The organism is Xenorhabdus indica (genome assembly GCF_014467235.1).
In the GTDB taxonomy this organism is placed as follows: Bacteria; Pseudomonadota; Gammaproteobacteria; order Enterobacterales; family Enterobacteriaceae; genus Xenorhabdus; species Xenorhabdus indica.
The window spans coordinates 115,344-210,898 of sequence record NZ_NKHP01000006.1 but is presented as its reverse complement, the minus strand read 5'-3'; the positions used below and the strand labels follow the sequence as shown (position 1 = coordinate 210,898).

The window sequence follows — 95,555 nt, the reverse complement described above, 5'->3', positions numbered from 1 at the left end:
GCTGATGAAAGCACCGGATCGTAATTTGCAGCTGGTCAGGTGTTTGCTGGGTCATCGTAGTCTGGCAACCACCCTGGAATATATTGATATCGATATGGAGATCGCAGGAAAAACGCTGGAGAATGAACTGGCAATCTATCTGGATATTGCGGTGTAAGGAGAACTGGCAGTAAAAAAGACAGGGCAGGTCTCAGACAGGATTGAGGAGGTGGAGGTGTGAGTCACTGCCCTGCATCAATAGGGATGATATGAAAAAATGGCTATTTGCGATCCCCTGTCCCGTAAAGTCTTTCCCTTACTTGACATCAGAATCAATTACTGAAATCATTACCTTGAACGAAAAAAGAGTGCTTGCAAATGCAGGCACTCTGTATTCTTTAATTTACGGCTTTTTTAAACATTGAACGTACAAGCTAAGCGAACAATTGTTTAACATCTTCTTAACAGCCCTAAATTTTAACTTATTTGTTAATTACCTGATAGTATTCAACAAATTAGCTTTAAAATCGTGGTGCCCGGAGGCGGAATCGAACCACCGACACGGGGATTTTCAATCCCCTGCTCTACCGACTGAGCTATCCGGGCTAACGGGGACGCATTAAACCGTATTAGCTCCAATCCGTCAACGACTTTCTGCGAAAAAAAACGTGAAAAATGGTTGTTGGATGTATTTTTATACTGTTCTGGTGTGATTATTCAGCTTTGGCTACTTTTTATCAGCTCAAAGCATCGTCTTTCCGGCAATTAGCAATGAACAAAATATCCTGAGCCAGTAGTTTTGCCGTAATCACAAACTCAAGTTCTCTTTTCACCAATAGCTTGCTGAGACAACCTTCAAGGATAAGTTCCATCTGTTTGGCAACCTGTTCACTATCTTCGATACCAATTTGCTGTAATAACCCGATCGTATAGTGAAAAGAATTCTGTTTTTGTAACTCAGCCAGTTGGTGAATTGGATGGTCAGTATCAGGAAAAGCACCACAAGCTGCAATGAATAAACAGCCGGGATAGCGCTGTTCTTGCACCTTTTCCTTTAGTGTATCGTAGCGGGCTAATAATTTCTGCTCTGGGCTTAAGGTTTCATCCAGCAAGATGTGACGCTGCCAGGCTTCAATTTGCTGACTATGATAGCGTAGGCAATCGTAGAGCAGGGCCTCGCGATCAGGCCAGAAATGTTTTATGTGGTTGATATCAATATTGAGGGGAGTTAAAAGTGTCTCTAATGTTGCTAACAGACCATGTTGCTCAAGTAAGTTCAGACTATGACTAAGCACATATTCACGTTGCACAGTTGTTCTCCTTTTAAATGATTTCTGTTTACCCATCATCTTGCTGGTTCCGGTTGGGAGTCTATTGGGTATAGATGCTGTAAATGGTGGTTGAAATGTTCTGCATCCATAAATCCATTCACCCGTGAATCGGATAGCTCTTTTCCCTGAGAGTCAAAAAACAAAATAGTGGGAAGCCCAAGTACTTTCAATTTTTGCAACAATTCTTTCTGTCTGGGGCTATTTTCTGTGACATTAGCTTGTAACAGAAGGAAATTGCTTAACTGTTTTTGCACCTGTGGGGCGCTGAAGGTATATTTCTCGAACTCTTTACAGGCCACACACCAATCTGCGTACAGATCCAACATTATCGGTTTATGGCGGTTTTCAGCCAGAATTTGGCTCAATTCCTGCCAATCGCTGACTTGTTGAAATTTTAAAGATGCTTGTTGTTGTGCTGTAGCCTGAGTTCCCCATACCCAATCCTGCAAGGGGCGTGACGAGATTAAAGCCAGTGTCAGTAGAATGAGTTGTAAGGTACGTAACCAACCATTTTTGTTGTTGAGTGTTAACACAAAAGCCCAACTGAAGAAAGCTACACCCAACATGCTCCACAATCTTATTCCCCAGGTTTCACCGAAGACCCTCTCCAGTAAAAAAATTGGCAGTGCAAGAATAATAAAGCCGAATGCTTCTTTAACGTATTGCATCCATGGACCGCTGCGGGGTAAAAATTTATGGCCAAATAAAGTAACAGCGATGAGTGGTAACCCCATTCCCAGTGCATAAAGGTAAAGTGTCAGGCCACCAAGCACCGTGTTACCACTTTGGGCAATGTAAAGTAAGATGGCGCTCAGTGGGGCGGTTGTACAGGGAGAGGCAATCAGTCCTGCCAGTATTCCCATAATAAATACTCCCAAATAAGAGCCACTTCTCTGCTGGTTACTCCAGTTCACCAGACGCGTTTGAACAGAAGAAGGAAGTTGTAGTGAATACGTCCCAAACATCGATAATGCTAGTAGAATAAACAGTACAGACAGCCCTACCAGAATATAAGGATTTTGTAACGCGGCCTGAAATTGTAAACCTGCCGCAGCGACGATTAACCCCAATGCAGTATAAGTAATAGCCATTCCTTGCACATAACTCATCGCCAGCCAGAAAATACGTTTCGGGCTTTCGGGTCTCTGTTGCCCCAGAATAATGCCGGAAATCAGCGGGTACATAGGCAGAATGCAAGGCGTAAATGCGACACCAATACCAATCAATAAAGCCCATAACGGTGAAAAGGGAGTCTCATGTGTTTTGGGGAGTGTTTCTTTCTGTAGTGGAGGTTCACTCAGAGAGGCATTTGGTGAAGAGGAAGCAATGACAGCACGCAGTGGTACGGTAAGTGTTTCCGGGGGATAGCAATATCCCGCTTCTGCACAGCCTTGATAAGAGATCTGAAGAGTAGAGTCATTTGTTGCAGCAAGAATGGGGATGTAAATATGTGCTGATTGGAAATAGACCTCGGTTTTGCCAAAAAACTCATCCTCATGAGCTGTCGCCTTGGAAAAATTGATATGACCTAAGGTAGCTTGTTGGTTTGGTGTGATGATGAACTGTTTTCTATAGAGGTAATAACCGGGTTTTATGTCCCAGCTCAGTGTGAGTTGGGCCCCTTTCTGCTGAAAATCAAACATGAATGCTTGTTCAACGGGAAGGTATGAAGTCTGTCCGGGGCGCTCAAACAGTACGTTAGCTTTAATAGGAGAAGCAGCTAACGCACTGAATAGTAGAAATAATATGAAAATACGTTTCATCATAAGATATCTTTTGCCTGCCTGTTTTTTTATAGGGTTAATAGGGAAAATTTACCAGAATCAGTACTGTTACCAAAATCAGTGCTATTACCGATGAGAGCCACGGCAAAAGGCTGCTTGCCTAATATTAAAACAGTGTGGTGTTTTTTTCAGGAAAGTTTATTGGCAACAAATATGGGAAAGAAAATATGCAGGGGCTTTTTAAGCCCCTGAGATAACACTAAGCAAGGAGTGAAAATTACAGGACCATGTCTCCAAATAGGAAACCGAATGTTACAGCTAATCCAACAGCAATTGTTCCCGGAATGAAGAACGGGTGGTTGAAAACGAAGCGTCCGATCCGGGTGGTGCCGGTATCATCCATTTGCACTGCTGCAACCAGTGTCGGATAGGTTGGCAGAATGAATAGACCGGAAACCGCAGAGAACGAAGCAATTGCAGTCAATGGTGTGACATGTAAAGCCAATGCCATAGGCATCAATGCCTTGGCTGTAACTGCTTGTGAATAAAGTAAGGCAGAGCAAAAGAAGAAAATAACAGCCAATAACCACGGTTGTGCATGAATCAGATTACCCGCAGTTTCTTTGATCCAAGCAAGATTGGCCTGAACAAAAGTATCCCCTAGCCATGCGACTCCCAGAATACAGATACAAGCACTCATTCCTGCTTTAAAAGTACTTGAGTTCAGTATGGCGTCAGTATTGGCGGAGCAGATAACGGTGATAATGGTTGCGACACTTAACATAATAATCAGAATCGCACTGGTGGTGTTCATCAGCGGTTTTTCAATTAATCCCACACTAGGGCTATTGATAACTGCGTAGATAATGACGCTGGTAACACCTAACAAAAACAGTAGAACAGACAGTTTTGCCCCAGGCTTAATTTGGATCTGAGCAGAGCCACGCATTTCTACTAAGCCAGCGGTAAGGCGTTTTTGATAGATAGGGTCATTGGCCAGTTTGGAATCGAAAAGCCATGAAACAATGAATGACATTAATACGATGGCAAAAAACGTAGCTGGCAGCAGTATCATGAGCAAATGAATATAACTGACACCTTGTTCTTCCATCATCGAGGCCATATAAACTACTGCCGCAGAAATCGGAGAAGCGGTGATCCCTATTTGGGCAGAGACAACAGCGGTTGAGAGTGGGCGACATGGTTTGATGCCTTGTTCTTTAGCGACCTCTGCAATAACAGGTAATGTTGCCAGTGAAATATTTCCCGTACCCGCAAATAAAGTCAGAAAATAAGTGACGATAGGCGCAAGGATAGTGATGTACTTCGGATTCCTGCGCAGTAATTTTTCGGTTTGTTGGACGAGATAATCTAATCCTCCAGCCACTTGCATAGCTGATATTGCAGCAATAACAGCCATAATAATTGAGATAACATCGAATGGAATGCTGCCTGGTTTGACGCCAATGGCGGCAAGGATCAAAACGCCAATCCCACCTGCAAAACCAATGCCTATTCCCCCTAATCTTGCCCCCAGAAAAATGGCCAGCAGAACAATAACCAATTCTACGGCTAACATGTTGCATACTCCTTCATTTATTTAATCTTATGAAAATCTATGGTTAATAATTTGTGTTTGCTGCCAATTAAAAAGGCACGCTTCCGGTTGGAATAGCGTGCCTTAAAAATTAAGACGAACTCGTTATTATAATCATTTAATTAGTCATCAAAACGTTTTGCTTTATAAGTCGGATGTTTTAGGTTCTCAACAGAGAAAATATCATCTAATTGCGCTTCTGTCAGCAAGCCTCGCTCCAAAACGACTTCCCGGACACTTTTACCCGTTTCTGCACAGATCTTACCTACGATATCACCATTATGGTGACCGATGAATGGGTTCAGATAGGTTACGATACCGATAGAGTTAAAGACAAAGCTTTCGCATACATCTTTATTGGCTGTAATACCATTAACACATTTTTCAACCAGATTACGGCATGCATTGCTCAAGATAGTAATGGATTCAAACATTGCCTGACCAATGGCTGGCTCCATCACGTTCAATTGCAATTGACCTGCTTCTGCGGCCATGGTAATGCAGGTATCGTTACCAATCACCTTGAAACAAACTTGGTTAACAACTTCTGGAACCACGGGGTTCACTTTGGCTGGCATAATGGAAGAGCCTGCCTGCAATTCTGGCAGATTGATTTCGTTCAGACCAGCGCGTGGGCCGGAAGAGAGCAGACGCAGGTCGTTACAAATTTTAGACATTTTTACTGCCAGACGCTTCAGTGCTCCATGAACCATCACATAAGCACCACAATCGGAAGTTGCTTCAATCAGGTCTTCTGCGGGTACACAAGGCAGGCCAGTGACTTCTGCCAATTTTTCCACAACTAGTTTCTGGTAGCCGGGTGCTGTATTCAGACCAGTACCGATAGCCGTTGCTCCGAGGTTGACTTCCAATAGCAATTCCGCTGTACGGGTGATATTTTTAGTCTCTTCTTTCAATAAAATAGAGAAAGCACGGAACTCTTGACCCAAAGTCATCGGCACAGCGTCTTGCAGTTGAGTACGACCCATTTTCAGAATGTCATCGAACTCAATACCTTTTTTGTCGAAGCCTGCTTTTAATAATTCAATAGAATCGATCAACTGCATGATTGAGTTGTAAACAGCAATACGGAAACCAGTAGGATAAGCATCGTTGGTTGACTGGCTTCTGTTCAGATGATCATTGGGGTTCAGGTACTCATATTCACCTTTCTGGTGCCCCATCAGTTCAAGACCGATATTTGCCAATACCTCATTCGTATTCATGTTTAGTGAGGTGCCTGCACCGCCCTGAAAAACGTCAACCGGGAACTGATCCATACATTTACCAGTGTTGAGCAGCTCATCACAAGCTTTGACAATGACATCTGCAACTTTGCCGGGAATCGTATGGAGCTCTTTGTTTGCCAGTGCTGCCGCTTTTTTCACCATGACCATGCCACGGATGAATTCAGGTACGTCGTTGATAGAGCGGTCACTGATATAGAAGTTTTCAATCGCACGTAGAGTGTGAATACCGTAATAGGCTTCAGCAGGGACTTCACGTTTACCTAACAGGTCTTCTTCGATACGAATGTTGTTTGACATGAGAACCTTCTTAAGATTGGATACGTTTTTACTGTTTGTTATGTGTTTGTTGAGATAATGTTGCCGATAGCAATTGCTGTGATATTAACTAATTACCATTAAATTGCTGGCGCGATCATATTTGGATTTGTTAGAAATGCCTTGAACCTGGATCACTTTATAGTACGATTTTAATTAATGAAATGGCATATGTGTGATTAAGGTCACGATTACTCAGCTTAAAAGTCAAGCGGGACAAGTATTGAAAACCGTTATTGTTATCCCCACACTATGTTATCTGGACATATCATCTGGAGAGTTATTATTAATGAACATGGTCATAAGGAAGAAGACTGTATTCATAATCGGATGAAAATGCCAATTTATCCCCTTCATCTTTTAGGTTGCCTCAACTATGCCTCAACTAAACTATGCCTCAATTAAAGGAGAACAACGTGCGCTGGCTCCCTCTTATCCTGATATGCCTGTTGGTTTATATAGAATCAGTTCTGTTCGTCCGCATTGCTTCTGAAGTCGGGGTCTTGCTAACCCTGTTATTGGTGGTTCTGACTTCTTGTGTTGGTGTTTCCCTGGTCCGTAATCAGGGAATCAAAAATTTTATGACAATGCAGCAGAAAATTGCTGCCGGAGAAAGCCCTGCGGTAGAAGCCGTTAAAAGTGTTTCTTTAGTGATGGCGGGGTTCCTGTTAATACTCCCTGGCTTTTTTACCGATTTTCTTGGGTTATTGTTGTTGCTGTCTCCTGTACAAAAATTACTGACAGCAAAATTACTGCCACATATTAACTTTTACCGCCCGAATGTCCGTGGAAGAGATGGTCAGGATAATGGTCGTGGGCAAACATTTGAAGGAGAGTATCAGCGCAAGCAAGATGATGCCTCCTATACTATTACTCGTGATGATCAGAAACATGATGACCAAAAACGCCATGATGATAGTTACAACAAGAAGTAATTTCGGCTTATGTTGTCTGAGATTTCAGAGGGTAATAAAAAAGTGAAATATTTTTTGCTATCCCCCCTTGAAGTACTGCTTATATGCCCCAACTTGTAGCTTCATGATACTGGTTCTATTGGGTTCTGGTATCAATTCTCTTACCTGATATGGACTTTATTTATAGGAGATCTATCAATGAAAATTCGTCCATTACATGACCGCGTTATTGTCAAGCGTCAAGAAGTTGAATCAAAATCTGCTGGCGGAATCGTTCTGACTGGTTCTGCTGCGGGTAAATCTACCCGTGGTGAAGTTCTCGCTGTTGGCAATGGTCGCATCCTGGAAAGCGGAGATGTGAAAGCGCTGGATGTTAAAGTGGGTGATGTCGTTATTTTTAACGAAGGTTATGGTGTTAAAACAGAGAAGATCGATAACGAAGAAGTGTTGATCATGTCTGAAAGCGATATTCTGGCAATTGTTGAAGCGTAATTGAAAAGACTACGCTTAGATCTTCTTAATTGAACGAATTTAAAGGAAAGACACAATGGCAGCTAAAGACGTAAAATTTGGTAATGATGCTCGCAGCAAAATGTTGCGTGGTGTGAATGTACTGGCTGATGCAGTTAAAGTGACTTTAGGTCCTAAAGGCCGTAATGTTGTTTTGGATAAATCTTTTGGCGCACCTGTAATTACTAAAGATGGTGTTTCTGTAGCACGTGAAATCGAATTAGAAGACAAATTCGAGAACATGGGTGCACAGATGGTTAAAGAAGTTGCCTCTAAAGCTAATGATGCAGCGGGTGACGGTACAACCACTGCAACTGTACTGGCTCAAGCGATCGTCACCGAAGGTCTGAAAGCAGTTGCTGCTGGCATGAACCCAATGGATCTGAAACGTGGAATCGATAAAGCAGTAATTTCTGCGGTTGAAGAGTTGAAGAAACTGTCCGTACCTTGCTCTGATTCCACTTCCATTGCACAGGTTGGTACAATCTCTGCAAACTCCGACGAAACCGTAGGTAAACTGATCGCAGAAGCGATGGATAAAGTCGGTAAAGAAGGTGTAATCACCGTTGAAGAAGGTACTGGTCTGGAAGATGAGCTGGACGTTGTTGAAGGTATGCAGTTCGATCGTGGTTACCTCTCTCCTTATTTCATCAACAAACCAGAAGCAGGTTCTGTTGAGCTGGAAAACCCATACATCCTGTTGGTAGACAAAAAAGTGTCCAACATCCGTGAACTGTTGCCAGTTCTGGAAGGTGTAGCTAAGGCGAGCAAGCCTCTGGCTATCATCGCTGAAGATGTTGAAGGCGAAGCACTGGCTACCCTGGTTGTAAACAACATGCGTGGTATCGTGAAAGTTGCAGCGGTTAAAGCACCAGGTTTCGGTGATCGCCGTAAAGCAATGCTACAGGATATCGCTATTCTGACTAACGGCACTGTGATTTCTGAAGAGATCGGTCTGGAGCTGGAAAAAGCAACTCTGGAAGATTTGGGCCAGGCAAAACGTATCGTTATCAGCAAAGACACGACTACTATCATTGATGGCGTAGGTGAAGCAAGCGCAATTGAAGCGCGTGTTGGCCAAATCCGTCAACAAATCGAAGAGTCAACTTCTGACTATGACCGTGAAAAACTGCAGGAGCGCGTAGCGAAACTGGCAGGCGGTGTTGCTGTGATCAAAGTTGGTGCAGCAACTGAAGTTGAAATGAAAGAAAAACGCGCACGTGTTGATGATGCTCTGCACGCAACTCGCGCAGCAGTCGAAGAAGGTGTTGTTGCTGGTGGTGGTGTTGCTCTGGTTCGCGCAGCGGCAGCTATCGCAGATCTGGTTGGAGACAACGAAGATCAGAACGTAGGTATCCGTGTTGCACTGCGTGCAATGGAAGCGCCAATGCGTCAGATCGTAGACAACGCGGGTGAAGAGTCATCTGTTGTTGTGAACAACGTGAAAGCAGGTCAGGGCAACCACGGTTATAACGCTGCAACTGAACAGTACGGCGACATGATCGAAATGGGTATTTTGGATCCAACTAAAGTAACACGTTCTGCACTGCAATTCGCAGCTTCTATTGCTGGTCTGATGATCACGACTGAAGCGATGATCACTGATCTGCCAAAAGATGACAAAGCTGACTTAGGCGCAGCTGGTGGCATGGGCGGTATGGGTGGAATGGGCGGCATGATGTAATGCGACGAGAGTTGCGTAGGTAGCTAGCCTGGCGGGCTACGTCCCTGTGAGTACTATCCTGAATAGGTAGTACTCACTCCCAACCCGCCGAAATAGCATTCATTTGATAAAACCCGATATTCGGGCTTGTTTCCAGGCCCGAATATCGGTCTCCGTATGGAGGGCTCTGTCGCATTAACGGAACTTCAGGTAAACTTCTTGGTTTTTGCGCGAGTCCCAAACGATGTCCCTGATCCGGAACGCCTTCAAACGTCTTCACTATCCTACCGATATTATCGCCCAGTGTGTCCGGTGGTATCTCGCTTATGCCCTGAGTTTACGAAATCTGGAAGAGATGATGGCTGAGCGGGGTGTCACCGTTGATCATTCCACACTCTCTCGCTGGGTTCATCGTCTGGTGCCTTTAATTGTCAAACGTTATCGGCGCTGCAAACCTGATGTCGGGCGTCGCTGGCGAATGGATGAAACCTATATCAAAATCAAAGGGCAATGGCGGTATCTCTACCGGGCGGTGGACTCGCACGGGAATACCGTGGATTTTTTGTTGACGGCCTGTCGGGATAAGGCCGCTGCCTTGCGTTTCTTTAAAAAGGCGATGCGTCAGCAGGGCCAACCTGAGGTTGTCACAATGGATAAAAGCAGCGCCAATAAAGCGGCGGTAGACGAGTTAAATCAGGAGAAATCCAAAGAGGAAGCCATCGTTATCCGGCAAAACAAATACCTCAATAATCTGATTGAGCAGGATCACCGCAACATCAAACGGCGAACCTCTCCCATGCTGGGCTTCAAAAATTTCAGGCGGGCTCAGCCCTGTTGGCGGGCATTGCATTGGTCAGCATGTTGCGTAAAGGACAATATGTTCAAGAATCGGAATGCCCGATGTCACCCGCGGCCTTTTTCTATCAACTGACCGCATAAAAAACAATCAATACACTTTCACTCGGACATTTCTTGTTAATGCGACAGAGCCCTTGCGAAATCATCTCCAGAAACTTCGAAGCATAGTCAGAAGTAATTTAATGGTTGGGCAAGACGTATTAATCCATTTGCTCAATCCGGTTTTACGTGGCTGGGCAAATTATCATCGCCATGTTGTGGCTAAAGAAACATTTGGCTATGTGGATTACCGTGTCTGGAAACTCCTTTGGCACTGGTGCTGTCGTAAGCATCAGAATCGCAATAAACGCTGGGTGAAAGATAAATATTTTCATGCAGTTGACGGAAAAAAATGCGTATTTCAAAGTGTTGATACTTGGGGTAAGTTAGCTCGATTGCTCAGAAGTAAAGACATCCCGATTAAGCGGTATATCAAGATAAAATCGGAGGCTAATCTATACGGTTGCAATGATGAGTTGTATTTCGAACAGCGCCAGATTAAGCACTGGAAGGAAAACAAACTCTATCTTGGAAAATTGTGGACGATATGGGAACGCCAACGATATCGATGTTCGATTTGTGGGCAAATGTTTAAGAATGATGAAGATTGGGATATCCATCACGTTATTCGACGAACAGATGGAGGCGGGGATGAAATTGATAACTTGGTAATGTTGCATCCTAATTGTCATCGACAACTACATGTGGTTATGTGATCAAAGCACTAACTGTTTTTTGAATAAAAGGGTTAATATAAGAACAATTTGTGTTTAAGGTTTAAACACAAATGTTCTGTATAAGCTGGTCGTACGGCAAAGTTTGAGTAGTTAGGCTGAACTAAAGCCCTCTAGTCAGTCTATTTCTTCCGAAGGGTATACAACTAAAGGAGAAAGCTGTAATGTCGCAGCCGAAAGCCCCTTATTACTATAAAACAAGCAGTGATACTTACCACTGGGAAACTAGCTGTAGTAAAAACGCTCATCCTGCGGCAGGTTGGGTAAAGACTAATGACAGACCTAGTGGTAGAGAGCAGTGTAACGAGTGTAAGGCGAAGTAATACTTATTTCGTCGTCGAAATGTAAATCTAGCCTTATAAAGGCTTGAGCCGTATGCGGTGAAACTTGCATGTACGGTTCTTAGGGGGCGGTGGTATAGTAATATACTGCTGCTACCCGGCATGCTGTTCATCCTGATAATGGAATTACCCGTCCATTAGGATAAAAGTTTGAAGGCGAGCAGAAAATATCTACTCGCCTTTTTACTTTTTGCTCTTAATGAAATACAAAAGGGTATATTTATCATTGTGGTATAAGTTCCAATAACCGATGAGGGAAGAAATGCGAATTAAAATTTTGCTCGGAATGTCAGTACTGCTGCTGGCTGGTTGCACAACGAATAATCAATTAACTTCCGCTGGCTCTAATGTACGTTTTGTGGATACTCAGCCGGGTAGTGAATGTCAGCGGTTAGGTGAAGTGACAGGTACTCAGAGCAACTGGTTCAATGGTGTGGGTAATGAGAGCAGCTCTATGCGTGGTGCAGCTAATGATTTACGTAATAAAGCGGCTGCAATGGGGGGAAATGTCATTTATGGTGCAAATAGCCCATCAGAAAATCTGTTGGGTAGCTTTGTTCCCCTTGATAGCAAAATGGTTGGGCAAGTCTATCAATGTCCTTAAGCACCAGTAAGAAGGCACAACAAAAGAACATGATGCAGTTTGGGCAATGTCCAGAAAAACGTTTTGTAACACGATGATCTGATCGTTTGAATTTCTGTGCACTGCCCATTATGACATATTTTCGACGGTGAGTTTATTGAATCAGTGATGGCTGAACATCATCTTGATGGGTGAATGCTACCCTAAGCCTAAATCCAGTGGTGTTTTACTCGGTTCGCCACCTATTTCCCTTGTCAGACGCGGAACCAAATAGCCGGAGACTTTAGTCAATAGCTCCCTCATAATGGATTTTGCTTCTTCATCAGTGACAAGAAAATGTGCAGCTCCCTGAACTTTATCCAGCACATGGATATAGTAAGGTAAAATACCCGCATCAAATAACGCATTACTTAACTCTGCCAGAGTATCAGCATCGTCATTTACATCACGCAACATGACGCTTTGGTTCAACAGTGTTACTCCCGCTTGTTTCAATCGCATCATGCTATTGCGAAAAGTATCATCAATTTCGTTTGCATGGTTAATATGAGTTACCATAATCACTTGCAAATCTGATTGTGCTAAGCGGTTGCATAATGAAAGAGTGATCCTGTCGGGGATGACGACAGGTAAGCGGGTATGAATACGTAACCGCTTAATATGCGGGATGGATTCAAGATGAGTCATTAGCCAATCCAGTTCATGATCTTTTGCCATAAGCGGGTCACCACCGGAGAAGATGATCTCATTCAGCTCAGTATGCTGTTCAATATAATTAAGTGCTGCATGCCAGTTGTTTTTATTACCTTTATTATCTTGATAAGGGAAATGGCGTCGGAAACAATAACGGCAATTTACCGCGCAGCCTCCTTTGACCAGTAATAAAGCGCGGTTGCGATACTTATGCAGCAAGCCGGGAACCACTGGATGTTGTTCATCTAATGGATCAGTGGAAAAACCAGTTGGAGTATCAAACTCTTCTCGTGCAGTCAGAACCTGTAGTAATAAGGGATCCCGCGGATCGCCTTTTTTCATTCGTGATACGAATGCTCTTGGCACACGTAAAGGAAATAGACGCCGCGCCTCATTGCCTTCTTTTAATATGGTGTGCGTGCTCAGGGACAACAGTTGCAACAACTCATTGGGATCAGTGATAACATCCGTAAGTTGTTGTAGCCAGACTTCTCTGGCAGGGTGAATTTGGGTTATAATGTGTGCCATTTTTTGGCTAAGCCATTTCGTTAAAAATTAGAGGATCTCCATGGCTACTTATAGTACCAATGAATTCCGTTCAGGTCTTAAAATCATGTTAGATGGCGAGCCGTGCGCTATTCTTGACAGTGAATTTGTTAAACCTGGTAAAGGGCAGGCATTTGCCCGCGTTCGTATTCGTAAGCTGATTTCTGGTAAACTGCTGGAAAAAACTTTTAAATCAACAGACTCTGTTGAAAGTGCAGATGTTATGGATATCAACCTGACTTATCTGTACAACGATGGTGAATTCTGGCATTTCATGAACAACGAAACTTTCGAGCAGTTAGCTGCGGATGCGAAAGCCGTTGGTGACAATGCAAAATGGCTAATTGATCAGGCAGAATGTATTCTGACTCTGTGGGATGGCCGTCCTATCGCTGTTACTCCACCAAACTTTGTTGAACTGGAAATTGTTGACACTGATCCGGGCCTGAAAGGTGATACCGCAGGTACTGGTGGTAAACCCGCTACTCTGAGCACTGGTGCGGTAGTGAAAGTACCTCTATTTGTACAGATCGGTGAAGTCATTAAAGTTGATACCCGCTCTAACGAATACGTTTCCCGCGTTAAATAATCGCGTATCGTTATTTTAAAAAAACCGTAGCCTCTTCGTCTAGAGGTTGCGGTTTTTTGTTGTACTCGATTTTATTACACGTTGCGACTCTCTGATCTGGTAGTTATAATCCTGTTGCATTTCTTATCGTTATCTGGGACGACCTGGATAAACGCCATCTGATTGGGGACGGCCCCGCTTTTCATTGGATAATTTTCCATTAGAGATAAGGTGAAAAGGCATGTCTTGGTTGATACTTCTCATCGCGGGTTTACTTGAAGTTGTGTGGGCTGTGGGCCTGAAATACACTCAGGGCTTTTCTCGCTTGGTTCCGAGTCTAATTACCATCAGTGCGATGAGTGTCAGTGTAGGGTTACTGGCTTATGCCATGAAAAACTTACCAGCAGGAACTGCCTATGCGGTATGGACAGGAGTTGGGGCTGTAGGTACTGCGATCTTCGGTATTATGGTATTGGGGGAATCTGCGAATTTTGCCAGGATATTGAGTCTTGGCCTGATTATTGTTGGTATTATTGGCCTGAAACTTACTAGCTGACTGTCAGTAAGGTTTGATGATTTGTAAATGAACCCAGCATAATGCTGGGTCTCATCTTTGCTCATTTTTTCTCATAACGAGAAGGCCATATCTCTTCCGGTGTAAGTCCTAGTGCGGCTGCTATAAGACGTTCTCCTTTTGGCCAGTGGCGTTGTAGAGCATTGGCAAGTGTTGATGATGCTAACCCGGCAGTACGTGATACTTCTGATAATGTTGTGCCTCTTTTTTTCAATTCAGCGATGATATCAGCGGAATGCCAATCTTTATTTTCCATTCTTAAGTTCTCCTGTTACCTGTCATTTTTCAATTAAAAAGAAATGAATTAATAGTAGACTATGAGTCACACATAATAACATAACTAAGATTTAAATGTGACTCATAGTCCGTGGTCGGATAAGTAACATGAATCGATACTTATCGGATGAAAACATCGAACAACATCAAATCCGTTTTTGGACAAAGAATTAGATATCTCAGGAAGGAAGCTGGGATGTCGCAGGAGGCTTTTGCCGATAAATGTGGTTTGGATCGAACTTATGTCAGCGGCATTGAACGTGGTGTCAGAAATCCTACCCTAGAAATTATTTATGTCATTGCGAATGGATTGCAAATTGAGTTGAATGAACTGTTCAGTTTTGAGACTTCCGTCACTCCTAATTAAAATTTCTACAAATTATCTCATTAGTCATGATTAAGAGACTGTCTAAACTCTGTGGCGTAAAACCACCTTTGGGCTTCGTGAATTATATGCCCAAAGGTGATATTGAATATAGTGCATGATGTTATCAGAGCGCTGTCTCCCCAATATTGTTTAGGGCATCAATGATCATCTGCCAAAACTTGTTTTGATCCAGCTTTACGGCAACTTGAGTATGGCAGTCTTCTGGGGGAGGAGCGCGGAAGTCAGCGACTGTCATACCTGTCGTTAAAGCTCCTGTCATCTCGATATTTACGGGGACTTTTTGAGTAGTCATAACTGTAGGGTCAATGACATAAGCAACTGCACAGGGATCATGGACTGGAGGATACTTGAAGCCTTGCCATATCCGATAACTTTCTCCATAAAACTCCAGTGCATCCAATACGAACTGAGCTGGACGTGTTTTTATCCGGGCGATTGCCTCAAGTACTTCTGGGGTTGCCTGAGCTTGATGGGTAAGATCTAATCCGACCATTGTTAGTGGCCATTTTTCATTAAAAACAATGTGAGCAGCTTCAGGGTCGATCAAGATATTAAATTCAGCAACAGCGCTCCTGTTACCTATATGGTAACCACCTCCCATTAATACAACTTCTTTTATTCGTTCGACAATGTGGGGTGCTTTTCGGGCAGCAAGGGCGATATTAGTCAAACCTGCCGTTGGAACTAACGTCACGCTTTTAGGTGGATGTTCCATGATGATATCAATGATCAAGTCAACTGCATGCCGGGGGTCCAGTTTTATTACAGGCTCAGGTAATTCAGTGCCATCCAGACCGGTTTCTCCATGAATATCAGGTGCCGTTTTGATCTCTCTTACCAATGGGCGATGGCATCCCGCAGCAAACGGAACATTGTGGATATTAGCGATATGGGCAATGGAAAGCGCATTACGGGTAACTTTATCTAAGGTTTGGTTACCAACAACGGTCGTCACAGCTAAGAGTTCAATATCGGGGTTTCCATGGGCAAGCAGCATGGCAATGGCATCATCGTGACCAGGGTCACAATCGAGGATAATTTTCTTAGGAAGCATATTTATTCCTTTTACGGTACCTAAAAATTACGGTGCTCAAATATACATATCAAGAATAATTCACCATCAGTAAAAATTCTTCTACTGACCATCACAAAATGACATGATAAAAATCATAACTTATTAATGATAACTTTAATTATTGTGATTTAATTAACATACAAATAACAAATAATTTGAGCATTTCTAATGTATATGATTCATATATAGGGTAAATGTTTGTGTATGAGCTTTTCTTATTTTATTAATACATTAATAATTTATTTTCGTATCCTTTTGTTATCCAATTGAATAACAAATGTTACCGGAATAAACGATTTTAAATAAATGCGATACGTGTCCCTGAATAGAAAACTGTTGGCAGTGCATATCAGGGAAAGGACTGATGCTCACGGGGTGTAATATGAACAATCAGATCGATTCATTAACATACTATGCAGCAACCAAAAAATATGACCTTCGCTTTCCAACATTGACAGAAGATCTGGATGTTGATGTCGTTATCATTGGTGGTGGATTTTCTGGTGTAAATACTGCACTGGAACTGGCAGAAAAAGGCATTACCAATATCGCGATTTTGGAAGGAATGACTCTGGGATATGGTGGAACAGGGCGCAATGGCGGGCAAGTTATGACTGGCATTGGTCATGATTTAGATCGGATTAAACACCATGTCGGTAAGAAAGGTCTGGAGACAATATTTAAAATCAGCAACATGGGGACTGGAATTATTCGTGACCGGATCGCCAAATATGATATTAAGGCGGATTTCTGCCAGGGTTATAGTTACCTGGGTTGTAACTCCCGACAAGAGAGGACACTGCGTGGCTGGCTGAAAGGATTTCGGGAAGCTAGTCCTGATGAAGAGATTGAACTTTATACTGGTTCAGAAGTTAAGAAAGTCATTGGTTCAAATCTTTACACGTCTGCCTTGAAACATATGGGCGGAGGGCATGTTCATTCATTGAACCTATTGTTGGGCGAAGCCAAAGCGGTCACAGAGTATGGTGTCAAAATTTTTGAAAATAGCCAGGTTTTGAGTGTGGAATATGGGCCAAGGGTTACCGTTCATACAGCAATGGGCTCTGTGCGGGCAAGCAAAATGCTATGGGCGTGCAATGCTTTTCTGAATGGTCTTGAACCAACCATTTACAAAAAAACGATTAATACTTACGCATTCCTGTTAATGACAGAAGAACTCTCAGATGAACTGATAGAAAAAATCAGCCCGATCCGTGGAGCATATAGTGATATCAACCCTGTTATCAACTACTACCGGGTCACCAAAGAGAACCGATTGTTATTTGGTAGTGCGACAAGATATTTCGAATATATTCCTTCGGATTTAAAAGAATGGAACCGCAAGTGGATGCTGGATGTTTATCCCTACCTGAAAGATGTGAAAATTGAATTAGCCTGGGGTGGACCTATGAATTGTAGCGCCAATCTCTTCCCGCAAATAGGTTCCTTGCCAAAACATAACAACGTGTTCTATGTCCAAGGTTATTCGGGTTTTGGTGTGACGCCAAGCCATATTATCTGCAAGGTACTGGCAGAAGGTATGAGTGAAGGCTCTGAGCGCTATTCACTGCTAAGTTCTATCCCCCATTCTAATATTATCGGCAAAGATAAATTGAGGCATTTGCTTCTTTCTACCGGAAAGATTTGGCATCAAGTGTCAGGCTATTGGAAAGGGCGCCGTTAGTGTTATTGATTTTTCGATTTTCACTATTTTTGCACATGAACTTTTTTGCACAATAAATTCTGAAAGGTAAAAGTCATGATAAAGTCGTTATTGTTAGATAAAGCACTTCCTGAACTAATGCCGATTGGTAGTGTCACCAATCTTGGCTCTATTGTTGTAGAAGGCGATCCACAGGCAAGCAGTGCAATGATACACGGAGAGCCAACGGATAACCTGACTTGCGGTATTTTTGCTTGTACCAAAGGGAAATTTAAGATGGTTTATCCCTTTGATGAAATGGCAACTGTTTATGAAGGCTCCGTAAAACTAACGGATGTTAAAACAGGGGTGATAGTCGAATACCACGAAGGTGACTCATGGTTTGCGGCGAAAGGTACCGAAGTCTTGTGGGAAATCACCAGTGAACGCTTCGTTAAACACTATATGGCATGTGTCAATGCTCAGGTTTCAGACTGACAAGAGGGAAATATAATGAGTGAAATCACTCTGCTAGAGTCCGTTACAGCGTTTTTGCAACGTTCTCATGGCCATTATATCAATGGACAAGCTGTTCGTGGTCAGGAAGGCAACACCTTTTCGGTCATCAACCCGGCATCTAATGAGGTGATTGCTATTGTCAACCGCGGAAGTCAGGCAGAAGCTAATGCCGCTATGGAGGCTGCATCAACGGCTTTTCATGGTTCATGGGCACAAACTTCTCCTATGGAACGTGGCAACTGCCTGATTCGATTGGCGGATTTACTGCAAAAACATAGTGAAGAACTTGCCCAGCTTGAAAGTCTGTGTTCAGGAAAAACTATTCAATTATCACGTATGCTGGAGGTTGGTACTTCTGCTGAATACTTGCGCTACTTTGCCGGTTGGTCGAGCAAAATAAGCGGTGAAACACTGAATGTTTCATTGCCATCGTTCAAAGGGGAGCAATATACCGCCTTTACCCGTCGTGAACCTGTTGGTGTGGTAGTCGGAATTATTCCGTGGAATTTCTCGATTATGATCGCCATTTGGAAACTGGGAGCGGCATTGGCCTGTGGTTGTACGATTGTTCTGAAACCCAGTGAATATACTCCCTTAACTATGCTGCGTGTAGCAGAACTGGCGAAAGAAGCCGGAATTCCTGATGGTGTGATCAATATTGTCAATGGTTCTGGTACTGGTGTGGGTGCGGAACTACTCGCCCATCCACTATGTGCTAAGGTCACTTTTACCGGATCAGTTCCTGTTGGCATGTCGATTGGTAAATCTGCCATGGAGCATGGTCGTTTGCTCCGTACGACGCTGGAATTAGGTGGTAAAAATGCAGCAGCTTTCTTGCCAGATATGTCTGTAGAGAAAATTGTTGAAGGAGTATTAGAAGCTGGTTATGTGAATCAGGGGCAAATTTGTGCGGCGGCGGAATGTTTCTATATTCCCTCTATTCACATGGATGCGGTTTTGAAGTTACTTTCTGAACGTTTGTCTGCGATGAAGATTGGTTCTCCCCTTGATGAAACAACAGAGATGGGACCTTTGGCAAACAAAGAGCATTACGAAAAAATTCTGTCTCTGTTTGAAAAAGCACGTCAGGAAGGGAATGAAATCATATATGGTGGACGTGCACTGGAAGGGAAAGGTTTTTTTGTTATGCCAACCGTAATCCGTGCGAAAAGTGCCGAAGATACGTTAATGAAAGAAGAAACGTTCGGCCCAATAGGGGCTTTCCTCAGTTATGATAATGAGGAAGAACTGATTGCCATGATGAATGCAACGCCATTCGGCCTATCTGCCAGTTTATGGACAAACGACTTAAGTAAGGCAATGCGCATGATCCCGCGTATCCGGGCGGGTATTTTATGGATTAACATGCACACGTTCCTTGATCCCGCAGTTCCATTTGGTGGTATGAAATCCTCAGGAATTGGTCGTGAGTTTGGTAAGGCATTCATTGAGCATTACACAGAACTGAAATCGGTCATGATGCGGTACTGATAGCAACAGGCAGTTATATCTAACAGATTTCAGGTTGTTTCACTGGGAGTGTAAATGAGGCAACCTGAAAAATATCGAGCCTAATCGCCGGGCTATTTCTTGCAATTTGCAGGTATGTCTATAGTGACAATACATATTGTAAGAAATTGTCATAAATGTGTTATCAGCCTTTCACAATAATGTCACATTGAGCGTTCACTATTCGGGAATAAATTCATATTCATGGTGTTTTGTTTAATTTTCCTGAAAGTAAGGAACACTCTATGTTTTACCGCCACATACCCTCCCGTAATTACACAAAAAGCTTGCTATCTCTTACTATTACCCTATTTATTATCGCTATATTCATGTCAGGAACCTGTTTATCTGCACGAGCCAGTAATACAGATAACATCGTGGCAGAATCCCGTTTAGCTCATGGAGATATAACCCAGTTCGGCGGTGCCCGCCGTCTTGCCGAAGACCAAACGAATGCTCTTAAGACAGCATTGAATAATAAAAAAGCGAAGAACGTTATTTTGTTTATCGGTGATGGTATGGGGGATTCTGAAATCACATTAGCCCGCAATTATTCACAAGGCGCTGGTGGTTTTTTTAAGGGAATCGATGCACTGCCTTTTACTGGCCAATACACGCATTACTCTCTGAATAAAAAAACAAAAAAACCAAACTATGTCACGGATTCTGCGGCTTCTGCCACTGCATGGTCAACAGGGACGAAAACCTATAATGGTGCGTTGGGCATTGATGTTTTTGGTAAAGCACATCAGTCATTACTGGAGTTAGCAAAGAAAAACGGAAAAGCGACAGGAAATGTTACGACTGCCGAAATTCAGGATGCTACGCCAGCCGCGCTGTATGCTCATGTCACAAACCGTAAATGCTATGGGCCACAAGAAACCTCGGAAAAATGCCCTATCGATGCTTTAGAAAACGGTGGTAAAGGTTCTATCACGGAACAGCTTTTAGTTGCGCGTCCCGATATTACTTTGGGGGGCGGTGCTAAAAGTTTTGAACAACAATCGTTATCCGGCGTTAATAAAGGAAAAATTCTGAAGCAACAAGCCCTGGAACAAGGGTATCAATGGGTAACAGATATAAAGTCATTAAATGATATTCAAGAGGTCAATCAGAAAAAACCCCTGTTGGGATTGTTCAATGATGGAAATATGGGTGTGATCTGGGAAGGGCCAAAAGCGGTTTATCATGGCAACATTAATGAAGCGCCAGTGAAGTGTAAAATTAACACTCATCGCAATTCCGCTGAACCCACATTGGCACAACTGACCGAAAAAGCGATTGATTTATTGAAAACCAATAAGAACGGATTCTTCTTACAAGTGGAAAGTGCTTCAATTGATAAACAAGATCATGAAGCTAACCCTTGTGCCCAAATTGGGGAAACAGTGGCATTAGATGAAGCTGTACAAGTGGGTTTGAAATTTGCAAAGCAATATGGAGATACCTTAGTTATTGTTACGGCTGATCATGCCCATTCCAGCCAGATTATTGAACCCGATGTTAAATCCCCCGGATTGACCCGCTCATTGATTACCAAAGATGGTGCAGTCATCACGGTAAGCTATGGCAATTCAGAAAAAAGCAAACAAAACCATACCGGAACACAATTACGTGTTGCCGCTTATGGCCCTTATGCAGCCAATGTTGTTGGTTTAACTGATCAAACCGATTTGTTCTTTACCATACGTAATGCGATGGGATTGTTGTGACGTGTAGCCTGTTTGCTGGCTTGCGTTGTTTAGGTCACTTTCATTTTTGAGAATAACTGGGATGTATTAAGGAATAAAACCAAAAAAAGAACGGAGAAAAAGCGAGAAAATATGAGACAGATAAGAGATGAGCAGATAAATATTAACAGTGGTGCGAAGGGGGGGACTTGAACCCCCACGTCCGTAAGGACACTAACACCTGAAGCTAGCGCGTCTACCAATTCCGCCACCCTCGCAGGTACTGCTATTTATCTGATTTGTTTAACTGATTTATCTAGTTGATTCGTTTAACCGATAACTATCTGATTTGGTGCGAAGGGGGGGACTTGAACCCCCACGTTCGTAAGAACACTAACACCTGAAGCTAGCGCGTCTACCAATTCCGCCACCCTCGCAAATTCAGATACTATTTAAACAGACAACCACTTAAACAGATAGCATGGAGGCGCATTCTAGAGATTTTACGGCTGACGTCAATCATTATTTATCGGAAGAAAGCATAATTGATGCAAAAAACAACATGCTGGTATTGCCCATCCATTTGGAAAGGGCAATAGTTGTTTGATTTGTTACTTCTTGGTAGCTTGATAAATTTTGAATTTACCTGTCTGAGCAATCACTTCATGTCGACCAAAAACGCTATCCAGCAGCGCCGGGTAAGGTAAAAAAGCATTTGCTACGATCCGGAGTTTACCACCATATTTCAGATGGTTGGGTGCCATGCGGATCATATCTTCAGCCGCTGACAGACTTGTCTTCAGGCCGTCATGGAATGGCGGATTGGAAATGATCCAGTCGAATTTTTCTTCGATAGCGGAGTAAACATTACTGGTAATGACGTTCCCTTCCAGTTTATTTGCTTTCAATGTCGCTTTACTGGATGTGATAGCGGCTGCATTGACATCGCTGAGTGTCAGTGACAAGCCGGGGTTATTTTTACCCAATACCGTTGCTAAGACACCAGAACCACAAGCGATATCCAGCAGGCTGCCAGAAATCGGTGTATCAAACGTAGAGAGCAGAAGACGGCTGCCAACATCCAGATTATCCTGACTGAATACGCCGGGCAATGTATTGACGGTGACATCGCCGACTTGATAGCTGTTCCACCAATTGTTCTGATCAAACTGAACCTGTTGCTCCAGTTGACCGTAAAAAAGGCTACAACGGCGGGCACTGTCTATTTTATGGAAAGTGGCAATACCTTCCATCAGCTTATCAGCGCTACGGACACCACTGCGATTTTCGCCGACAATAAAAACATCGGTTCCGACAGGCAGGATGGAAAACAGACTGCGGAGTTGGAAACGTGCTTCATGCTTGCTTTTTGGCCAGTAATAAATCAGCGTATCACATCCTTTGACAAAGATGCTGTCCGCCGTAAGACCAAACGAGGCATTATCACCCAGTGTGCGGATCAGCGACTGCCAGTGATGATATTGATTAGTATGTACTCGTACACTTGCAGCTTCAATTTCCGTTGCCAGAGTATCCTGAAGGTCACCAGCAAAAAGCAGATGATGGGAGCGGAATTGCTCTTGATGGCGCAGGATAACTTCACTGGCTGGTGTTAATACTGACATCTATGATTAGCTCCTTATAAATCTTTATTTAGTAATCATTATCTGTGGGCAAATCTGAGATGCCGTGTTGATTGGCGCAGAGATAAGCCCTCTGATAATATACCTTTCATCTTTCAAGTTGCCGTTTTGTTGGCTGCAACTTGAAATCTATTAGGTATATATTACCTGTTATTTTTTATGGCAGATGGAATAAAACACGATGACAAAGCGTGACAGATCACTTACTCGATTGGGCATTACCCAATGGGTTTTGCGTAGCCCTGCGACCCTGCGAGGTGAATTATCTGTCCTCATCCCTGACTCAACCCGTTTGTTGATCATTAGCCATGATAACATTGACTTAAGTCATTCATTACTTGCTGATATTTTCACAGCCATGGGGATTAATGCCTCATCAGTTTATTGCATCACGACAAAAGACGTTGAGTTACTTTCGGAATCAATCCACTGCCCATGCTGGCTGTTGGGGGTTGATATTACCTTATCAATACAAGGGATTTCTTTGAGAAGCCCTGCATTAAATGATTTATCCCTTGATGGGGATGCAAAACGCGCTCTTTGGCAACAAATTTACCATTATGAAGAATATTTCTCTATTAACTCCCGTTGATCTTCCCGTTGCATTTCAGATAGAACAGGCCAGCCATGCTTTTCCCTGGAGTGAAAAAACTTTTTACTCTAATCAGGGAGAACGTTATCTCAATTACAAAATCACGCTTAATGATCAGATGATTGGTTTTGCAATAGTGCAGTGTGTTTTGGATGAAGCGACACTCTTTAATATCGCTATTCATCCTGAATATCAATCACAGGGGCATGGAAAAACATTGCTGAAATACCTGGTCGATGTATTGCCTCACAAACAGATTAATACACTATGGCTTGAAGTACGGCGTTCAAACAGGTCGGCGATTCGTTTGTATGAAGATTTGGGATTTAACGAAGTTTCCATTCGCAAAAACTATTACCCAACCGCGACAGGAAAAGAAGACGCAATTATTATGGCGTTGCCGTTATTTGGAGAGTAACGGAGTTTTATACCATCTTGAGCATCATTAGTTGTTTATAACGCCAAGTTCAGCGAAAATAAGCACCAATCACGATTAACATGCCGGATTCGAAGATGAAGCGTCATTCTGTGCTTCACACATGGTAGCTATCCGCGCGTAGACTAGAAGATTTCAATTAATGTCAAATTCCTCATTCTTGCAAGAAGTCGCGAAGCGAAGAACCTTTGCAATAATTTCTCACCCCGATGCGGGTAAAACGACTATTACTGAAAAGGTATTGCTGTTCGGACAGGCGATTCAGAAAGCGGGTACGGTAAAAGGCCGGGGTTCCAATCAGCACGCTAAATCAGACTGGATGGAGATGGAAAAGCAACGTGGTATCTCCATTACCACCTCGGTGATGCAGTTCCCTTATAGTGATTGTCTGGTTAACTTACTGGATACTCCGGGGCATGAGGATTTCTCCGAAGATACTTACCGTACTTTGACTGCGGTTGACTGCTGTTTGATGGTAATTGACGCTGCAAAAGGTGTTGAAGATCGTACCCGTAAACTGATGGAAGTCACCCGTCTGCGTGATACGCCGATCCTGACATTCATGAATAAACTCGACCGTGATATCCGCGATCCGATGGAATTGATGGATGAAGTGGAAAACGAGTTGAATATCGCCTGTAGCCCGATCACATGGCCTATCGGCTGTGGTAAATCATTTAAAGGGGTTTATCATCTCTATCAGGATGAAATTTATCTGTATCAATCTGGCCAGGGGCATACGATTCAGGAAGTCCGGGCTATTAAAGGGCTGGATAACCCTGAGCTGGATGCGGCAATTGGTGAGGATTTGGCTAATCAGTTACGTGAAGAGTTGGAACTGGTCAAAGGTGCATCACACGAATTCGATCTGGATGCCTTCTTACAAGGTGAATTAACGCCGGTATTTTTCGGTACTGCACTCGGTAATTTTGGTGTTGATCACATGCTGGATGGCCTTGTTAAATGGGCACCGATGCCAATGCCTCGTCAAACTGATGCTCGTGAAGTCACTGCAAAAGAAGAAAAGTTCACGGGTTTTGTTTTCAAAATTCAGGCCAATATGGACCCGAAACATCGTGATCGTGTGGCATTTTTGCGTGTTGTTTCTGGTAAATACGAAAAAGGCATGAAACTGCGTCAGGTGCGTACTAAAAAAGATGTGGTTATTTCAGATGCGCTGACCTTTATGGCCGGAGATCGTTCCCATGTCGAAGATGCGTATCCGGGAGATATTATTGGCCTGCACAATCATGGCACGATTCAGATTGGTGATACCTTTACCCAAGGTGAAGAGCTGAAATTTACAGGCATTCCAAACTTTGCCCCTGAATTGTTCCGTCGTATTCGGTTGCGTGATCCACTGAAACAAAAACAATTGTTGAAAGGTCTTGTTCAGTTATCAGAAGAAGGCGCAGTACAGGTATTTCGCCCACTAACCAATAACGACCTGATCGTTGGGGCAGTGGGTGTCCTTCAGTTTGATGTCGTTGTTGCTCGTTTGAAGAGTGAATATAACGTTGAAGCGTTGTATGAACCTGTCAACGTTTCTACTGCACGTTGGGTAGAATGTAATGATGTCAAGAAACTGGAAGAGTTCAAACGCAAGAATGAGCAAAATCTGGCACTTGATGGTGGCGATAACCTGACTTACATTGCACCAACCATGGTTAATTTAAATCTGACCAGTGAACGTTATCCTGATATTGTTTTCCGTAAGACGCGGGAACACTAATATTTTTTCGGGGCTAACAAATAGTTGGCCCTTTTAAATTTGTTACTCCATTCCAAAATATATTGGTTATGCTTTATTTAAAGCATATTTCTGGCTTAAGAAAATATACGTTATTTATTGTAAAGCCCATTTCTTCTCCATAATTTGATGATATATCATCTTTTGACAATTTGGCTTAGTTAAGGGAAGGTCGCAGGATGAAAAAATCAACGTTCACACACTCACTCCTGACCGTTATTTTAGGTTCGGCTTTAGGCTTGGTATTGATAAATGGCAGCGTATCAGCCGCAGAAACATCTTCAGGCAATACTACAGAAAGTAATTCTTTAGAAAAGAAAATATTAGAAGATAAAGCATTAGAAAATACGCGCCAGAAAATTGATAATTCAATCAAAAATGCAGAGGAAAAAATTGATAATTCACTGAAACAAGTCGGTAATTCGATTGATGATAGTGTAATTACTGTCAAAATAAAAGAGAAGTTACTGGAATATAAAGGGATTAATAGTAACGATATTTCAGTGAAAACGAAAAAAGGCGTAGTTTATCTTTCCGGTTTTGTCAAAAATGAAGAACAGGTTAAACGGGTGATCAAAGTTGCTCATCAAGTAGATGGTGTTAAGTTCGTAAACAGTACGTTAACTATCAAAAAATAATGCGTATTTTGATGGAGTGGCAGATAATAAGCCACTCTTTTTGTTTCTATTCTCCAAATAAAATCCAACCTGATTAAGCGAGTCACTTTTCAAGAAGCACAATATGTGCTGTCTATTCAGAAAGTAAGCAAAGGCTTGCCTGTTTGTGAATTAATCTTCATTATCTAATGCAAGTTTTATAAGCACTTTGTTTGCATAACAATATACTGATAGATAGTCATATACCCAATGGATGTCAAGAGGCGTTGCAGCCAACAAAAAGACAACTCAAAAGGCGGAGGGTATAACTCAAATTACATTTTGAAACTGACATTGACTTTTTAGGGGGGGCTATGGGGAAACATATTCCGATTACGCTGGGTAGTATAGAGCCGTTAGCTTATACATCACGGATCAAACCGGGAAAAATTGCACTTGTCTGTGAAGGTGGTGGGCAGCGGGGAATTTTTACCGCTGGTGTGTTGGATGAATTTCTCCGGCTTGACTTCAACCCATTCGAATTGTTTCTTGGTACTTCCGCAGGTGCTCAGAATCTTTCTGCGTATATCTGTGGTCAGAAAGGATATGCCCGCAAGGTAATTAAAAATTACACAACTAATACTACCTTTTTTAATCCGTTGCGCTTTGTCCGGGGTGGGCATCTAATCGATCTGGATTGGTATATTGATATCGTTTCTGAAAAATCACCCTTGAATATCCCTATTGCGATGCGACATTTTGATGCAGGGCGTGAATTCTATATGTGCGCCTGTCGAGCAGATGATTTTGAAGCTAACTATTTTCATCCTGAGGAAAAAAATTGGATGGAGATTATAAAGGCTTCCAGCGCTATTCCTGGTTTTTATCGCAATGGCGTGACGCTTGATGGCACTGTTTATCAGGATGGTGGCATTTGTGATGCGATACCAGTAGAAGAGGCTTATCGCCGTGGTGCAGATACCATTGTGGTGGTCAGGACAGTGCCTTCACAGCTCTATTACACGCAACAGTGGATTAAACGAATAGAGCGTTGGTTGGAAAGCAGTAGCTCACAAAAGATGATTCAGATGTTGAAGCTGCATGCTAAAAGTTACTATCGGACACAGCAATTTATTGAAAATCCCCCCGATGATGTGCAGGTATTCGAAATTTATCCACCAGCACCATTAGCCACAATGGCACTGGGAAGCCGGATCAGTGCATTGGATAAGGATTATCACCTGGGGCGGCGCTGTGGGCGGTATTTTCTGGCCACCATCGGACATACTTTTATCGGAGGTAAATTCGGGCTGGCAGAACGTAAAAGTTATGGTGTTTGCCGCAACGGTTTAAATCATGATGGAATGAACCGTAATGCTTTCAGGCACAATGGTTTTTTGGACAATATGAATAGCCCGGAGAATGAGGTAACAGAGGTGAATGATATTACCCCGACTCCACTGACGGGTACTACCATGATGGATAAGTAGATGTTTATCGATACACATTGCCATTTTGATTTTCCTCCTTTTGCTGACGATGAAACAGCAAGTTTAGCTCGCGCCAGACAAACAGGGGTAGAAAAAATCATTGTCCCGACAGTCAGTCAGTTGAATTTTCAACGTGTTGCCGATCTGGCCGCTACCTATGACTCAATTTATGCTGCGTTTGGGTTACATCCCTTGTATATCAATGAACATCATGACGTGCATCTGGGTGAACTGGAACAGAAACTCAAGGAAAAACAGGCTAACTGTGTAGCGGTAGGTGAAATCGGGCTTGATCTGTATATGCCGGAACCTCAGTCTGAGAAGCAAAAAAGCCTCTTAGCAGCGCAGCTCATGCTGGCCGACAAGTATGAATTGCCTGTGATACTTCACTCCCGCAAAAGCCACGATCAATTGGCAGCAATGTTACGGAAACACAGTGTGCCACGTACCGGGGTGATCCATGGTTTTGCCGGGAGCTTGTCTCAGGCACAAGCTTTTATTCGTTTGGGTTTTTATATTGGTGTTGGTGGAACTATAACTTATGAGAGAGCAAAAAAGACACGAGATACGATTGCACGATTACCACTATCATCCCTGGTGTTAGAAACGGATGCCCCTGATATGCCCTTATCAGGGTTTCAGGGGCAGCCAAACCGACCAGAAAGAGTTGCTCAGATTTTTTCTGCATTGTGTGAATTGCGTCCTGAATCTGTAGATGAAATTTCCCACCAAATTTATCAAAATAGCATGACATTGTTTGCATTAAGCTAGTTTCTGTTGAATAAAAATCAGGCCATTTTTGTCAGTCAAAAGATGGTCTTCCGTTTTAAATAAATATTAATAATATTAAACTGGCATTATCTTCTTATTTCTCCCTTTTTTTCCGCAAAATTATCTAATCCCCGATAAATATCATGGTTATATGTGACGTAGATCTCATTTTCTGTTTTTATATTACTTTTTGCTGTATTAATTTGTGATGTTAGTTGCTTGTTCTTTTTTACTACTAGGTATAATCGCCTCCACACACAGTGTCAGTAGGAACTTACAAAATAACTGACATATTTTTAATTCATTTAGTGAACAGGGATTCTTCCAATGCAACTCATTATGAGCCTGATAGGGATGGTAGTGCTGATTTTTATCGCAGTACTTTTCTCCAGTAATTACCGAGCTATTAAAATCCGCACTGTCCTCGGCGCCTTTCTTATTCAGGTAGCTATTGGGGCATTTGTACTTTATGTGCCAGCAGGTAAAGACATTCTGGGTGGAATGTCAAAAGGTGTTTCCAATGTAATCGGATATGGTCAGAAGGGAACTGATTTCATCTTCGGTGGATTGGTTTCTGACAAAATGTTTGAACTGTTTGGCGGCGGTGGCTTTATCTTTGCTCTGCGTGTTCTGCCGGTCATTGTTTTCTTCTCTTCTTTGATTGCCGTTCTGTATTACATTGGTGTTATGCAGCTTATCATCAAAGTTCTTGGTGGCGGCTTGCAAAAAATGTTGGGAACATCACGTACAGAGTCTCTGTCCGCAACAGCGAATATTTTCGTAGGTCAGACAGAAGCCCCTCTGGTTGTCCGTCCTTATATCGCGACCATGACTCAATCTGAGCTGTTTGCTGTTATGTGTGGTGGTCTGGCTTCTGTAGCAGGCTCTGTATTGGCAGGCTACGCATCCATGGGCGTTCCATTGGAATACCTGATCGCGGCTTCATTCATGGCAGCACCGGGTGGCCTTTTGTTTGCAAAACTGATGGTGCCAGAAACTGAAAAAACACACGATACTGTTGATGCAATGTCTTTGGTTACTGCTCAAGAGCGTCCGGCTAATATTATTGATGCGGCGGCATCTGGTGCGGCATCCGGTATGCAACTGGCCCTGAATGTAGGGGCAATGTTGTTGGCATTTACTGCATTGATTGCTTTGTTGAATGGTATGCTAGGCGGCATCGGTGGTTGGTTCAGCTATCCTCAATTGTCAATGGAACTGATTCTGGGTTGGGTATTTGCGCCAATTGCTTATCTGATTGGTATACCGTGGCATGAAGCAACAGTTGCAGGTTCTTTTATTGGGCAGAAACTGGTTGTTAATGAATTCGTCGCATTTATGAGCTTTGGTGAATATCTGAAACCAGATGACGTAGTTAAGGCAGCAGGCCTGCAAGTACTTTCTGATCACACCAAAGCGATCATTTCTTTCGCATTGTGTGGTTTTGCTAATTTGTCTTCTGTTGCCATTTTGCTCGGTGGTCTGGGTGGTATGGCACCAAACCGCCGCGGTGACATTGCGCGCTTCGGTCTGAAAGCCGTATTGGCTGGTTCACTCTCTAACCTGATGAGTGCCACAATTGCCGGGTTTTTCTTCTCTCTGTAATAGTTAGGGAAGTCTAAATTAGAAAATATCTACTAAATTAGATGCAGGTGAGTTGACCTCACCTGCATTTTATTTTTTTCAAGGCTAATAATTGTGATTAATATCATAATAAAATGATTATCATTGCAATTCTCATTTAATTAATGTGAGTTTACACACGCATTATTGTGCGTTTACATGTTCAAATAATGATGTTCTAAGATTTCATGGAGTAAGCTAATGTCTGCCGGGGCAGTATGAGCTAAAGAAAATCAAACTAAAGAAATAGGTGCGGAGAAAAGGAACTCTGTTGTTGCTGAGAAATATAATCATCGCAACATCTTCAAGGAACCAAGTCCGCTCGCCAACATAAGAATTTACTAATCATTCAGGACAATTATTCAGCATAAGCGTTTAAAGAATGTGTGAACTGATTGAATCACAATAATACCGTTGGAGAGTTTTATGACCGATTTAACCGCAGTTGCTCAGCGTGCGCTGAGTTTGATGGATTTAACAACACTCAATGATGATGATACTGATGAAAAGGTGACGGCACTTTGTCATCAGGCGAACAGCCCGGCAGGGCATACCGCAGCTATCTGTATCTACCCACGTTTTATTCCGGTTGCACGTAAGGTATTAAGTGAACAAGGAACACCTGACGTTCGTATTGCCACTGTCACCAATTTCCCGCACGGTAATGACGATATTGATATCGCACTGGCGGAAACCCGTGCAGCCATTGCTTATGGTGCTGACGAAGTGGACGTTGTTTTCCCATATCGTGCACTGATAGCGGGTAACGAACAAATTGGTTTTGATTTAGTTAAAGCCTGCAAAGCTGCCTGCGCTGGAGCAGGTGTCTGGCTAAAAGTTATTATTGAAACCGGCGAACTGAAAGAGGTTGATCTGATCCGCAAAGCATCTGAAATATCAATTAAAGCGGGAGCAGATTTTATTAAAACTTCAACCGGAAAAGTACCCGTGAATGCGACACTGGAAAGTGCTGAGATCATGCTCAGCGTCATCCGTGATATGGGGGTAGGTGATACTGTTGGATTTAAACCTGCGGGCGGTGTGCGTACCGCAGAAGAAGCAGCGCAATATCTGGCTCTGGCAGATAGAATCATGGGTGATAAATGGGTAGACACCCGCCATTTCCGTTTTGGTGCTTCCAGTTTATTGGGGAGCTTATTGACAACGTTAGGGCACCAGGGACAAAAACAAAGCAGTAGTTATTGATAACCCATATTTAGAACCATCATTGATTAAAAACAATCGTTATTGAGATCAATAACAACATATGACGGTTCACTAAGATAAGGTGCATTACTGCCATTCTTTTCAGATAATAATGATGATTGGGAGGTAGCTTTGTTTCTGGTACAGGAAATTATCCGCAAAAAGAGAGAGGGTTATCCACTGAATGAAGAGGAAATCCGTTTCTTTATTAACGGCGTGTGTGATAACACAGTATCCGAAGGGCAAATCGCTGCATTAGCAATGACCATTTATTTCCGGGATATGACGATGGAGGAACGTATTGCTTTAACATTGGCAGTACGCGATTCCGGTACAGTTCTGGATTGGAATAAATTGAACTTGCATGGCCCAGTTGTCGATAAACATTCGACGGGCGGGGTTGGTGATGTAACATCCCTGATGTTAGGGCCGATGGTAGCAGCATGTGGAGGTTATGTCCCGATGATCTCAGGACGCGGATTGGGGCATACCGGAGGAACATTGGATAAATTAGAATCCATTCCCGGTTTTGACATCTTCCCTGATGAACATCGTTTTCGTGACATTATCCGGGATGTTGGCATTGCGATTATTGGTCAGACCCACTCATTGGCACCTGCGGATAAGCGTTTTTATGCAACACGTGATATTACTGCTACTGTTGACTCTATTCCACTGATTACCGCCTCTATTCTGGGCAAAAAATTGGCTGAGGGATTGGATGCCTTGGTCATGGATGTGAAAGTAGGTTCCGGGGCATTTATGCCAACTTATGAGCAATCGGAACAACTGGCAGAATCCATCGTCGCGGTAGCTAATGGTACGGGTTGCAAAACGACTGCATTGTTAACCGATATGAATCAGGTGCTGGCATCCAGTGCGGGTAATGCACTGGAAGTCCGTGAAGCGGTTCAGTTTCTGACGGGAGAATACCGTAATCCCCGGCTATTTGAAGTCACTATGGCATTGGCTGCTGAAATGCTGGTATCAGGTAAATTGGCAGAAAACCGTGATGCTGCATATCGTAAGTTACAGGCAGTTCTCAACAGTGGTAAAGCAGCGGAAGTTTTTGGACGTATGGTTGCTGCGCAAAAAGGGCCTGCCGATTTTGTTGAAAACTATGCGCATTATTTGCCGACAGCCTCTTTTAGCAGACCAGTATTTGCTGAAAAGTGTGTTATTGAAGAACAATGCATTGTAACAGAGATGGATACCCGGGCCTTGGGAATGGCCGTGGTGACGTTAGGGGGTGGCCGTCGCAAGGCCACGGATACGATTAATTACAGTGTGGGGCTGAGTGATATTATTGCACTTGGTTCAGAAGTCAATACAGATACTCCTCTGATGACGATCCATGCCAATAGTGAAGATGAGTGGCATGCAGCAGCGGAGGCTGTGCGTAAGTCGTTTGTCCTACAACATAAAGCGTTACAACAGGCGGATGCTTCACAAAAGACGAATGTTTTGGCAGCATCAAATGTAGGAACGAAAGTCGCCACACAGATGGTTTATCGTCATATTAGTTGATAAACCGACATAGGCATTAAAAATAGATTTTAATAGCTGGCAGTTTCCGCATTGATAGCGTGAATTGACGCAGGAGAAAATTATGAAACGTACATTCATCATGGTATTGGATTCCTTTGGCATTGGTGCGAGTGCAGATGCAGACAGATTTGGTGACGAAGGATCTAACACTTTAGGACATATTGCGGAGCAATGTGCCCGTGGTGAAGCTGATATTGGCCGTCAGGGATTATTGAAGTTGCCGAATCTGAGCCGCTTGGGGCTAGGTAAAGCGGCAGAAGAATCCAGCGGGACTTTCCCGATTGGTTTAGACAAAGATGCCGACATTATTGGTGCCTATGGCTATGCAAGTGAACTTTCTTCTGGTAAAGACACGCCATCAGGTCATTGGGAAATTGCCGGTGTTCCGGTTTTGTTCGATTGGGGCTATTTTCAGGATTTAGAAAACAGCTTTCCGCAGGAATTACTGGATAAACTGGTTGAGCGCGCTAATCTCCCAGGGTATTTGGGTAATTGTCACTCTTCCGGTACAGTTATTCTGGACAAACTGGGAGAAGAGCACATGGAAACCGGTAAGCCGATTTTCTATACCTCTGCGGATTCTGTTTTCCAAATTGCCTGCCATGAAGAAACATTCGGTTTGGATAAACTGTATGAATTATGTGAGATCGCCCGTGAAGAACTGAATCTCGGGGGTTATAACATCGGTCGTGTTATTGCCCGTCCGTTTGTGGGTGATAAAGCGGGTAACTTCCAGCGTACCGGTAATCGCCATGATTTGGCGGTTGAGCCTCCTGCACCAACCATTCTGAAAAAATTGGTTGATGAAAAACAGGGTGAAGTGGTTTCCATCGGTAAGATAGCCGATATTTACGCTAATGTTGGTATCACCAAAAAAGTGAAGGCAACAGGGATTGATGCCCTGTTTGATGCTTCATTGGTTGAAATGGAACAGGCCGGCGATAACACAATCGTGTTTACCAATTTTGTTGATTTCGACTCATCTTATGGTCATCGCCGTGATGTGGCAGGTTATGCGGCAGCGCTTGAACTATTCGACCGCCGTTTGCCGGAGATGCTGAAACGGGTTAAAGAAGATGACATTCTGATCCTGACGGCTGACCACGGTTGTGACCCGACCTGGGCAGGTACAGATCATACTCGTGAGCATATTCCAGTACTGGTTTATGGGCCAAAAGTGAAACCTGGCTCATTGGGACATCGTGAAACATTTGCAGACATTGGTCAGACAGTGGCGAAATATTTCGACCTGACGCCGATGGATTATGGTAAAGCGATGTTCTGATTTTTCCGGGGAAGTCATTGGCTGCCCCGATATTTACCTATTTTTAATTACTTAATAAAAACAAGGAATCAATTTATGGCTACCCCACATATTAATGCTGAGATGGGCGATTTTGCTGATGTTGTTCTGATGCCAGGTGACCCACTACGTGCAAAATATATTGCGGAAACCTTTTTAGAAGATGCCCGTCAGGTTAACAATGTTCGTGGTATGTTGGGTTTCACCGGCACTTATAAAGGCCGTCGCATTTCAGTGATGGGTCACGGTATGGGCATTCCATCCTGTTCCATCTATGCGAAAGAGCTGATCACCGAGTTTGGTGTCAAAAAGATTATTCGTATTGGCTCCTGTGGTGCAGTGAGTAAAGACATTAAAATTCGTGATGTCGTGATTGGTATGGGGGCCTGTACTGACTCCAAAGTCAATCGTGTGCGTTTTAAAGATCATGATTTCGCGGCAATCGCTGATTTTGATTTGGTTCGTAATGCGGTTGATGCTGCTAAAGCGAAAAATATTAACACACGTGTTGGCAATATCTTCTCTATAGATCTGTTCTATACCCCAGATACACAATTGTTCGATATAATGGAAAAATATGGCATTCTGGGTGTTGAAATGGAAGCGGCAGGTATTTACGGTGTTGCGGCTGAATTTGGTGCAAAAGCACTGACGATCTGTACTGTTTCAGACCATATTCGCACAGGTGAAAAAATGACAGCTGAAGAGCGTCAAACAACTTTTAATGACATGATTGAAATTGCACTTGAATCTGTTTTGTTGGGTGATAATTAAAAAAGACTAAGTAATTTTATCCCCTGATTAAAAATAAAAGCTCTTCTCAATGATGGGAAGAGCTTTTTTGTTGCTCAAATTAATACATTATTTAAACAGTTTGATTAAAAATGACTCTCAACTATTTATTCAGTTGTCATTTTATTCCACGTTAATTCATCTGTAAAAAGAATGGGGAAATTAATTTAACAAAAAGTAAATCTTTTAAATAAAAATAATAATTTAATTATATTATAATTAGCTTGTTAATTGTATGGTTTGGATAAATAGTTTGTTTTTATTTTGATATAAGCCATAAAGGCAATAGTAAAAACTATATTTAATAATTATTTTGATATAATTATATGGCTATTTTTTTCGGAAAGATAAAGTTGCTCAATAAAAACACACAAACTAAGATTCTGAACTATTCATCTTTGTTCGATACAATTTAGGAAAATAACCCAAATTCACAAAATTGACAGTAAAATATACTACTGCTTATGGGGGCTTTTTGATAAAAACTCATATTTCATACGCAGTTAAGGAGCATTACCAGTTTTATCGGCTGAAATTTGACTTAAGGATTTTTGTGTAGAATGATACCGCCGGTTTGGTTTATTTGAATCAGTCAAGCTATCTGTCAAAAAACTAAATAGTCATTATCCTGAGTATCAGAAATTAATTTCTGTACTTCGGTTTCTCTTTATATATAAGTCTGACATTTTTTAATTAAAAGGTATAAATTCGATTATGAAAATGAATAAATTGGCAATGATTTTAGGTTTTGGTGTGGCTTTAACAGCAGGCGCTGCAAATGCGGCTAACCAAGGTAATGGTACGGTTACATTTACTGGTTCTATCATTGATGCACCTTGTTCAATTAAAAATACCAATATTGCAGTTGATATGGGGGCTGTTTCCAGCCACATTTTGAAAAAACAAGGGCGTTCAGAATCTAAACATTTCAAAATTGAATTAGAAAATTGCACTACACAGACTCTGAAAGGTGTAGAAACGACTTTCACTGGCGCTATAGCTAGTGGTCAGCCAGGTTATTTAGGTATTGAAGGAACAGCGAAAGGCGCGGCAATTGCTATTACTGATGCTGGTGATAACAGATTGCCTCTGGGAACAGCAAGTAAACTATTATCTCTGCACGAAGGTAACAATGATTTGCAATTTGCAGCGTACCTGCAAGGTACTAATTTAAGTGATGATAAAGGTGAAAGCATAGTTGTCCCTGGTAACTTCACTGCTATTGCTAACTTTACATTAAATTATCAATAATACTTTTACTGACTGATAATTTTGGTAATTGAACATCAGGAAATTCATTGCTATTGATTTACCGGGTTTCTTGATAATGTCTTTAGGGTATTTCTGGGAACTAATATGTTAGCAGTACATGATTAGAATATTCTGTAATGTGCTTTGTCTTATTGATATAAATCAATATTATTGTCAAATTAGTCAGCAGAGTATGACATTAATAGAATTATTCCCATGGAAGTAATTTGAAATACCCTTTTTTATTGATTTAATCTATGGTGTTCTCTATTGGTGGTATTCGGAAAATAAAGATATTTTGCCATGTTAAGTAATTTTTAATGGCTACCGATGGTGACATGTTTCCTCTACTTCCCGCTGTACGGTAATTCAGTGAATCACAAACAGAGAACGTAATATATTACGGATAAGCAGGACATGTGGTTACCTCTGCAATCCCCGGTATCTGTAGGATCCTTAAGTGAGAGCGATGAACTTTAATGATGCGATCTATTAGGCGATAGTCCTATACGCATACAGACTTGGCAGTATCAGACAACAGCTAAATTCAAATTGGGTTATTAACGATTCATTGCTCAGAGGATGTTATGGCTTTATTTTCAGATTCTATGAATCATTATTTTTCTTCTATTAATAAAAAAAAGAACAGTAATAGTATAAACACCTTTAATAAAAAATACGTGATTAATAAAAAGAAGATAACGAATAAAATACAAATAGAACACTTAATATCCGGAATTAAACCTCTTTCTGCTTTGATACTGTTTGCGGTATCCGGTATTCAGATCGCCTATTCTAAGCCAATTGAATTCAACATTGATGCGCTGGATATCAGTGAACGTAGCAATATTAATTTAGAACAGTTCTCTCGCGCAGGCTATATCATGCCGGGGAATTATATGATGGCTGTTCGGATGAATAAGGAGGAGTTCCCAGATACCCATTCTATCGATTTTATGGCTTCGGCTGATGATTCGAAAGGTAGTGAAGCCTGTATATCCCCTGAATTAATCAAACAAATCGCTCTTAAACCAAAGTGGGTGGAAAAATTAGGTTGGCAGAATGATGGAAAATGTCTTGATCTCAATACACTACCGGGTATGTCGGCAAGGGGGGATCTGGCCACCTATACGTTGTATCTGATTGTTCCTAAAAGCTATCTGGAATATGACTTGCCGGATTGGGATCCTCCGTCCCGTTGGGATGAGGGGATAACCGGATTATTGTTTGACTATAACGTTAATGCGCAAACATCGAAACCGACTCATGATCGGAATAACCAACAGATAAGTGCTAACGGAACGGCGGGCATGAATTTGGGTGCATGGCGTTTTCGGGCTGACTGGCAGGCCAGATATCATCGTTTCAAGACCAAACATGATAAAGCAGACAACTCACATCGATCAGGTGGCAAAGAACGCCGTGACTGGGATTGGAGCCGATACTACCTGTATCGTGCACTTCCTCGTTTAGAAGCAAAGTTGACGTTGGGAGAGGATTACCTCAATTCAAACCTCTTTGATAGCTTTCGTTATACCGGTATCAGTTTGGTGACTGATGAGAACATGTTGCCGCCGAACTTACGTGGCTATGCCCCTGAGGTCACTGGTGTCGCGAGAACCAATGCCAAGGTGACGGTGAGTCAGATGGGGAGAGTATTGTATGAAACTCAGGTTGCGTCAGGGCCATTCCGAATTCAGGATCTCAGTGATGCAGTGTCAGGCGCTTTGGATGTCAGAGTTGAAGAGCAGGATGGAAGTGTACAACAGTTTCAGGTTAACACCGCAACGATCCCTTACCTGACACGCCCCGGACGTGTGCAATACAAGTTGGTGGGTGGACAATCTACTAATGATAAACATCGTCGTGAAGGGCCGGCCTTCGGTCTCGGAGAATTCTCCTGGGGGATCAATAACGGCTGGTCATTGTATGGTGGTTTTTTGGGAGCAGGTGACTACAACGCTTTATCACTGGGGGTTGGTCGTGACTTGATGGTGTTGGGGGCATTGTCGTTTGACGTGACGGAGTCAAGAGCAAAATTGCCGGGAGAGAACAAGACCTTTACCGGGGGATCTTATCGTTTCAGTTATTCGAAACGTTTTGATCAATACAACAGTCAGGTAACTTTTGCCGGATATCGTTTCTCTGAACGCAACTTTATGAATATGGGACAATATATCGATCGCCGCTATCGCAACGTTTCTTCCGATAGTGGAAAAGAAATGTATACCGTGATGTTTAATCAACAGTTTACAGATATTGGCCTCAGTGCTTACCTCAGCTATAGCCATCAGACCTACTGGAATCGGTCAGCAAACGACTACTATAACGTATCCCTGTCTAAGTATATTGATATTGGGCGTTATAAAAATATCAATGTGAACCTGTCAGCTTACCGTAACAATTTTGATAATAAAAAAGATGACGGTATTTACTTGAATCTTTCTATTCCGTGGGGAGAAAGTAGCACCCTTAGCTATAACGGAATGACCAATCGTCAGGGAAATTCCCATTCGATAGGTTATTTTGACCGTCTTGATGATCGCAATAACTATCGCATATCAGCAGGTACGAATATTCATGGTAAGGCATCAGCAAATGGTTATTACACCCACTATGGTGATCGTGCATTGCTGACTGCCAGCGCCAGTTATCAGGATGGTGGCAATACTACTGTAGCACTCGGCTTGCAGGGGGGAGTTACTGTCACTGCCAATGGTGCAGCTTTACATCGCACTAATATGCCTGGCGCAACCCGCCTGATGGTGGATACCGAAGGTGTTGGCAATGTTCCTGTCCGGGCGTTCGGTTCGGCAGTATATACCAACCATTTTGGTAAAGCTGTGCTGGTAGATGTAAACAATTACTACCGCAATACCGCAAATATTGACTTAGACAAATTACCGGACGATGTAGAAGCATTGCGCTCTGTTCAATTGGCAACGTTGACAGAAGGTGCAATTGGTTACCGTAAATTTCAGGTCATATCAGGACTCAAGGCTATGACAACTATTCGTTTGCCTGATGGTACATTCCCACCTTTTGGGGCATCTATCGTTAATGCAAGTCAACGGGAAATCGGAATTGTCAATGATGACGGATATGCTTATCTGACCGGAATGAACAAAGGTGAAAAACTGAAGGTGCATTGGGATGGACGTGCTCAATGTGAGATTATTGTGCCAGATGAAATTTCGTCAGATTATTTAACTGCATTTTTGCTACCTTGTCAGTTTTTAAAAGATGAAGATAAATAAAATGTAATAAAAAAATCCATTTAATTGATCTTTAATAGAGTATTGCATTGCTTTATTTGGCATAGGTATACCGATATTAGTCGGCACCAGCAATATAAAAATGATCTTTTTTGAGTATAAGCAGATGACACTATGAAACTGAAAAAAATTCTAATGATGGCGGCCATAACGGTAACAAATTTAATGTCAGTACATCAGACAATGGCGGCGATAGCATTGGATCGTACCCGCGTTATTTTTAATGGGAATGAGAAATCTGTCAGCCTGAATATTGAAAATCAACATCTTGATTTGCCGCATTTAGCCCAGGCATGGTTTGAAGATGATAAGGGAAATAAGATCAACAGCCCACTCGTTGTTATTCCCCCTGTACAGCGTGTTGAAGCTGGAGCAAAAAGCCAAATCAAGATCCAGACACTGCCCGCAGTGGCCCAGTTGCCACAAGATAGAGAAAGTGTGTTTTATTTCAATGTTCGTGAAATACCCCCGCGCAGTGAGAAACCAAATGTCTTGCAAATAGCTTTACAAACGAAAATCAAATTGTTCTACCGCCCGGAGGCCATTATCGCACGCCGTATTGATCATGATAACCCGTGGCAGGAAAAACTGACCTTAAGCCGTCAGGGAAACCAATATGTGGTGAACAATCCAACACCTTATTACATCACAATTTCAGAAGCTTCAAATAAGGTAAATGGTAAAAGTGTAGACGGTTTTAAGCCCTTAATGCTGGCGCCCAAAAGCAGTGACAAACTGGGAGGAACGGTTAGTTCATTCGGTAATCAACCAGTACTGACTTATGTTAATGATTATGGTGGACGCCCACAGTTAACATTCAACTGTAGTGATAATACTTGTGTAGTGACAAAGGTTGTAGATGAAGGGAACTGATTGGTTCTTGGTAGTCATATCCCGTCATAAGCAGCTTGATGGGATCAAAAAGCAGACTTCACCAGATCGTAACGGGTTTTGGGATAAATGATAATGAATTTGTTAAGTATGAAGCTCTTTCACTACGCACTGAAGACATTGGTGCCATCGGTATTATTTCTGTTAGGGATTGGCAGTCAGCAAGGTGCTTATGCAAAAGATAACTTACGCCAAAATGTCAGAATCACAATGACCGTACTCGCCCCCCCTTGTGTGATTAAACCGGAAGATAAATTCATGGAAGTCAATTTTGGCAACATTATCAACCGGGATCTTTATCTGTATCACCGTACGCCAAGCCAACAGCTCCGGCTACATTTGGAAGAATGTGATCCCAGAGCGGCCCAGAAAGTGAAAATCAGGTTTATCGGACAGGAAAGCAGAGAGCAGCCCGGATTATTAGCATTCAGTTATGGCAGCAGTGCTTCAGGTGCAGCCATTGGTATGGAAAAACTGGATGGTACACCACTCCCTTTTAATAAAACGGCTCAATTTAGACTCTCTGATACGAGCAGTAACAATGTAATCCCGTTTCAGGCATATGTAAAAGCTGATCCCAGTGCGCTTCTGCAAAACAAGATTGGTGTAGGAGAGTTCAATGCAATGGCAACTTTTGAGCTCAGTTATGAATAGCGATTCCGGCTTCTTTTTCACCCCATGATATTCAACCTGAGTTTGATGTTATTTAGGGAAATAAATTATGCACCATATTAAAAAATCGTTGATGAAGTTTGCAGCATTGTTGCTTTTCTTTAGTGCTTCATATACCTATGGTGGCGCTTATGTTATGCCAGTAAATACTATTATATCGGGTAAACGAATTATCACTACCATGGAGATTATTGAATGGACAGAAGAAGAGGGGGCAGGCAATCCTTGTTATGGTAATGATCCATGTTATGTTGGCCCTGATGTTCAATATATTAATAATCAGCCGGGCATGTATGGTTCCTGTGTTGAGGCAAATATATGCCTGAATGACGCACAAAAGTACCGGACAACCGCAGAAGTCATGCGAGCCTATAAAAGACAGCTCGGAATCCCTATCCGGGTGACGTTTCCTATTATTACCGCAGATGCCGAATGTATAGGTTTGTTTTACACCAAGCAGATATCATCGGGTTATGGTATCGCAATGAAATTTCCTAACTCCACTTGCAACAAATTACCACCTATAAATCAAAGCTGTGAAATCAACATACCTTCTGAAATTGCCTACGGGGAATTAAAAGCTTCAGAAGTTAATAATGCCACTCGCTCAATTAATGGGCAATTGAAATGTGCACTTCGCAGCAACAAGATAATGTTGCAAGTCAAATCCATTAATAGTGAGCCCAAAATTTATCTCGATACTCATAAGCAAATTTACGCGACATTGCAGATTGATGGAAGGGATGCGACAGATGGCGTGCGTGTTATCGCCCAAGGGAAAAATATTCCCTCAAATTTTACCCTGACATCAATATTGCACACATTAACACAACCAAAAGCCGGTAAGTATGAAGGTACAGCAGTTGTTTTATTAACCTATTTATAAATTGAGAGTAAAGAGATTATGCGAGTCAGTATGCTGGTAGGTAAAAGGATCCAAATGAAGCGAAAAGAGCTTGGGATAACAGCAGCAGAGCTGGCGGACAGAATTGGCGTCAGCCATCAGCAGTTATCACGTTATGAACGAGGAACTAACCGAATTAGTCTGGAGCAGCTAGTTGTTGTCTCTATTACCCTGAAAACACCGGCAAGCTGGTTTCTGGAAGATTGCTTCACTAGCCCAAAGCCCCATATAAACAACCAATATACCTGTGTAGCTGAAACAATATTAGACTTATACTGATATTGTTCAGAAAGACAGTTATTAATGTTGCATGAAGGCCATCTCAGAATGGGGGTGGCTTTTTTTAATTTCAAAATAAGACGCTCTTTGGATTCAAAATTCCCTCCAGATAAAAATAGCAGCTAAAAAAGCAGCTCCCTTATTTGTTGGATAACTAACGCTTTAGGGGAGCTGTATTTTATTCGCTTATATCCTTTGTTTTCCAAGTTGCCTCTTTGTTGCCTGCATCTTGAAATCCATAGGGCATATTATCCGGTGATTTTTGCGTGCATTTCCTGGACAGAAATTACCTGCTCAGTCGGATCAGCACTGAGAGCCATCGTGGTTGCAAAACCGCCATTCAGGGTGGTGTCATAGTGCACTTTATATTGTAGTGCGCTGCGACGAAGCAGTTTTGAATCTTCAATTGCCTGGCGGCCAGCAGTGGTATTGACGATATAGTCATACTCACCGTTTTTAATTCTGTCTTGAATATGTGGACGGCCTTCATGAACTTTGTTTACCAGACGTGGGTTGATCCCAGCTTCACCCAATACAACGGCTGTACCGTGAGTCGCGTCCAGCTCAAAGCCATGTTTGAGCAGTTTGGCTGCTAAATCAACAATACGCCCTTTATCCTCTTCACGTACTGACAGTAACGCCCGGCCTTTTTTACGCATAGTGGAGTTACTGCCGAGCATCGCTTTGGAGAAGGCTTCCGCAAAAGTGCGGCCAACACCCATCACTTCACCTGTAGAGCGCATTTCTGGCCCCAGAATCGGGTCAACTCCTGGGAATTTGTTGAATGGCAATACCACTTCTTTCACAGAATAGTAAGGAGGAATGATTTCTTTCGTGACACCCTGTGACTGCAAGGATTGCCCGGCCATCACACGTGCTGCGACTTTCGCCAGTGGCAGACCTGTCGCTTTGGAAACAAATGGAACCGTGCGTGCTGCACGTGGGTTCACTTCGATCAGGTACACTTCGTTGTTTTTCACAGCAAACTGGACATTCATCAAACCACGGACACGTAATTCAAAAGCCAGTTTTTCAACCTGTTGACGCATAACATTCTGAATCTCCTTGCTTAAGGTATATGCAGGCAAGGAGCAGGCTGAGTCACCAGAGTGAACACCCGCCTGTTCGATATGTTCCATAATGCCACCTATCAGGACTCGTTCTCCGTCACAGATAGCATCAACATCGACTTCAACAGCATCATCAAGGAATCGATCCAGAAGAACCGGAGCATCGTTGGAAACACTCACAGCGGTTTGGAAGTAACGGCGCAGGTCTGATTCATCGTACACGATTTCCATTGCACGACCACCTAATACATAAGAAGGACGAACCACCAGCGGGTAGCCAATGTTGTTGCCTTTCTCTACCGCCTGTTCAATAGTGGTGACAGTGGCATTGGCTGGTTGTTTCAGACCAAGACGATTTACCGCCTGTTGGAAACGCTCACGGTCTTCTGCACGGTCAATGGCATCCGGGCTGGTGCCGATAATTGGTACGCCTGCTGCTTCCAGTTCGCGGGCCAGTTTCAGTGGCGTTTGACCACCATACTGTACGATCACACCTTTTGGTTGCTCAACGCGTACGATTTCCAGTACGTCTTCCAGTGTTACCGGCTCAAAGTAAAGGCGGTCAGAAGTGTCGTAATCTGTTGAAACCGTTTCTGGGTTACAGTTAACCATGATGGTTTCATAACCATCTTCACGTAACGCCAGTGCAGCGTGTACACAGCAATAATCGAATTCAATGCCCTGGCCGATACGGTTCGGGCCACCACCCAATACCATAATTTTCGGCTTGTCGCTATTTGGATTAGCTTCGCATTCATCTTCATAAGTGGAATACATGTAGGCAGTGTCAGTTGCAAACTCTGCGGCACAGGTATCTACTCGTTTGTAAACCGGATACAGGTTGTAATCATGGCGCAGTTTGCGGATCTCTTTACCGGATACGCCGACCAGTTTTGCCAAGCGTGCATCTGCAAAACCTTTACGCTTGAGCTGACGCAGGAAGTCGGAAGTCAGACCGTTGATGCCTTGCTCTGCTACTTGTTCTTCCAGACGTACCAGTTCTTCGATCTGTACCAGGAACCAGCGGTCAATGTTGGTCAGGTTAAAGAGACCATCAACGGACATACCGGCACGAAAAGCATCTGCGACATACCAGATGCGCTCAGCGCCTGCATCTTTTAGTTCGCTGCGGATTTTGGTCAGTGATTGCGGGTCATCCAGATTGACTTTCGGATCGAAACCGGTTGCTCCGACTTCCAGGCCACGCAAAGCTTTTTGCAGGGATTCCTGGAAAGTGCGGCCAATTGCCATGACTTCACCGACAGATTTCATCTGAGTTGTCAGGCGATCATTGCTGCCGACAAATTTTTCGAAGTTAAAGCGAGGGATCTTAGTCACTACATAGTCAATTGATGGTTCGAAAGAGGCTGGAGTACGCCCACCCGTGATATCGTTCATCAGTTCATCAAGGGTATAACCAACCGCCAGTTTTGCTGCAATTTTCGCGATAGGGAAGCCTGTCGCTTTGGAGGCCAGAGCGGATGAACGGGATACACGCGGGTTCATCTCGATGACAATCAGGCGACCATTTTTAGGGTTAACAGCAAACTGTACGTTTGAACCACCGGTTTCTACACCAATTTCACGCAGTACGGCCATGGAGGCATTACGCATGATTTGGTACTCTTTATCAGTCAATGTCTGAGCGGGAGCCACAGTAATGGAGTCACCAGTATGGATCCCCATTGGGTCGAAATTTTCAATGGAGCAGACGATGATGCAGTTATCGTTCTTGTCACGTACTACTTCCATTTCATACTCTTTCCAACCAATCAGAGATTCATCGATCAGCAATTCATTGGTTGGGGAGAGATCTAAACCACGTTCACAGATCTCTTCAAATTCTTCGCGGTTATAAGCGATACCTCCCCCTGTTCCGCCCATAGTGAAAGAAGGACGGATAATACAAGGGAAGCCAACGTCTTCGGCTACAGCCAGTGCTTCTTCCATCGAATGAGCAATTCCAGAACGTGCAGTATCCAAGCCGATTTTTTTCATCGCCTTGTCAAAACGCTGACGATCTTCTGCTTTATCAATTGCATCTGCGGTGGCACCAATCATAGTTACACCGAATTCTTGTAGTACGCCCTGACGTTCTAGTTCCAGTGCGCAGTTCAGTGCTGTTTGCCCCCCCATGGTTGGCAAAATTGCGTCCGGGCGCTCTTTTTCAATAATCTTGCGTACGACTTCCCAATGAATTGGCTCAATGTAAGTGGCATCTGCCATTCCTGGATCGGTCATGATAGTGGCAGGGTTAGAGTTCACCAGTATGACCCGATAGCCTTCTTCCCTCAGAGCTTTACAAGCCTGTGCTCCTGAGTAGTCAAATTCACATGCTTGACCAATCACAATCGGACCTGCACCCAAGATCAGGATACTTTTAATATCAGTACGTTTTGCCATTTTCCTTTTCTCCTGATTATTTGGTGTTCTGAATATCTTGCTGACGATACTGTTCAATCAATTCAATAAAGTGATCGAACAGAGACGCGGCTTCATGTGGACCAGGGCTGGCTTCAGGGTGTCCCTGAAAACTGAATGCAGGTTTGTCAGTACGGTGGATACCTTGCAGAGTACCATCAAAGAGTGATTTATGAGTCACACGCAGATTTGCCGGTAATGAGTTTTCATCAACGGCGAATCCGTGGTTCTGTGCGGTGATCATGACGACATTACGATCCAAATCTTTAACAGGGTGGTTGCCGCCGTGGTGACCAAACTTCATTTTTACAGTTTTTGCACCGCTTGCTAATGCCAGTAACTGGTGGCCCAGGCAGATACCAAATACAGGGATCTCGGTGTTCAGGAAAGTTTTGATTGCTTCGATAGCATAATCACAAGGCTCTGGATCGCCAGGGCCGTTAGACAGGAAAATACCATCCGGTGCCATTTCCAGTACCTCGTCTGCGGAGGTTTTTGCTGGCACGACAGTAACGTGGCAGCCGCGATCTACCAACATACGCAGAATATTACGCTTAACCCCAAAATCATAAGCAACAATATGGTATGACAGTTCTTGCTCTTTACAAGCTTCTGGTAATCCATCTGCCAGTGTCCAGCTTCCCTGTAACCACTGATAAGCTTGTGTGGTAGTCACTTCTTGCGCTAAATCCATACCTTTCAAGCCGGGAAATGCTTTCGCTTTTTCAAGAGCAACTTGAGCATCTACCTCATCACCTGCAATGATACAGCCGTTCTGTGCACCTTTTTCCCGTAACAGACGGGTCAGTTTACGAGTATCAATATCAGCAATGGCAACAATGTTATGACGCTTTAAGTAGTTAGACAGATTGTCTTCACTGCGGTAGTTGCTGGTTATCAGAGGTAAATCATGGATGACTAAGCCTTGGGCTTGAATGGTGGGAGATTCTTCATCAGCGGCATTGATGCCGACATTACCAATATGAGGATAGGTGAGAGTAACAATTTGGCGGGAATAGGAAGGGTCGGTAAGTATTTCTTGATATCCGGTCATTGAGGTATTGAAGACCACTTCTCCAACAGCCACACCTTCTGCACCTATGGCGCGACCGTGAAATTGGGTTCCATCTTCCAGAACCAATATAGCTGACTTAATCAAAACGCCCTCCAGAATGAATAACAAATCGCACTCAATGCATATTAATTCAGAATTAATCCTTTAAATCAATGCCAATTATGATGTTTGTCAAAATTTTGGCAAATTGCGCGCATTCTAATGATGAGAGGGGGGCTTGTCTACAAAAAACGCCATTTTTATTGTTTTTTTTGCGACACTCACTGTTGTATCATAGAAATTTACCTGAAAAATATAAGAAAAGTGCGAGTATATTCACGATTAATGTGAAATTAAATTTTAAAACAGAAAAAACAGTGTGATTTTTCGTATCTATAGGATAAAAGGTAGTAAAAAAGTGAGAATAATGTAGAAAATAGATATAAATGACGTAATACTTATATTTATGATTCATTTTATAAAAAATTACGCAATTAATGATAAATAATTGCGTAATTACAATTAGTTATTTTATTAAATAATTATAATTTATCGAGATTAAGAACGTCTTTCATGTCATAAAGACCCCTGTTTTTATTGGTTATCCAGATAGATGCCTTAACAGCGCCATTTGCAAAAGTCATACGGCTTGAAGCCTTATGGCTGATTTCTACTCGTTCACCAATATCGGCAAAAATAGCAGTATGTTCTCCAACAATATCGCCAGCTCTTACCGTAGCAAAACCAATACTTTTGGGGTTCCGCTCACCTGTGTGGCCTTCCCGCGCATATACAGCACAAGTTTTCAGGTCACGACCCAGTGTATGCGCAATAGATTCTCCCATTGCCAGTGCTGTTCCTGATGGCGCGTCCACTTTATGGCGATGGTGAGCTTCAATGATTTCAATATCCGTATACTCTCCCATCACTGTTGCTGCTTTTTCCAATAGCTTAAGGACAAGATTGACACCGACACTGAAATTTGCTGCAAAAACAATAGGAATTTCGTTTGCTGCATCTTTGATTGCTTGCTTACCTGTATCATCAAACCCAGTTGTACCAATCACCATGGCTTTACGGTATTGCCGGCATATTGGCAGATATGTCAGCGTTCCTTCTGGGCGGGTGAAATCAATCAGGACATCAAAATCTTCAATGACAGAATGGAGATCATTACGGATCGTAATACCGTTATGACCAATACTGGCCAATTCACCAGCATCTGCTCCCACCAATGAAGAGTCTGGGCGTTCTAATGCTGCACCAAGTGTAACGCCATCCAACTGCTGAATGGCCTGAATAAGATTGCGTCCCATGCGGCCACTGGCCCCTACGATAGCAATGCGAATATCTGTATCAGCCATAAGGCCCTCACTATAGTTGATATTGGTTTTAATTGAGGTGATAAAGCAAATTGCCTACAGCTTAACTGTCAATGGCTGGTTGCACCAGACTCAAAGGGAGATCATTAGGAAAACAGCGATCAGAAAGGCAGTTATAACAAAATCTAAACTGTGGATATAACATGATAGGGTATATAAAAATAACATGTAGAAAGTAAATTAATACAATATTTATTATAACAATTATTAAATATATACATTCAAATTATTTTTGACGAAAAAATAAATATTCTGGTTACCTTAGTAACATTGCTATAGCAATTTTATACAAAAAAGAAAAAGGCTCGCTAAATCCTCCCTGATGTGTTTTTTACAAAAAAGATTTGTTGGCATAAGAACAATGAGTAGTCAGTGATACTTGAAAATGCTCATATTCTTTATACTCTATAGGTGAGGTTTAATTTTCTTCAGACTGGAAAAAGTGCATAGTTAATTAAACAAGCGAATAGAAAAATGGGTGATATACCCGTTGTTTTTCAAGTTACACTCTGAAATCTATGGGATATATAACTTAAAAATAAAAGAGTTTAATACTATAAAAAGATCAATTTTCATCAGAAACTTGGGTAACTATTTTATGTGGCAACAAGAAAATGTAAAAGAGAAAATTCAGTTCTTTCGTCTGGAAGAATTTAATGGTTTGGAGATGCTCAAAGCCAGTTACCGTAAGCAAGTATTTTCTCGGCATGTGCACGAGACCTTTTGTATAGGAGTAATAGAAGAGGGGGCTCAGCGCTTCTATCGTACCGGTGCGGAACATATTGCGCCTAAAGGTGATATTATTTTAGTCAATTCAGATGAAATTCATACCGGATCTGCTGCTGTTGCAACAGGTTGGTCATATCAAGCTATTTACCCTTCACCTGATTTATTACGTTCACTTTCACGCGACTTAAAATATGCAGATGGCAGTATACCGTGGTTCCCTTCTGCGGTGGTTCATGATCCTGGGTTATCTGAACAATTACGTCTGATGTTTAATTTATTGTCGCAAAAAGGTAATACTTTATTCAAAGAAACTATGCTGTTTTCTTCACTTTCTTGGTTGATGATGAATTACGGTAAAACACGCATTACTGCACAGAAACTTCCTTCTGCTGAAAAGCAGATCTTATTGGCTAAAGAATATATTGATGCACATGCAGAAACTGATGTTTCTCTCAATCGGTTAGCAGAAATGGTACAGCTAAGTCCATGGCATTTTTTGCGGCAATTTAAGGAAATTATCGGAGTAACGCCTCATGTTTATTTAATTTTTGCCCGCTTACGTATGGCTAGAAAATTGTTATTGGATGGACATTCTATACTAAATGTTGCTATTCTCTGTGGTTTTGCCGACCAAAGCCATTTTAACCGCCATTTTAAAAATGCCTTAGGGATCACTCCCGGAATGTTTGTTCGTTCTCTACAAACAGCTTAAAAACGCTCTATTGCCTTATTGGGAAGGCTTCCAATCAGATTAGCAAGAAATTATTTCACCACAATTTTATTCAATACTCCTGTATTACCCGCACGTAAGCTACCTGTCAATGGTTCTTTTATTTTGTTGACGTAGATCTGTTTATGGAAAAAACAATGACTGAATTGCAACCAAAAATATCCTCCTGGCAAGGGTTTTGGTCTGGAATATATAATATGTTACCGCTTTGCCTTTCGGTTATTCCCTGGGGAATACTTGCTGGCTCTGTTGCCGTTCAATCAGGGTTAACTCTGGGACAAAGTATAGGGATGTCTGCAATCTTATTCGCTGGTGCTGCACAATTAGTGACACTTGGTTTATTAGCATCAGGTGCTAGTATCTTTACTATTATTATTTCAGTGTTTTTTATCACAGCTCAGCATTTTCTCTATGGCTTAACTTTACGCGAATATGTTTCTTTATTAAAAGCTCGTTATCGGCTGCCAATCGGTTTCTTACTAACAGATGAATTATTTGCTTTAAGTTGTGCTCAGAGAGATAAACAGATTTTAACTCCGGGCTATTTGATTGGTGCTGGATTATGTTTTTATGTATGCTGGAATCTATTCAGTCTTCTGGGAATATTAATGGCTTCTTCTATTCCAGATTTAGATAAGTATCATCTGGATTTCTCTATTGTCGCTACCTTCATTACTATTGTTGTACCGATGATTAAAAAACTCAGTGTGTTTTTAGGCGTGATTTTTTCATTGTTTTTATCAATGATATTATCTTACCTTCATGTTGAAGGTGCTATTATCATTGCTGGTGTCAGTGGTATGTTCTTTTCTGTTTTTATAGCCAGGTTAAATAAGGAGTCAATATGAGTTGGGCCTTGCTTTTTATTTTAGCTGGTATTGTATTATTTAATAGATATGTTTTCCTGGAACCTAAAGTTCCGGTAAAGCTTCCTAAAATAATAAATGAATCATTAAAATATTCTGCCCCTTGTTTATTGATTGCGATATGTGGGCCAATTATTTTAATGGAACATGGGGAGTTAAGAGAGGTTTCTAATAATCCTTATTTATGGGGGGCATTATTAACTACCGTTTTTGCTTTTTTTATCAGAAATATCGTAGTGTGTGTTGTTATCAGTCTGGCTGCTTTTTATGTGTTATCGGCTATTTTATAGCCGCAAAGCGGGATTCTTTTTTTATAAAATGTTAACAAATTTATATATATAGATAACTTTGCACGTTCACTGCGAGTTTATTTATAGATTGTAATAGTTACAATTTATGTTTTGATATTTCACTCTTTGTAATAAAAATAATTATATTAAAATTACTTTGTTCATCAATAGGAGGAATTATGAAAACAGGAATTGAACTTTATAAGGAATCTACCGCTATTCGGAATACATATAAGATATTACCTTTTCAAGGTGTATGGAGTTGGCTAACAGGAAAGGATATTCCCGGCAGGAAAGCATTATGGAAATCCAGCTCAATTGAAATGATATGTTGGTCGATTAGTTGGATTGTGGTTGGTACGCTACTTATCTACTTGTCACTAAATAGTAATATGTCATCAATTATCAAGTTTATTCTCTATTTAGTCGGTGTATTATTTTCCACTTCTGGAGCCAGGTATATTGTTGCTACTATTATTCATCAAGGGGTGCATGGAAATTTACTCTCAACAAAATCACGCAATAGAGTGATATGTGAAATTTTATCCACCATATTCATTACTCAACCTTACGATTCATACCGTCAGTTTCATATATATGAGCATCATGGAAAGGATTTTTCAACAATAGAAGATAAAGATTTAGCAGCAGTATACAAATTAGGATTTGAACCTGGAAAAACAAAAAAACAGCTCTATATTAACCTGTTTTTGACCCTATTTAGTCCTTATTTTCATTTTTCATATCTCTATGGCCGCATTAAGTCAAATTTAATAGGTGTTCCTGTTTATCGATTCATCATGACTATTGTTTATTTTCTGTTTTTGGGCTATCTATTTTGGTGGATGGGAATGATGAATTTTGTATTATTCATCATTATCCCTTATGTAATTGTGTACCAGATAGCATCGTTATTACAGTTAATGACTGAGCATGTGTGGTTGTTACGTCGTGAAAATGAGACTATTCTTCATAGCCATATCAAAAACTCTTTAGGGCGCTTTTGTGGCTCACCTTGTCCTGAAAGTTTTTCTTTGAAATATTCTCTACAATGGATTATATGGGCCTTTAAACACTTATTCTACCATTTGCCTGTTCGAATGCTGATAGTGCAGGGATCACTGATTTGTCATGATTGGCATCATCGGGTAAGTAATATTAAAGAGTGGTATGACTATACAAGATTGAGAGAAATTAATGCAGAAAAATTGGTTAAAGAAGGTAAGTATGATTATACCGAGTTTTGGGGGTTTTATAATTGCTTGGATCACGTGCTAACTATGCTTAGTAATTCCGATCCTATTGATGTTAATAATCTAAAATATAGGCTTAATTAAAAAAATTAATGAAAACAATATGACACGATCTTTTTATAGGGAATGATAATTCAGATTTTAACATGGAATTATTGTTTTGTTATCAATGGCAATTAACTTATTCATTATTATAAACCCCTTTGAATATTACAGAGAAGAGGTGAGTTAGAATAACTAATTCACCTCTTTTACATGAACATAATTATCCTCCCATTTCAGGTAATTCGTAATGAGTGGTATCGTGAATCTTATCTACCCTTTTATTATCTGCGATGTTTTCCTGACGGAGGCGTTCGGCCAGGAACCCTATAAATACACTAAGTTTTGGAGGTAAATGCCGTGTTGGTGGATAAAGTATCCATAATTCGCCAGTGTGGTTGGCTTTAAAGTTCCAATCAGGCAGAACTTGAACCAGCCGTCCCTGTTGTAAAGCATGTTTAGCGGTAAAATAAGGTAAGTTGCCAATTCCGATATGTCTTAATACGGCATCAAGCCGAACTCCTGTATGATTAGCAGCGTAACGACCATAAACATTGACGGTAATAATTTTATTTCCCTGATTGAATTTCCAACGTGAATCTCCTGGTTCTTCCCCAAGATAGATGCAACTGTGATTTTTCAGATCGTGCGGATGTTGTGGTGTGCCATGTTCTGCCAGGTATTCGGGTGTTGCACATAACATATGCCAAATATTTAATAGCCGTTTTCCCATGAGGCCCGGAGGAGGTTGATCTGTGATCCGTATTGCAAGATCAACCTCTTCATCTATCAAATCTACATAACGATCATCAAGTCGCAAATTTACATCAACTTTAGGATAGCAGGCAAGAAAAGCAGGTATATGAGGATGAATAACAAAACGGCCAACCGCTTTAGGGACACTGACCCGGACTATTCCCTGTGGTTCTCGGTTAAAGTTTCCTGATACCGACATGATTGCCTGAGCAGAATTCATCATGTCCAGGCAATGTTCATAAACGGTTTGTCCGCTTTCACTTAAACGAAGTTTGCGTGTTGTTCTTTGCAGCAGGCGGGTGCCGAGCGCTTTTTCCAGTCTGGTGACAGAACGACTAATAGCAGAAGGTGTTGCGGCAAGCTGACGTGCAGCTTCAGAGAAACTACCGGTTTCAACCACTTTGGCGAAAATAGCCATTTCCCGCATTAAATTTATCGTGCTATTTATGCTCATAGGTCAAAAGTTATTTGAGTTGAGGATGGATTATCGCAATTGTATTTATTTAATACAATCAGGGAAATTTGTTTATATGAAGAATATCGAATATGACTGAACGTTTTTATTTATCCAGTTCTATCCTGAGCAGGGAAGTTGAAGTGTTAGATTGTTCTTTTCGCGGTGTCTCCTCCTGTAATGATGGACGCTATGCAATCCGATTAAACGTAACACCATTTCATCCTCAGGGAGGAGGGCAACCTAGTGATGTTGGCTGGCTGAATGATGTGGAAGTTGTTCACGTCGCATTTGAAAATGATGACATCATTCATTACACAAAACATCCTATCAATACAGGAATAGCTTTTGCGCGCGTTGACGAAAATCATCGTCAATTACACTCACAGCTACATTCAGCAGGTCATCTTATTGGTCATATTGTTGAAGGCTTGGGTTGGTATCCTGTCAGTGCACATCATTGGCCCGGAGAAAGCCGGGTTATTTTTAAACCGGGAATGCATGCTCAAGCTGTTTTTGTTGAAGCACTCCAGGAAAGTTGTGATCGACTTATCGCTGAAAATTTGTCTTGCCAGATTACTCTGCGTGATGATGGATTTCGGCAAGTCAGTTTTGGTGAACTTCCCCCTTACCCTTGTGGCGGAACACATGTGACATCATTAAAACATATTCACAAAATTCAGATAAAAGCTATTAAGGAAAAGAAAGGCAAGTTATCGGTGCAATATGACATAGTTATGCCAACGTAATGTATTGCGTCATAATAGATTCAACCCAGTGATACCACTATAAATATAAACGCTTTTCGGGGTAAATATGCTTTCTGATTACTTGCATGAGTTTTGGGGACTGGCACTTATTCATTTTTTGGCAGTTGTTGCACCGGGACCAGATTTTGCCGTAACACTACGACAGAGCATACGTTTTGGTCGTTGGGTGGGAATTTGTACCGCTATTGGTATTGGTGCGGGAATATCAGTCCATGTTATTTATACATTGATTGGTATTGGAGCATTAATACATTCAACACCTTGGCTGATGACAATAGCAAAAATGATTGGTGGTATATATATTTGCTACTTGGGGATTCAATTTATTAGAAGTAAGCCGGAAAAAATGGATTTTATCCTCCCGAATAAGGCACTTCCGCAACAAAGAAACTTGCGACGAGCTTTTTTTACTGGTTTTATGACAAATGCTACCAATCCCAAAGCAACTTTATTTTTTCTGGCTGTCTTCACAACTGTTGTGAGCGCAACTACGCCGTTATCTGTCCAGATTTTTTATGGTGTATGGATGTGTATAGTAAATGCAGCGTGGTTTATTCTGGTGAGCTGTCTTTTTTCCAGTGCTACGGTTCGCTTACAGTTTATCCGGCTTGGGCATTGGTTCGAACGCGCAGTAGGCGTGGTTTTGATTGGTTTTTCTGTTCGTCTTTTATTTATTTCTGTGTAACAGAAATTGACTCAATACAGTAACGGTGTATTATGACTTAATTCAAAGGTGTTTTTATTTTTGATGGAGATGAGTTTTTATATCAACTAATATGAAAACTATAAAATTATTTTAATTATCCCAACTTCTTTAAATAAATAAATTTATTGATAATATTAATTATGGAAAAAATAAAGGTTTTTAGCTAGTTAATGATAGCAATATAATAGTAAAAAATGTTTATATCATAAGGAGGTCAATATGATATCCAGATCAAGATCTTTTTCAGAAATATGGCCAAAATCAATTGATATCAGATGTTCTATAGTTATTAAGGAGGCTAGTTTACCAGAAGCATTTAGCGCAATGGAAAAAATAAAGAAAGAAACTATGAATAATGAGTGGTTATGCTTTAATTCTTCTAAGCTTGATGAAGAGCAAATAAAATGGAATTCGAGATATAGCCAGGCATTGAAAATATTTGATTTTCTCTATGATAATATTGGTAAGCGCCTTAAATTAAAAGGAACTGATGAAAGAATGTTGTTTTCTGTTGCTTATTTCAGAGGTATTCCTATCGGAATTTTACAATTATTAATTACTGAGGAATTACCGAAAGTCGTTTTTTTGGCAACTCATTGTGGTATTCGAGGTTGTGGTGTTTTACTCATTGAGTATGCAGTAAATAAATCACAACAATTAGGTATGGGGGGGAAGTTACAACTTTCTCCATATGAAAGAGCGAGATCGGCATATATGGCGATGGGATTTACTAGGGCCGACGAGCATCTGGAATTATATCCTGCTGACAGAAGTGATAAATGGAAATGGGATGAGGCAACGGGTCGTTATAGTTTCTGCTGAATATCAGGTAGGACAGCTAATATCCTATAGATTTCAAGATGTAACTTGAAAGAAGACGTGTATATATTATATTTGGATTTTTATTAGAGAGAAGTCAGATGAATTATTTATATCGTTCAAAATAGTAAAGAGGGGAATTAATGTAATGTTCAGATCAAAATCTTTTAATATTAACAACCATTCTGTAGGATTTGGCCCTTTAACCCGGTCCAGGTCCTGTTCGGATATGTACACAACATTGGTTAATATGAGAACATTTATCACAATCAAGGAGGTTACCCCAGAAGAAGCATTCAACGCAACGGAAAAGATGCTAACAGAAACTATGGCTGAGGATTGGTTCTATTTTGATTTTCTTAAACTTAATGAAGAACAGCAAAGGTGGAAAATGAGATATAATCAGGCAGTTAGTATACTTAGTTGCCTCTCGACTAATGCAAAGCTTCAATCTATGAGAGATAAAACTGACGGTTCAAAAAAGTTTTTTGTTATTGCTTATTTCAGAGGTATTCCTGTTGGTGCTTTACAATTATTAGTGAAAGATAATCATGAAAATGAGTTACCTGAAGTTTCTTTTTTGGCTACTCATTGCGGCATTCGAGGTTGTGGTGTTTTACTCATTGAGTATGCAGTAAATAAATCACAACAATTAGGGATGGAAGGAAAGTTAAAGCTTTCTCCATATGATGAGGCGAGGCAAGCATATATCAATATGGGGTTTGTGAACGTAAATAGGGACATGGAATTACATCCCGCGGCAAGAAATGATAAATGGAAATGGAATGAGATAACAAGCCGTTATGAATGTTGTTAAATTTTTTTGGCAAGACATTCATATTCGGCTTTTCGTTAGAAAGATGCCGAATAAATTAATTGCATCTTCCAACAGAAAAGCCGAATTTAAGTTGAAGCAATCCTGAAATAGCGGTTCTTAAGTCAATCCGAAGTTAATGAACTTCTTTCACTTCAACTCGTAGTTCTTTCGGTACTTCAAACACAATGCTTTCTTCGCGGCCATGCAGTTCATTAACCGTTTCTGCGCCAAGCATTTTCAAACGCTTAATGACTTGTTGCACTAAAATATCTGGTGCGGATGCTCCTGCTGTCAAGCCAATAGAATTCACACCATCAACCCATTCCTCTTTGATATCATCGGCAGAATCAATCAAATAAGCCGGTTTGCCCATACGTTGTGCCAGTTCAGCCAGACGGTTTGAGTTTGATGAGTTTTTGGAGCCAACGACTAAGACAATATCGGCATCTGTTGCCAAATCGCGAACCGCTTCCTGACGATTGGTGGTGGCATAACAGATATCATCCTTACGTGGGCCGATAATATTCGGGAACCGGGCATTAAGTGCATCAATCACTTCTGAGGTATCATCCACAGAAAGTGTGGTTTGTGTCATAAAGCAGAGATTATTTTCGTCTTTAACCTGCAATTTCCATACATCTTCCGGTGATTCCACCAGATACATACCGCCTTCAGGGTTATTGTACTGCCCCATCGTGCCTTCAACTTCTGGATGACCGGCATGTCCGATTAAAATAGCTTCTTTACCTTTACGGCTTGCACGGGCGACTTCCATATGGACTTTTGTTACCAGCGGGCAGGTAGCATCAAACAGCATGGTTAAATTGCGGGAACGAGCTTCGTTACGGATAGTTTGAGAAACGCCATGTGCGGAGAAAATCAGAATTGCACCATCAGGAACTTCTGAAATTTCTTCAATGAAGATAGCTCCCCGATTCCTGAGATCATCAACCACATAGCGGTTATGTACTACTTCATGGCGAACATAAATCGGTGCGCCATATAATTCTAATGCGCGTTCTACAATGCTGATGGCACGATCAACACCAGCACAAAAACCACGAGGGTTAGCCAGCAATATTTGCATGGTTTTCCTCCAACTGAGGGTCTATTTCCAACACTTCAATCTCAAAAGTGACGTTTTGGTCAGCCAGTGGATGGTTAAAATCAACAGTGATAGAACCTTCTGCAACTTCTTTGATAAACCCCGGCATTTCGCTACCATTCATAGCAGTAAATAGCATGATAGTGCCCACTTCAGGAATATCCGAATTGGCAAAATCGCGTGGTGTGAAGTATTGCACCAGATCAGGATTATATTTGCCGAAAACAGTTTCTCCTGCCAGTATGAATTGGTGTTTATCGCCAGCTTTCAAACCAATCAGCTGTTGTTCGAGTGGCTCGGAAAGGCTGCCATCACCTAAACGGAATAATGCGGGTTTACCCTGACTATAAGTCGAGTCTGCTGTTGAACCATCATCCAGTTTTAATGTGAAGTGTAACAAAACTGCACTGTGCATTTGCACCTGCATTGACATGTTGCTCAAACCTTTTAGTAAAAAACGATTTAGTAAAAAATGATTTAATAATAAATAATTGCAAGTGGGTAAAGCTATCAGCCCCGGTTATATTAACCGGGGCTGGTTTCTTATTGTTTTCTTGATGATTGTTGTTTAGATTCTGTTTGTTTTGGTACAGTTTTCTTATCATCCGAACTGATAAAGCTCTCAATGATAATGAGTGCTGCCCCGATGCAAATGGCAGTGTCTGCAATATTAAAGGTAGGCCAGTGCCATGCTCCGATATAAAAATCGATGAAATCGACAACAAAACCATGTACCAGTCGATCAAACAGATTTCCCAGTGCTCCACCAATCACTAAAGCATAAGCAATGTTGTTCAGTTTCTGTTTAGCACTGGAACGATACATCATTACCAGCAGCGTGATAGAGATGACAACCGCAATCAAGGCAAAAAACCAACGCTGCCAGCCACCTTTGTCAGCCAGAAAACTAAACGCAGCCCCAAGATTTTGGGCATAAGTCAGATTGAAGTACGGTATTAATGGTATGGATTCGTACAGTCTGAAGTTTTGTAATACTAACTGTTTACTGCCCAGATCCAAAATCAATACCACAACAACTAACCAAAGCCAGCGGAGGCCAGTGGAACAAATGGGTTTCTTCATCAGGCAAATTTACGCTCTTCACCGTTACCGGCAACGTTAGTCACACAGCGGCCACAGAGTTCTGCATGTTCCGCTACCAATCCCAGGTCTTTAGCGTAGTGCCAGCAACGTGGGCATTTTTCACCGTCTGCTTTACGGAAGGCAATTTTCAGCCCTTTAAGTTCGCTCTGTTGTGCATCATCACACGCAGATGAATAGGCGGCAACTTCGGTTTGTGAAGTCAGTAATACAAAACGCAACTCATCAGACAGTTTGTTGAGTTTTTCTGCCAGTACATCATCAGCATAAAGTGTGACAGCCGCTTCCAGTGAACTGCGGATGTATTTATCGGCACGAGCCTGTTCCAGTACTTTGTTCACTTCACTGCGAACTTGCAGTAATTCAGCCCAGAAAGTATCGTTCATATTTTCACTGCCTGCCAGACCGAATAGACCATCATACCACTCTTCGGTCAAGACGAACTGTGCGCGTTTGCCAGGCAATTCATTCCACACTTCATCCGCAGTGAAGGAAAGGATTGGTGCTATCCAGCGAACCAGTGCTTCTGCAATATGGAATAAAGCGCTCTGGCAGCTACGGCGGGCAACACTGTCGCGTTTTGCGGTGTATTGACGATCTTTGATGATGTCCAGATAGAATGATCCCATCTCTACGGAGCAGAACTGCATCAAGCGTTGAACAACGGAGTGGAAGTCGTATTCATCGTAGTGTTTGAGGATATCAGCCTGTGCTGCCTGCGCACGACCTACCGCCCAGCGATCCAGTGTTACCATGTCTTCCGCTTTTACCATGTGCTGGTCAGGATCGAAACCGTTCAGGTTTGCCAGCAGGAACCGAGCTGTATTACGGATGCGGCGGTAAGCATCCGCTGAGCGTTTCAGGATTTCATCAGAAACTGCAATTTCGCCGGAGTAATCTGTTGACGCTACCCATAAGCGCAGGATATCTGCCCCCAGTTTATTCATCACATCTTGCGGGCTAACGGTGTTACCGATGGATTTGGACATTTTACGTCCTTGTTCATCAACGGTGAAACCGTGAGTCAGAACCTGACGGTAAGGTGCTTTACCTTTGATCGCGGTTGACAGCATGAGTGAGGACATAAACCAGCCACGGTGCTGGTCAGAGCCTTCCAGATAAATGTTTGCAGAATGACCATTGAATTCTGTGCGAACATCGACAACAGAGGCGTGGGTGCTTCCTGAATCAAACCAGACATCCAGTGTATCCTGTGTTTTGATGTAATCTGTTGCTTCATTACCCAGAAGTTCTGATGCGTCAAGATCCCACCATGCCTGAATGCCATCTATTTCAACACGTTTGGCAACTTCTTCAATGAGTTCTGGCGTGCGAGGGTGCAGTTCTTGTGTCTCTTTATGCAAGAACAGAGACATCGGTACGCCCCATGTGCGCTGACGGGAGATACACCAGTCCGGACGGTTTTCTACCATGGATTCAATGCGCGCTTGTCCCCAACCTGGGATCCACTCAACCCCTTTGATCTCTTTCAGTGATTGTTCACGCAGGCCGTTCTGATCCATGCTGATAAACCATTGTGGTGTTGCACGGAAGATGATTGGCTTTTTGTGACGCCAGCAGCAAGGATAGCTGTGCTGAATTTTTGACAGACTCAGTAACGCGCCTTTTTCTTTCAGTAACTCAACGATGACATCGTTCGCTTTGAAAACAAACAGGCCATCCAGAGAAGGATAAGTGCCAGAGATGTAGCAGCCATTTGGCCCAACCGGGTTTGCGATTTCAAGGCCATATTTCAGGCTGATAGAGTAGTCGTCCGGGCCATGACCGCCCGCAGTATGTACTGCACCAGTACCCGCATCAAGAGTCACGTGATCGCCCAGAATAGCAGGAGTGTCAAAGCCCATGAATGGATGGTTGAAACGCATCAGTTCCAGATCTGCGCCTTTGCAGTCACCGATGACTTCCCATACAGTGATGCCTGCGCGCTGCATAACAGATTCAACCAATTCCGCAGCCAGAATCAGGCATTCATTGTTAACTTTGACCAATTGGTAAGTGATTTCTGAGCCTAATGAGATCGCTCGGTTTGCTGGTAATGTCCACGGTGTGGTTGTCCAGATCACCAGAGAAACCGGCAGATTCTGTAACTCCATCCCCGATTTGGCAAATTTGGCATACACTGCATCTGCATCAACGGCGGTGAAACAGACGTCAATAGAAGGGGAGGTTTTGTCGTAATACTCAACTTCCGCTTCGGCAAGAGAAGAGCCACAATCAGTACACCAGTGAACAGGTTTAACACCTTTCAACAAATGACCGTTGTCGATAATACGACCCAGTGCACGAATGATGTCTGCTTCTGTTTTGAAGTCCATCGTCAGGTAAGGTTTATCCCAGTCACCCAGAACACCCAGACGTTTGAAACCCGCCTTTTGTGTTTCGACTTGGCTCATTGCATATTTGCGACACTCAGCACGGAACTCAGCGGCGGAAAATTTTTCACCCGGCTTACCGATAATTTGCTCAACCTTGAGCTCAATTGGCAAACCGTGGCAGTCCCAACCAGGAATATAAGGCGAATCGTAGCCTGATAATCCTTTGGATTTAACAACAATGTCTTTGAGAATTTTATTGACTGAGTGACCAATATGAATATCGCCATTTGCATATGGAGGGCCATCGTGCAAAATGAAGGTCTTTTTACCTGATTTTGCTTTTCTGATAGCCTGATACAAACCTTCTTTATACCAACGTTTCAACATATCTGGTTCGCGCTTGGCTAAATCCCCGCGCATAGGGAACCCTGTTTCCGGTAAATTCAGGGTGTCTTTATAGTCACTCATTCTCGATTCTCAGTTCCAATTTTCCGCTATACCCTTATATATGGGTATCAGATATATGACTCGGATCGCTGCAAAAAGTATTCCCTCGCAGCAACCACATCATTTGCGATTTGCTGTTTAAGCGCATCAAGCGAAGCAAACCGCTGCTCATCACGCAATTTTTTGCGTAATACCACATTGATATGACGCCCATACAGATCCATTTGGGTATCAATTAAATGCACTTCAAGTTGCTGGCCCTGACCCGCAACAGTGGGGCGATTTCCAATGTTGGCAACACCCAGTAAAGGATTATTGCCTAATCCATAAACTTCAACAGCATAAACGCCTTTTACAGGGGCAACCAGACGTTTTAAAGGTAAGTTCGCTGTAGGAAAGCCAATCGTGCGCCCCAGGCGGTTACCATGAACAACTCTGCCACTTATGCTGTAAGGATATCCTAATAATGTTTCGGCCAATGTTAGATCATCATCTTGCAACGATTGACGAATAACGGTACTGCTGATCCGCAATCCACTGTCACAAAAGCTGTCTGTACTGGCAACATCAAAACCGTATTGTTTACCTGCTTGTTGTAAATAGTGAAAATCACCGAAGCGGTTTTTACCGAAACGGAAATCATCACCTACAGCCAGAAACTTAACACCCAGTTTTTCAACGAGCAACCGAGAAACAAAGGCTTCCGGTGAATTGGCTGCAAAGTGTCTGTCAAATTTCACACACAACAAATAATCAACGCCATACTGAGATAAATATTTTATTTTATCTCGTAGCCGTGTCAGGCGAGCAGGCGCTTTATCTGCGAGAAAGACTTCCAGTGGTTGTGGTTCGAAAATCATAACCATTGTCGGTAATCCGAGCCGCAGCCCTTCTTGCTTCAAATGTTTCAATAAAGCCTGATGCCCACGATGGACACCATCAAAATTACCAATCGTCAGCACGCAACCATGGTGACGCGCCCGGATATTGTGTATACCGCGAATTAGCTCCATAGCTGGCTCAATACCGTGAAAATTGCCGGATTATACCTTGTACAACGCACAAGGTTAACCCACGATCACAAAGGGTTTTAATTAATAACCTGATTCATACAATAAAAACAGGTTGGATGCCCGAAAAATATTTAATTTATCGCATTTATCGGTGATTCATTGAGTTTTTTATTGTGAAAGACTGTATTCCCTCCCAGTAAGCTGATAAAATCCTGCCCCATCACAACGTAACCAGCGTCGCCGTACAACGACGCTTATTTGCACAAATCCATTGACAAAAGAAGGTTGAACAGGCATATTCCTCGGCCTTTGAATTGTCCTCAATAGAATATATTTGGGAGTTGGACCTTGGCTAATATCAAATCAGCTAAGAAACGCGCCGTACAGTCTGAGAAACGCCGTCAGCATAACGCAAGCCGTCGTTCTATGGTGCGTACTTTTATCAAGAAAGTATACGCGGCTATCGCTACTGGCGATAAAGAAGCTGCACAGAAAGCATTCAATGACATGCAACCAATTGTTGATCGTCACGCCTGCAAAGGTTTGATCCACAAAAATAAAGCAGCACGTCATAAATCTGCTCTGGCGGCGCAAATTAAAGCAATGTAACTCTTTGCTTTAATTATGCTGAAAAAACCGGCTTTTGCCGGTTTTTTTGTATATCCATCGTTTTTAAAATTGCATCTTGAAATTCATAGGGTATATCTGTTGATGCAGATTCAACGTTATTTTTCCGGTCTGTTTTTTAACGGGACGTTGAATAGGCCGGAAAAGTCTTTATTACACACACGTTGAACTGCCGGATGCTGAATCATTCTTTCCGCAAAGATGACGTAATACTCTTCCTGCACTGAATCCAGTCTGCCTATTTCAATAATATCACTGTCAGCAAAAGTATCATTGGCATAGAACGAAGGAGCAATAAAAATAGCATTATGGTACATGCCAAATGCTTTCATCAGTGCGGCATCGTCGAATTCGCCTAATACTTCAACTTGCAGATTTTTATTACGTATCCATGTTAGCAGTTTCCTGCCTAACATTGAACGGCGACCGGGGATCAATAAACGGCGTTCTTCCAGGCATTCAGGGAATGGTTTTTCGGGAATTGGCGTACGGCAGTAAAAACTAATGCTGCATTCTCCCAACTTGACGGAAAACAAACCTTCCTGCTGGGTGGAGTCGACCGGGCAATCTGACAGGATCATATCCAGTTTATGCTGGCTGAGTTGCTCAAGCAGCATTTCATGGGTTGATTCAAAACAACGCAGGTGGATTTTTTCCTGTTCCACAACTGCGGTTTCTAATACTTTGCTGACTAAACGTTTAGACAAGGCATCCGCAACACCCACGTCAAACAACAGGTTTGACTCTCTGCTGTAAGTGACAATATCCAGCATTTCCTGACTGAGCATAAACATTTTATCAGCATAGCGAAAAATAAGTTGTCCCAGTTCTGACGGAACTAATCCTCTTCCCTGACGCTTAAACAGCTTTCCACCAAGGCGTTCTTCCAGAGCCTTAATCTGGCCAGTAATAGTCTGTGGTGTCAGGTATAGCGCTTCAGCAGCCCCAACAACAGAACCCTCTTTACACACGTGCCAAAAATAATAAAGGTGGTTAAAGTTTAAATGTGAAACCCGCATATATTTATCCTTTGTGTATCACCTTACATCTGCATAACAGCCATGACCTTATATTTCAGGCCGCCAGATTATGGTGCTCTCCTGTCTTTCTCTAATATGAATATTCACGGCACAGCAGATGAGATGTTATGCCGTGAATATTAAAAGGATGAATTAATTTGGAATTATTTCTGATTGTGCGCCTAAATTAGTTCATTCGACTACATTTGGCTATGTTTTTTTCTTTGACCCATTTTCTTTGGTAAGAGCACATTCAGTAACCCATAACCAATGATGGCTGCCGTAGTTGAACCAATTAATATCCCCAGACGCGAATAGGTACTGAATGTATCACTCAGACCTTCAAATGCCAGGCCGGAAATAAAGATAGACATAGTAAAACCAATTCCACAAAGTACAGATACGGCAAAAATTTGTGTCAAACTAACTCCTGTCGGTAATTTGGCAACCCCCACTTTTACTGAGAGCCAGCTAAACAAGAAAATGCCCAGTGGCTTGCCAATAAACAGGCCAAGTGCTATCCCCATAGGTAACAGCCCTGTCAGATCGTTCAGCGTAACGCCTTGCAATGACACTCCGGCATTGGCAAAAGCAAAGAGTGGCAGAATTAAATAAGCCACCCACGGATGTAAGCTATGCTCAAGTGCTTCGGAAGGAGAATGGCCTTTTTTACAACGCAGAGGGATCAAGAACCCGACAATAACGCCTGCCAGTGTGGCATGGACGCCGGATTTGAGGATGCATACCCACAAAATTACGCCGACAACCAGATAAGCTGATGTTTTAGCGATTCCCCGACAGTTCATCCAGGCCAGAAGCCCTATCATAGCTGCGGCTAATCCCAGTGCAACTATAGAAACACTTTTAGTATAGAATAAGGCAATAATGATGATGACGCCCAAGTCATCAATAATCGCCAAAGCGAGCAAAAACACTTTTAATGCTGTAGGAATACGTTTTCCTAGCAGAGCCATAACGCCAAGTGCAAATGCAATATCGGTGGCAGCAGGAATAGCCCAACCCTGACGAGTGATTTCATTATTGCCATTAAAGAGTAAATAAACCAAAGCAGGGGCAAGCATACCACCGACGGCGGCAATGGCTGGAAAAATGGCTTTATTACGGCTAGCTAAAGCGCCTTCCATCAATTCCCGCTTAACTTCCAGACCAACAATCAGGAAAAAGATGGCCATTAATCCATCATTTATCCATAGCAGGAATGGTTTATTGATTTCCAGAGCAGCAAATTGAACTGCAATCGGTAGGTTAAGAAATTGATGATAAATACTCTGAAATGGCGTATTCGCCATTACCAGTGCAATAATGGCAGCAATAATGAGGATGATCCCGCCTGCTGCCTCTAATTTCAAAAATTGGCGAATAATTGCAGTCATAGATTAGTAACCTATAAGATGAATTAGGTTGTAGATACTATGTTTGTAAACACGATGTTTATAAAAGCTATAGTAGTAAATGTTGTTGTTATAAATAATATGGTTATAAATAATGTAGCCATAAGTAAATGTAGTTATGAATACTATGCTAATCATGACTTCGGAAAAAATCGATTATTTGTGTTATATTTATCGAAATATACGAATAGTTTCAATTTGAAAGTAATTTTTTTTAAAATGAATAGATTGAAATCAGTGCTGATTGACTTGAAGAGTTTATAGAAGTGTCTTTAATGGTTTCATTTTGGCAGACTGCATCAAAAGATCAAAAAAGAGAGTAACTATATTGATTTTTTTACAATATTTTAGTCTGCCTAGATACAAGTCTATTAACGTAAGGCTTCTACAGCTTCTTGTTAAACATATCCGGTATAATGCAATCATGACCTCTTAGCAAGCAATGCCAGAGTTGGTTGCATACGGAATGCTTCGGCAACCTCCTTTTCACTCATCAGCGGATAACATTTCTCTACAAATTCATCAAGTACCGGTAATATGCTTCTTCGTTCTTCAAGGCCCAGAACGCAGGCACAGGCGTTAAAAGCCACATTTTTGTATTGGTCGACGTTAGTTTCTTCATCCACATAGTCATCAATATCCCAACGGCTAATCAGACTTTCTTGCATATGGAAAGCATCCACTTCTACCCCTTCGCGGAAAACATGAAATACGGGATGAATATAGGCACTTTGCGAAGGATCGAAATGATTGGCTGGTAACGTAAAATAATGTGTCGGAAGATCGCCATTACCATACCGATGGAATCCATACTCAAATACCACTTCAATACGATTTTTTTTATCTTGCCAACGTTCGTAGTTATATTCTCGTGGAAATGGTGGCCATACACGTGCATATACGCTGTCTTTATCGTCATTCGTTTCAAAAGTAATGGTACGCCTAAGTAGCCGAAAAGCTCAAATAGGGACATCGTCGTACTGACAAATTCGACCAGAAATTCAGTGAGCGCAGTCAATCCATCTGAGGGATGAGTCAGTGATATCTTGCATTTAAATATCGGTTTGATAGCCATGCCGTGGTATTTTTCAGCAATGATATGACCAAGTGCCTGAATATTTCCTCGGAAACCATGTACAAATCCGGAAGCAGCATCAGGATCATTGACTTGCATAGGTGCACCAATGAAATAGAGCCCTGGTACGTTCACTGACTCCTAACTTGATGTAAGCAGGCAGAATTTATCTTTTTTATCCACTTCTGGCCGAACAGTCTTCTGATCGAAAATATCGGATAAGGTATAGTTGAATCCGCAGCATACAATGACATCATCAATAATCCCTTTTCGTTTCATCCATCTCGGTGGTTGCCAATGGGGACAAGGCGTTTCATAACTAATTAATAACCGTCTTTTGTGCTTACCACTGGTAATTCGGTTAATTTCGACAATTCGGTCGCTGACAATATTGTTGTTCGATTTCAATTGCATTAAATCGAAGACATCTGAGACCTGAGCACGTACATCATGTACGTTGTGTGTCTGCCGGGCAAACTGCGGTAATGATCTGGTGACAACACGGGTTTCGGCTGTGATATCGATAAGATGATGTGCGATTTCAAACGCAGAGTTACCACGTCCAAGAACGACAACAATTTTGTTTTTATAGCGCTCAGCAGCAGTATTTGGGTCAAAGTCTTCATAAAAAGTACAAGTTTCGGCATTGAGTCCTTTAATATCAGGCACAATTGGTTTTGATACACCAGTGGCACAAAATATTCTGTCTGCTGAGATACGCAGGGAATCAGAAACTTCGATAATAAAGTGCTCATTTTCTTTCATTATGCACTTAACACGCATATTGGTACGGATACAGTCTGAAAGCTCCATTTTATCAGCGACATATTTCAGATATTCCTTATAGAGTTTCGCTGATGGCCAATGAGCTGATGTTCATTCTGTAAAACGAAGTTTCGGGTCATTTGCTACATCTCCAGCATCAATAGTGCTAAGAGTATGCCAGTCATAACGCATCCGGTAAGTATGATTATCACCGGGGACATATTTTTTGTTGAGGGAGATCAATTCTCCACATAATTCTCCACATACAGGTAATCGGCCCCATTGACCACCAACCGTTTCGTTTGCCTCAAGTAAGAGATATTCAATACCGCGCTTACTAAACTCAAGAGCCATATTGAGTCCTGCGGGCCCTCCGCCAATAATGACATTAGGGTAATGATCTCGCATTATATTTATCTCCATTAATAATTTTTAGGTGGTATTGTTGTATTTATATCTAAAAATTATAAATCTCAGATAATTATTTGTTTTTTGAGATTAAAGGGGGTTATGGAAAAATTAATTTTTAATAAATTAGGAAGTTATATCGTTAAATATATTATTATTCATTTGAGTTATTTTATTTAGAATAATGTATGAAAGTAATCATTTCTCTTCTTACTAAATGTTTTCTATTAAACAGGTATATTCGAATGCGATTTCTGAATGTGGGAAACCTAACTTTAAATTAAAGACAGGAAAATTCAAAATGACTATATATCATTATCAGCAATGGGGTCATATTAATAAAATGTAGTGATTTACTATTTATTAATATGATGATCATGTTATTCATTCAAGTTTAAAAATTACCATCTGATTATTTTCACTCATGTTCCATAATTACTGTATTTATCAACATGCCAGAAGTGAGTTATGCGTTGATGATTTTAGTATCTGTTATACTTTGGCTTATATTTTGTGGTTGTTTGCTGTTTATGGTTGGATAATGGATCTCCAAGTAATAAATAGGAACCTGGAGACTCCAATTCGTTTCAGTTGGCTTCATTGGTTGGCATATTCAAATTTTGAATTACTGATTACAACCGTACCATCAGGTCTTATAATAGCCTGATTTAATACTGATTTTGGACTATTACTCATCATGTAAAATGTATTTTCATATAGAGGATTACCCGGATCTCCCTGTAACGGAGATCTTGATTTATATATTGAGGGAGTAGGTGCTTGTCCTAAAGACAAATACTTGCCATCAATTGCCCAATCAAGCATTTTTCTTTGCCAATTAGCATCATAATTTTCAGATAAACAAACTATATTTGCCCATGGATCGCATATCCAGGCCCCATCTGGGAGCTTATTGTACACTTTATACAGTGGATTTATTTCTTTATATTGAGATCTTATGTTATAGGTATGGGGGGGATAATAAAGCATGACAAAACAGTGATCATACCTTGATAAAGGCGATGGATAAAGAATCTCAATGTAAATAGATTGTATTTTTCCTGATGTGTTTTCAGTAAAAGAATCTTTATATAAATTATATATATCATCCCCTCTTTTTCTTGCTAAAGATATAAATACAGTATTAGATAGTTCATTACAATTTCCAACCAATGAATTATCACGTTCTTTTTCTTTTATTATACATTCATATTTTTTATCTGCGGTATCCAAATGGTGTAATTTACTTTTTAATTCTATGAGTTTTTTCTCTCTGGCAAAGCAATTTTCTCTATAATATCTTTTTGGCCGATCTCCTGATTGAAGTTCAACATTAAAATAAGAGATATTTGTGGTCTTACCACAGAAAATATTGTGGGAATGTGTAATTGCTTGTTTTAATATATGCGAAATCATTTTAATATCCTCATTGTTTCTGTATTGTTTTTAAACCTTATCATTTGTGTATGGATATTTTAAAATAATACTTTCTGCTCTTTTTAAATAAAGTGCAATATTAATAGAATAACAGCATGTTTAATAATAATTGAGAAATAAAATAATTTAATTAGCTAAAAGACAAAAAATTAATAAATAAAAATATCCCCCTGAACATCAATAAATTAGAAGGATGAGCAGGGGGATTTATTATTAGATATTTTGCAAAGTAATAAATTACTTTGTCAAATCATCAAAAAATTTTTTTACGCCATCAAGGAAGCTTTTGGAACGCGGGCTATTGGTTTCTCCACCTTTTCCGCCAAAAGATTCGCCCAGTTTACGCATCAGCTCTTTCTGTTCTTCGTTCAGTTTAACCGGTGTTTCTACGACAACACGGCACAACAAATCCCCCTGAATTCCGCCACGGACAGATTTAACACCTTTGCCTTTCATGCGGAACAGTTTGCCAGTCTGAGTTTCCACAGGGATTTTCAGGCTGACGCGGCCATCAAGGGTCGGAACTTCAATTTCGCCACCCAATGCCGCAGTTGCGAAGTTGATTGGAACTTCACAATAAAGGTTGCTGCCATCACGTTCGAAGATATGGTGCTTTTTGACCTGAACCTGAACGTACAAATCTCCTGCTGGTGCACCGTGTTCACCTGCTTCACCTTCACCACTCAGGCGAACGCGGTCACCGGTATCAACTCCTGCCGGGATTTTAACGGACAATGTTTTGTATTTCTCAACACGACCGTGACCGTGACATTTGCTGCAAGGCTCTTTGATGATTTTTCCACGACCATGACACTGAGGACAAGGTTGCTGAACAGTAAAGAAGCCCTGGCGCATATGCACCTGACCAGCACCATGACAGGTAGAGCAGGTTTCTGGGCTGGTGCCTGCTTTTGCACCACTGCCATGACAGCTTTCACAGGATTCCAGCGTTGGGATGCGGATTTCTTTGGTCACACCACGGACAGCTTCTTCCAGCGTTAATTCCATACTGTAACGTAAATCAGAACCACGGCTTGGACGCTGTTGACGGCGGCCGCCACCGAAAATATCTCCGAAAACGTCACCAAAGATATCGCTAAAGTCAGCTCCACCGAAACCACCAGCACCACCACCCATGCCGCCGTGTTCAAAGGCAGCATGACCATACTGGTCATAAGCGGCGCGTTTCTGTGAGTCGGTCAGGATCTCATACGCTTCTTTAATTTCTTTGAATTTACTCTCAGCGTCTTTATCCCCCTGATTACGGTCAGGGTGATATTTCATTGCCAGCCGCTTATAGGCTTTTTTTATTTCTTTTTCATCTGCTGTTTTGGATATACCCAAAACTTCGTAATAATCTTTTTTTGCCATTGTATTGTTTACCCCTAACACGCACAAACGGGCGTAGAGTTACCTCAACGCCCGTGCTAGTTAACAAGTAACAGGCGTCCTGTTACTTTGCCCGCTAAGGGCTATTATTTTTTATCCTTAACTTCTTCGAATTCAGCGTCTACAGCGTCATCATCTTTTTTTGCGTTACCTGCGTCTGCATCAGCCGCACTTGCCTGAGCTTGCTGTTGTGCGATTTCCAGAAGTTTCTTAGACGCTTCAACCAGAGCTTGGATCTTAGCTTCAATTTCAGCCTTGTCTTCGCCTTTCACCGCTGTTTCCAGCTCAGAAACAGCTTTTTCGATTGCAGTCTTGTCATCTGCTGGCAGTTTATCGCCAGCTTCTTCAACTTGCTTGCGGGTACCGTGGATCAGCTGATCAGCCTGGTTACGGATCTGAACCAGTTCTTCGAACTTACGGTCAGCTTCTGCGTTTGCTTCTGCATCGCGTACCATCTGCTGGATTTCGTCCTCGTTCAAGCCAGAAGAAGCCTTGATGGTGATGTTTTGTTCACGTCCGGAGTTTTTGTCTTTCGCAGAAACATGCAGGATACCATCAGCATCAATGTCGAAAGTAACTTCGATCTGAGGCATACCACGAGGTGCTGGTTGAATGCCATCCAGGTTGAATTGACCCAGGGATTTGTTGTCGCTGGCACGCTTACGCTCACCTTGCAGCACGTGGATAGTTACCGCAGACTGATTGTCTTCCGCAGTAGAGAACACTTGGCTGTGCTTGGTTGGGATAGTCGTGTTCTTCGAAATCAGCGAAGTCATCACACCACCCATAGTTTCGATACCCAGAGACAGTGGAGTTACGTCCAGCAGAAGAACGTCTTTCACGTCACCTGCCAGTACGCCGCCCTGAACTGCTGCTCCCATTGCAACCGCTTCGTCTGGGTTAACGTCTTTACGTGGTTCTTTGCCGAAGAAGTCTGCAACAGCTTTCTGAACCATTGGCATACGGGTCTGTCCACCAACCAGAATGACATCGTGAACGTCAGATACAGACAAGCCAGCGTCATTCAGTGCGACTTTCAGTGGCTCGATAGAGCGTTTCACCAGATCTTCAACCAGAGATTCCAGTTTCGCACGAGTCACTTTAACGTTCATGTGCTTAGGACCCGTTGCATCTGCGGTGATGTATGGCAGGTTCACGTCAGTCTGCTGAGCGGAAGAGAGCTCGATTTTCGCCTTTTCTGCGGCTTCTTTCAGGCGCTGCATAGCCAGCGGGTCGTTACGCAGATCGATACCTTGTTCTTTCTTGAACTCATCAACCAGATAGTTGATCAGGCGGCTGTCGAAGTCTTCACCACCCAAGTGAGTGTCACCGTTAGTTGCCAGTACTTCATAAGTTTTTTCGCCATCAACTTCGTCGATTTCGATGATAGAGATATCGAAAGTACCGCCACCCAAGTCATAAACTGCGATAGTACGGTTACCAACTTCTTTATCCAGACCATAAGCCAGAGCAGCAGCAGTTGGTTCGTTAATGATACGTTTAACTTCCAAACCTGCGATACGGCCAGCATCTTTAGTTGCCTGACGTTGTGCATCGTTGAAGTAAGCAGGAACAGTGATAACTGCTTCTGTGACTGGCTCACCCAGATAGTCTTCTGCGGTTTTCTTCATTTTCTTCAGAACCTCAGCAGAAACCTGAGGAGGTGCCATTTTCTGGCCTTTTACTTCCAGCCACGCATCACCGTTGTCTGCGTTGGTGATTTTGTATGGCATGATAGCAACGTCACGCTGAACTTCTTCGTCCTGAAAACGACGACCAATCAGGCGCTTGATAGCAAACAACGTATTTTGCGGGTTAGTAACAGCCTGACGTTTAGCTGGTTGACCAACCAGAGTTTCACCATCCTGAGTATATGCGATGATTGAAGGAGTGGTTCGATCACCTTCGCTGTTTTCAAGCACACGAGTTGTTGCGCCGTCCATAATTGCTACACAAGAGTTGGTAGTTCCCAAGTCGATACCAATGATTTTACCCATCTAAACGCCTCCACAAAGAATTCATATATTCGGTCAAGTTACTAAGCTATATGAGGACAAATGTTTTCTTTTCAATGGCACGATCAGCCAGAAATTCCTCATTTTATGTTTTCAGTTGTTACTGAAACGTCAGTAGTAACTGTAGTTGAGACTTAGATGGGGTCATTCATCTCATCATCAAGGGGCTGATTGAAAAAAAATTGAGATTTAATAAAAAAATTTTTCTGGGGCCATTGTGTAGTTGATGCCATCACATTATGATCCGCCGCCTTTTATGATTTTCTGGCGTAGAAATATGTCATGAGAAAATTTTTAGTATTTTGTTTTATCTATTTTTTAGGGGAATTATGAGTTCTAATCAGTTGGCTAATCCAGGCCCATTGGGGTTGATGGGTTTTGGCATGACAACAATTTTGTTGAACTTGCATAACGCAGGTTTTTTCCCTTTGGCATCAGCCATTTTAAGCATGGGAATTTTTTATGGTGGTTTGGCTCAGGTATTGGCTGGCATCATTGAGTACAAAAAAGGGAATACATTTGGTGCAACCGCGTTTACTTCTTATGGTATGTTCTGGCTCAGTTTGATTGGCCTACAGTTCCTGCCAACAATGGGGTTGGCAGAAGCGACTAGCCGTGAGTTCCTTGGTGTTTATCTCGCTTTGTGGGGTATTTTCACCCTGTTTATGTTCTTTGGAACATTCAAAGCTAACCGCACTTTGCAGTTTATTTTTGGTAGCCTGACCCTGCTGTTTGCATTGCTGGCGATTGGCAACATTACCGGCAATGCCAGCATGCTGACTTTTGCCGGTTATGAAGGTGTCATTTGTGGCGCCAGTGCTTTCTATCTGGCTATGGCCGAAGTTCTGAATGAACAGTATGGTCGTACTATTTTGCCAATTGGTGAAAGAAAACACGCTTAATTTCAGTTTCATTTACTGATTAATAAAAAACAGGATGAGCTACCGTACTTATCCTGTTTTTTTATCTTATATTTTTTGTCTTAATGATTGGCTTAGTGCCTTGTCTTGCTATCTAATACTGTTCTTTTATTTAAATAAAGAGCCAAGAATACCCCCACGACTGACAACGTCAGCATATAGTACGCTGGGGCTAATGAGGTATATTTCATTAACAGAGTGATCACAATCGGAGTTAATCCGCCAAAAATGGCGTAGGCCAAGTTATATGAAAATGAAATGCCACTGAACCGAATTTCAGGTGGATAGCTCTGAACCATAACGAAAGGCACTGCCCCTACAACACCAACAGAGAAACCTGCGAGAGCATATGCACTGAAGAGTCTGATGGGATCATCACTGATATTGTGGTAGAAAAACCATGTGGCGGCAGCCAACAGCAGGCTACCAGCCAGTAACACCTTACTGGCACCCCATTTATCGCATAAATGCCCGGCTAATATACAGCCAATAAAAAGTACAATAATTGCCAGGCTATTGGCTTTCAGCGTCATTGATGGTTCCAGATGGAAAACGGTTTGCATATAGCTGGGTGTCATCAAGATAACAACCACAATGCCCGCCGAAAGAAGCCATGTCAGCAACATGGAAACAGTGATTGCACGTTTATGATTCAGGATCACGGACTTTAGGGGCAGTTCTTCCGCTAATGTCTTACGTGCCTGCATTTCCTTAAATATTGGCGTTTCATGTAACCAACGGCGCAGGTACATAGCGAACAGCCCAAAAATTCCACCAAGGAAGAAAGGGATACGCCATGCCCAGTCCAAAACTTCTTGGCTGGTATAAGCTGAAGTTATTGCTGTTGCTATCAAAGAACCAAGCAAAATGCCGAGAGTCAGTCCTGCGGTGAGCATTCCACAGGCAAAACCGATATAGTTGTGGGGAACATGTTCCGCTACAAATACCCATGCTCCGGGGACTTCACCTCCAATTGCTGCTCCCTGCATAATTCGCATCAGTAATAATAATAATGGGGCAGTAATACCGATTGTGTCGTAAGTTGGCAGCAATCCGATACTTAGCGTCGGTAAAGCCATCAGCAAGATGCTGAGGGAGAACATTTTCTTGCGTCCAATTAGATCGCCGAAATGTGCCATGATGATCCCACCTAAGGGCCGGGCCAGATATCCGGCAGCAAAAATGCCAAAGGTTTGCAGTTGCCGGAGCCATTCAGGAATGTCGGCAGGGAAAAAAAGCTCACCAAGCACGACGGCAAAAAAGACAAAGATAATGAAATCGTAAAACTCTAAAGCTCCACCTAAGGAAGCTAAAAACAGAGTTTTATAATCTTGTTTGTTTAATGAACGACTTTGATGTTCTGACATAATGTACCGATTTATAGTTATAAAATAGGATTTTCATAAATCATAAAGTAAGACTTATGACTCTATCAGACCTTATTAAATGAAAAAGCAAAATTTATTCAGTATTAAAAGACATTTATTCTGTAATTTTCGTAATGGGATTTTTTTGTCAGTCAATGGATTTTGGTAATAAAAAGTTTCTGATAACCGATAGATTAATTTAAGTGTTCTTCATTTGTTGTGATAATTTATCCCTTTTATTTTTCAAGTTGCCAGTATTAGATTGGCAACTTGAAATCTGCCGGGCTTTTTGTGATAGCCCTCAATAGGACGTGGAACAGTTACAGAAACTTCTTCAGTAGTCCAATGACAGTTTCAATATCCGGCAAGGAAGGGTGTCCCACCATACGTTGCAGTGAGGCGTCAAAATTCTCGTGCCAGACGGGGTCAATCACGAAATAACCATCTTCTTGTAATTGAGCAATATTGCGGCGGGTGGCTTTTTTCTCCCACATTGCGCTTCCCATAACAGGGAAAAACAGTACCGGAAACGTGGCGGCCAAAATCACGGTTGTTAAACGGTTAGGTGCAGTACCATGCGCGACGGCTGCCATAGTATTTGCAGTTGCAGGTAAAATGGCCATTATGTCGTGATCAGCCACAATGCGTGAAGGTTTATCTGTTGGCCAATCCTGAGGTTTTTCTCCGCTGATCACGCGATCAGCATAAAGGGCGACAGTTTCTGCGGGTAAAAAGGTAGTGGCGCTGTTTGTCATCAATATTGTTAATGTACAATCAATAGTTGCTTTAATGGCCAAAAGATATCTTGGAAGGAGAGAGATATCGATTGACCCTGTTGCTCCAATCAAAATTCGAGGCTTTGTCTGTGGGATTGTTTCATCATCTTTCATCGGTAAATTAACCTTATTGTCAGAATAGTTAGCGATACTCATTAGTGGATTTCAGCAACTCGTCTAGTTGAACCAAGTAAGAATCTCTTCCATTTCTCCGCCATTCCCGTGGATATCCCAAAGAGACTTCTAAGTGCATAACATCTTGAACATATTCGATATTAGGTATATGCAGGTGCCCGTATACCACCATGCGAACGCCTTTTCTTGATGTCCATTGATGGGTTTTTTCACTACCACACCAAATGGAAAATTCTGTATTTCTTAAAGATTCGAGTGGCTTACGGATAAGGGGGAAATGGTTTATAAGCACAATATCTTCACCATCTGGAATAGTGTTCAAACGTTTCTCGGTGTATTGAAGACGTTCCTGACACCAATCGATAATATTTTTATAGGGATAGGTTTTCAGGAAGAATTCATCAGAACTAATGACACCACAACGGCGAGCACGTTCTATGGCCTGATCTGCTGTATAGTCACAAGTATTTCTGAATGAATAATCGTACAAGGTAAAAATAGGGGCAATGATAAGGGGCTTCCCATTCTCCATGCGGTAATGACCGAATCCATCTTCAGGGGTGAGTACGTTATGCTGTTGGCAAATATTGACCAGATGTTGATAACGCAGTACGCCAGGTAACTTCAAGTTATCTCTTGGTGTGCACCAAAGTTCATGATTCCCTGGTGTCCAGACCACTTGGGCAAACCGTCGGGTAAGCAGACTAATGACCCATATAAAGTCTGATTCTTGTTCCGCAATATCACCAGCCAACAGGAGCCAATCGTCGGGTGTTGATGGCTTGAGTGATTCAACTATAGCTCTATTTGCAGCATAAGATACATGTAAATCGCTGATAGCCAACAGCATGAACTCACCTCTCTATTCTAAGGTTCCTAAAGAATCAGGGGGTTCCCGGAGGTGCTTCACCCCAACCCCAATTGGGTACAGTTTCACGACGTGAAGGAGCTGCATTGGGTTGAGAATTGGCTTCTGCCCTGCGCGAACCCCATTCGATATAACTAGCAAACGCCGCACGAAACTCAGGGTCAGAGGGTAAACCGATTTCATCAGCAGACTGCATCAGTAGCTCTACCCATCTTTTCCTTTGTTCTGGTTGAATGCTTCTGCCTCTGTGACGGTTTAACATGACTTTAAAACCGCCCCGTTCATTGGAATAGCGTTTTTCTCCACCAAGTACTTCTTCCAGCCACATGGCAACATGACCGGGGTGATCGGATTTCATGTTTTTGAACAATGGGGCGAGTAACTCATCTTTTTCGACCTTAGCGTAAAAATGGGTCATGAGTTTCATGAGAGCCTCACGTCCTCCCATCCATTCAAATAGGGTCGGTATTTCATTATTTGCCATAACATAACCTCTCATATGAATATATTAATGATGTTGATTTATCTAAAGGAATATCACTGCGTTTTAAAGCCCAAGTGATTTACTAATGATTTCTTGCAGCACTTCACTGGTTCCTCCGTAAATGGTTTGGGCACGGCTATTTAGCCAATTCTTGCCAACAGTAGAGTCGCGCATATAACCCAATCCGCCGTGTAATTGCAGGCAGCGATCAGCCACTTTCATTTGAAGTTCGGTAGTCCACCATTTGATGCGGGCCGCGTCCACTAAACTGAAAAGCCCTTGGTTAAAGAGAGCAACAGCGTTATCAAGGTAGGTCCGAGCAATTTTTACTTCGGTATCTAATTGCGCGAGAACAAAACGGTTATATTGAAAGGAACCGATTGGTTGATTGAAGGCTGTCCTTTCTTTCACATATTCCAGTGTGCTCTGCAATATATGTTCTGCACTGGCTACTGCCACGGTTGAGATGCTGAGACGTTCGCGGGGCATTGCCGACATGAAGTAATAGTTGCCGAGGTTCTCACGGCCGATCAGATTAGTGACGGAGACTTTGCAGTCATGGAAAAAAAGTTCAGCCGTATCGCTGCCATTCCAGCCAATTTTCTTTAAGGGTTCACCTCTGGAGAACCCAGGCATATCCCGTTCTATCGCCAGCAAGCTGATCCCTTGGCCCTGTTTTCCTTGTTCTGTTTTTACAGCTACAATGATTAAATCTGCATTAATGCCATTGGTGATATAAGTTTTGCTGCCATTGACCAGATAGTAATCACCCTGACGTTTAGCCACGGTTTTGATATCTGCGGTGTTGGAACCACCACTTGGTTCTGTCATGGCGATAGCCGCAACCCGTTTTCCATTACATAATTCCGGCAGCCACCTTTTTTTCTGTTCCTGATTACCGAGAGCAAAAATATAGCTGGCAACAATATCATTGTGAGCAACGATCCCCGGTACAGTGACACCAGCTTTGATGAGCTCTTCTGTCAGAATTACCGCAAACCGATAATCGCTTTTTCCCTGTCCTCCAAACTCAGGATTGACACTCATACCTAACAAACCTGACTGACCAAATCTCTCCCAAAAAGTGCGCTCGACCAGTCCGTTTTCTTCCCATATCTGATGTTCAGGTACGATTTCACGCTCAAGAAATTCACGACAAAATTTCCTATAATTATTAAAATCATCAGCTTCAATACGCATATTCACTCCTGATTTTTTATCAGTTCATTCATTGCTCAGTAGTATTTGCTTGATAGTGTTCCAGTGTCGGTATACAGCAAAATGATCCCCTTCAATATTGATGAGTGAAATATCGTTAGAGGTGTAGTTTTTCCAGGCTTTCATCTCTTCCAAAGTGACATCAATGTCTTGGGTCGCGGAAATCAGTATTAGTGGGTAATTCACCTGTATATTGTCGAGTTGAGAAAATTGGCTGCGGATCAGGTAATCACTACGTAATTGACGAATGATTGGTTTTATCAGTGCAGGTTCGTTCAATATTGCTTCAGGTGTTCCTTGATCCTCTTTGGTTTTCTGAATCAATTGTTCATTAGTCCATTTATGCCGTTCATCTTTCAGTTGGAGGTGAGGTGGAACAGAGCTGGATACCACACCAAACAGGGGAGAAGTCCCATAGTTTTTCATTATCTCTTGCCCCACAGCGATACTCAGCACACCACCAAAACTATGACCAAAGGTTATCCATTCGGTATTTTCCTGGGCCTTTTTCTGCTGAAAGTCGGCCCAGATATCTGATGATAAGCGCTTAATCAGTAAATCGAGATCGTGGATTGCAGGCTCTTTAGCCAAATGACCACGGCCGGGTATCGCGACAGGCTGTAAGATCGCAGATTGGGTTGTCATGAGATCATTCAGCCAGGGGCGATAAATCGCTGTTGTTGCTCCCGCATGTGGGAAGGCGTAAATGACCCGCCTGCAATTAGTGTCCATCTGTCCTCCTGTCACCGGTGGATTCTCTCTTTATAAGGAAACTGACAATGCGTTCAGCGGTCATGATGGTTGTCAGATTAGTGGGCATGGAGGGAATGGTGGGAAATAGGGAAGCATCAGCGACTGTGACACCAGTAATGCCATGCACCCGACCATCTTCGTGTGTGGCGCTATCAGGATCTCCACAGATACCCATTCTGAGTGTTCCGGACGCATGCCAACCCGGATTGACAAGGTTTTTTATTGCACTGCTCATGATTGTGTCGTTATAAATCATTGAGTCAGACCAAAATTGTATTCCATCAAGGAAAGCATCCACTTCTGGAGAACGTAAAATTTCCCAAATCTTACGCACCCCTCCGATAAGACGTGCAATATCTGATGGGGTACGGGCTAATGGAAGATCAATTTGGGGCAATACTGTCGGAGTCTTGGAACTGATGAAGACCCGACCTTGAATTTCCGGGCGCATTAACATTACAGAAGCCCCAACCAACATTGGATAAGTCACCCGGTCTCTGAATCCCGGTACAGTGTTGCTGGCAACGTTGTTCAGTAAGCCGATTTGTATATCGACTTTTTCGTCGTGACCACTGCTGATACGGGCAGCAATTTGCCGCCATGGCAGGCCGGTTGTACAAACACCTGCTTTGGGAAGTGCCCAAAGTACCACTGATGCATGATCAGTCAGATTTCTGCCAACGGCTGGCACTTGAGCAATAACAGGGATATCTAACGTGTTCAGATGTTCTGGATCACCGACACCTGAACGCTGCAATAATGTTGCTGAGCCAATTGCCCCGGCACAAAGTACGATTTGCTTGCTCCGGTGAACCTGTTCTTTCCCTGATTGAATAGTCTTCACCCCTGAAGCGACAGTGCCGTTAAAAATTATCTGTGTGGTGAGTGCATCAGTCATCACATGCAGATTTTTTCTATTCAGGAACGGTTCAAGGTAGGAACGATAAACATCGACTCTTTCTGCTCCATGAATAACATTCGCGGGCACAGGGCCGACTGCGGGCCCTTCACCGACATTGAGATCGTCAACATAAGGCACACCAGACTGCTCGCAGGCACGAGAAAATGCCATGTCCAGTGGGTGGATCTCACTGTTTGAGGGCCTGCGCAGACACATGGGTCCCTGCGAACCGTGGTTATCATCACCAATACGATCGATATCATTCTCCAGATGCTTAAACCACGGTAGTACTTGCTCCCAAGACCAGTTCGGGCAACCCATTTGAGCCCATTGATCAAAATCGCTCGGAAATCCTCTCAGAGCGATGGCGCCGTTGACAGCGGAAGAACCACCAAGTACTTTTCCCGCCCGATAATTGAATGGATTACGTTTCTTATGCTTGCGATCCTGTTGTTTGTCATTTTGGGGGGAAGCGAGAGAGTGAACAAGTTCAGAGAAACGCTCGCCGTCGCGTACATTGGCTTCATAATCCCAGTTATACCCTTCCAGCACGAGCCTTGACGCATCCCTGAGTGGGCTGGCAGGGTTGTGTGCATCAGATTCGTGACCTGCTTCAATTAACAGTACGGACTTAGTACTATTTTCGGACAGGCGTGATGCCACCACACACCCTGCTGAACCTCCTCCTACCACGATATAATCGTACGCCTTGCTCATAGGTCATTCTCCGTTTGAGATTGAACAATTGTTTTGATAATGCGGGAGAAAGACTGGATATTAGCGTTCATGAACAGACCTTCAATGATGTCCTGTTCGCCAGCGGGTGTAATGTTAAATTCTTGTCGCAGTGCACTAAGTAAACCAACCGCATGCAGTGAATCGCCACCAATATCAAAAAAGCCATCGGTGACATCAAAATCATCATGTTGGAGCTGTGCCTGCCAGAGTTTCAGGATGATTGTTTCTGTCTCATTGGCAGGTTTGACTGGAGCATCAGCGTGTTCTTCGTTACCAGACCAAGGGATTGGCAGGGCCTTACGATCAATTTTTCCATTACTGGTTAATGGCATATGAGGCAATACGACATAGTAATTAGGCACCATATAAGAGGGCAAAGTTTTTTGGGCAATTTTCCGCAACTGTTCCTGAAAATAGTCCGGGGCATTTAATGTTTCTGTATTCTCAGGGACAACATAAGCAACGATGTGTCGTTGTCCGGTTTTGGCATGAACCGGAGCGTCAATGACAACATGGCTGACATTTTCATGATTCAGGAGGCAGGCTTCAATTTCGCCTAATTCAATGCGATATCCATTGATTTTTACCTGATTATCTTCACGCCCTAAAATCTCTATCAGACCATCTTCAATATATCGTCCTAAATCTCCCGTTTTGTACAGCCGTTCACCAGTGATGGGATGAGTAATAAAGCGAAGTGAGGTTTTTTCTGCGTCGCCCAAATAACCGTGGGTTACGCCAACGCCACCAATGTAGAGTTCTCCGGTCACCCATTTGGGGCAGGGAAGAAGCCAACTATTTAAAACATGAAAAGTCTGGTTTGCCAATGGCTTACCATAAGGAATGCTTTTCCAGTTTTGATCGATTTTCTCAATAGGATAATGTATTGACCAGATGGAGCCTTCGGTAGCTCCACCAAGGCTGATTATTGCCGCATTTGGCAACGTTTCCCGGATGCGCCCAGGCAGATCAACAGGTATCCAGTCTCCGCTCATGAGGATGAGCCTTAATTTGCTTTCGGCAAGTGCAGAGCCGTTTCTGTCTACCAATATTTTCATGGGGGCAGGAACGCTATCCCAGATAGTAATCTGATGTTTGATGAGTATTTCCAGCCAGACTTTCGGATCATTGGCTGTCTCTGGGATGGAAAAAATAACTTTTCCGCCTACTCCCAGTAGTCCGAAATAATCATAAACAGACAAGTCGAACCCCGCAGGTGCAACAGATAATACGGCATCTTTTTCTGTAACGTGGAATTTGTGATTTATATCAAACACAGTATTTGCTGCATTACGGTGGGAGGCCATGACACCTTTCGGTTCTCCGGTTGAACCGGAAGTAAAAATAACATATGCCAGATCATCTGGTCCCTGTACTGAAGGTATAGAAGACCAATGTGCGATATCCATTGAGTTGTCCATAGGACACTTGTCCAGATTAATCCGGGGCAGACCCGAAAACTCATTATGGTCAAATGCTGTGCTAGCAGTGATAATGCCTTTGGCTGAACAACGATTAATCAAATTCATTCGACGTTCAGCAGGGAGTTGGGGATCGATGGCTACGTAGGCAGCACCTGACATAAGAACAGCGAGCAATCCGATTACCAACTCAGGGCCTTGTGGTAAGGAGACAGCGACAATGTCATTGGGATGAATTTGGGTAGCAGCCTGAAGTTGTTGGGTTATTGAACCGGCTTTGTTAACCATTTCTGCATAAGTAATTTGTTTTTCTCCCTGAATAAGGGCGACTTCATCAGGAAATTTTGCGGCTGCCTGCAAAACTATTTCATGTAGCAATTTGATATCGAATGTTGTAGCTGTTGCATTAGCGTTTTCCCGTTCTGTCATATCTGACGCGGGTAACTTCACCAATGATGTATTTTTATCCCATAAAGCATCATCTTCTGCACAAGTCTCAATTAGTGTCAGATAAGCATCCAGCATGGCTTCTACCATTCCATCAGGGAACAATTCATAGATAGTGTTCCAGTTAATTTGAACAAAACCATCAACACGAACCAGTTGGTTCTCTAACCAGATTTGTGGCGTTTGATTACTGCTGTAAGTATGGATAGCATTCTCCCAGCCGATCTCTGTCACTACATCATCTAAATTGGCTGTCAGAGTATTGCTGAATACTATGGGAGCTGTTGCTGCTCGGTTGTGATGCTTTCGGCGGGTCAGCTCTCTAAGAACTTGGACACCATTGTAAGAAGAATGCCAGCGATTCATCATCAAATCAGTTTGGATCTGTATTAAACGATCATTGAGGCTTTCTTCTCTTGTTCCCTGTATTCCAAGCAACATGGGGTGAATAAAATTACCGACAACATTTTCAATGCCATCAAAATAGGGTCGCCGCCCAAATTGGGTAATAGTTAGTGTAAAAATTTGGTGTTTGGACCATTGGCGCAGGACTTCTGCATACATGCCGAGAAACACGGTTTCCAGAGTTAATTGACGTAATTCTGCTTTTTGCCTGAGAGCTTGTAATGTTTCAGTCGTGATTTTCCGCCTGTAACGTTTGATCAAAGGGGAAGAGATTAATTCAGGAATTGTTTTCAATGGTAGCTCTGGCGGTTGTGGTAGAACATCCAACTGTTTTTCCCAATAATCTTTGTCACGTAGCCCTTGTGATTCCCCTTGCAGGTAACGCTCTGAGTTTATATAAGTGTGGAAATTCATATTAGTGGTGAATGTTGGTAACTCATGACCTTGGTAAACATGCCACCAATCACGTAATATCAAGTGGGTGCTATGCAGATCCACAAACATAAGGTCAAAATAAATATGTAAACGAGTCATATCGTCATTAATTATTGTTGCACGTATATCGAATGTAGGTGTTTTATCAAGAGGTAATAATTGTTTTTCCATTTCCTGGCGAATACTTGACAGTATTTGTTTTTTTTCTGATGTAGTGTATTCGCTAATATCCTGAATAGGAATGGTGTAATTCAATGGAGTAGGTAAGATCTGTTGTTGTCCGTCTAAAGACAATGTTGCCCTCAACATAGGGTGATATACAATGATTTTATTAAATGCACAATTTAATGAATTGATATCTAATGATTTAATATCTAACTCTTTATATAAACAGCTAGTTAATCCTCCTAATTCTAATCCAGGATTACGTCCAATTAAATAAGCATATTGAATATCTGTTAATGGGAAATATTTTTCTTCAATAATATCTTTTTGTAGAGTTATGGGAGTGGTAATGTTTAAAGGTAACCTATTTCGAAGCATTCCACTGATCTGTCTTTTCAGTTGAGATAACTTGATTTCTGAATTTTTATTTTCTGATTTAAATAATTCAGAAGAAATAGAGATTTTTAATCCGGATTCTTGTAATGCCTTGAGAAAGTTTTGCATGCATTATCCCCTGTGTTTGATTAATAAGTAAATTTTTATTTTTGTAATAAAGAATTGCTGATAATGCAGTCAAGCTTTTTAATGAAGAACCCGCTTGTATTTGTTTTTTCTTGAAATATAAATAAAATTTACTATTATAATTTATTATTTTTAACTTTATGAAAAATAATGTTTTTTTGAGTTTTAATTAATTCTGGTAAGGTGTTAAATTTTATTTTTCGATTCATTTTTACACAAAAAAAACATTTTGATAACACTCTGTGTTATCAAATTATGATATAAGGTTAATAATTTTTTATATAAAAAATGGGGATCTCTAAATACCTATCTGATTTGATATAAAGACGTTGCACGATATGTTAAAATATATTTAATTCGTGATATGAATCACGAAAAATATTCAAGATAACAGATTAAAGGAACGTTTTTAAAGGTTCATATTGATCAAAAGTAATAAATTACGTCTGCCTTTCGATATTGAATGAATTTATGAGGAACGCTCATCGATTTCTTATGTCTGAAATCCTGACGATGCAGCTATTTAATCATTATTGGGATAGTGGACATGATCTGCCTGGATTTTTTGTGCTAACGTTAGATGAATTTTAATAACTAATAACTTAATATATTTGAATTCTGTATTCTTTTCTATACCTGTAGGATATATTGCAAAACACCACGGGAAGATTATAAGTAAGGGAATGGTGTGATAGTTCTACTTAAATTAGATTTTAAATTATTTTAATCACTGACAAACCCCATTGTTTTCAACGGGGCTTGTTTCATAATGGATAGGAGGGCTCAATAGATAATATTGATTTTTAGCGTTCACTGCTTTTCTCAATGTCATACAGAGTTAATGCTTTTGCACTATAAATAAAAGCATTTTCACCTTTCATCAATATTGCTACGTTAATTCCCTCAACGAGCTCTTCTCGCGTTAATCCACTTGCTATACCTGAACGAATGTGGTTTCTAAGTGATTCCTCAGAGCCTGAGGTTATTGCGATTGCTATTGCAATTAACTCTTTAATTTTATGGCTTATTTTTCCATCAATTAATGTTGTTGTGTAAAGTTTCTCAAAGGCAGAGGCGACATCAGATGAAGCTTGAGCCATAGTGCAGATGGCATCAGAAAAAGTATGAATTTGTTCATTCACAGTTTGTATCTTACTCATGTTTTCTATCCTTAATCTTGTACCTATCCCCTTCATTTTCCAATTGCCTTTTTAGTTGGTAGTGATCCCATACAGCTATGAAGCAATTCGAAATCTGTTGGGTATGGATGCTTTTTATTGGGGCTGATACTCACTATTTTACTACAATATTCAATTATTCTATTTAAGATTTATATTATATCAATGGCTACTCTTCGGAAACCTAAAATGTATGGGTGTGAGAATAAAAAACATTATTTATCAACATATTGTTAATTATTTCTGACTTGTGTTTTGGATAATAAACATATGAAAATACCCTATTAGTGATTGTTTACTACTGATCAAAGGTCATTCAGGGGTTAAACATTTTAGCTATTGCATCTGTCTGGCGTTCTTAGCATTTTTGGATGTAATTTGTTTTGGTTTTTATAACTAATTGTTATTAATCAATAAAAAATCTTGTTCTTTGATAGGAAAAGAACGGTTGATTGTTTTTATATATTCAATATAATAATTGAATATTGTGTTAGATAAGTTAAGTTAGTCATTACCTTGCGCATAACTAAGGATTCAATATGAATACATTAATTGAATTAACTGAAAAGAATTTTGATAGTGTAGTCAATACTAAAGGGATCTGCGTTGTCAGATTTTGGGCACCGTGGTGCGGGCCGTGTCGTGCAGTTGCACCAACATTTAGCCAGTTATCAAACGACATGAAAGCGAGTGCCACTTTCGCAGAAGTTAATATTGATGAAGCCTATGATATTGCTATGAAATATGGTATTCGCAGCATACCAACAACGTTAGTGTATAAAGATGGGTTGCCTGTTGATTCTCTTATTGGGGTCGCTTCGTTATCACAATTTAAGGATATGGTTTCTCAGAATTTGTAGTTCAGGTTGGATGATATTTGCGGTGTAAGGAGCCTGTCTCCTCTAATGCCTAAGCCAATATTATCATTATGCTGTTAACTGGTAACCCAAGGAGCATTTAATGTCTTTTTATACGAAAGTACTCATTATAGGAACTGGTCCTGCTGGGTATACAGCGGCGATATATGCGGCTAGGGCGGGTCTTTCTCCTATTGTTGTCTCCGGCTTGGAAGTGGGAGGGCAACTAATGAATACCTCTGATGTTGAAAACTGGCCGGGAGAGCCGAGGGGAACAACAGGCCCTGAATTGATGCTAAGAATGGATAATCACGCAAAAGAATTTATTTCAGAAATAATTCATGACCATATAGTTTCAATTGATTTTGATGCTAGGCCTTTCTTAGTTTCAGGGGAGAAAAACGAATACCAGGCAGAAAGTATTATTATTGCAACAGGTTCAACAGCGCGTTATTTGAATCTACCTGGTGAAAATAAATTATATGGTCAGGGGCTTTCTGCCTGTGCGACTTGCGATGGTTTTTTCTTTAAAGGCCAGGATGTGGCGGTAATAGGTGGCGGTAATACCGCCGTCGAAGAGGCATTGTATCTTTCTAATATAGCAAGGCGGGTTTTTCTCATTCACAGACGCGATCAGCTAAAAGCTGAAAAAATCTTACAGGACAGGCTAATGGCTAAGGTCAAGCAAGGTAAGATTGATATTCTCTGGAATACAGAGGTAAAAGGGTATATAGAGTATCAGGGTCAATTCAAGGGACTTGCCTTAATAAATAAAATTGATGACATATTATGTGATCTTCCAATAGGTGGTTGTTTTATGGCTATTGGTCATACTCCTAACACAAAATTTTTGCAGAATAAATTAGAACTGAATGATGGATATATTGTTGTGAATGGTAAGAGTCATCACCTTGAAACAATGACATCAATCTCAGGCGTATTTGCAGCAGGAGATGTTGCTGATAATAAATATCGTCAGGCAATAACATCCGCAGGTTCAGGGTGTATGGCGGCTCTTGATGCTGAAAAATGGTTGCAGCTTAACTGCCTATGATGTTTTTTAACTTCAGTTCTTCTTAAACAGGGTTGAAGTTAATATAAAATAGCGATTGCAAAAAAACGTAAAACAGGAACTGGCATCTCTATAATGCTATTAAATAATAATGTGTTATTTCTTTCTTGCCGCTGTCCGAAGCCGTTGCCTTGCTATCGGGTTAATCATTTCATGGCGATATAATCTAATATAATTAATATTAATTAGCCTCATTATTGCTATCAATATATGTTTTATTGATTCTTAAACTAAATAGCTTTTCAAAATGATAGGAGTATTCCTTACCCTGCGTGTCACGCGGGGTAAGGAACACCGCATGCTGATATTCTCACTATTATGAAAAGGTATATAGATGATAAAGGATTTTTGTATGTTGACGAAGATTTGAATTCACATTATTATGTTATTCAATTATTAAATTGAATGATATTTAAATGTACTCTTGATATATCATATCGAGCAGGAGATTATATAATGCCATCTAGCAATATATTCGCTAAAGACAATGAAAAGCCACAGAAAGAGTCGTTCCAACATGCTCAACGTCTGGCATTTACGATCTTAGCGATCGTTCAATCCACGCTGATCTTTACCATCGCACTCATCACAGTACCGCTGCCAAAAATAGCAATAGAATTCAATCTTACATCTGCTGATTTGCTTTTAGTTCTTGCCGCCTACGGGCTTCCATTCAGTGGCCTGCTACTTTTTGGTGGACAGTTGGCAGACAGGTTTCAGGGACGAAGAATGTTTGCTGTTGGCTTACTCATCTTTGGTATATCTTCTGTTATAGCTGGCTTTGCCCCCTCTTTCGAAGTGCTTGTTGCTATGCGTTTTGCTCAAGGAGTAGGTGGGGCCTTGACAGCACCTGCTGCAATGGCTGTATTGCGTACTTTGTTCCCAGAGCATGGGGCTTTTGCCCGGGCAATGACTATATGGGGAGGTGTTTCTGTTTTGGGGGCTGTTCTGGGATTTATTATTTCCGGTATAGCAACAACGTGGATTTCTTGGCGATGGATGTTCGCTGTTCCTGTCCTTGTTTCACTCATAGGCTTGGTCAGCACTCGTGGCTTACTTCCGGCAGACATGGACAAGATTCATCATAGGTCGAAATTAGATCTGGTTGGTGCGATATTCGCTACTTTCGGTATTTCCTTAAGCAGTTATGGTTTGATATTAACGGGTGATCACTCGTGGACATCATCAGTTGTGCTACTCCCGCTGCTGACAGGCCTCAGTTTGTTAATTGCCTTTGCAGTGATCGAACGTTTCGTTCGTGAGCCACTTCTTCCTCCCGGATTTATTTTCGAACGTTCTCGATTCATCGGATTGTTCGGTATGTTTCTCGCTGCGGCAGGATCAGGTGTTATCAATTTTGTTTTATCCCTCTACTTGCAGCGAGAGCTAGGATGGACACCACTTATGACAGCGGCTGCATTCTTGCCATTTGCTGTTGCTCTTATCGTAACTGGACAAATGACAACACATTTAGTTAGTCGCATAGGTGCAGTACGGTTGACAAACTTAGGGTTACTCATCGCTGCGGTAGGATTTGGATTGTTAGTTAGTCTTGACAAAAATACCACTTACTTTATGGGATTATTGCCCAGTTTGATTCTTGTAGCAGTAGGTATTTCACTGGTTTTTTCTGGTTCTGCCGTACTTTCCACTATGAATGTTCCACAACATCATGCGGGCCTGGCTGGTGGAGTCATGAATACTGCCATGGAACTTGGCCCAACCATAGGCCTCTCAGCACTAATGGCTGTGGCCGCAACACAAGTCGAAGTTATTGTTGGTTATGTATGGGCGTTCGGAACGGCTGCTGTTATTTATGTCATTGCTGCACTGTTGGCGACTCTATTTACAAATCGAAATACTGTTGAATTAGGAGAGCCTGGCCATGAATAAAATGCAATCAGAAAGGGTAAACCCCAATACTTCATCGGGAATAGCTTCACAAAAACCGCGTGATATCCCTATCTCCATCTATTTGCTCGGACTGACGATATTCATACTGACCACCTCTGAGTTTATGGTTGTTGGCATGATGCCATCGTTAACTGGTGTGTTTGGCGTCACTGTCGCAGATATTGGCTACCTGATTTCACTCTACGCTATTGGCATGGTGGTTGGTGGGCCGATATTAACCGCATTATTTGTCACGATACGGGTTCCTAACAAACAGGCTCTACTTTGGTTATTGGCAATCTATAGTGTTGGAGGTGTGATCGCTGCAACTGCCGGAAGTTATCAGGCTATGGCTATTGCCCGTGTTATCACTGGTGTTGCAGGCTCTGCTTGTATAGGCATCTCTTTAGCCGTCTGTGGTGAAGTCGTCAAAACTGAAATGCGGGGAAGAGCTTCATCAATTGTTCTCAGTGGTATGATGTTGGCAACCGTTTTAGGTGTACCCGCAGCAACTGTGATCGATCAGCATCTGGGCTGGCGTTTGAGTTTTTGGTTGGTTGTTGTATTCACTATCATTTGCGCTTTGATTGTGTGGAGGCTGGTGCCTGTTTCTCGTAATACTTCGGATGTCCGTATTGGTGAGCAACTTGCATCATTCCGAAATGGAAAACTCTGGGCGGCTTATGGTACAAGTGCCCTTATTATCGGGGCATCTTATGCCGCTTTCAGCTATATTTCTGTAATCTTAACTGAAGTTACAGGGTTATTGCCTGCTGTTGTACCTATATTACTCGGCCTTTACGGTGTTGCGAATGTCATTGGCAATTCGATTACTGGTCGTTTTGCGGATCAGCATACCTTCTTGGTGATGACCATCGGAATTAGCATACTGGCTATATCGTTATTGATATTCGCGCTTTTCCCAGAAAGTCGCTATATAAGCATTATTGCCTTTTTAGTGATTGGTCTTGTGGGAGTTCCTATGAGTCCGGCAATGATTACACGTGTAATGCGAGTGGCAAATGCTGGACCTTTGGTCAATAGCGTCCATGTTTCGGTCATTAACAGTGGGCTGGCATTTATTGCGTGGGCTGGAGGATTAAGTATTGGTGCCGGATATGGATTAATATCGCCATTATGGATTGGTTTAATTTTGGCTATCTTTGCTTTGCTTTCACTTACACCGCGTAATGTTAGATTTTCAATGAGGTTACCTTAAGTGAGTTTATATTAGACAATAAATGAATATTTATAATTTAAAGTGATAGCGCTGGCATCCATCAATGCAGCGCTAGATATCAAAGAATTCGGTTTTTCTTGCATAAAATTAAAAAACTAAACAGATGTAACTATCTACCATCTTTCCAAACTTTCAGAAGAATAGTGTTACTGTGCGACCCGACACTGACGAATGAATCCTCAGGAAGATCAATCCACTTGGCATTCAAACTTTTCATTAGAGCTCTAAACTCTTTTGATTTCCTCTGATTACGAAATTCAGTACCTGGTGACATAATAGAAACAAGTAAGCCGTTGCTCTTGAGGAATTTCAACGCATGTACCACATGATCGATATCTCGCTCTCCTTCAAATGGCGGATTCATTATTATTCGATCATATAGCTTTTCTTGGTTAGGTTCGATCGTGATAAAATCCGCATTTATAATGTGCCGGAAAAGTTGGGTATTCTCCAGTTCTAGACATCTTTCAGTATGCACTTCAATGCAATCAACAATACAACCAGCATCTACAGCGAGCTTAGCAAGGTTTCCTAGCCCTGCGCTCGGTTCAAGTACTGTTAGTTGATGGAATTCTGGCTCGTTAGTCAGTTCGGCCTTTGTAATAATCCAATGTGCAACTTCGATTGGGGTTGGGAAAAAACCGTAATGGGTGGCAAGGGATAATGTTGGTTCATGTAATCCTCGATTTTTATCTATTTCTGTATCATTCAAATCTGTTGCTCCATAGTAATCACCTAAAATATGGATAACTTCTTTGACCAAGACTTCTCGTTTGAACCAAAGATTGCCCCCTTTTTTTTCATCAATAAATCCAGAAAAATACGCCGAATCTATTGGCTTCTTTTTATCTGGCTCATTGGTTCCCGCATTAATTAAAGTATCGATAATACTGAATTGATTCTTTTCGGATAGATTCTTATCGTCTAGAAGTGAAAAGATTATTTCAACATCCTCTAGCATCTCTATAATATCAGATGAAATTTTTTCCTCATTTTTATCTTCGTAAAGATTTTCTATGTAAATCTTATCTCCTAATAACCATCCATCATGTGCCCTGAAACGTCTATCTAAGCGCGAAAAACTGTGAGCCACAGCTCTCTTGAAAGTGGCTCCTTGTTTTTGGGTGACGTTATTAAGGTTTTTGCCCGAAAAAATTTTACTCATAAATTTTCCTCGATTTTAATTGTATAAGAAAGAATAAATTTTCATTATATTAAATGAATATATTGAATGGTTTTATATATTGATGTGAATATTTTATTCATGTAATCGTACAAGTATAAAATTTATTTTATAATTATTTATTTAATTTTAGTGTCTTATGATAATTTGATACAGCATACATATATAAAATATCAAGTTGACATAAGTTGATATAAATATATTATTCAATTTATAAATTTAATGTTTTATTTATAATAGATCTATAGAGATGATTATCAAAAAATAAGTCATTTCTATTGCCATACGAAACACATAAATAATTAGCTTTTTCAAACCCTTAAATGGGAAATTTAAAAAGGAGCAATACCATGAAATACGATGTAATCGTTGTAGGCTCAGGTGCAATCTCCAGTTCAATTGCCTACGAATTAGCCAGCAGAAAGTATACAGTTTGTCGTATTGGTAGTCTTGATAGAAGTAATGCAGCCTCTAATGCAGCAGGAGCGATGAATGGTTGCTTCGGTGAGGTAACGACAGGTTTAGTTGCAAGTCAGCACGGAAAATTGAAAGTCAGTATGGATTTCAATGCCAAGAAAAGGTGGCCGCAATGGGCTAAAAGACTTGCTGTTTCATCTGGTAATCATCAATCACTTTTTACTGCACAAGGTACACATGTTATTCTTAACACCGCTGGAACTGATGAGATCGATAGTGCTAATTATGATGCAATCGAGAAGATGCTAATATCTTATCATGAACCATATGAAAAGATTTCCCCTAAACAAATCACTTGGCTAAAACCTAACGAACTTGTCCGACCGTTAATGAGTCTTTATATTCCCGATGAACACGCCGTGAATTCTCATTTACTACTCAAAATATTAGATTCTGCATTTTTGGCCGAAGGAGGAACACTTATTTCGAAAAATGCTAAGCGCGTTTTATCGGAAAATGGAAGAGTTACCGGTGTTGAGCTTGAAGATGGAAAAACAATTTCAGCTAATAAAGTCATTATAGCTGCGGGTGTTTACTCGTTAGATATCCTTACTGACATGCCAGATATCACAAAACGAATCCCGCCATTATTTTCAGGTAACGGTGTTTCCATATTACTTAAGCTGCCAGAAGGGGTGGAACTACCACAGTCCGTAATTCGCACACCAAATCGTGCTTTTGCATGTGGATTGCATTGTGTGCCAAGAAATGACGGTATTCTATATATTGGTGCAACTAATATTCTAAAAAACGATCCCCGAACTCAAGCAACTGTATCGGATGTTCAATTCTTACTTGATTGTGCTGTAGAACAACTCAATATAAATTTATATTCTTCTGAAATCATCTCGATTCAAGTGGGAAATAGACCAATATCGGCTGATGGATTTCCTCTTATTGGTGAATGTGGAATGAATGGACTTTGGTTGGTGACTGGAACGTATCGGGATGGTTTACATCAATCTCCCTTGTTAGCTGATTATGTTGCCAATGCTATTTATGGGAATGCAAATATGGATATCGATCTTAGTTATTTCACTCCAATACGTGCGCCGTTAGCTGGGCTTTCCCGTGACGTGACAGCCAAAGAAACTACTTCACAAATGCTTGGTGTCGGGTATGAATGTCTCTGGGATATCAAGCCAAATTGGACACCTATAATTCAAGAAGGGTTGTTACAGCGTTACGAAAGTTTCATTCACTCTCTTCATCCTAATTTTACACCGCCCCCGGAGGTTATCGCTTTCTCTTATTACAACGATAAGATAAAAGAACGGTTGTTGAAATATTATGATGCATGGTCATAAATAAAATCTATAACCTTGTCGTTGAGTACTTTTACAGAGTGTTAATTTTTTGATTGAATATATTTGATAAATATTGGGGATCCCTAAAAAATCCCAATTTAATATGTTGAGACAGGAAGGGGGTTAATTTTATTTATATCCATGATAAAGTTAACCCTGCTAAAAATAAATATTCCGCAGTTCCAGGTTCAGATTGTAACTGGAATATTTTTTAATAAAAACAGTATAATGTCACTTAATAGCCTACTATGGCTTGATCTGAAAGCTTAGACATTATTTACGTGCTGTAATTCACAATTTATTCAGTTTGATATAAATACCTCCTAAAAAAATAACATCAAGAAAATAATGTTAAAAAAAGCGCAGCTAAATACAGACCAATGCCATAAGAGGTATGTGCCATTAAACTCCTTAGCCTTAATGTATTAGGTGCGGGAGTTTTGGATGCGGCTATCCCCATTCCCATGCAAGGCTGCATAATAAAAAAAGGAGCAACTAACGTAACTAAACTTATAATTAATGCTGGCAGAAAAGTTGGGTTTTTTGCCCACTCTAATCCCCAAATCAGTAATAGAATACCAGCAAAAATGATGCCAATAAGATAGTGAAAGAACCAACCAATTCCACCCTCACCTTTTACAGGTTCAGCCTGTAATATACTTACATGAATAAATTTTCCTTTGGGTATGTGTCCAATCCAGCGTCCCACCATACTGTAGTTTAATGAGGGAATGTCGAAATAACGTTTTATAAAAACAGCCCAAAGATCCATGACAACTGTTGCGCCACCACCAATCAATGCAGAATAAGCAATAAACACCAGTCCTTCACTCATCAGTTTTTAATCTCCAAATTCTGGTTATACCCATCGTCTTTCGAGTTGCAGTTTGGTTAGCTGCATCTTGAAATCCATAGGGTATCCCCTAATGGCCAATCAATCAGCAAGTACTCGAAATGATAGAAAAAGTCTGATAATATCATAATCAATTAATTTATTGAGTTTAATGATGACGGAAGTATAAAGTCAATGTTTGATAAACAAATTCTCGTTGAGATAGCAGAAATCGCTAAAGTGTTGGGAAATATTCATCGGCTAATATTGATTGAATGTCTGATTGATACGGAACAATCCGTGGAAAACCTATCGGAGCTTTCCGGTCTGTCCATTGCCAATACTTCACAGCATCTTCAACATTTGAAACGTGCGGGGCTGCTTCGATCCCGTAAAGTCGGCAAAAATGTGTTTTATCGCCTGGGGGAAGGGCCGATTATGGATATCGTTACAGCCATCCAGAGATATGCCGAATTTAACCGGGCAGAAATGCGCAGATTAATTGATGATACGAATAATCAGGAAGCGATTTCATGGGATGAGCTGTTGGAGAGAATCAAGGAAAAAAGCACATTTTTGCTGGATGTCAGACCTAAAGAGGAATTTGAGCAAGGTCATTTACCCAATGCTATCAATATCCCTGTTGATGAACTGGAAAACAGGCTGGATGAGCTGCCTTCCCGTCAGGATATTATCGCCTATTGCCGTGGGCCTTATTGTGTTCTTTCTGCCAATGCCCTTGAACTATTGCGTGCTAAAGGTATTCGTGCCAGCCGTTTTAAAAAAGGCTTTTCAGGCTGGACAGAAGCAGGGATGGGAGTCGAAGTTGGATCTTAGACTGCTCAATATCATTGATTAATGAGTCTCTATTAATAGAGCTTCGCGATCACAGTCACACTTTTATTATTCGAAATTTGAGTGATAACTAAAAGTAACTAATATCAGAAAGTGAATTATTACTGCTTTTAGTGGTAACAGGAAGTATGCCTGTTGTCGTTCAAGTTGCAGTTTTTTTTCGGCTGCGTCACTTGAAAATCTTTAGGATATGACATCTGACAATAATTTCCCGCATGGTATGCAAGGGAGGATTGTCAGTTTTTTTTGCCTGAATAAAATTCACCGTTTTGCACTTCCCAGTCTATCTAATGGCAAAAATGGGGAAATAGCATGAAGTACCAACTATTAGCTCAGGAAATTATTGCGGATGTCGGTGGGCAAGAGAATATTATCAGTCTAGTCCACTGTGCAACCCGGCTGCGATTTAAACTGCGGGATAGTGCATTTACTGATATCGGTAAGCTAAAAGCTCAGTCAGAAGTTATGACAGTGATTG

At 41.6% G+C, this 95,555-nt stretch carries 85 protein-coding genes, 3 tRNA genes and 1 pseudogene (1 of these 89 only partly in view); 49 read left to right on the top strand and 40 right to left on the bottom strand.

The window, feature by feature from the left end; genetic code table 11:
- Positions 1-157 (top strand): annotated as a pseudogene (locus Xind_RS21100) (site-specific integrase); the annotation flags it as partial.
- Between the two features lie 352 nt (positions 158-509).
- Here Xind_RS21100 and Xind_RS07290 read toward each other — a convergent pair.
- The 5 genes from Xind_RS07290 to aspA all read right to left on the bottom strand — a co-directional run bounded on the left by Xind_RS07290 (position 510) and on the right by aspA (position 6,178).
- Positions 510-585: transfer RNA gene (locus Xind_RS07290), tRNA-Phe, on the bottom strand.
- 131 nt (positions 586-716) lie between these two features.
- Positions 717-1,289, bottom strand: coding sequence for a division control transcriptional repressor DicD (gene dicD, locus Xind_RS07285; RefSeq protein WP_187649747.1), 573 nt, complete (start codon positions 1,287-1,289; stop codon positions 717-719).
- 35 nt (positions 1,290-1,324) lie between these two features.
- A complete protein-coding gene (locus Xind_RS07280) occupies positions 1,325-3,076 on the bottom strand; it encodes a protein-disulfide reductase DsbD (protein WP_187649746.1) in 1,752 nt (583 codons plus the stop codon).
- A 235-nt stretch (positions 3,077-3,311) separates the two neighbouring features.
- Entirely contained in the window at positions 3,312-4,613 is a 1,302-nt protein-coding gene (locus Xind_RS07275) for an anaerobic C4-dicarboxylate transporter (protein ID WP_047680641.1), read from the bottom strand.
- Positions 4,614-4,753: 140 nt separating this feature from the next.
- The gene (gene aspA, locus Xind_RS07270) at positions 4,754-6,178 is read right to left on the bottom strand and encodes an aspartate ammonia-lyase (protein WP_047680638.1); all 1,425 of its coding nucleotides are present in this window, start codon (positions 6,176-6,178) and stop codon (positions 4,754-4,756) included.
- A 434-nt stretch (positions 6,179-6,612) separates the two neighbouring features.
- Between aspA and Xind_RS07265 the strand changes: the two genes are divergently transcribed.
- The 7 genes from Xind_RS07265 (at position 6,613) to Xind_RS07235 (ending at position 11,859) form a co-directional block, all read left to right on the top strand.
- Positions 6,613-7,131, top strand: coding sequence for an FxsA family protein (locus Xind_RS07265; protein WP_047680636.1), 519 nt, complete (start codon positions 6,613-6,615; stop codon positions 7,129-7,131).
- A gap of 177 nt (positions 7,132-7,308) precedes the next feature.
- Positions 7,309-7,602 (top strand): co-chaperone GroES, encoded by a 294-nt coding sequence (locus Xind_RS07260; RefSeq protein ID WP_047680634.1) that lies wholly within the window; start codon positions 7,309-7,311, stop codon positions 7,600-7,602.
- A 55-nt stretch (positions 7,603-7,657) separates the two neighbouring features.
- On the top strand, positions 7,658-9,304 hold the full coding sequence (groL, locus tag Xind_RS07255) for a chaperonin GroEL (protein WP_047680631.1): 1,647 nt from the start codon (positions 7,658-7,660) through the stop codon (positions 9,302-9,304).
- Between the two features lie 223 nt (positions 9,305-9,527).
- Positions 9,528-10,222 (top strand): IS6 family transposase gene (locus Xind_RS07250; RefSeq protein ID WP_187649745.1). Its coding sequence is split into 2 segments (ribosomal slippage): positions 9,528-10,113 and positions 10,113-10,222, totalling 696 coding nucleotides; the frame shifts between segments, so codons are not numbered across the junction.
- Positions 10,177-10,896, top strand: coding sequence for a group II intron maturase-specific domain-containing protein (locus Xind_RS07245; protein WP_187649744.1), 720 nt, complete (start codon positions 10,177-10,179; stop codon positions 10,894-10,896). Before Xind_RS07250 ends, Xind_RS07245 begins: the two co-directional genes overlap by 46 nt.
- 182 nt (positions 10,897-11,078) lie before the next feature.
- The gene (locus tag Xind_RS07240; RefSeq protein WP_156115380.1) at positions 11,079-11,237 is read left to right on the top strand and encodes a hypothetical protein; all 159 of its coding nucleotides are present in this window, start codon (positions 11,079-11,081) and stop codon (positions 11,235-11,237) included.
- A gap of 280 nt (positions 11,238-11,517) precedes the next feature.
- Entirely contained in the window at positions 11,518-11,859 is a 342-nt protein-coding gene (locus Xind_RS07235; protein ID WP_187649743.1) for a DUF4156 domain-containing protein, read from the top strand.
- A 177-nt stretch (positions 11,860-12,036) separates the two neighbouring features.
- Here the strand turns inward: Xind_RS07235 and epmB are convergent, their stop codons facing one another.
- Positions 12,037-13,059: an EF-P beta-lysylation protein EpmB gene (gene epmB, locus Xind_RS07230; protein WP_047683222.1), complete on the bottom strand. Its 1,023-nt coding sequence runs from the start codon at positions 13,057-13,059 to the stop codon at positions 12,037-12,039.
- Between the two features lie 40 nt (positions 13,060-13,099).
- On the opposite strand from epmB, the gene efp reads away from it, so the two are divergent.
- Both efp and sugE read left to right on the top strand, forming a co-directional pair.
- The gene (efp, locus tag Xind_RS07225) at positions 13,100-13,666 is read left to right on the top strand and encodes an elongation factor P (RefSeq protein ID WP_047683220.1); all 567 of its coding nucleotides are present in this window, start codon (positions 13,100-13,102) and stop codon (positions 13,664-13,666) included.
- A 220-nt stretch (positions 13,667-13,886) separates the two neighbouring features.
- Positions 13,887-14,201, top strand: coding sequence for a quaternary ammonium compound efflux SMR transporter SugE (gene sugE / locus Xind_RS07220; protein ID WP_047683218.1), 315 nt, complete (start codon positions 13,887-13,889; stop codon positions 14,199-14,201).
- A gap of 61 nt (positions 14,202-14,262) precedes the next feature.
- Here the strand turns inward: sugE and Xind_RS07215 are convergent, their stop codons facing one another.
- On the bottom strand, positions 14,263-14,475 hold the full coding sequence (locus Xind_RS07215) for a helix-turn-helix domain-containing protein (protein WP_038260439.1): 213 nt from the start codon (positions 14,473-14,475) through the stop codon (positions 14,263-14,265).
- Positions 14,476-14,622: 147 nt separating this feature from the next.
- Here Xind_RS07215 and Xind_RS07210 point away from each other — a divergent pair, with 147 nt between their 5' ends.
- Complete coding sequence (locus Xind_RS07210; RefSeq protein ID WP_072032531.1) at positions 14,623-14,862, top strand: helix-turn-helix domain-containing protein; 240 nt, start codon at positions 14,623-14,625, stop codon at positions 14,860-14,862.
- Between the two features lie 124 nt (positions 14,863-14,986).
- On the opposite strand, the gene uriH is transcribed toward Xind_RS07210, so the two are convergent.
- Positions 14,987-15,937, bottom strand: a complete 951-nt coding sequence (gene uriH / locus Xind_RS07205) for a uridine-preferring nucleoside hydrolase UriH (RefSeq protein WP_187649742.1) — start codon at positions 15,935-15,937, stop codon at positions 14,987-14,989.
- A 403-nt stretch (positions 15,938-16,340) separates the two neighbouring features.
- On the opposite strand from uriH, the gene Xind_RS07200 reads away from it, so the two are divergent.
- The 4 genes from Xind_RS07200 (at position 16,341) to phoA (ending at position 21,340) form a co-directional block, all read left to right on the top strand.
- Positions 16,341-17,642: an NAD(P)/FAD-dependent oxidoreductase gene (locus Xind_RS07200; protein WP_047683212.1), complete on the top strand. Its 1,302-nt coding sequence runs from the start codon at positions 16,341-16,343 to the stop codon at positions 17,640-17,642.
- Positions 17,643-17,717: 75 nt separating this feature from the next.
- On the top strand, positions 17,718-18,098 hold the full coding sequence (locus Xind_RS07195; RefSeq protein WP_047683211.1) for a cupin domain-containing protein: 381 nt from the start codon (positions 17,718-17,720) through the stop codon (positions 18,096-18,098).
- Between the two features lie 15 nt (positions 18,099-18,113).
- Complete coding sequence (locus tag Xind_RS07190) at positions 18,114-19,610, top strand: aldehyde dehydrogenase family protein (protein ID WP_187649741.1); 1,497 nt, start codon at positions 18,114-18,116, stop codon at positions 19,608-19,610.
- A gap of 263 nt (positions 19,611-19,873) precedes the next feature.
- Positions 19,874-21,340, top strand: coding sequence for an alkaline phosphatase (gene phoA, locus Xind_RS07185; protein WP_187649740.1), 1,467 nt, complete (start codon positions 19,874-19,876; stop codon positions 21,338-21,340).
- Positions 21,341-21,489: 149 nt separating this feature from the next.
- Here phoA and Xind_RS07180 read toward each other — a convergent pair.
- The 3 genes from Xind_RS07180 to rsmC form a co-directional block, all read right to left on the bottom strand.
- Positions 21,490-21,576: transfer RNA gene (locus Xind_RS07180), tRNA-Leu, on the bottom strand.
- Between the two features lie 72 nt (positions 21,577-21,648).
- Positions 21,649-21,735: transfer RNA gene (locus Xind_RS07175), tRNA-Leu, on the bottom strand.
- Between the two features lie 174 nt (positions 21,736-21,909).
- A complete protein-coding gene (rsmC, locus tag Xind_RS07170; protein ID WP_047679064.1) occupies positions 21,910-22,923 on the bottom strand; it encodes a 16S rRNA (guanine(1207)-N(2))-methyltransferase RsmC in 1,014 nt (337 codons plus the stop codon).
- A 199-nt stretch (positions 22,924-23,122) separates the two neighbouring features.
- On the opposite strand from rsmC, the gene Xind_RS07165 reads away from it, so the two are divergent.
- The 17 genes from Xind_RS07165 to Xind_RS07085 all read left to right on the top strand — a co-directional run bounded on the left by Xind_RS07165 (position 23,123) and on the right by Xind_RS07085 (position 42,320).
- Positions 23,123-23,533, top strand: coding sequence for a DNA polymerase III subunit psi (locus Xind_RS07165; protein WP_047679065.1), 411 nt, complete (start codon positions 23,123-23,125; stop codon positions 23,531-23,533).
- Positions 23,502-23,951 carry a ribosomal protein S18-alanine N-acetyltransferase gene (rimI, locus tag Xind_RS07160; RefSeq protein WP_047679066.1) on the top strand — a complete coding sequence of 150 codons (450 nt, stop codon included), beginning with the start codon at positions 23,502-23,504 and terminating at the stop codon, positions 23,949-23,951. The genes Xind_RS07165 and rimI overlap by 32 nt, the downstream gene beginning before the upstream one ends.
- A gap of 160 nt (positions 23,952-24,111) precedes the next feature.
- Positions 24,112-25,701 (top strand): peptide chain release factor 3, encoded by a 1,590-nt coding sequence (prfC, locus tag Xind_RS07155; RefSeq protein WP_187649739.1) that lies wholly within the window; start codon positions 24,112-24,114, stop codon positions 25,699-25,701.
- A 197-nt stretch (positions 25,702-25,898) separates the two neighbouring features.
- A complete protein-coding gene (locus Xind_RS07150; protein WP_047679068.1) occupies positions 25,899-26,357 on the top strand; it encodes a BON domain-containing protein in 459 nt (152 codons plus the stop codon).
- 332 nt (positions 26,358-26,689) lie between these two features.
- Positions 26,690-27,805 carry a patatin-like phospholipase family protein gene (locus Xind_RS07145; protein ID WP_187649738.1) on the top strand — a complete coding sequence of 372 codons (1,116 nt, stop codon included), beginning with the start codon at positions 26,690-26,692 and terminating at the stop codon, positions 27,803-27,805.
- A complete protein-coding gene (locus tag Xind_RS07140; RefSeq protein ID WP_187649737.1) occupies positions 27,806-28,576 on the top strand; it encodes a TatD family hydrolase in 771 nt (256 codons plus the stop codon). It begins immediately after the preceding gene.
- Between the two features lie 339 nt (positions 28,577-28,915).
- Positions 28,916-30,181 carry a NupC/NupG family nucleoside CNT transporter gene (locus tag Xind_RS07135; protein ID WP_187649756.1) on the top strand — a complete coding sequence of 422 codons (1,266 nt, stop codon included), beginning with the start codon at positions 28,916-28,918 and terminating at the stop codon, positions 30,179-30,181.
- A 444-nt stretch (positions 30,182-30,625) separates the two neighbouring features.
- Positions 30,626-31,405, top strand: a complete 780-nt coding sequence (gene deoC, locus Xind_RS07130) for a deoxyribose-phosphate aldolase (protein ID WP_047679072.1) — start codon at positions 30,626-30,628, stop codon at positions 31,403-31,405.
- A gap of 132 nt (positions 31,406-31,537) precedes the next feature.
- Positions 31,538-32,932: a thymidine phosphorylase gene (gene deoA / locus Xind_RS07125; RefSeq protein WP_081988946.1), complete on the top strand. Its 1,395-nt coding sequence runs from the start codon at positions 31,538-31,540 to the stop codon at positions 32,930-32,932.
- Positions 32,933-33,014: 82 nt separating this feature from the next.
- Positions 33,015-34,238 (top strand): phosphopentomutase, encoded by a 1,224-nt coding sequence (deoB, locus tag Xind_RS07120; RefSeq protein WP_047679073.1) that lies wholly within the window; start codon positions 33,015-33,017, stop codon positions 34,236-34,238.
- A gap of 75 nt (positions 34,239-34,313) precedes the next feature.
- Entirely contained in the window at positions 34,314-35,030 is a 717-nt protein-coding gene (gene deoD, locus Xind_RS07115; RefSeq protein ID WP_047679074.1) for a purine-nucleoside phosphorylase, read from the top strand.
- A 732-nt stretch (positions 35,031-35,762) separates the two neighbouring features.
- Complete coding sequence (locus Xind_RS07110) at positions 35,763-36,299, top strand: fimbrial protein (RefSeq protein ID WP_047679075.1); 537 nt, start codon at positions 35,763-35,765, stop codon at positions 36,297-36,299.
- Between the two features lie 545 nt (positions 36,300-36,844).
- Positions 36,845-39,556 carry an outer membrane usher protein gene (locus Xind_RS07105; RefSeq protein WP_187649755.1) on the top strand — a complete coding sequence of 904 codons (2,712 nt, stop codon included), beginning with the start codon at positions 36,845-36,847 and terminating at the stop codon, positions 39,554-39,556.
- A 132-nt stretch (positions 39,557-39,688) separates the two neighbouring features.
- On the top strand, positions 39,689-40,447 hold the full coding sequence (locus Xind_RS07100; RefSeq protein ID WP_047679077.1) for a fimbria/pilus periplasmic chaperone: 759 nt from the start codon (positions 39,689-39,691) through the stop codon (positions 40,445-40,447).
- Positions 40,448-40,540: 93 nt separating this feature from the next.
- A complete protein-coding gene (locus tag Xind_RS07095) occupies positions 40,541-41,119 on the top strand; it encodes a fimbrial protein (RefSeq protein WP_047679078.1) in 579 nt (192 codons plus the stop codon).
- A gap of 67 nt (positions 41,120-41,186) precedes the next feature.
- The gene (locus Xind_RS07090; protein WP_047679079.1) at positions 41,187-42,023 is read left to right on the top strand and encodes an MrpH family fimbial adhesin; all 837 of its coding nucleotides are present in this window, start codon (positions 41,187-41,189) and stop codon (positions 42,021-42,023) included.
- Positions 42,024-42,041: 18 nt separating this feature from the next.
- Positions 42,042-42,320, top strand: a complete 279-nt coding sequence (locus Xind_RS07085) for a helix-turn-helix domain-containing protein (protein WP_047679080.1) — start codon at positions 42,042-42,044, stop codon at positions 42,318-42,320.
- Positions 42,321-42,568: 248 nt separating this feature from the next.
- On the opposite strand, the gene carB is transcribed toward Xind_RS07085, so the two are convergent.
- The 3 genes from carB to dapB form a co-directional block, all read right to left on the bottom strand.
- A complete protein-coding gene (carB, locus tag Xind_RS07080) occupies positions 42,569-45,793 on the bottom strand; it encodes a carbamoyl-phosphate synthase large subunit (protein WP_047679081.1) in 3,225 nt (1,074 codons plus the stop codon).
- Between the two features lie 16 nt (positions 45,794-45,809).
- Positions 45,810-46,970, bottom strand: a complete 1,161-nt coding sequence (gene carA, locus Xind_RS07075) for a glutamine-hydrolyzing carbamoyl-phosphate synthase small subunit (RefSeq protein WP_187649736.1) — start codon at positions 46,968-46,970, stop codon at positions 45,810-45,812.
- Between the two features lie 437 nt (positions 46,971-47,407).
- Entirely contained in the window at positions 47,408-48,229 is an 822-nt protein-coding gene (gene dapB, locus Xind_RS07070) for a 4-hydroxy-tetrahydrodipicolinate reductase (protein WP_047679083.1), read from the bottom strand.
- A gap of 616 nt (positions 48,230-48,845) precedes the next feature.
- Here dapB and Xind_RS07065 point away from each other — a divergent pair.
- From Xind_RS07065 to Xind_RS07050, 4 genes are all read left to right on the top strand, one after another.
- Positions 48,846-49,688, top strand: a complete 843-nt coding sequence (locus tag Xind_RS07065) for an AraC family transcriptional regulator (RefSeq protein WP_047679084.1) — start codon at positions 48,846-48,848, stop codon at positions 49,686-49,688.
- A 155-nt stretch (positions 49,689-49,843) separates the two neighbouring features.
- The gene (locus Xind_RS07060; RefSeq protein WP_222941752.1) at positions 49,844-50,554 is read left to right on the top strand and encodes an AzlC family ABC transporter permease; all 711 of its coding nucleotides are present in this window, start codon (positions 49,844-49,846) and stop codon (positions 50,552-50,554) included.
- Entirely contained in the window at positions 50,551-50,862 is a 312-nt protein-coding gene (locus tag Xind_RS07055) for an AzlD domain-containing protein (protein WP_038264588.1), read from the top strand. Before Xind_RS07060 ends, Xind_RS07055 begins: the two co-directional genes overlap by 4 nt.
- A gap of 179 nt (positions 50,863-51,041) precedes the next feature.
- Positions 51,042-52,199 carry a fatty acid desaturase gene (locus Xind_RS07050; RefSeq protein WP_222941751.1) on the top strand — a complete coding sequence of 386 codons (1,158 nt, stop codon included), beginning with the start codon at positions 51,042-51,044 and terminating at the stop codon, positions 52,197-52,199.
- A gap of 181 nt (positions 52,200-52,380) precedes the next feature.
- Here Xind_RS07050 and Xind_RS07045 read toward each other — a convergent pair whose 3' ends face one another.
- Positions 52,381-53,367 (bottom strand): LysR family transcriptional regulator, encoded by a 987-nt coding sequence (locus Xind_RS07045; RefSeq protein ID WP_187649734.1) that lies wholly within the window; start codon positions 53,365-53,367, stop codon positions 52,381-52,383.
- A gap of 92 nt (positions 53,368-53,459) precedes the next feature.
- Here Xind_RS07045 and Xind_RS07040 point away from each other — a divergent pair, with 92 nt between their 5' ends.
- From Xind_RS07040 to Xind_RS07025, 4 genes are all read left to right on the top strand, one after another.
- Positions 53,460-54,116, top strand: a complete 657-nt coding sequence (locus Xind_RS07040) for an alanyl-tRNA editing protein (RefSeq protein ID WP_187649733.1) — start codon at positions 53,460-53,462, stop codon at positions 54,114-54,116.
- A gap of 67 nt (positions 54,117-54,183) precedes the next feature.
- Positions 54,184-54,822: a LysE family translocator gene (locus Xind_RS07035; protein WP_047679088.1), complete on the top strand. Its 639-nt coding sequence runs from the start codon at positions 54,184-54,186 to the stop codon at positions 54,820-54,822.
- A 240-nt stretch (positions 54,823-55,062) separates the two neighbouring features.
- Positions 55,063-55,665 carry a hypothetical protein gene (locus Xind_RS07030; protein WP_187649732.1) on the top strand — a complete coding sequence of 201 codons (603 nt, stop codon included), beginning with the start codon at positions 55,063-55,065 and terminating at the stop codon, positions 55,663-55,665.
- 226 nt (positions 55,666-55,891) lie between these two features.
- A complete protein-coding gene (locus Xind_RS07025) occupies positions 55,892-56,479 on the top strand; it encodes a GNAT family N-acetyltransferase (protein ID WP_187649731.1) in 588 nt (195 codons plus the stop codon).
- 133 nt (positions 56,480-56,612) lie between these two features.
- Here Xind_RS07025 and ispH read toward each other — a convergent pair whose 3' ends face one another.
- The 5 genes from ispH to ribF form a co-directional block, all read right to left on the bottom strand.
- Positions 56,613-57,566 (bottom strand): 4-hydroxy-3-methylbut-2-enyl diphosphate reductase, encoded by a 954-nt coding sequence (gene ispH / locus Xind_RS07020; protein ID WP_047679091.1) that lies wholly within the window; start codon positions 57,564-57,566, stop codon positions 56,613-56,615.
- The gene (fkpB, locus tag Xind_RS07015) at positions 57,547-58,017 is read right to left on the bottom strand and encodes an FKBP-type peptidyl-prolyl cis-trans isomerase (RefSeq protein WP_047679092.1); all 471 of its coding nucleotides are present in this window, start codon (positions 58,015-58,017) and stop codon (positions 57,547-57,549) included. Before fkpB ends, ispH begins: the two co-directional genes overlap by 20 nt.
- A gap of 110 nt (positions 58,018-58,127) precedes the next feature.
- Positions 58,128-58,667, bottom strand: a complete 540-nt coding sequence (gene lspA / locus Xind_RS07010) for a signal peptidase II (RefSeq protein WP_047679093.1) — start codon at positions 58,665-58,667, stop codon at positions 58,128-58,130.
- On the bottom strand, positions 58,667-61,489 hold the full coding sequence (ileS, locus tag Xind_RS07005) for an isoleucine--tRNA ligase (RefSeq protein ID WP_187649730.1): 2,823 nt from the start codon (positions 61,487-61,489) through the stop codon (positions 58,667-58,669). Before ileS ends, lspA begins: the two co-directional genes overlap by 1 nt.
- Positions 61,490-61,536: 47 nt before the next feature.
- On the bottom strand, positions 61,537-62,481 hold the full coding sequence (ribF, locus tag Xind_RS07000; protein ID WP_047679095.1) for a bifunctional riboflavin kinase/FAD synthetase: 945 nt from the start codon (positions 62,479-62,481) through the stop codon (positions 61,537-61,539).
- Positions 62,482-62,829: 348 nt separating this feature from the next.
- Here ribF and rpsT point away from each other — a divergent pair, with 348 nt between their 5' ends.
- Positions 62,830-63,090, top strand: coding sequence for a 30S ribosomal protein S20 (rpsT, locus tag Xind_RS06995; protein ID WP_038269713.1), 261 nt, complete (start codon positions 62,830-62,832; stop codon positions 63,088-63,090).
- Between the two features lie 116 nt (positions 63,091-63,206).
- On the opposite strand, the gene nhaR is transcribed toward rpsT, so the two are convergent.
- The 9 genes from nhaR to dnaK all read right to left on the bottom strand — a co-directional run bounded on the left by nhaR (position 63,207) and on the right by dnaK (position 72,610).
- On the bottom strand, positions 63,207-64,127 hold the full coding sequence (nhaR, locus tag Xind_RS06990; RefSeq protein ID WP_047679096.1) for a transcriptional activator NhaR: 921 nt from the start codon (positions 64,125-64,127) through the stop codon (positions 63,207-63,209).
- 200 nt (positions 64,128-64,327) lie between these two features.
- The gene (gene nhaA / locus Xind_RS06985) at positions 64,328-65,521 is read right to left on the bottom strand and encodes a Na+/H+ antiporter NhaA (protein ID WP_187649729.1); all 1,194 of its coding nucleotides are present in this window, start codon (positions 65,519-65,521) and stop codon (positions 64,328-64,330) included.
- A gap of 440 nt (positions 65,522-65,961) precedes the next feature.
- Positions 65,962-66,222 (bottom strand): hypothetical protein, encoded by a 261-nt coding sequence (locus Xind_RS20125; protein WP_222941750.1) that lies wholly within the window; start codon positions 66,220-66,222, stop codon positions 65,962-65,964.
- Positions 66,223-66,224: 2 nt separating this feature from the next.
- Positions 66,225-66,749, bottom strand: a complete 525-nt coding sequence (locus tag Xind_RS20120; RefSeq protein ID WP_222941749.1) for a hypothetical protein — start codon at positions 66,747-66,749, stop codon at positions 66,225-66,227.
- Positions 66,750-66,755: 6 nt separating this feature from the next.
- Positions 66,756-67,427, bottom strand: coding sequence for an NAD(P)-binding domain-containing protein (locus Xind_RS20115; protein WP_246432476.1), 672 nt, complete (start codon positions 67,425-67,427; stop codon positions 66,756-66,758).
- A 63-nt stretch (positions 67,428-67,490) separates the two neighbouring features.
- Positions 67,491-67,787, bottom strand: a complete 297-nt coding sequence (locus tag Xind_RS20110) for an NAD(P)-binding protein (protein ID WP_197056352.1) — start codon at positions 67,785-67,787, stop codon at positions 67,491-67,493.
- Positions 67,788-68,384: 597 nt separating this feature from the next.
- Complete coding sequence (locus tag Xind_RS06975; RefSeq protein WP_187649728.1) at positions 68,385-69,203, bottom strand: hypothetical protein; 819 nt, start codon at positions 69,201-69,203, stop codon at positions 68,385-68,387.
- 258 nt (positions 69,204-69,461) lie between these two features.
- Positions 69,462-70,595: a molecular chaperone DnaJ gene (dnaJ, locus tag Xind_RS06970; protein WP_047679100.1), complete on the bottom strand. Its 1,134-nt coding sequence runs from the start codon at positions 70,593-70,595 to the stop codon at positions 69,462-69,464.
- Positions 70,596-70,699: 104 nt separating this feature from the next.
- A complete protein-coding gene (gene dnaK / locus Xind_RS06965) occupies positions 70,700-72,610 on the bottom strand; it encodes a molecular chaperone DnaK (protein WP_047679101.1) in 1,911 nt (636 codons plus the stop codon).
- Between the two features lie 347 nt (positions 72,611-72,957).
- On the opposite strand from dnaK, the gene satP reads away from it, so the two are divergent.
- Positions 72,958-73,530: an acetate uptake transporter gene (gene satP / locus Xind_RS06960; protein WP_047679102.1), complete on the top strand. Its 573-nt coding sequence runs from the start codon at positions 72,958-72,960 to the stop codon at positions 73,528-73,530.
- A 92-nt stretch (positions 73,531-73,622) separates the two neighbouring features.
- Here satP and Xind_RS06955 read toward each other — a convergent pair whose 3' ends face one another.
- The 9 genes from Xind_RS06955 to Xind_RS06915 all read right to left on the bottom strand — a co-directional run bounded on the left by Xind_RS06955 (position 73,623) and on the right by Xind_RS06915 (position 85,343).
- Complete coding sequence (locus tag Xind_RS06955; protein ID WP_047679103.1) at positions 73,623-74,915, bottom strand: MFS transporter; 1,293 nt, start codon at positions 74,913-74,915, stop codon at positions 73,623-73,625.
- Between the two features lie 320 nt (positions 74,916-75,235).
- Positions 75,236-75,847, bottom strand: coding sequence for a flavoprotein (locus Xind_RS06950; RefSeq protein ID WP_231571321.1), 612 nt, complete (start codon positions 75,845-75,847; stop codon positions 75,236-75,238).
- Positions 75,834-76,676 carry a metallophosphoesterase family protein gene (locus Xind_RS06945; protein WP_047679104.1) on the bottom strand — a complete coding sequence of 281 codons (843 nt, stop codon included), beginning with the start codon at positions 76,674-76,676 and terminating at the stop codon, positions 75,834-75,836. Before Xind_RS06945 ends, Xind_RS06950 begins: the two co-directional genes overlap by 14 nt.
- A 34-nt stretch (positions 76,677-76,710) precedes the next feature.
- Positions 76,711-77,178: a group II truncated hemoglobin gene (locus tag Xind_RS06940; protein ID WP_047679105.1), complete on the bottom strand. Its 468-nt coding sequence runs from the start codon at positions 77,176-77,178 to the stop codon at positions 76,711-76,713.
- 63 nt (positions 77,179-77,241) lie between these two features.
- Entirely contained in the window at positions 77,242-78,378 is a 1,137-nt protein-coding gene (locus Xind_RS06935) for an acyl-CoA dehydrogenase family protein (protein ID WP_047679107.1), read from the bottom strand.
- Between the two features lie 24 nt (positions 78,379-78,402).
- Positions 78,403-79,128 (bottom strand): thioesterase II family protein, encoded by a 726-nt coding sequence (locus tag Xind_RS06930; protein WP_187649727.1) that lies wholly within the window; start codon positions 79,126-79,128, stop codon positions 78,403-78,405.
- Positions 79,118-80,767: a GMC family oxidoreductase gene (locus Xind_RS06925; protein ID WP_187649726.1), complete on the bottom strand. Its 1,650-nt coding sequence runs from the start codon at positions 80,765-80,767 to the stop codon at positions 79,118-79,120. Before Xind_RS06925 ends, Xind_RS06930 begins: the two co-directional genes overlap by 11 nt.
- Positions 80,764-84,165 carry a non-ribosomal peptide synthetase gene (locus tag Xind_RS06920; protein WP_187649725.1) on the bottom strand — a complete coding sequence of 1,134 codons (3,402 nt, stop codon included), beginning with the start codon at positions 84,163-84,165 and terminating at the stop codon, positions 80,764-80,766. The genes Xind_RS06925 and Xind_RS06920 overlap by 4 nt, the downstream gene beginning before the upstream one ends.
- 821 nt (positions 84,166-84,986) lie before the next feature.
- On the bottom strand, positions 84,987-85,343 hold the full coding sequence (locus Xind_RS06915; protein ID WP_047679116.1) for a carboxymuconolactone decarboxylase family protein: 357 nt from the start codon (positions 85,341-85,343) through the stop codon (positions 84,987-84,989).
- Between the two features lie 557 nt (positions 85,344-85,900).
- On the opposite strand from Xind_RS06915, the gene trxA reads away from it, so the two are divergent.
- The 4 genes from trxA to Xind_RS06895 all read left to right on the top strand — a co-directional run bounded on the left by trxA (position 85,901) and on the right by Xind_RS06895 (position 90,402).
- A complete protein-coding gene (gene trxA, locus Xind_RS06910) occupies positions 85,901-86,221 on the top strand; it encodes a thioredoxin (RefSeq protein ID WP_047679118.1) in 321 nt (106 codons plus the stop codon).
- Between the two features lie 100 nt (positions 86,222-86,321).
- The gene (trxB, locus tag Xind_RS06905) at positions 86,322-87,272 is read left to right on the top strand and encodes a thioredoxin-disulfide reductase (RefSeq protein WP_187649724.1); all 951 of its coding nucleotides are present in this window, start codon (positions 86,322-86,324) and stop codon (positions 87,270-87,272) included.
- Between the two features lie 474 nt (positions 87,273-87,746).
- Positions 87,747-89,183, top strand: coding sequence for an MFS transporter (locus tag Xind_RS06900; RefSeq protein WP_187649723.1), 1,437 nt, complete (start codon positions 87,747-87,749; stop codon positions 89,181-89,183).
- Positions 89,176-90,402 carry an MFS transporter gene (locus Xind_RS06895; protein ID WP_231571323.1) on the top strand — a complete coding sequence of 409 codons (1,227 nt, stop codon included), beginning with the start codon at positions 89,176-89,178 and terminating at the stop codon, positions 90,400-90,402. Before Xind_RS06900 ends, Xind_RS06895 begins: the two co-directional genes overlap by 8 nt.
- Positions 90,403-90,532: 130 nt before the next feature.
- Here Xind_RS06895 and Xind_RS06890 read toward each other — a convergent pair whose 3' ends face one another.
- A complete protein-coding gene (locus Xind_RS06890) occupies positions 90,533-91,588 on the bottom strand; it encodes a DUF4942 domain-containing protein (RefSeq protein WP_187649722.1) in 1,056 nt (351 codons plus the stop codon).
- A 368-nt stretch (positions 91,589-91,956) separates the two neighbouring features.
- Between Xind_RS06890 and Xind_RS06885 the strand changes: the two genes are divergently transcribed.
- Positions 91,957-93,390, top strand: a complete 1,434-nt coding sequence (locus Xind_RS06885) for an NAD(P)/FAD-dependent oxidoreductase (RefSeq protein WP_047679122.1) — start codon at positions 91,957-91,959, stop codon at positions 93,388-93,390.
- Positions 93,391-93,727: 337 nt separating this feature from the next.
- Here the strand turns inward: Xind_RS06885 and Xind_RS06880 are convergent, their stop codons facing one another.
- Positions 93,728-94,225, bottom strand: coding sequence for a DUF2938 domain-containing protein (locus Xind_RS06880; RefSeq protein WP_047679124.1), 498 nt, complete (start codon positions 94,223-94,225; stop codon positions 93,728-93,730).
- Between the two features lie 192 nt (positions 94,226-94,417).
- Here Xind_RS06880 and Xind_RS06875 point away from each other — a divergent pair, with 192 nt between their 5' ends.
- The gene (locus tag Xind_RS06875; RefSeq protein ID WP_047679126.1) at positions 94,418-95,059 is read left to right on the top strand and encodes an ArsR/SmtB family transcription factor; all 642 of its coding nucleotides are present in this window, start codon (positions 94,418-94,420) and stop codon (positions 95,057-95,059) included.
- A 330-nt stretch (positions 95,060-95,389) separates the two neighbouring features.
- Positions 95,390-95,555: the beginning of a PTS transporter subunit EIIC gene (locus Xind_RS06870; protein ID WP_187649721.1), read on the top strand. It continues 1,250 nt past the right edge of the window; only the first 166 of its 1,416 coding nucleotides appear in the window; it begins with the start codon at positions 95,390-95,392; its stop codon lies beyond the right edge, outside the window.

Bases quoted from the DNA above. Each gene is read 5' to 3' on its own strand.
- Xind_RS07280 (WP_187649746.1), bottom strand. From the start codon at position 3,076: ATGATGAAACGTATTTTCATATTATTTCTACTATTCAGTGCGTTAGCT.
- Xind_RS07275 (WP_047680641.1), bottom strand. From the start codon at position 4,613: ATGTTAGCCGTAGAATTGGTTATTGTTCTGCTGGCCATTTTTCTGGGG.
- aspA (WP_047680638.1), bottom strand. From the start codon at position 6,178: ATGTCAAACAACATTCGTATCGAAGAAGACCTGTTAGGTAAACGTGAA.
- Xind_RS07260 (WP_047680634.1), top strand. From the start codon at position 7,309: ATGAAAATTCGTCCATTACATGACCGCGTTATTGTCAAGCGTCAAGAA.
- groL (WP_047680631.1), top strand. From the start codon at position 7,658: ATGGCAGCTAAAGACGTAAAATTTGGTAATGATGCTCGCAGCAAAATG.
- Xind_RS07245 (WP_187649744.1), top strand. From the start codon at position 10,177: ATGCCCGATGTCACCCGCGGCCTTTTTCTATCAACTGACCGCATAAAA.
- Xind_RS07240 (WP_156115380.1), top strand. From the start codon at position 11,079: ATGTCGCAGCCGAAAGCCCCTTATTACTATAAAACAAGCAGTGATACT.
- Xind_RS07235 (WP_187649743.1), top strand. From the start codon at position 11,518: ATGCGAATTAAAATTTTGCTCGGAATGTCAGTACTGCTGCTGGCTGGT.
- epmB (WP_047683222.1), bottom strand. From the start codon at position 13,059: ATGGCACACATTATAACCCAAATTCACCCTGCCAGAGAAGTCTGGCTA.
- efp (WP_047683220.1), top strand. From the start codon at position 13,100: ATGGCTACTTATAGTACCAATGAATTCCGTTCAGGTCTTAAAATCATG.
- sugE (WP_047683218.1), top strand. From the start codon at position 13,887: ATGTCTTGGTTGATACTTCTCATCGCGGGTTTACTTGAAGTTGTGTGG.
- Xind_RS07215 (WP_038260439.1), bottom strand. From the start codon at position 14,475: ATGGAAAATAAAGATTGGCATTCCGCTGATATCATCGCTGAATTGAAA.
- Xind_RS07210 (WP_072032531.1), top strand. From the start codon at position 14,623: ATGAAAACATCGAACAACATCAAATCCGTTTTTGGACAAAGAATTAGA.
- uriH (WP_187649742.1), bottom strand. From the start codon at position 15,937: ATGCTTCCTAAGAAAATTATCCTCGATTGTGACCCTGGTCACGATGAT.
- Xind_RS07200 (WP_047683212.1), top strand. From the start codon at position 16,341: ATGAACAATCAGATCGATTCATTAACATACTATGCAGCAACCAAAAAA.
- Xind_RS07195 (WP_047683211.1), top strand. From the start codon at position 17,718: ATGATAAAGTCGTTATTGTTAGATAAAGCACTTCCTGAACTAATGCCG.
- Xind_RS07190 (WP_187649741.1), top strand. From the start codon at position 18,114: ATGAGTGAAATCACTCTGCTAGAGTCCGTTACAGCGTTTTTGCAACGT.
- phoA (WP_187649740.1), top strand. From the start codon at position 19,874: ATGTTTTACCGCCACATACCCTCCCGTAATTACACAAAAAGCTTGCTA.
- rsmC (WP_047679064.1), bottom strand. From the start codon at position 22,923: ATGTCAGTATTAACACCAGCCAGTGAAGTTATCCTGCGCCATCAAGAG.
- Xind_RS07165 (WP_047679065.1), top strand. From the start codon at position 23,123: ATGACAAAGCGTGACAGATCACTTACTCGATTGGGCATTACCCAATGG.
- rimI (WP_047679066.1), top strand. From the start codon at position 23,502: ATGAAGAATATTTCTCTATTAACTCCCGTTGATCTTCCCGTTGCATTT.
- prfC (WP_187649739.1), top strand. From the start codon at position 24,112: ATGTCAAATTCCTCATTCTTGCAAGAAGTCGCGAAGCGAAGAACCTTT.
- Xind_RS07150 (WP_047679068.1), top strand. From the start codon at position 25,899: ATGAAAAAATCAACGTTCACACACTCACTCCTGACCGTTATTTTAGGT.
- Xind_RS07145 (WP_187649738.1), top strand. From the start codon at position 26,690: ATGGGGAAACATATTCCGATTACGCTGGGTAGTATAGAGCCGTTAGCT.
- Xind_RS07140 (WP_187649737.1), top strand. From the start codon at position 27,806: ATGTTTATCGATACACATTGCCATTTTGATTTTCCTCCTTTTGCTGAC.
- Xind_RS07135 (WP_187649756.1), top strand. From the start codon at position 28,916: ATGAGCCTGATAGGGATGGTAGTGCTGATTTTTATCGCAGTACTTTTC.
- deoC (WP_047679072.1), top strand. From the start codon at position 30,626: ATGACCGATTTAACCGCAGTTGCTCAGCGTGCGCTGAGTTTGATGGAT.
- deoB (WP_047679073.1), top strand. From the start codon at position 33,015: ATGAAACGTACATTCATCATGGTATTGGATTCCTTTGGCATTGGTGCG.
- deoD (WP_047679074.1), top strand. From the start codon at position 34,314: ATGGCTACCCCACATATTAATGCTGAGATGGGCGATTTTGCTGATGTT.
- Xind_RS07110 (WP_047679075.1), top strand. From the start codon at position 35,763: ATGAAAATGAATAAATTGGCAATGATTTTAGGTTTTGGTGTGGCTTTA.
- Xind_RS07100 (WP_047679077.1), top strand. From the start codon at position 39,689: ATGAAACTGAAAAAAATTCTAATGATGGCGGCCATAACGGTAACAAAT.
- Xind_RS07095 (WP_047679078.1), top strand. From the start codon at position 40,541: ATGAATTTGTTAAGTATGAAGCTCTTTCACTACGCACTGAAGACATTG.
- Xind_RS07090 (WP_047679079.1), top strand. From the start codon at position 41,187: ATGCACCATATTAAAAAATCGTTGATGAAGTTTGCAGCATTGTTGCTT.
- Xind_RS07085 (WP_047679080.1), top strand. From the start codon at position 42,042: ATGCGAGTCAGTATGCTGGTAGGTAAAAGGATCCAAATGAAGCGAAAA.
- carB (WP_047679081.1), bottom strand. From the start codon at position 45,793: ATGGCAAAACGTACTGATATTAAAAGTATCCTGATCTTGGGTGCAGGT.
- dapB (WP_047679083.1), bottom strand. From the start codon at position 48,229: ATGGCTGATACAGATATTCGCATTGCTATCGTAGGGGCCAGTGGCCGC.
- Xind_RS07065 (WP_047679084.1), top strand. From the start codon at position 48,846: ATGTGGCAACAAGAAAATGTAAAAGAGAAAATTCAGTTCTTTCGTCTG.
- Xind_RS07060 (WP_222941752.1), top strand. From the start codon at position 49,844: ATGACTGAATTGCAACCAAAAATATCCTCCTGGCAAGGGTTTTGGTCT.
- Xind_RS07055 (WP_038264588.1), top strand. From the start codon at position 50,551: ATGAGTTGGGCCTTGCTTTTTATTTTAGCTGGTATTGTATTATTTAAT.
- Xind_RS07050 (WP_222941751.1), top strand. From the start codon at position 51,042: ATGAAAACAGGAATTGAACTTTATAAGGAATCTACCGCTATTCGGAAT.
- Xind_RS07045 (WP_187649734.1), bottom strand. From the start codon at position 53,367: ATGAGCATAAATAGCACGATAAATTTAATGCGGGAAATGGCTATTTTC.
- Xind_RS07040 (WP_187649733.1), top strand. From the start codon at position 53,460: ATGACTGAACGTTTTTATTTATCCAGTTCTATCCTGAGCAGGGAAGTT.
- Xind_RS07035 (WP_047679088.1), top strand. From the start codon at position 54,184: ATGCTTTCTGATTACTTGCATGAGTTTTGGGGACTGGCACTTATTCAT.
- Xind_RS07030 (WP_187649732.1), top strand. From the start codon at position 55,063: ATGATATCCAGATCAAGATCTTTTTCAGAAATATGGCCAAAATCAATT.
- Xind_RS07025 (WP_187649731.1), top strand. From the start codon at position 55,892: ATGTACACAACATTGGTTAATATGAGAACATTTATCACAATCAAGGAG.
- ispH (WP_047679091.1), bottom strand. From the start codon at position 57,566: ATGCAAATATTGCTGGCTAACCCTCGTGGTTTTTGTGCTGGTGTTGAT.
- fkpB (WP_047679092.1), bottom strand. From the start codon at position 58,017: ATGTCAATGCAGGTGCAAATGCACAGTGCAGTTTTGTTACACTTCACA.
- lspA (WP_047679093.1), bottom strand. From the start codon at position 58,667: ATGAAGAAACCCATTTGTTCCACTGGCCTCCGCTGGCTTTGGTTAGTT.
- ileS (WP_187649730.1), bottom strand. From the start codon at position 61,489: ATGAGTGACTATAAAGACACCCTGAATTTACCGGAAACAGGGTTCCCT.
- ribF (WP_047679095.1), bottom strand. From the start codon at position 62,481: ATGGAGCTAATTCGCGGTATACACAATATCCGGGCGCGTCACCATGGT.
- nhaR (WP_047679096.1), bottom strand. From the start codon at position 64,127: ATGCGGGTTTCACATTTAAACTTTAACCACCTTTATTATTTTTGGCAC.
- nhaA (WP_187649729.1), bottom strand. From the start codon at position 65,521: ATGACTGCAATTATTCGCCAATTTTTGAAATTAGAGGCAGCAGGCGGG.
- Xind_RS20115 (WP_246432476.1), bottom strand. From the start codon at position 67,427: ATGGAGCTTTCAGACTGTATCCGTACCAATATGCGTGTTAAGTGCATA.
- Xind_RS20110 (WP_197056352.1), bottom strand. From the start codon at position 67,787: ATGCGAGATCATTACCCTAATGTCATTATTGGCGGAGGGCCCGCAGGA.
- Xind_RS06975 (WP_187649728.1), bottom strand. From the start codon at position 69,203: ATGATTTCGCATATATTAAAACAAGCAATTACACATTCCCACAATATT.
- dnaJ (WP_047679100.1), bottom strand. From the start codon at position 70,595: ATGGCAAAAAAAGATTATTACGAAGTTTTGGGTATATCCAAAACAGCA.
- dnaK (WP_047679101.1), bottom strand. From the start codon at position 72,610: ATGGGTAAAATCATTGGTATCGACTTGGGAACTACCAACTCTTGTGTA.
- satP (WP_047679102.1), top strand. From the start codon at position 72,958: ATGAGTTCTAATCAGTTGGCTAATCCAGGCCCATTGGGGTTGATGGGT.
- Xind_RS06955 (WP_047679103.1), bottom strand. From the start codon at position 74,915: ATGTCAGAACATCAAAGTCGTTCATTAAACAAACAAGATTATAAAACT.
- Xind_RS06950 (WP_231571321.1), bottom strand. From the start codon at position 75,847: ATGAGTATCGCTAACTATTCTGACAATAAGGTTAATTTACCGATGAAA.
- Xind_RS06945 (WP_047679104.1), bottom strand. From the start codon at position 76,676: ATGCTGTTGGCTATCAGCGATTTACATGTATCTTATGCTGCAAATAGA.
- Xind_RS06940 (WP_047679105.1), bottom strand. From the start codon at position 77,178: ATGGCAAATAATGAAATACCGACCCTATTTGAATGGATGGGAGGACGT.
- Xind_RS06935 (WP_047679107.1), bottom strand. From the start codon at position 78,378: ATGCGTATTGAAGCTGATGATTTTAATAATTATAGGAAATTTTGTCGT.
- Xind_RS06930 (WP_187649727.1), bottom strand. From the start codon at position 79,128: ATGGACACTAATTGCAGGCGGGTCATTTACGCCTTCCCACATGCGGGA.
- Xind_RS06925 (WP_187649726.1), bottom strand. From the start codon at position 80,767: ATGAGCAAGGCGTACGATTATATCGTGGTAGGAGGAGGTTCAGCAGGG.
- Xind_RS06920 (WP_187649725.1), bottom strand. From the start codon at position 84,165: ATGCAAAACTTTCTCAAGGCATTACAAGAATCCGGATTAAAAATCTCT.
- Xind_RS06915 (WP_047679116.1), bottom strand. From the start codon at position 85,343: ATGAGTAAGATACAAACTGTGAATGAACAAATTCATACTTTTTCTGAT.
- trxA (WP_047679118.1), top strand. From the start codon at position 85,901: ATGAATACATTAATTGAATTAACTGAAAAGAATTTTGATAGTGTAGTC.
- trxB (WP_187649724.1), top strand. From the start codon at position 86,322: ATGTCTTTTTATACGAAAGTACTCATTATAGGAACTGGTCCTGCTGGG.
- Xind_RS06900 (WP_187649723.1), top strand. From the start codon at position 87,747: ATGCCATCTAGCAATATATTCGCTAAAGACAATGAAAAGCCACAGAAA.
- Xind_RS06895 (WP_231571323.1), top strand. From the start codon at position 89,176: ATGAATAAAATGCAATCAGAAAGGGTAAACCCCAATACTTCATCGGGA.
- Xind_RS06890 (WP_187649722.1), bottom strand. From the start codon at position 91,588: ATGAGTAAAATTTTTTCGGGCAAAAACCTTAATAACGTCACCCAAAAA.
- Xind_RS06885 (WP_047679122.1), top strand. From the start codon at position 91,957: ATGAAATACGATGTAATCGTTGTAGGCTCAGGTGCAATCTCCAGTTCA.
- Xind_RS06880 (WP_047679124.1), bottom strand. From the start codon at position 94,225: ATGAGTGAAGGACTGGTGTTTATTGCTTATTCTGCATTGATTGGTGGT.
- Xind_RS06875 (WP_047679126.1), top strand. From the start codon at position 94,418: ATGTTTGATAAACAAATTCTCGTTGAGATAGCAGAAATCGCTAAAGTG.